Source organism: Jidongwangia harbinensis, assembly GCF_020216025.1.
Lineage (GTDB): Bacteria > Actinomycetota > Actinomycetes > Mycobacteriales > Micromonosporaceae > Actinoplanes > Actinoplanes harbinensis.
Genome location: NZ_JAIWNC010000003.1, coordinates 228,945 through 344,287, shown reverse-complemented (window position 1 = coordinate 344,287; position 115,343 = coordinate 228,945). Strand labels below are relative to the sequence as shown.

Annotated in this window: 96 protein-coding genes, 3 pseudogenes and 1 riboswitch (2 of these 100 cut by a window edge); of the genes and pseudogenes, 60 read left to right on the top strand and 39 right to left on the bottom strand. The window is 72.7% G+C overall.

Annotated elements, in window-relative coordinates; translation table 11 throughout:
* The 4 genes from LDL48_RS06345 to LDL48_RS06330 all read right to left on the bottom strand — a co-directional run.
* Positions 1-39, bottom strand: the beginning of a protein-coding gene (locus tag LDL48_RS06345; RefSeq protein WP_225254040.1) for a hypothetical protein. Its footprint begins 168 nt before the window's first position; 39 of the gene's 207 nt are visible here — the first part of the coding sequence; the start codon lies at positions 37-39; its stop codon lies beyond the left edge, outside the window.
* A gap of 415 nt (positions 40-454) precedes the next feature.
* The gene (gene trpD / locus LDL48_RS06340; protein WP_225254039.1) at positions 455-1,519 is read right to left on the bottom strand and encodes an anthranilate phosphoribosyltransferase; all 1,065 of its coding nucleotides are present in this window, start codon (positions 1,517-1,519) and stop codon (positions 455-457) included.
* A 40-nt stretch (positions 1,520-1,559) separates the two neighbouring features.
* On the bottom strand, positions 1,560-1,985 hold the full coding sequence (locus LDL48_RS06335) for a hypothetical protein (RefSeq protein ID WP_225254038.1): 426 nt from the start codon (positions 1,983-1,985) through the stop codon (positions 1,560-1,562).
* Between the two features lie 59 nt (positions 1,986-2,044).
* Positions 2,045-2,992 (bottom strand): cytochrome c oxidase assembly protein, encoded by a 948-nt coding sequence (locus LDL48_RS06330; RefSeq protein ID WP_225254037.1) that lies wholly within the window; start codon positions 2,990-2,992, stop codon positions 2,045-2,047.
* A gap of 108 nt (positions 2,993-3,100) precedes the next feature.
* Here LDL48_RS06330 and ctaE point away from each other — a divergent pair, with 108 nt between their 5' ends.
* Genes ctaE through qcrB form a run of 4 tightly spaced genes read left to right on the top strand, consistent with a single transcriptional unit; the run spans position 3,101 to position 7,314 of the window.
* Complete coding sequence (gene ctaE, locus LDL48_RS06325; RefSeq protein ID WP_225254036.1) at positions 3,101-3,700, top strand: aa3-type cytochrome oxidase subunit III; 600 nt, start codon at positions 3,101-3,103, stop codon at positions 3,698-3,700.
* Between the two features lie 55 nt (positions 3,701-3,755).
* Positions 3,756-4,604 carry a cytochrome bc1 complex diheme cytochrome c subunit gene (qcrC, locus tag LDL48_RS06320; protein ID WP_225254035.1) on the top strand — a complete coding sequence of 283 codons (849 nt, stop codon included), beginning with the start codon at positions 3,756-3,758 and terminating at the stop codon, positions 4,602-4,604.
* The gene (qcrA, locus tag LDL48_RS06315; protein ID WP_372472051.1) at positions 4,601-5,698 is read left to right on the top strand and encodes a cytochrome bc1 complex Rieske iron-sulfur subunit; all 1,098 of its coding nucleotides are present in this window, start codon (positions 4,601-4,603) and stop codon (positions 5,696-5,698) included. The genes qcrC and qcrA overlap by 4 nt, the downstream gene beginning before the upstream one ends.
* Positions 5,695-7,314, top strand: a complete 1,620-nt coding sequence (gene qcrB, locus LDL48_RS06310) for a cytochrome bc1 complex cytochrome b subunit (RefSeq protein ID WP_225254034.1) — start codon at positions 5,695-5,697, stop codon at positions 7,312-7,314. The genes qcrA and qcrB overlap by 4 nt, the downstream gene beginning before the upstream one ends.
* A 61-nt stretch (positions 7,315-7,375) precedes the next feature.
* On the opposite strand, the gene LDL48_RS06305 is transcribed toward qcrB, so the two are convergent.
* From LDL48_RS06305 to LDL48_RS06285, 5 genes are all read right to left on the bottom strand, one after another.
* Positions 7,376-7,663: an Lrp/AsnC family transcriptional regulator gene (locus tag LDL48_RS06305; protein ID WP_225254033.1), complete on the bottom strand. Its 288-nt coding sequence runs from the start codon at positions 7,661-7,663 to the stop codon at positions 7,376-7,378.
* A gap of 31 nt (positions 7,664-7,694) precedes the next feature.
* Complete coding sequence (locus LDL48_RS06300) at positions 7,695-8,519, bottom strand: sugar phosphate nucleotidyltransferase (RefSeq protein ID WP_225254032.1); 825 nt, start codon at positions 8,517-8,519, stop codon at positions 7,695-7,697.
* Positions 8,516-9,040, bottom strand: a complete 525-nt coding sequence (locus LDL48_RS06295) for an NUDIX domain-containing protein (protein ID WP_225254031.1) — start codon at positions 9,038-9,040, stop codon at positions 8,516-8,518. Before LDL48_RS06295 ends, LDL48_RS06300 begins: the two co-directional genes overlap by 4 nt.
* A gap of 32 nt (positions 9,041-9,072) precedes the next feature.
* Positions 9,073-10,866 (bottom strand): RelA/SpoT family protein, encoded by a 1,794-nt coding sequence (locus tag LDL48_RS06290; RefSeq protein ID WP_225254030.1) that lies wholly within the window; start codon positions 10,864-10,866, stop codon positions 9,073-9,075.
* A gap of 86 nt (positions 10,867-10,952) precedes the next feature.
* Positions 10,953-12,752, bottom strand: a complete 1,800-nt coding sequence (locus tag LDL48_RS06285) for a DEDD exonuclease domain-containing protein (protein WP_225254029.1) — start codon at positions 12,750-12,752, stop codon at positions 10,953-10,955.
* A 127-nt stretch (positions 12,753-12,879) separates the two neighbouring features.
* Between LDL48_RS06285 and LDL48_RS06280 the strand changes: the two genes are divergently transcribed.
* From LDL48_RS06280 to LDL48_RS06250, 7 genes are all read left to right on the top strand, one after another.
* Positions 12,880-14,247 (top strand): NYN domain-containing protein, encoded by a 1,368-nt coding sequence (locus tag LDL48_RS06280; RefSeq protein WP_225254028.1) that lies wholly within the window; start codon positions 12,880-12,882, stop codon positions 14,245-14,247.
* Between the two features lie 105 nt (positions 14,248-14,352).
* Positions 14,353-14,574: a hypothetical protein gene (locus tag LDL48_RS06275; RefSeq protein WP_225254027.1), complete on the top strand. Its 222-nt coding sequence runs from the start codon at positions 14,353-14,355 to the stop codon at positions 14,572-14,574.
* Positions 14,575-14,635: 61 nt separating this feature from the next.
* A complete protein-coding gene (locus LDL48_RS06270; RefSeq protein ID WP_225254026.1) occupies positions 14,636-15,892 on the top strand; it encodes a M48 family metallopeptidase in 1,257 nt (418 codons plus the stop codon).
* Complete coding sequence (locus tag LDL48_RS06265) at positions 15,892-17,022, top strand: glycosyltransferase family 4 protein (protein ID WP_225254025.1); 1,131 nt, start codon at positions 15,892-15,894, stop codon at positions 17,020-17,022. The genes LDL48_RS06270 and LDL48_RS06265 overlap by 1 nt, the downstream gene beginning before the upstream one ends.
* A gap of 131 nt (positions 17,023-17,153) precedes the next feature.
* Positions 17,154-19,118 carry an ABC transporter ATP-binding protein gene (locus tag LDL48_RS06260; protein WP_225254024.1) on the top strand — a complete coding sequence of 655 codons (1,965 nt, stop codon included), beginning with the start codon at positions 17,154-17,156 and terminating at the stop codon, positions 19,116-19,118.
* A 39-nt stretch (positions 19,119-19,157) separates the two neighbouring features.
* A complete protein-coding gene (locus LDL48_RS06255; RefSeq protein ID WP_225254023.1) occupies positions 19,158-19,697 on the top strand; it encodes a TlpA family protein disulfide reductase in 540 nt (179 codons plus the stop codon).
* 120 nt (positions 19,698-19,817) lie between these two features.
* Positions 19,818-20,231, top strand: coding sequence for a DUF4395 domain-containing protein (locus LDL48_RS06250; RefSeq protein ID WP_225254022.1), 414 nt, complete (start codon positions 19,818-19,820; stop codon positions 20,229-20,231).
* A gap of 171 nt (positions 20,232-20,402) precedes the next feature.
* Here the strand turns inward: LDL48_RS06250 and LDL48_RS06245 are convergent, their stop codons facing one another.
* Together LDL48_RS06245 and LDL48_RS06240 are read right to left on the bottom strand one after the other, a co-directional pair.
* Positions 20,403-21,071 carry a response regulator transcription factor gene (locus LDL48_RS06245; RefSeq protein WP_023359837.1) on the bottom strand — a complete coding sequence of 223 codons (669 nt, stop codon included), beginning with the start codon at positions 21,069-21,071 and terminating at the stop codon, positions 20,403-20,405.
* Positions 21,072-21,078: 7 nt separating this feature from the next.
* Positions 21,079-22,767 carry a GAF domain-containing sensor histidine kinase gene (locus LDL48_RS06240; RefSeq protein ID WP_225254021.1) on the bottom strand — a complete coding sequence of 563 codons (1,689 nt, stop codon included), beginning with the start codon at positions 22,765-22,767 and terminating at the stop codon, positions 21,079-21,081.
* Between the two features lie 115 nt (positions 22,768-22,882).
* Here LDL48_RS06240 and LDL48_RS06235 point away from each other — a divergent pair, with 115 nt between their 5' ends.
* Genes LDL48_RS06235 through LDL48_RS06210 form a run of 6 tightly spaced genes read left to right on the top strand, consistent with a single transcriptional unit; the run spans position 22,883 to position 28,398 of the window.
* Positions 22,883-23,335, top strand: coding sequence for an SRPBCC family protein (locus LDL48_RS06235; protein ID WP_225254020.1), 453 nt, complete (start codon positions 22,883-22,885; stop codon positions 23,333-23,335).
* A gap of 31 nt (positions 23,336-23,366) precedes the next feature.
* Positions 23,367-24,560: a hypothetical protein gene (locus LDL48_RS06230; protein WP_225254019.1), complete on the top strand. Its 1,194-nt coding sequence runs from the start codon at positions 23,367-23,369 to the stop codon at positions 24,558-24,560.
* A 22-nt stretch (positions 24,561-24,582) separates the two neighbouring features.
* The gene (locus tag LDL48_RS06225) at positions 24,583-25,533 is read left to right on the top strand and encodes an ROK family glucokinase (protein WP_225254018.1); all 951 of its coding nucleotides are present in this window, start codon (positions 24,583-24,585) and stop codon (positions 25,531-25,533) included.
* A gap of 17 nt (positions 25,534-25,550) precedes the next feature.
* Complete coding sequence (locus LDL48_RS06220) at positions 25,551-26,240, top strand: endonuclease/exonuclease/phosphatase family protein (RefSeq protein ID WP_225254017.1); 690 nt, start codon at positions 25,551-25,553, stop codon at positions 26,238-26,240.
* 26 nt (positions 26,241-26,266) lie between these two features.
* Positions 26,267-27,619: a flavin-containing monooxygenase gene (locus LDL48_RS06215; RefSeq protein ID WP_225254016.1), complete on the top strand. Its 1,353-nt coding sequence runs from the start codon at positions 26,267-26,269 to the stop codon at positions 27,617-27,619.
* On the top strand, positions 27,616-28,398 hold the full coding sequence (locus LDL48_RS06210; RefSeq protein ID WP_225254015.1) for an alpha/beta hydrolase: 783 nt from the start codon (positions 27,616-27,618) through the stop codon (positions 28,396-28,398). The genes LDL48_RS06215 and LDL48_RS06210 overlap by 4 nt, the downstream gene beginning before the upstream one ends.
* A 12-nt stretch (positions 28,399-28,410) precedes the next feature.
* Here LDL48_RS06210 and LDL48_RS06205 read toward each other — a convergent pair whose 3' ends face one another.
* Both LDL48_RS06205 and LDL48_RS06200 read right to left on the bottom strand, forming a co-directional pair.
* Complete coding sequence (locus LDL48_RS06205) at positions 28,411-29,859, bottom strand: alpha,alpha-trehalose-phosphate synthase (UDP-forming) (protein WP_225254014.1); 1,449 nt, start codon at positions 29,857-29,859, stop codon at positions 28,411-28,413.
* Between the two features lie 49 nt (positions 29,860-29,908).
* A complete protein-coding gene (locus tag LDL48_RS06200; RefSeq protein ID WP_225254013.1) occupies positions 29,909-30,838 on the bottom strand; it encodes a DUF308 domain-containing protein in 930 nt (309 codons plus the stop codon).
* Between the two features lie 139 nt (positions 30,839-30,977).
* Between LDL48_RS06200 and LDL48_RS06195 the strand changes: the two genes are divergently transcribed.
* Positions 30,978-31,709 carry a lysophospholipid acyltransferase family protein gene (locus LDL48_RS06195; RefSeq protein ID WP_225254012.1) on the top strand — a complete coding sequence of 244 codons (732 nt, stop codon included), beginning with the start codon at positions 30,978-30,980 and terminating at the stop codon, positions 31,707-31,709.
* Between the two features lie 4 nt (positions 31,710-31,713).
* Here LDL48_RS06195 and LDL48_RS06190 read toward each other — a convergent pair whose 3' ends face one another.
* Complete coding sequence (locus LDL48_RS06190; RefSeq protein ID WP_225254011.1) at positions 31,714-32,403, bottom strand: Crp/Fnr family transcriptional regulator; 690 nt, start codon at positions 32,401-32,403, stop codon at positions 31,714-31,716.
* A 229-nt stretch (positions 32,404-32,632) separates the two neighbouring features.
* Here LDL48_RS06190 and LDL48_RS06185 point away from each other — a divergent pair, with 229 nt between their 5' ends.
* From LDL48_RS06185 to proC, 5 genes are all read left to right on the top strand, one after another.
* Complete coding sequence (locus LDL48_RS06185) at positions 32,633-33,511, top strand: phosphotransferase enzyme family protein (protein WP_225254010.1); 879 nt, start codon at positions 32,633-32,635, stop codon at positions 33,509-33,511.
* Between the two features lie 22 nt (positions 33,512-33,533).
* A complete protein-coding gene (locus LDL48_RS06180; protein WP_225254009.1) occupies positions 33,534-34,022 on the top strand; it encodes a polyadenylate-specific 3'-exoribonuclease AS in 489 nt (162 codons plus the stop codon).
* A 66-nt stretch (positions 34,023-34,088) separates the two neighbouring features.
* Positions 34,089-34,586 carry a pyridoxamine 5'-phosphate oxidase family protein gene (locus tag LDL48_RS06175; RefSeq protein ID WP_225254008.1) on the top strand — a complete coding sequence of 166 codons (498 nt, stop codon included), beginning with the start codon at positions 34,089-34,091 and terminating at the stop codon, positions 34,584-34,586.
* Between the two features lie 142 nt (positions 34,587-34,728).
* Positions 34,729-35,757 (top strand): 6-phosphofructokinase, encoded by a 1,029-nt coding sequence (locus LDL48_RS06170; protein ID WP_225254007.1) that lies wholly within the window; start codon positions 34,729-34,731, stop codon positions 35,755-35,757.
* 50 nt (positions 35,758-35,807) lie between these two features.
* Complete coding sequence (gene proC / locus LDL48_RS06165) at positions 35,808-36,620, top strand: pyrroline-5-carboxylate reductase (RefSeq protein ID WP_372472050.1); 813 nt, start codon at positions 35,808-35,810, stop codon at positions 36,618-36,620.
* A 10-nt stretch (positions 36,621-36,630) separates the two neighbouring features.
* Here the strand turns inward: proC and LDL48_RS06160 are convergent, their stop codons facing one another.
* Both LDL48_RS06160 and LDL48_RS06155 read right to left on the bottom strand, forming a co-directional pair.
* Positions 36,631-37,308, bottom strand: a complete 678-nt coding sequence (locus LDL48_RS06160; protein ID WP_225254005.1) for a DUF429 domain-containing protein — start codon at positions 37,306-37,308, stop codon at positions 36,631-36,633.
* Between the two features lie 7 nt (positions 37,309-37,315).
* Complete coding sequence (locus tag LDL48_RS06155; RefSeq protein WP_225254004.1) at positions 37,316-37,789, bottom strand: glutathione peroxidase; 474 nt, start codon at positions 37,787-37,789, stop codon at positions 37,316-37,318.
* A 175-nt stretch (positions 37,790-37,964) separates the two neighbouring features.
* On the opposite strand from LDL48_RS06155, the gene LDL48_RS06150 reads away from it, so the two are divergent.
* From LDL48_RS06150 to LDL48_RS06140, 3 genes are all read left to right on the top strand, one after another.
* Complete coding sequence (locus LDL48_RS06150; protein ID WP_225254003.1) at positions 37,965-39,404, top strand: glycosyl hydrolase family 18 protein; 1,440 nt, start codon at positions 37,965-37,967, stop codon at positions 39,402-39,404.
* Positions 39,405-39,505: 101 nt separating this feature from the next.
* A complete protein-coding gene (locus LDL48_RS06145) occupies positions 39,506-40,912 on the top strand; it encodes a class II 3-deoxy-7-phosphoheptulonate synthase (protein ID WP_225254002.1) in 1,407 nt (468 codons plus the stop codon).
* A complete protein-coding gene (locus LDL48_RS06140; protein ID WP_225254001.1) occupies positions 40,905-41,939 on the top strand; it encodes a threonine aldolase family protein in 1,035 nt (344 codons plus the stop codon). Before LDL48_RS06145 ends, LDL48_RS06140 begins: the two co-directional genes overlap by 8 nt.
* A gap of 353 nt (positions 41,940-42,292) precedes the next feature.
* Here LDL48_RS06140 and LDL48_RS06135 read toward each other — a convergent pair whose 3' ends face one another.
* The 3 genes from LDL48_RS06135 to LDL48_RS06125 form a co-directional block, all read right to left on the bottom strand.
* Complete coding sequence (locus LDL48_RS06135; protein ID WP_225254000.1) at positions 42,293-43,150, bottom strand: deoxyribonuclease IV; 858 nt, start codon at positions 43,148-43,150, stop codon at positions 42,293-42,295.
* Positions 43,141-45,105, bottom strand: a complete 1,965-nt coding sequence (gene pknB / locus LDL48_RS06130; RefSeq protein ID WP_225253999.1) for a Stk1 family PASTA domain-containing Ser/Thr kinase — start codon at positions 45,103-45,105, stop codon at positions 43,141-43,143. The genes LDL48_RS06135 and pknB overlap by 10 nt, the downstream gene beginning before the upstream one ends.
* 93 nt (positions 45,106-45,198) lie before the next feature.
* Complete coding sequence (locus tag LDL48_RS06125; RefSeq protein WP_225253998.1) at positions 45,199-45,993, bottom strand: hypothetical protein; 795 nt, start codon at positions 45,991-45,993, stop codon at positions 45,199-45,201.
* An 84-nt stretch (positions 45,994-46,077) separates the two neighbouring features.
* Between LDL48_RS06125 and LDL48_RS06120 the strand changes: the two genes are divergently transcribed.
* The 3 genes from LDL48_RS06120 to LDL48_RS06110 are packed head-to-tail and all read left to right on the top strand — an operon-like array spanning position 46,078 to position 47,178.
* Positions 46,078-46,452: an Rv2175c family DNA-binding protein gene (locus LDL48_RS06120; protein WP_225253997.1), complete on the top strand. Its 375-nt coding sequence runs from the start codon at positions 46,078-46,080 to the stop codon at positions 46,450-46,452.
* 7 nt (positions 46,453-46,459) lie between these two features.
* Positions 46,460-46,792 (top strand): lycopene cyclase domain-containing protein, encoded by a 333-nt coding sequence (locus LDL48_RS06115; RefSeq protein ID WP_225253996.1) that lies wholly within the window; start codon positions 46,460-46,462, stop codon positions 46,790-46,792.
* Entirely contained in the window at positions 46,789-47,178 is a 390-nt protein-coding gene (locus LDL48_RS06110) for a lycopene cyclase domain-containing protein (protein WP_225253995.1), read from the top strand. Before LDL48_RS06115 ends, LDL48_RS06110 begins: the two co-directional genes overlap by 4 nt.
* Here LDL48_RS06110 and LDL48_RS06105 read toward each other — a convergent pair.
* Positions 47,175-48,230, bottom strand: a complete 1,056-nt coding sequence (locus LDL48_RS06105) for a polyprenyl synthetase family protein (RefSeq protein ID WP_225254137.1) — start codon at positions 48,228-48,230, stop codon at positions 47,175-47,177. The two genes, LDL48_RS06110 and LDL48_RS06105, sit on opposite strands and share 4 nt — an antisense overlap.
* A gap of 80 nt (positions 48,231-48,310) precedes the next feature.
* Between LDL48_RS06105 and metF the strand changes: the two genes are divergently transcribed.
* The 9 genes from metF (at position 48,311) to LDL48_RS06060 (ending at position 56,134) form a co-directional block, all read left to right on the top strand.
* On the top strand, positions 48,311-49,237 hold the full coding sequence (gene metF, locus LDL48_RS06100; protein ID WP_225253994.1) for a methylenetetrahydrofolate reductase [NAD(P)H]: 927 nt from the start codon (positions 48,311-48,313) through the stop codon (positions 49,235-49,237).
* Positions 49,238-49,299: 62 nt separating this feature from the next.
* Positions 49,300-49,908 (top strand): CDP-alcohol phosphatidyltransferase family protein, encoded by a 609-nt coding sequence (locus LDL48_RS06095; RefSeq protein WP_225254136.1) that lies wholly within the window; start codon positions 49,300-49,302, stop codon positions 49,906-49,908.
* 180 nt (positions 49,909-50,088) lie between these two features.
* On the top strand, positions 50,089-50,559 hold the full coding sequence (locus tag LDL48_RS06090; RefSeq protein WP_225253993.1) for a MarR family winged helix-turn-helix transcriptional regulator: 471 nt from the start codon (positions 50,089-50,091) through the stop codon (positions 50,557-50,559).
* A 55-nt stretch (positions 50,560-50,614) separates the two neighbouring features.
* Positions 50,615-52,057, top strand: coding sequence for an MFS transporter (locus tag LDL48_RS06085; protein WP_225253992.1), 1,443 nt, complete (start codon positions 50,615-50,617; stop codon positions 52,055-52,057).
* Between the two features lie 33 nt (positions 52,058-52,090).
* Complete coding sequence (locus LDL48_RS06080) at positions 52,091-52,585, top strand: hypothetical protein (protein ID WP_225253991.1); 495 nt, start codon at positions 52,091-52,093, stop codon at positions 52,583-52,585.
* Between the two features lie 42 nt (positions 52,586-52,627).
* Positions 52,628-53,815, top strand: a complete 1,188-nt coding sequence (locus tag LDL48_RS06075; protein WP_225253990.1) for an MFS transporter — start codon at positions 52,628-52,630, stop codon at positions 53,813-53,815.
* Positions 53,799-54,428, top strand: a complete 630-nt coding sequence (locus LDL48_RS06070; protein ID WP_225253989.1) for a hypothetical protein — start codon at positions 53,799-53,801, stop codon at positions 54,426-54,428. The genes LDL48_RS06075 and LDL48_RS06070 overlap by 17 nt, the downstream gene beginning before the upstream one ends.
* 42 nt (positions 54,429-54,470) lie before the next feature.
* The gene (locus tag LDL48_RS06065; protein ID WP_225253988.1) at positions 54,471-54,980 is read left to right on the top strand and encodes a SigE family RNA polymerase sigma factor; all 510 of its coding nucleotides are present in this window, start codon (positions 54,471-54,473) and stop codon (positions 54,978-54,980) included.
* 11 nt (positions 54,981-54,991) lie between these two features.
* On the top strand, positions 54,992-56,134 hold the full coding sequence (locus LDL48_RS06060; RefSeq protein WP_225253987.1) for a hypothetical protein: 1,143 nt from the start codon (positions 54,992-54,994) through the stop codon (positions 56,132-56,134).
* Here the strand turns inward: LDL48_RS06060 and LDL48_RS06055 are convergent.
* Genes LDL48_RS06055 through LDL48_RS06040 form a run of 4 tightly spaced genes read right to left on the bottom strand, consistent with a single transcriptional unit; the run spans position 56,115 to position 60,095 of the window.
* Positions 56,115-56,696, bottom strand: a complete 582-nt coding sequence (locus tag LDL48_RS06055) for a cadmium resistance transporter (protein WP_225253986.1) — start codon at positions 56,694-56,696, stop codon at positions 56,115-56,117. The two genes, LDL48_RS06060 and LDL48_RS06055, sit on opposite strands and share 20 nt — an antisense overlap.
* Positions 56,697-56,712: 16 nt before the next feature.
* Positions 56,713-57,456 (bottom strand): succinate dehydrogenase/fumarate reductase iron-sulfur subunit, encoded by a 744-nt coding sequence (locus LDL48_RS06050; protein WP_225253985.1) that lies wholly within the window; start codon positions 57,454-57,456, stop codon positions 56,713-56,715.
* A complete protein-coding gene (locus LDL48_RS06045) occupies positions 57,456-59,384 on the bottom strand; it encodes a fumarate reductase/succinate dehydrogenase flavoprotein subunit (protein WP_225253984.1) in 1,929 nt (642 codons plus the stop codon). Before LDL48_RS06045 ends, LDL48_RS06050 begins: the two co-directional genes overlap by 1 nt.
* Positions 59,385-60,095: a succinate dehydrogenase cytochrome b subunit gene (locus LDL48_RS06040; RefSeq protein ID WP_225253983.1), complete on the bottom strand. Its 711-nt coding sequence runs from the start codon at positions 60,093-60,095 to the stop codon at positions 59,385-59,387.
* Positions 60,096-60,166: 71 nt separating this feature from the next.
* On the opposite strand from LDL48_RS06040, the gene LDL48_RS06035 reads away from it, so the two are divergent.
* Positions 60,167-61,117, top strand: a complete 951-nt coding sequence (locus tag LDL48_RS06035; protein WP_225254135.1) for a LysR family transcriptional regulator — start codon at positions 60,167-60,169, stop codon at positions 61,115-61,117.
* Here the strand turns inward: LDL48_RS06035 and LDL48_RS06030 are convergent.
* Positions 61,080-62,480: an MFS transporter gene (locus tag LDL48_RS06030; protein ID WP_225253982.1), complete on the bottom strand. Its 1,401-nt coding sequence runs from the start codon at positions 62,478-62,480 to the stop codon at positions 61,080-61,082. The genes LDL48_RS06035 and LDL48_RS06030 overlap by 38 nt on opposite strands.
* A 57-nt stretch (positions 62,481-62,537) precedes the next feature.
* Between LDL48_RS06030 and LDL48_RS06025 the strand changes: the two genes are divergently transcribed.
* Positions 62,538-63,512 carry an ArsR/SmtB family transcription factor gene (locus LDL48_RS06025; protein WP_225253981.1) on the top strand — a complete coding sequence of 325 codons (975 nt, stop codon included), beginning with the start codon at positions 62,538-62,540 and terminating at the stop codon, positions 63,510-63,512.
* A gap of 793 nt (positions 63,513-64,305) precedes the next feature.
* Here LDL48_RS06025 and LDL48_RS06020 read toward each other — a convergent pair.
* From LDL48_RS06020 to LDL48_RS05985, 8 genes are all read right to left on the bottom strand, one after another.
* Positions 64,306-65,742 carry a phytoene desaturase family protein gene (locus LDL48_RS06020; protein ID WP_225253980.1) on the bottom strand — a complete coding sequence of 479 codons (1,437 nt, stop codon included), beginning with the start codon at positions 65,740-65,742 and terminating at the stop codon, positions 64,306-64,308.
* The gene (locus LDL48_RS06015) at positions 65,739-66,833 is read right to left on the bottom strand and encodes a glycosyltransferase family 2 protein (protein WP_225253979.1); all 1,095 of its coding nucleotides are present in this window, start codon (positions 66,831-66,833) and stop codon (positions 65,739-65,741) included. Before LDL48_RS06015 ends, LDL48_RS06020 begins: the two co-directional genes overlap by 4 nt.
* On the bottom strand, positions 66,830-67,603 hold the full coding sequence (locus LDL48_RS06010) for a carotenoid biosynthesis protein (protein WP_225254134.1): 774 nt from the start codon (positions 67,601-67,603) through the stop codon (positions 66,830-66,832). The genes LDL48_RS06015 and LDL48_RS06010 overlap by 4 nt, the downstream gene beginning before the upstream one ends.
* The gene (locus LDL48_RS06005; RefSeq protein WP_225253978.1) at positions 67,603-68,178 is read right to left on the bottom strand and encodes a GNAT family N-acetyltransferase; all 576 of its coding nucleotides are present in this window, start codon (positions 68,176-68,178) and stop codon (positions 67,603-67,605) included. Before LDL48_RS06005 ends, LDL48_RS06010 begins: the two co-directional genes overlap by 1 nt.
* Complete coding sequence (locus tag LDL48_RS06000) at positions 68,175-68,873, bottom strand: monooxygenase (RefSeq protein WP_225253977.1); 699 nt, start codon at positions 68,871-68,873, stop codon at positions 68,175-68,177. The genes LDL48_RS06005 and LDL48_RS06000 overlap by 4 nt, the downstream gene beginning before the upstream one ends.
* Positions 68,874-68,878: 5 nt before the next feature.
* On the bottom strand, positions 68,879-69,352 hold the full coding sequence (locus LDL48_RS05995; RefSeq protein ID WP_225253976.1) for a YbaK/EbsC family protein: 474 nt from the start codon (positions 69,350-69,352) through the stop codon (positions 68,879-68,881).
* A 158-nt stretch (positions 69,353-69,510) separates the two neighbouring features.
* Positions 69,511-70,524, bottom strand: a complete 1,014-nt coding sequence (locus tag LDL48_RS05990; RefSeq protein ID WP_225253975.1) for an EamA family transporter — start codon at positions 70,522-70,524, stop codon at positions 69,511-69,513.
* A gap of 22 nt (positions 70,525-70,546) precedes the next feature.
* Positions 70,547-71,362 carry an SDR family NAD(P)-dependent oxidoreductase gene (locus LDL48_RS05985; protein WP_225253974.1) on the bottom strand — a complete coding sequence of 272 codons (816 nt, stop codon included), beginning with the start codon at positions 71,360-71,362 and terminating at the stop codon, positions 70,547-70,549.
* A gap of 763 nt (positions 71,363-72,125) precedes the next feature.
* Between LDL48_RS05985 and LDL48_RS05980 the strand changes: the two genes are divergently transcribed.
* From LDL48_RS05980 to LDL48_RS05940, 9 genes and pseudogenes are all read left to right on the top strand, one after another.
* Entirely contained in the window at positions 72,126-72,644 is a 519-nt protein-coding gene (locus tag LDL48_RS05980; protein ID WP_225253973.1) for an SAV_6107 family HEPN domain-containing protein, read from the top strand.
* A gap of 117 nt (positions 72,645-72,761) precedes the next feature.
* Positions 72,762-73,412: pseudogene (gene imuA' / locus LDL48_RS05975) on the top strand (DnaE2-dependent mutagenesis accessory factor ImuA'); the annotation flags it as partial.
* Between the two features lie 1,037 nt (positions 73,413-74,449).
* Positions 74,450-76,477: a Y-family DNA polymerase gene (locus tag LDL48_RS05970; RefSeq protein WP_225253972.1), complete on the top strand. Its 2,028-nt coding sequence runs from the start codon at positions 74,450-74,452 to the stop codon at positions 76,475-76,477.
* Positions 76,478-76,489: 12 nt separating this feature from the next.
* Positions 76,490-79,867 (top strand): error-prone DNA polymerase, encoded by a 3,378-nt coding sequence (locus LDL48_RS05965; RefSeq protein WP_225253971.1) that lies wholly within the window; start codon positions 76,490-76,492, stop codon positions 79,865-79,867.
* Between the two features lie 90 nt (positions 79,868-79,957).
* On the top strand, positions 79,958-80,365 hold the full coding sequence (locus tag LDL48_RS05960; protein ID WP_225253970.1) for an SSI family serine proteinase inhibitor: 408 nt from the start codon (positions 79,958-79,960) through the stop codon (positions 80,363-80,365).
* A gap of 171 nt (positions 80,366-80,536) precedes the next feature.
* Entirely contained in the window at positions 80,537-81,283 is a 747-nt protein-coding gene (locus tag LDL48_RS05955; protein ID WP_225253969.1) for a methyltransferase domain-containing protein, read from the top strand.
* On the top strand, positions 81,280-82,503 hold the full coding sequence (locus LDL48_RS05950) for an alkaline phosphatase family protein (protein ID WP_372472048.1): 1,224 nt from the start codon (positions 81,280-81,282) through the stop codon (positions 82,501-82,503). The genes LDL48_RS05955 and LDL48_RS05950 overlap by 4 nt, the downstream gene beginning before the upstream one ends.
* 40 nt (positions 82,504-82,543) lie before the next feature.
* A complete protein-coding gene (locus tag LDL48_RS05945; RefSeq protein WP_225253968.1) occupies positions 82,544-83,839 on the top strand; it encodes a DNA polymerase IV in 1,296 nt (431 codons plus the stop codon).
* A gap of 101 nt (positions 83,840-83,940) precedes the next feature.
* Positions 83,941-84,327 (top strand): SCO2097 family morphological protein, encoded by a 387-nt coding sequence (locus LDL48_RS05940; protein WP_225253967.1) that lies wholly within the window; start codon positions 83,941-83,943, stop codon positions 84,325-84,327.
* Between the two features lie 394 nt (positions 84,328-84,721).
* Here the strand turns inward: LDL48_RS05940 and LDL48_RS05935 are convergent, their stop codons facing one another.
* The 3 genes from LDL48_RS05935 to LDL48_RS05925 are packed head-to-tail and all read right to left on the bottom strand — an operon-like array spanning position 84,722 to position 89,548.
* Entirely contained in the window at positions 84,722-87,184 is a 2,463-nt protein-coding gene (locus LDL48_RS05935; protein ID WP_225253966.1) for a transglutaminase TgpA family protein, read from the bottom strand.
* A 16-nt stretch (positions 87,185-87,200) separates the two neighbouring features.
* Positions 87,201-88,496, bottom strand: a complete 1,296-nt coding sequence (locus LDL48_RS05930) for a DUF58 domain-containing protein (protein ID WP_225254132.1) — start codon at positions 88,494-88,496, stop codon at positions 87,201-87,203.
* Positions 88,497-88,498: 2 nt separating this feature from the next.
* The gene (locus LDL48_RS05925) at positions 88,499-89,548 is read right to left on the bottom strand and encodes an AAA family ATPase (protein ID WP_225253965.1); all 1,050 of its coding nucleotides are present in this window, start codon (positions 89,546-89,548) and stop codon (positions 88,499-88,501) included.
* A 344-nt stretch (positions 89,549-89,892) separates the two neighbouring features.
* On the opposite strand from LDL48_RS05925, the gene LDL48_RS05920 reads away from it, so the two are divergent.
* From LDL48_RS05920 to leuS, 4 genes are all read left to right on the top strand, one after another.
* Entirely contained in the window at positions 89,893-92,760 is a 2,868-nt protein-coding gene (locus LDL48_RS05920) for a M36 family metallopeptidase (protein WP_225253964.1), read from the top strand.
* Positions 92,761-94,027: 1,267 nt separating this feature from the next.
* Positions 94,028-96,880 (top strand): M36 family metallopeptidase, encoded by a 2,853-nt coding sequence (locus LDL48_RS05915; RefSeq protein ID WP_225253963.1) that lies wholly within the window; start codon positions 94,028-94,030, stop codon positions 96,878-96,880.
* A gap of 192 nt (positions 96,881-97,072) precedes the next feature.
* On the top strand, positions 97,073-99,853 hold the full coding sequence (locus LDL48_RS05910; RefSeq protein WP_225253962.1) for a M36 family metallopeptidase: 2,781 nt from the start codon (positions 97,073-97,075) through the stop codon (positions 99,851-99,853).
* A 202-nt stretch (positions 99,854-100,055) separates the two neighbouring features.
* The gene (leuS, locus tag LDL48_RS05905) at positions 100,056-102,860 is read left to right on the top strand and encodes a leucine--tRNA ligase (RefSeq protein WP_372472046.1); all 2,805 of its coding nucleotides are present in this window, start codon (positions 100,056-100,058) and stop codon (positions 102,858-102,860) included.
* A gap of 109 nt (positions 102,861-102,969) precedes the next feature.
* Here leuS and LDL48_RS05900 read toward each other — a convergent pair whose 3' ends face one another.
* Genes LDL48_RS05900 through LDL48_RS05890 form a run of 3 tightly spaced genes read right to left on the bottom strand, consistent with a single transcriptional unit; the run spans position 102,970 to position 105,704 of the window.
* Positions 102,970-103,716: a TVP38/TMEM64 family protein gene (locus tag LDL48_RS05900; RefSeq protein WP_225253960.1), complete on the bottom strand. Its 747-nt coding sequence runs from the start codon at positions 103,714-103,716 to the stop codon at positions 102,970-102,972.
* A 44-nt stretch (positions 103,717-103,760) separates the two neighbouring features.
* Positions 103,761-104,474, bottom strand: a complete 714-nt coding sequence (locus LDL48_RS05895) for a type 1 glutamine amidotransferase (protein WP_225253959.1) — start codon at positions 104,472-104,474, stop codon at positions 103,761-103,763.
* A 9-nt stretch (positions 104,475-104,483) separates the two neighbouring features.
* Entirely contained in the window at positions 104,484-105,704 is a 1,221-nt protein-coding gene (locus LDL48_RS05890) for a MurT ligase domain-containing protein (RefSeq protein ID WP_225254131.1), read from the bottom strand.
* Positions 105,705-106,132: 428 nt separating this feature from the next.
* Positions 106,133-106,309: riboswitch (cyclic di-AMP (ydaO/yuaA leader) on the top strand.
* 6 nt (positions 106,310-106,315) lie between these two features.
* Here LDL48_RS05890 and LDL48_RS05885 point away from each other — a divergent pair.
* From LDL48_RS05885 to LDL48_RS05855, 7 genes and pseudogenes are all read left to right on the top strand, one after another.
* Positions 106,316-107,119 (top strand): C40 family peptidase, encoded by an 804-nt coding sequence (locus tag LDL48_RS05885; RefSeq protein ID WP_225253958.1) that lies wholly within the window; start codon positions 106,316-106,318, stop codon positions 107,117-107,119.
* A gap of 387 nt (positions 107,120-107,506) precedes the next feature.
* Entirely contained in the window at positions 107,507-107,938 is a 432-nt protein-coding gene (mraZ, locus tag LDL48_RS05880) for a division/cell wall cluster transcriptional repressor MraZ (protein ID WP_225253957.1), read from the top strand.
* 226 nt (positions 107,939-108,164) lie between these two features.
* A pseudogene (gene rsmH / locus LDL48_RS05875) lies at positions 108,165-109,112 on the top strand (16S rRNA (cytosine(1402)-N(4))-methyltransferase RsmH); the annotation flags it as partial.
* Between the two features lie 121 nt (positions 109,113-109,233).
* A pseudogene (gene ftsL, locus LDL48_RS05870) lies at positions 109,234-109,866 on the top strand (cell division protein FtsL); the annotation flags it as partial.
* A 225-nt stretch (positions 109,867-110,091) separates the two neighbouring features.
* On the top strand, positions 110,092-112,695 hold the full coding sequence (locus LDL48_RS05865; protein WP_225253956.1) for a peptidoglycan D,D-transpeptidase FtsI family protein: 2,604 nt from the start codon (positions 110,092-110,094) through the stop codon (positions 112,693-112,695).
* 53 nt (positions 112,696-112,748) lie between these two features.
* Entirely contained in the window at positions 112,749-114,269 is a 1,521-nt protein-coding gene (locus LDL48_RS05860) for a UDP-N-acetylmuramoyl-L-alanyl-D-glutamate--2,6-diaminopimelate ligase (protein ID WP_225253955.1), read from the top strand.
* Positions 114,266-115,343: the 5' portion of a UDP-N-acetylmuramoyl-tripeptide--D-alanyl-D-alanine ligase gene (locus LDL48_RS05855; RefSeq protein WP_225253954.1), read on the top strand. It continues 296 nt past the right edge of the window; only the first 1,078 of its 1,374 coding nucleotides appear in the window; the start codon lies at positions 114,266-114,268; the stop codon falls past the right edge of the window. Before LDL48_RS05860 ends, LDL48_RS05855 begins: the two co-directional genes overlap by 4 nt.

The window sequence follows — 115,343 nt, the reverse complement described above, 5'->3', positions numbered from 1 at the left end:
GCCGTTGCAGATGATGCAGCGTTGTTCGCGCTCTTTCACGGGTGGCTCCTCTTCGTCGGCAGTCGGAAGGTGGAATTACCCGGTTGTCATTCTGACGCTGCCATGGACACCAGGAAACGCGGGGGAGGCCGATCGGCGTGTCGGCCAACGAAACACGAGGCTGCCTCGCGAGGCTGCCTCGCTAATCAGCGACCGGAGTGAGCAGGCGGCCTGAGCAGACGGCCTGAGCAGGCGCTCTGGGCAGGCCGAGTGAGCAGGCGGCCTGATCAGGCGGTCTGGGCAGGGCAGGCCGAGTGAGCAGGCGGTCTGGGCAGGCCGAGTGAGCAGGCCGAGTGATCAGGCGGTCTGGGCGGGCCGAGTGAGCAGGCGGTCCGAGTGGGCGAGGCGGCTGCTTCCCCAGCGTGGCCAGGCTGCCTGACCCGAAGCCGCAGGGACCGCGGCCCGCGAGGTTAGCTCAGTCGGACTCGGCGGCCTTGGCGGCCTGTGCCGCGGTCACCCACCGGTCCAGCAGCGCCGTGGCCGCCCCCGAGTCCACCGCCTGCCCGGCCCGGACGATGCCGGCCCGCATGGTGTCGCGAAACTCACCCGGGAAGCCCGCATGCGCCGCGAACGCGGCCGCCGCGTTGAGCAGGACCGCGTCCCGTACCGGCCCGGTCTCGCCGGCGAAGATGCGCCGGGCCACGTCCGCGTTGAACTCGGCGTCCCCGCCGCGCAGGTCGCCCGGTGCGCTGCGGGGCAGGCCCAGGTCGACGGCGTCGACCACGGACTCCTCGACCTTGCCGACGCGGGCCATCCACACCCGGGTCGGCGCCGCCGTGGTGAACTCGTCGAGGCCGTCCTCACCGCGCATGACCAGGGCGGAGTCGCCGCGTCGGGCGAACACCTCGGCCATCACGGGGGCCATCCGCAGGTCGAAGCAGCCGACCGCGGCGGACGTCGGCCGGGCCGGGTTGGTGAGCGGGCCGAGCATGTTGAAGAACGTGGGTACGCCCAGCTCGCGCCGGGGGACGGCGGCGTGCCGCATGCCGGGGTGGTAGCGGGCGGCGAAGCAGAAGCCGATGCCGGCCTCGGACACGGTGCGCAGCACGCCGGCGGGGCCCAGGTCGAGCGGGATGCCGAAGTGCTCCAGCAGGTCGGCGGTGCCGCAGGCGGACGAGGCGGCGCGGTTGCCGTGCTTGACCACCCGGACGCCGGCCGCCGCCACGATGATCGCGGCCATGGTGGAGATGTTCACGGTGTGGGCCCGGTCACCGCCGGTGCCGACCACGTCCACGGCGTCGGTGCGGAACTCGTCCGGCAGGTCCACCGGGGTGGCGTTGGCCAGCATCGCGTCGACCAGGCCGGCCAGCTCGCCGGGCGTCTCGCCCTTGGCCCGCAGCGCCACCGCCAGGCCGGACACCTGGACCGGGGTGGCGTTGCCGGCCATGATCTCGCCCATCGCCCAGGCGGTGTCCGGTGCGTCGAGTTCCTCGCCGCGGAGCAGGGCGCTCAGCAGGTTGGGCCAGGTGCGTGCGCCCATGGTGGGCCTCCGTCGGGGGGTACGGCGGGACTGGGTCGGGTCAGCCGAGCGTGCCGAGGGTGCCGAGCGGCACCACGCCGTTGCGCCGGGCGCGGATCATGCCGGCCACGGCCTGGCCGGTGGTCACCGGGTCCAGCGGGTACATCAGGGTGTGGTCCACCTGGGCGAACGCGGCCAGCCAGCGGTCCGCGGCGCGGGCGATCACGACGCAGGTGGGCGGGGGCTCGGCGTACTCGTCCTTGACCTGGCGGGCGATGCCGAGACCGCCCGCGGGGGCCGCCTCGCCGTCCAGGATCATCAGGTCGATCTCGTAGTCGTCGAGCAGCCGGCGGCAGTCCTCCCAGGTCGACGCGTCGACGAACTCGATCGACAGGTCGGCCGCGGGCCGGGGACCGATGGCCAGCCGGATCTTGTCGCGCACGGCGACGTCGTCGCTGTAGAGCAGGACGGTGTACTTGTCGCTCATCGGGTGATCCAGCTCCTCGAGGGGAACGCCATGGCTGCGCGCTGATCGTACCGAATCGGCTAATCAGCCCGTGGCCCGACCGCGTCCGTGTCGGCCCGCGCGGCCTCGGCCTCGGCGCGGTCCAGCGCCCGGTCGGTGCGGCGGGCCTCGCGCTCGGACTGGCGGATCCACTGCAGCACCAGGATGCCGAGCATGGTGACGCTGACGATCTCGCCGCCGGCCCACAGGATGCCGCCCGCGACGACCTGGTCGCTGCGCGGGTCGGCCCAGGTCAGGTGCAGGTTCGGGTACCAGTCGCCGCCGAGCAGGGTCTGACTTTGCATGATGGTCAGCCCGAACACCGTGTGGAACGGCACGGACAGCACCATGAGCAGGGCGCGGGCCGGGTACGGCCAGCGGTTCGGCAGCGGGTCCTGACTGAGCAGCGGCCAGAAGAACAGGCAGCCGGTCACGATGAAGTGCACGTGGACGAGCTCGTGCAGCCAGGCGTGTTCCAGCGTGGCCCGGTAGACGTCGGTGAAGTACAGGATGAACGGGTTCGCGATGAAGAGCCCGAATGCCACCAGCGGGAACGTCAGCACCCGGGCGACCCGGCTGTGCAGCACGGCGAGCAGCAGCTTGCGCGGGCGTACCCGCAGGTTGCGCAGGGCCAGCGTGACCGGCGCACCGAGGGCCAGGAAGATCGGGCCGACCATGGTCAGCACCATGTGTTGCACCATGTGCACGGACAGCAGTGTGGTGTCGTACGCCTCGATGCCGGTCACGGTGACCGCGGCGATCGAGCCCAGGCCGCCGAGCAGGAACGCCACCGTGCGCCCGGCCGGCCAGCCGTCCCCGCGCTGCCGGAGCCGGTACACCCCGTACAGATAGAGCGCGGCCGCGACCACCAGGAACAGCGCGATCAGGCTGGTCAGGCGGATCTGCGTGAAGATCGTCGCGGCGGTGAACTCCGGCGGCACAGTATCCCCGGCCGCGTCGGCCAGGAGGCTGATTTCGGCATGCTGCACCCCTCGAGGCTAGGCGCACCGCACTGGAGATCATCATGCCGGGCCGCAGGGACGCGCGGATTGGGCCCCCCGCGCACGTTCTCCTGATCGCGGGGCAATAATGAGGCCGTGACAGCGGCCTCAGCCATCGACAAGAGCCGGATCCACTCGCTGACTCGTCCCAACATGGTCAGCGTCGGGACCATCGTGTGGCTCTCCAGCGAGCTCATGTTCTTCGCAGCCTTGTTCGCGATGTACTTCGCGATCCGCGCGGCGGACTACAGCATGTGGGAGCGGCACACCGAGCACCTCAACATCCCGTACGCGACCACCTTCACGGTGATCCTCGTGCTCTCCTCGGTGACCTGCCAGCTCGGCGTCTTCGCGGCGGAGAAGGGCGACGTCTTCGCGCTGCGCCGCTGGTTCGCCATCACGTTCGTGATGGGCCTGATCTTCGTGCTCGGCCAGGCGAACGAGTACCGCGAGCTGGTGCACGAGGGCATCAAGATCAACGCCGACGGGTACGGTTCGATGTTCTACCTGACGACCGGCTTCCACGGCCTGCACGTGACCGGTGGTCTGATCGCCTTCATCGTCTTCATGATCCGCACCACCATGGGGCGGTTCACGCCGGCGCAGGCCACCTCGGCGATCGTGGTGTCGTACTACTGGCACTTCGTCGACGTGGTGTGGATCGCGCTGTTCGCCATGATCTATTGGCTGCAGTAACCGTGGGCTGTCGCCCGTTCGTCCGTGAGTCAGGTCAAATCCAAGAGGACAGCCCATGAGTTCTGACACCCCAGCCGGCCGGCGCTTCAGGGTGTTCCGCCGGCGACGGTCGGCGCCGAGCCGGTTGCGCCGGCGCGTCGGCGCGGTGGTGCGCATGGCGGCCGCGCTCGCCCTCGCGGGCGGCGTCTACACCGCCTTCGCGCCGGGTGCGCTCGCCAAGGACACCCCCCAGCTGTCCGCGGCCGCGGCCGAGGGCAAGGCCCTCTTCGACAACAGCTGCATCTCCTGTCACGGTGCCAACGCCCAGGGCGTCGAGGGACGCGGCCCCAGCCTGATCGGCGTCGGGTCCGCGTCGGTGGAGTTCCAGGTGGGCACGGGCCGGATGCCGATGGCCCGGCAGGAGGCCCAGGCGGAGGAGAAGCCGCCGCAGTTCGACAAGGCGCAGACCAAGCAGCTGGCGCAGTACGTGCAGGAGCTGGGCGGCGGCCCGCAGCTGCCGAGCGGCGAGCTCACCGTCGACCTGGCGGAGGACCCGGAGGCGCTGGCCCGCGGCGGCGAGCTGTTCCGGATCAACTGCACCTCGTGCCACAGCTTCGGCGGTGCGGGCGGCGCCCTGTCCTCGGGCAAGTACGCCCCGTCCCTGCACGACGCCACCGCCGAGCAGATCTACGCGGCGATGCTCTCCGGCCCGCAGAACATGCCGGTGTTCGGCGACAACCAGCTCACCCCGGACGAGAAGCGCAAGCTCATCACGTATGTCACGCTGCAGCTGCAGCAGGACAAGGATCCGGGTGGTCTGTTCAACCTCGGACGGTACGGCCCGGTGACCGAAGGACTGGCCATCTTCCTGGTGGGCATCACGATCCTGGTCTTTACGTCGCTGTGGATTGCGGGGAAGTCATGACGGTCATGAAGGAAGGGGCGCACGGCGCCGGCACGAAGCCGGTCGACGTGCAGGATCCGCGGCTCAGCCGTTTCGAGATCGTCCGTGAGGGCGCCCGCCGGGACGACATCGAGATCGTCACGTACGAGTCTCAGTTCCCGACGCCGAACTCGAAGGCGGAGAAGCGCGTCGTCCGTACCATCGCGCTGTTCTTCCTGCTCTCCGGCGCAGCCGCCCTGGCCTTCCTGGGCTTCTACATCTGGTGGCCGTGGAAGTTCGAACTCGGCAACACCTCGAGCGACTACTACACCGTGCTGCTCGGCGTCACGCTCGGCGTGTCCCTGTTCTCGCTCGGCTTCGCGATCCTGACCTGGGCCAAGAAGCTGCTCCCGCACGAGGTCTCGGTGCAGGACCGGCACCACGCGCCGTCCAGCGACGACGACCGGCTGATCGCCGGCCAGACCATGGCGTACGTGGTGGACGAGCTGGGCGTGCAGCGCCGCCCGCTGCTCAAGGGCGCGATCGCGCTGGGGCTCGCCCCGCTCGGCCTGGTCGCCGTGGCGCCGCTGGTCGGCGGGATGATCCAGAACCCGCACGGCGACGACGACCCCATGCTGTTCACCACCGGGTTCAAGCCCCGCGACGGCGAACTGATCCGCCTCACCCGCGAGGACGGTTCCCCGATCCGGCCGGACGACGTCAGCGTCGGCGGTCAGATCACCGTGTTCCCCGGCGTGCCGCACGGCGCCACCAACGAGTACGCCGACTCGCCCACGCTGCTCATCCACCTGCGCGGTGGTGACGCGGAGAAGGCCCGCGCGGCTCTGGACGCGGACCGGATCAACCAGGGCGTAATGTGGGGTAACTACGTCGCGTACTCGAAGATCTGCACCCATGCCGGCTGCCCGGCCAGCCTGTACGAGCAGCAGACCAACCGTCTGCTCTGCCCGTGCCACCAGTCGCAGTTCCTGATCACCGACAACGCCCGACCCATCTTCGGTCCGGCCAGCCGGAGGCTCCCCGCCCTGCCGCTCGAGGTGGACGACGAGGGGTTCTTCGTGGCAAGTTCGGACTACCGGGAGACCGTCGGCCCCGACTTCTGGGAGCGGCCATGAAACGTCGTAAGTTCGATGTCGCGCAGGTTCCTGCCAACGTCGGCAAGGGTGTGGACGACCGGTTCCAGGCGGCCACGCCGCTGCGGGGCCTGCTGAACAAGGTCTTCCCCGACCACTGGTCGTTCCTGCTGGGCGAGATCGCACTGTTCTCGTTCGTCATCATTCTGCTCACCGGTACGTTCCTGACCCTCTTCTTCGACCCGTCGATGAAGGAGGTGCCGTACGAGGGTTCGTACTCCGCGTTGCGCGGCACCATGATGTCCGCCGCCTACGAGTCGTCGCTGAACATCTCGTTCGAGGTGCGCGGTGGTCTGTTCATGCGGCAGATGCACCACTGGGCGGCGCTGCTGTTCATGGCGGCGATCGTGGTGCACATGGCGCGGGTCTTCTTCACCGGCGCGTTCCGGAAGCCGCGCGAGGCGAACTGGGCGATCGGCGTCGCGCTGTTCCTGCTCGGCTTCCTGGCCGGCTTCACCGGGTACTCGCTCCCGGACGACGGCCTGTCCGGCACCGGCCTGCGGATCGCCTCGGCGATCTTCCTCTCCATCCCGGTGATCGGCACCTGGGCGTCGGCCTCGGTCTTCGGCGGCGAGTTCCCCGGCCACCTGATCATCGGGCGCTTCTACATCGCGCACGTGCTGCTCATCCCGGGCATCCTGCTGGCGCTGATCAGCGTCCACCTGGGCCTGGTGTTCAAGCAGAAGCACACGCAGTGGCCCGGCCCGATGCGGACCAACGCCAACGTGGTCGGCGAGCGCATGTTCCCGCGGTACGCGCTCAAGCAGGGCGGCTTCTTCATGGCGGTGTTCGGCGTCGTCGCGCTGATGGCCGGCCTGTTCCAGATCAACCCGATCTGGATCTTCGGGCCCTACCGCGCCGCCGAGGTGTCCTCGGGCAGCCAGCCCGACTGGTACGTCATGTTCATGGACGGGCTGGTCCGGCTCATGCCGGCCTGGGAGATCACGTTGCCGATCGGCGACGGCTACGTCATCCCGCCGCTGTTCTGGCCCGCCGTGGTGGGCCTGGGCGCGCTGACCACGGTGCCGATGTTCTATCCGTTCATCGAGGCGCGACGGCTCAAGGACAAGGCCTCGCACCACCTGCTGCAGCGCCCCCGGGACAACCCGGAACGCTCCGGCGTCGGCGCGATGGCGTTCACGTTCTTCATCATCGCCACCATCTCCGGCGGCAACGACGTGATCGCGGACAAGTTCCACATCAGCTTGAACGCGATGACCTGGGCCGGCCGCATCGGCCTGGTGATCCTGCCGCCGCTGGCGTACTACCTCACCGTGCGGCTCTGCCTCGGGCTGCAGCAGCACGACCGCGAGGTGCTGGCGCACGGGGTGGAGACCGGCATCATCAAGCGGCTGCCGAACGGCCAGTTCGTGGAGGTGCACCAGCCGCTGGGCCCGGTGGACGACCACGGTCACCCGCTGCCGCTGGAGTACGCCGGCTGGGTCGTACCGAAGAAGATGAACCGTCTCGGCGCTCTCGCGCCGGCGATCAAGGGCTTCTTCTTCCCGATCGAGAAGCCGAGCGAGGCCCCGGTGTCGCCGGGCATGCCGCCGGTGTCGCCGCGCGAGGAACGCGAGGAGATCACCACCGGTCGCTGACGCAGCGAGCGCAAGAAGGGCCCGCCTGAGACCAGGCGGGCCCTTCTTCACGTCGTGGCGGTCAGTCGGCGTCGTTCAGCCCGATCGCGAACGCGTCCTCCAGGTCGTGCCGCGAGTACGCCCGGAACGCGATGTGCGACTCCGTGTTGAGCACGCCCGGCGTCTTCGAGATGCGGCCCGCGATCACCTCGGCGATGTCGTCGAAGTGCGGCACCCGGACGACCGCGATCAGGTCCACGTTGCCGGCCACCGAGTAGACCTCGCTGACGCCGGGCAGGGCGGCCAGCGCCTCGGCGACCTCCGGAATGGAGTCGGTGGCGCAGTCGATGTGCACGATCGCGGTGTTCACGGGCGCTCCTTAAGGCTGTGATCGGTTCATGCTAGCGACCCGGGACCGTCAGGTCCGGGCCGGCGCGGATGACGTCGGTCAGGTCCTCGTCCGCGGCGACGACGGCGTCCGGCCACACCACGCACCGGGTCACCCGGCCGGCCACCACCGCGCCCGCGCCGACCACCGAGTCCTCGGCGTGGCCGGTGACCGTCGCGGCGGGATCGGTCGTCCCGGCGGCGGCGTGCAGGTTCGCCTCCAGGTAGGTGGCGGGCGTGCCGGTGTCCAGGTAGATGCCGTCGTACCCGATGAGTTCCAGCTCCCCGGCCTGTTCCGCGGGCCGCCAGACCAGCCGCACCAGGTCGCTCGGCTGGGCCGCCAGGTCGCGCAGGTAGCGCCAGGGGATCAGCGAAAAACCGGCGAACCGCCGCCCGCTGAAGCCGTCGTCGCCCGGCAGGACCGGCAGCGTGAGCATCCGGACCGTCTCGCCGCTCCAGCCGTCCAGCAGGGCCGCGACGTCCGGGCCGGGCCCGCGGTGCGGATCGGCGAGGTACGCGTCGGAGTTGCCCACCAGCGCTCCGCGGCCGTCGATCCAGCCCTTCAGCCGGCCCAGGCCGCCCGCGGTGCCGAGCGGGCCGTCCGGCTCGACCGACAGGTGGGCGCGCCCGGCGACGTGCCGTACCACCTGGTCGGCCAGGTAGGCGGCGTTCACCGCGACCGCGTCCGGGGCGAAGCCGAGGCCCGCCACCCGGCGCAGGGCGTGGTCGATCAGCGGGAGGTTGCCGACCGGACACAACGACTTGGGCATCAGCTCGGTCAGCGGACGGAGTCGTAGTCCTTCACCCGCGGCGAGCACCACCGCGCACACGGCCGTCACGGCCGCCCCGGGGCCACGCCGCCGGCCCGCGGGCCGATGCCGTAGATGCCGAGCAGCACCGCCGTGGGCGTGGTGAGCCGTGGCAGGTCGTCCAGCGGGAACCAGCCCGCCTCCAGTACTTCGCCGCCGTCCACGGCCAGGGTCGTCGTCGAGGACGGCACCGAGGCGCGGTAGACCATGTCCACCCAGCCCTTGAGGTGCACCACCGCGTTCGGGGTGGCCGGTTCCAGTTGCTCCGGGGCCAGCGCGACGCCGGACTCCTCGTGCAGTTCGCGGGCCGCGCCGACGGCCGGATTCTCGCGCCGCTTGAGCAGGCCGGCCGGCAGGCCCCAGGCGTGGCCGGGCGGCTGGCGCAGCAGCAACAGGCGGCCCGGGTCGGCGGCCTCGGAGTCCAGCACGAGGGTGACCGCGCCGACCGTGTACTTCGGCACCATCAGGCGCACCAGGTTACGGCGGGCGGGGACCGGCAGCCGGTAGAAGATCTGATAGGCGTATCCGCGCCAGCGCCGGGGGAGTTTCACGTCCGCAAGGCTATCGGGGGGATGCTCCCGGGTCAGTCCGGGTGGTCGACAAGCGCGATCAGCTGCTCGACCACCACGTCCGGGTCGAGGTTGCGCTCGACCACGGCGACCAGCATGGTCTCCAGGTCGGGGTAGCCGAGGTCGTCGGCGAGGCGGCGCAGCGGCACCTCGCTGGCCAGGCCGCGGTCGTGCTTGCGCAGGGTCAGCCCGATGGTGGCGCGGCCCAGCTTCACCTTGTCGGCGATGCTGATGCCGGGCTCGTTGTCCTCGGCGAAGTACCGGTTGATCTGCATCTGGGCCTGGCTGGACTTGACGAAGCCGAGCCATTCCCGGCGCGGGCCGCGCGGCGCGGTCGGCTCGACCTCGACGTGCCCGTCGTTCTCGGTGAAGATCTCCACCACGTCGCCGTCGCGCAGTTGCGAGCTGAGCGGTGCCAGGCGGCCGTTGATGGTGGCGGCGAGACACTGGTCGCCCTTGTCCGGGCTCAGTTCGTACGCCAGGTCGACCGGGGTGGAGCCGGCCGGCAGTTCGAACGTGTGACCGTGCGCGAACACCTGGATCTGGGCCTCGGACAGGTCGCAGCGCAGCGAGGCGAGGAACTGGGTGGAGTCGGTGGTGTCCTGTTCCCAGTCGAGCACCCGCTTGAGCCAGGTGAGCTGGTCCGAGCCGGGGGCTTCGCCGGCGTCGGAGGACTTGCGCGGGTAGCGGTAGTTGGTGGCCACGCCGTACTCCGCGCAGCGGTGCATCGCGTCCGTGCGGATCAGCACCTCGACCAGGCGGCCGTCCGGGCCGACCACCGTGGTGTGCAGGGAGCGGTACAGGTTGTTCTTGGGCGAGGCGATGAAGTCCTTGAAGCGTCCGGCGACCGGCCGCCACTGTCCGTGGATCGCGCCCAGCGCGGCGTAGCAGTCGGTGTCCGGGCCGTCCACGATGACCGCGATGCGGGGCAGGTCGAAAGGCACCTTATGACCACCCGCGACGGTGTCCTTCCAGATCGAGTAGAAGTGCCGGGGTCGCGGAGTCACCTCCGCGTCCACCTTGCTGCGCCGCATCGCGGCGCGGGCCTTCGCGGTCACGTCGGCGAGGTACTCGCCCCAGCCGGGACGGTTGCGGACGTGCTCCTCGATCCGCGCGTACGCGTCCGGTTCCAGGTGGTAGAGCACCACGTCGTCGAGGTCGCGCTTGAGGGCCTGGATGCCCAGCCGGTCGCAGAGCGGGACCAGCACGTCCAGCGTGGCGGTGGCGATCCGGGCGCGGGAGGCGGGGGAGCGGGCACCCAGCGTGCGCATGTTGTGCAGGCGGTCGGCGAGCTTGATGATCAGTACGCGGACGTCCTTGCCGGCCGCCACGATCATCTTGCGGATGGTCTCGGCCTCCGCGGCCTTGCCGTAGAACGCCTTGTCGAACTTGGTGACGCCGTCGACCAGGTGGGTCACCTCGGGACCGAAGTCGCCGTGCAGCGCCTCCAGCGTGTAGCTGGTGTCCTCCACCGTGTCGTGCAGCAGCGCCGCGACCAGCGTGGTGGTGTCCATGCCGAGTTCGGCGCAGATCTGGGCGACCGCGAGCGGGTGGGTGATGTACGGGTCACCGCTCTTGCGCATCTGACCGCGGTGCATGCTCTCGGCGATCGCGTACCCCCGGCGCAGCACCGCGGCGTCGGCCGACGGATGAATGCCGCGGTGGGTCCGGGTCAGCGTGGTGACCGGGTCGTCGTCGTTGCCCTGGAAGCTGAGGAAGGAGCGCAGACGTTGCGAGAGCGTTATCTCGGCGGGCGCGGTGGACGGGGCACGGCCGAGTGCGGCGCCGTGACCGGCGTCGACGTCCACTCGGACACCCCCTCACCGTTCGTCCGCATTTGTGATGCGGTGCCACCGCAAGATCGTCGGCTTGCCGACAATCATCTCGCGTTGCCTTACAGCCTAAGCGAGCGAGCGTCATCCGAACGGTCAGTTACCGATGAGCGAACGGACGAGTCTCGTGCCGATCCGGCGGCTTCCGCCCTGGTGAGCAGGTCGGAAAACCGCGCGGCGCCACGAGCCGGTGACACCCAGTCGCCGGAAGTCTCCACCAAACGGGTGTCCGGGCGTTCGAGCCACGCGAGGATGCGCTCAGTTTCCTCCGCGGAGGCGGCCGGCACCGGCCCCGGGCCGGGCCGCACGGTCTCCGCGGTGGCCCGGGCCATGTCGAGCGTCGGGCGGGGGTGCTGGCGCGGCGGCGAGGTCGCCGCGGCGGCCAGCCGGCCGTGCCGGACCACCACGATCTCCCACCCGCCGATCTGGTCCCGGCGGGCCGCCACCATCTCCGGCAGCCGGGTCAGCGCGCCCAGCCGTTGCATCCGCACCGTGGCGCGCAGCAGCGCGACCAGCCGGGACCGCACCACCGCGGCCTCCTCGTAGCGCTGCCGCCCGGACAGCACCTCGATCCGGGCCAGCAGCGCGTCCACGATCGGCCGCGGGTCGCCCTCCGTCGCGGTACGGAACGGGATCGCGGCGCGGGCGGCGTACTCCTCCGGGCTGATCTGGTGCTCACAGGGTGCCGGGCACCGGCCCAGCTCGGCCAGCGCGCAGGCCGGCGTGATCGTCCGGACCGAGAGCTTGTGCGTGCACTGGCGCAGCGGCACCGCGTCGTAGACCCCGGCCGCGGCCAGCTCGGCGGTGCGCCGGGAGGAGAACGGGCCCAGGTAGGTGGCGTCGTCGTCGGCCAGCGCGCGCACCACCGACAGCCGGGGGTAGACCTCCGCGGTCAGCTTCAGCCAGACCACCCGTTCCGGATATTTCGACCGGCGGTTGTACGGCGGCGCGTGCGCCGCGATCAGGCGCAGCTCGCGGACCTCCGCCTCCAGCGAGTGGGCACACTCCACCGCCTCCACCCGGGTGGCCGCCCCGAGCATCTCGGAGATCCGGGCCCGTTTCTCGCTGGCGGTGAAGTAGCTGCGGACCCGGGTGCCGATGTCCTTCGACGTACCCACGTAGAGCGGGCGGTCGTCGGCGGCGCGGAACACGTAGACCCCGGGGACGTGCGGCAGGCCGTCGGCCAGGTGGCGCTGACGGCGCTGGGTGGGCGTGACCGCCTTGGCGAACTCGGCCGCGTCGCCCAGCGTGTGCACCCGGAAGCTGCCCAGGCGCTCGATCAGGCCGTGCAGCACGTCGACGGTCGCCTTCGCGTCGTCCAGCGCGCGGTGGATCGGCTGGACCCGGGCGTGGAAGAACTGGGCCAGCGTGGCCAGCTTGCGGTTCGGCACCTCGTCGCGGGTCAGCGCGCGGCGGGCCAGCGCCGCGGTGTCCAGCACCCGGATCTGCGGCCACGGGTAGCCGTGCCGGGCGCAGGCGGCCTTGAGGAACCCCACGTCGTAGGGCGCGTTGTGGGCCACCAGCACCGCGCCGCGGAGGAACTCCAGCAGGCTGGGCAGCACCGTCTCGATCCGCGGGGCCGGCGCCAGCATGGCCTCGGTGATGCCGGTCAGCACCGTGATGAACGGCGGCAGCCGCTCGCCCGGGTTGACCAGCGTGGCGAAGACGCCCAGCTCCTCGCCGCTGCGCACCTTGACCGCGCCGATCTCGGTGATCCCCCCGCCGTCCGGCGCGCCGCCGGTCGTCTCCAGGTCGAGCACCACGAACGTGGTGTCCCGCAGGGACAACGCCGCCGGGTCGACCGAGCCGTCGGCGCTCAGGAGGGTGTCCAGAGTGCCCTGGACGTATGCCGGTTGTGCCACGGCGGGCAATCTAGGACGGGGGTACGACAAAGTTCCGCGACGGCCCGTCCGGGCGGTTTCCCGGGCCGGCCAAAAGATCACCTACGTCCACGGGCTGTTCACCCGGGTGCGGTGGGAGAATGGATTCATGTCCGCGCCTGCGCCGTTCGAAGACGACCTCCCCGAGGAGGCGGCTGCCGACGTGGACCTGGTGCCCGAACCGACCCTGCCCGAGCAGGTCCGGCAGCGGGTCACGGCGCTCGCGGCGGCCGCTCTGCCCGGCCTGGCCGGCGACGAGATCCCGGTTCCGCTGCGGCGGGTCGCCCGATTCGCACCGAATCGCCGGGCCCGCCTGGGTGGGGCCGCGGTGGCCGCCCAGCTCGCCTCGGACCCGCTGTTCCGGCAGCGGATCGGCGCCCGGGTGGTGACCGACACCGGCGACCTGGGCGCCGCCGTGGTGGGCGGGATGGCGCCGGCCGCGGCCGATCCGGTGGAGGTCGCCGCGATCGCCTACCTGGCCCGTCCGGAGGGCTGGCGGGACCTGGTCGGTGCGGCCGGGGAGGCGGTCCGCGCGGAGGCGGACAGCGCCGCGGTCGCGCACCTGATCCGCGAGGCCGAGCAGCGTGCCGCCCGGGCTGAACACGACCGCGCGGTGGCCCGGGTGGAGGCCGACAAGCTCCGTGACGAGCTGGCCCGGGTCCGCGAGGAACTGGGCCAGTTGCGTGAGGAGGCCCGGTCCACCGGCAAGGCGCTGCGCGAGGCGCTGGCCGCGCAGAAGCGGGCCGCCGACCTGCTGGCCACCGAGAAGGGTCGGGCCGCGCGGGCCACCGCGGACCACGAGGCCGAGGTACGCCGGCTCAAGACCCGGCTGGCGGAGGCGGAGGCGGCCGCGGCCACCGGCAAACAGACCGCCAAGGACGCCCGCGCGGTCGACGACGCCCGCCTCTGGCTGCTGCTCGAGACGATCGGCCAGGCGGCGTCCGGGCTGCGCCGGGAGCTGGCGCTCGGCCCGGCCGACAAGCTGCCCGCGGATTTCGTGGCGGACACCGCGGCGGACCGCCCCGGTACGCCGGAACGGTCCCGGGCCCGGGCGCAGGACACCGACGACCCGGCCCGGCTGGACCAGTTGCTCGCGCTGCCCCGGGCGCACCTGATCGTGGACGGCTACAACGTGACCAAGCGCGGCTTCGCCGAGATGTCGCTGGAGCAGCAGCGCAAACGCCTGGTCACCGGGCTGGGCGGGATCGCCGCGCAGACCGGCGACGAGGTGACCGTGGTGTTCGACGGCGCGGAACGGGTGCACGGCCTGCCGCCGGCCCCGCGCGGGGTACGCGTGCTGTTCTCCCGCAAGGGCGACACCGCGGACGAGTTGATCCGTCAGCTGGTCCGGGCCGAACCGGCCGGCCGGCCGCTGGTGGTGATCTCGTCGGACCGGGAGGTCGCGGACGGGGTACGGCGGCACGGCGCGTACCCGATGGGCGCCGACTCGTTGCTGCGCCGGCTCAGCCGCTCCTGATTTTGTCGTACCCCCTCCTTAGCGTGACTGTCACCGATGGTGGTCGGTTCGCGACGGTGCTTCCCCCGTTGACGTCGCGGCCGTCCGCCAGGCAGAGGAGGAGCCATGATCATCGACTGCGGGCGCTGCGCCGAGCGGGCCGATGACTGTCGCGGATGCCTGGTCAGCACGCTGCTGGACACCCACGACGGGATCACCGATCTCACCCCCAACGAGCTGCGCGCGATCGAGACGTTCGAGCTGGCCGGGTTCGACGTGGAGCTGCTGGAGACGCCGGCGCCGCCGGTCGCGGTGCCGATGCTGCCGCGCCGCCGCCACGTGGCGTGAGGCCGGGCGTCTCTAGGATGATCGCGCGAGCGGACCACGACGCGGTGCGGGAGGAGGGGACATGACGCCACGGCTCTGGGCCGGCGGCGCCCTCGGCGTGCTGGCGGTGGTCCTGGTGGTGCTCGCCGTCGCGCTGATCCCGTGGCACCGGCCGCCCGCCCCGCGCCCGGACCAGCTGGCCGCGCTCGGGCAGCTGCCCGGCGAGCAGGTCGAGCGGGCCCGCGCCTTCCATGCCGCGCTGCGCCCCGGTTCCTACGGCGCGATGGTGCTCGGCCTGGCGGCGGCGCTGCTGCTCGGGCTGACCCCGCTGGGCGCCCGGCTGGTGTCGCTGGCCGGCCGCCCGTTCGGCGACCACTGGATCGCACAGGCGGTGCTCGGCGGGCTGGCCGTGGTGCTGCTGGTCGAGGTGCTCACGCTGCCGCTGGCGGCGTGGCGGCACACCGTCGTGGTGCGGTACGGCATCTCCACCCAGGGCTGGGGCGCGTGGTCGGTCGATGTCGCCAAGTCCTACGCGGTGGGCGCGGTGATCGGCGGCCTCGCGCTGCTCGGCTTCTACACCGTGATCCGGCTGGCGCCGCGCTGGTGGTGGGCGTTCGGCGCGGCCGGCGCCGCCGCGCTGGTGGTGCTGCTGTCGTTCGTGCTGCCGGTGGTGGTCGAGCCGATCTTCAACAAGTTCACCCCGATGGCGGAGGGTCCCCTGCGCACCGAACTGATGACGCTGGCCGCTCGCGACGGCGTGCCGGTGCGCGACGTGCTGGTGGCGGACGCGTCCCGCCGCACCCGCGCGGTCAACGCGTACGTGTCCGGCTTCGGCCCGACCCGGCGGATCGTCGTCTACGACACCATGCTGACCGAGGCCACGCCGGACGAGGTGGCCTCCGTGGTGGCCCACGAACTGGGCCACGCCAAGGACAACGACGTCCTGATCAGCACCGCGATCGGTGCGCTCGGTGCGGCCGCCGCCGTGGTCTTCCTCTACCTGCTCGGCGCGTGGACGCCGCTGCTGCGGCTGGCCGGCGTCTCGTCGATCGGCGAGCCCCGGGCGATCGGGCTGCTGCTCGCGGTCGTCGCGGTGGCCGGGCTGGTGTCCGGGCCGGCGCAGGCGTTCGTGTCCCGGCGCATCGAGGCCCGCGCCGACGCGCACGCGCTCGCGCTGACCGGTGACCCGGCGACGTTCGAGTCGATGCAGCGCCGGCTCGGCACGGTGAACCTCTCCGATCCCGACCCCCCGGCCTGGGAGCACGCGCTGTTCGCCTCGCATCCGTCCACGGTGGAGCGGATGGCCGCCGCCCGCGCGTACGCCCGGGGGGAACGCTGATGGGCCGCACCCTGCTGATCACCAACGACTTCCCGCCCCGGGCCGGCGGCATCCAGCAGTTCGTGCACAACCTCGCGGTGCGCCAGCCGGCGGATTCCGTGGTCGTCTACGCCTCCACCTGGAAGGGTGCCGCCGCGTTCGACGCCGAGCAGCCGTTCGAGGTGGTCCGCGAGGACACCTCGGTGCTGCTGCCCACGCCCGCGGTGGCGCGCCGGGCGGCCGAGCTGGCCCGGGCGCACGACTGCGACCGGGTCTGGTTCGGCGCCGCCGCTCCGCTCGGCCTGCTCGCCGACGGCCTGCGCCGCACCGCCGGCATCCGCCGTGCGGTGGCGCTGACCCACGGGCACGAGATCGGCTGGGCGGCCCTGCCCGGCGCCCGGCAGGCGCTGCGGCGGATCGCCCGCGGCAACGACGTGGTCACCTACCTCACCGACTATCAGCGGGTCCGGCTGGACCGCGCGCTGCACGGGCTCACCGACCTGCACCGGCTGCCGCCCGGCGTGGACGTCGACGCGTTCCACCCCGGCGTCGACGGTTCCGACATCCGCCGCCGGTACGGCCTCACCGGCCGCCCGGTGATCGTGTGCGTGTCCCGGCTGGTCCCTCGCAAGGGCCAGGACATGCTGATCCGGGCGCTGCCGCTGATCCGCCGCCGGGTGCCCGGTGCCGCGCTGCTCCTGGGCAGCGGCGGACCGTACCGGCCGAAGCTGGAACGGCTGGTCCGCGAGCACGACGTCGAGTCCGACGTGGTGTTCACCGGTTCGGTGCCGTGGGCCGAGCTGCCGTCGCTGTACGCGGCCGGCGACGTCTACGCGATGCCCTGCCGCACCCGGGCCGGCGGCCTGGACGTCGAGGGCCTCGGCATCGTCTACCTGGAGGCCTCGGCGACCGGACTGCCGGTGGTGGCGGGCGACTCGGGCGGCGCACCGGACGCGGTCCGGGAGGGCGAGACCGGGTACGTGGTGGGCGGCCGGGACGTGCACGCCGTCGCCGGCCGCATCGTGGACCTGCTGGCCGACCCGGTCCGGGCCAAGGAGATGGGCGCGGCGGGGCGGTCCTGGGTGGAACGCGAGTGGCGCTGGGAGCGGCAGGCGGGCCGCCTGGAGACGCTTCTGAGCCTGAATGAATAGTCACTCCTAGTCCTGTGTATAGACACACTCCGTTCTGGCGGCGTATCAACGGCTGAGGGGCCGGCACGGGCGTGCGGTGCGGCACGCCCGGGCACGGCTCGTGGCCCGCGACGCCCGGGACGGGAGCGCCGATGCAGGACGCCACGGCCGACGACACGCAAACGCCGGGCCGGGTCGGTGACGGGGCCGGGACGCCACCGGGGCAGGGCGGGAACGACGTCGGTGCCGAGTGGGCCGACGACGGTGAGCTGGCGCTGCCGTACTGGATGACCAGCACCGAGGAGGCGGCCAACACCAGCTTCCTGCGGATGCTGCGCCGGTTGCCGCGACTGCTCCAGCAGGCCTGGCTGCTCGCCTGGCGGGCCAGCCGGCGCACCACCGCGGCCGTGGTGACGCTGCAGATCGCGGCCGGAGCCGCCAGCGCGGTCAGCATGATCAGCGTGGTCGGGGTCTTCGACGGCCTGCTGCGCGACGGGCCGACCCCGGACCGGGTGCGTGCCGCCGTACCCTCGCTGGTCCTGCTCGTCGGCGCCGCGGCCGTGCGCGGCGTGCTCTCCTCCGCCGCGGCCGCCGCCAACGGCCGCCTGTCACCCCAGGTGTACCAGGCCGCCGAACTCCGGCTGCTCGACCTCACCACCCGCGTCGACCTGTCCACCTTCGACGACCCGAGCTGGCGCGACGCCATGGAACGGGCCCGGGACCGGGGCATCGCCGCCGCCGAGCAACTCGTCGACCGCGCCATCGAACTGGTCACCAACCTCATCGCGCTGGCCGCGGCGGCCGGTGTGCTCGCCGTGCTGCACCCCGTCCTGCTGCCGTTGCTGGTGCTCACGGTCATCCCGGTCGGCTGGGCGGCGGTGCGGTCCGCGCGCCTCGGATACCGCTCGGTGCTGCGCCTCATCGCCGTGTGGCGGCGCCAGCGGATGCTCGCCGAACTGCTCGCCGCCCGGGAACCCGCGTCCGAACTGCGGGCGTTCACGGTGCGCGAGTTCCTGCTCGCCGAGGTCCGGCGGGTGCTGGCCATCTCCACCGCGGAGGAGATCCGGATCTCCGGGCGGCGGGTCCGGACCACGCTCGTCGGCACGGCACTGAGCGCGGTGGCCACCGGTGCCACGTACGCGACCCTGCTCTGGCTGCTGTGGACCGGCCGGATGGACCTGGCGGCGGGCGGCGCGGCCGCGTACGCGATCAACATGGGCATCGGCAAACTCACCGAGCTGGCCTTCACCGCGAACCGGGTGTTCGAACAGGGTCTGTACTTCGCCGACTTCCAGGGCTTCTGCGAGCTGTCCGAGCACCGTGCCGAACCGGCGCCGGGCGGCGTCGCGCCGGCACAGTTCGCCGAGGTCCGCCTGGACGGTGTCACGTTCAGCTATCCGGACGCCGAGCGACCCGCCGTCCGCGACGTCACCATGACGCTGCGCCGGGGTGAGGTGGTCGCGCTGGTCGGCGAGAACGGCTCCGGCAAGTCCACGCTCGCCGCGCTGCTCGCCGGCCTCTACCGGCCGCAGCGGGGCACGGTCCGGTGGGACGACGTGGACGCCCGGGCCTACGACCCGGAGACGATCCGCGAGCGGGTCGCGGTGGTGCTGCAGGAACCGACCCGGTGGCCGCTCTCCGCGCGGACCAACATCACCATCGGACGGTACGACCGCCAGGTACGGGCCGGCGACGTGCACGAGGCGGCCCGGGCCGGCGACGCCCACGACTTCGTGATGGAACTCAGCCGCCAGTACGACACGCTGCTGTCCCGGCACTTCACCGACGGCGCCGACCTGTCCGGCGGCCAGTGGCAGCGGCTCGCGGTCAGCCGGGCGTTCTACCGGGACGCGCCGCTGCTGATCTGCGACGAACCCACCGCGAACCTGGACGCCCGCGCCGAGCACGAGGTGTACCGCCGGCTCCGCGACTTGGCCGCCGGCCGGACCGTCGTGCTGATCACCCACCGGATGGCGAGCGTGCGGGAGGCGGACCGGATCTACGTGCTGGACCACGGCGCGGTGGTCGAGGAGGGCGATCACGGGTCGCTGATGGCCGCGGACGGGATCTACGCCCAGTTGTTCACCCTGCAGGCGAGCGCCTACCAGCCGGGATGAGCGCGGGTGCTCCGCCGATGGCGTGTCAGAGTAGAGATCATGACCACCGGCCTGCTCGTCGTCGTCGCGGTGCTGCTCCTCGGCGGCGCGGTCGGCCTGTGGCGCCGGGGCACGGATGGCCGGCTGCGGCCGGTCGCCGCACCGCCGCCCGGGTCGGGTGGACGTGGAGCCGGGGAGGCGGACGTGACGGCCGGGGCTGGCGAGGGTGTGGTCGAGTCCGGGGCCGGCGCCGAGGCCCCGGAAGCGCAACCGGGGGAGCGGATCGACGCCGCCCTGCTGGCGTCGCTCGGTGTGGTGCCGGCCCCCGCGACCCTGCTGCAGTTCTCCACCGCGTTCTGCGCGCCGTGCCGGGCGGTGCGCCGGGTGTGCACCGACGTCGCGGCGATGCTGCCGGGCGTGCGGCACGTCGAGGTGGACGCGGAGAGCCACCTGGACGAGGTGCGGGCACTGGGCATCTGGCGCACGCCGACGCTGCTGGTGCTCGACGCGGACGGCCGGGTGGTCAAGCGGGCGACCGGCGTACCGGGTAAGCCGCACCTGATCGCCGCGGTGGCCGATCTGCTGTCCCCGTCGCGCTGACCCGGTACCGGCCGGGCCGACGTCGGCCTCCGGTCGATCCCCGGTTCCCCGAATCTGCACCCGGCCGAAGGTGATCATGCTCACCGGGTCACCGGGACGGTGAGCTGCCACAGTCTTCCCATGGAACTCGATCCCCGTGGCCAGCGCTTCGCCGCCGTGCTGACCAGCGCCGTCCTGGTCGCCGTCCTGGTCACCGGCGCCGGTTGGCTGGCCCTCGCGCAGGCCGCCGTCTTCGCGGTCACCGCGCTCGATCCGCAGCGCGGCCCGTACCCGCTGATCTTCCGTCTGCTCGTGCTGCCGCGCATCGGGCCGCCGGCCGAGCGGGAGCCGGCCGCGCCCGTGCGGTTCGCCCAGGTGGTCGGCTTCGCGTTCCTGGCGGTGTCCGCGGCGGGGTACCTGTCCGGGGTCGTGGCCGTGGGGGTCACGTTCGCGGCGATGGGGTTGTTCGCCGCGTTCCTCAACGCGGCGTTCGGCTTCTGCCTGGGGTGCGAGACCTACCTGGCGGCGCGCCGGTTGACCGCCCGGCGGCTCTGAGCTGGTCCGCTCGGTCACCGGGCGCCACCGCGCGGGCAGCCAAGTCCGGCCGAAGGTCGACCGGCCCGGACACGCCGCAACTGCCCGGAATGCCAAGAACCGCCCGACCTCAGTAGCGGCGGGCGGTTCGCAGCGGGCGGGTCCGGCTCCTCGCGCGGGGCCGGGCCGGGATCAGAATTTCGGCGCGTCGGGCGCTTCGAGCAGACCCAGCCGCAGTGCCGTCATGAGGGCCTGCGCGCGGTTCGCGGCACCGAGCTTCTCGTACAGCTTGGAGATGTGGGTCTTCGCCGTCGACTCGGAGACGAACAGCTGCTTGGCGATCCCGGCCACGCTCATGCCGTCGGCCAGCAGCCGCAGCACCTGGCCCTCGCGCGGGGACAGCTGCGGACCGGACGGCGCCAGCCGCCGCTTCATCGCCTCGGCCAGGTCGGCCGCGGTGAACGCGCTGGGCGCCGACGCGGCGTGCCGGGCGGCGGCCACCACCTCGTCCGCGGGCGCGGTCTTGGGCACGAACGCGCTGGCCCCGGCCTCGAGCGCGCCGAAGAGCTGGTCGTCACCGGCATACATGGTGAGGACCACGATGCCCATGTTGGCGTTGTTCTTGCGCAGCGCACGGGTGGCCTCCAGGCCGCTCCCGTCGGGCAGGCGCAGGTCCATGATCACGACATCGGGCTGCAGCGCACCGGCCTGGCGTACCGCCTCCGCGGCCGTTGCGGCCTCGCCGACGACCTCGAACTGCCGATCGCGCTCGAATGCGTGTCGCAGCCCCTTACGGATCAGGTCGTGATCGTCGACAAGGAGGACCTTGGTGCGCGTCGTCGGCATCGGACTGGTCGACATGCTCGGGTTACTCCCCTTCTGGAGCGGAAACGCTATCTCGCACGCTATCGCGCCGAGCGGAACTTCCGAGCACTACGGCAACGGTTGTCCCGCTGGGGTGTCGCGGCGTGATCTTGAGCCTTCCGCGGATTCGTTCGGCCCGTTCGGCCATGATGGTGAGCCCGTACCGTCCGTCCGGCCGGTCGTCGGCGAAACCCTTGCCGTCGTCGGAGACCTCGATCTCGGCGTACGGCGGGTCGACGGTGCACGTCACCCACAGGTTGGACGCGCCCGCGTGCTTGCGGGCGTTGGTGATCGCCTCCTGCGCGATGCGCAGCAGTTCCGCCTCGGTCGCGGCGGGCAGCCGGGCGGTGGACTCGTCGAACGTGAAGTGCACCCGCAGGCCGGCCGAGGTGCCGAGGGTGCGGGCGTACTCGGCGATGGCCGCCGCCAGACCGCCGTTGCGGTCCACCTCCGAGCGCAGCTCGAACAGGCTCAGCCGCAGCTCGGTGATGACCCGGGTGACCTCGCCGCGCAGCACGCGCAGCTCCTCCGCGGTCTCGTCGGCGCCCTCGGGGAGCGTCGCCGCGGCGTTGTCGATGCCGTACCCGACCATCACGAGTTCCTGCGCCACCCCGTCGTGGATCTCCCGGGCGAGCCGTTGGCGTTCCTCGTTGGTGGCCAGCGAGCGGACATCGTCGAAGAGAAGGGCGGCCTCCAGCCGCAGCGCGGCCGGGCCGGTCACCTCCAGGACCCGGTTGACGACCGCGGAGGGGTACGCCTGCGCGACGTCCGCCTCCAGGATCACCAGGCCGATGGTACGGACACCGGCGACCAGCGGCACCACGAGTGACGAGGCGTCTCCGCCCCGGTGCGAGCGCGCCTGGGACCGGCTGGCCGTCTGCGGCTGCTGGGTCGCCCAGGCGTCGGCGATCGCCGAGTCGGAGTCCAGCGTCGTCTCCCAGTCCACCCGGTCGGCACCGGTCTGCGCCAGCACCACCAGCCGGCCGCCACCGCTGGCCGACAGCACCGCCGCCCGGTGCCCCGGCGCGACCGCGCGCAGCTCCTCCAGCAGGTGCTCGGAGATGCCGCCCGGGTCCAGGGTGGCGCCGGGCAGCGACCGGGCCACGCTGCGCAGCTGGGTGAGCAGGCGGGTGGCCTCGGCGTACGGCTGCGGGGTGGGCTCGGCCGGCTGCATCAGCTGGCGCATGGTGTCGGTGGCGAACGTGATGATCGTGCCGAGCACCAGCCACTGCCCGCAGGCGACCAGGAAGCCGAACTGGGTGATCGGCCGCGGGTCGCCGACGAACGCGCCGCCCACCACCATCGTCGCGGCGGCCACGCCCAGCAGGGCGGCACCCTCGGTGGGCCGCCGGCGCAGCGCCGCGGTGAGCAGCGGGACGGCCAGGTAGGGCAGCACCGCCTCGGCGCCGAAGCCGGAGTCCAGCGTGCCGGTGCGCGCGGCCGCCACGGCCACCGACCCGGCGGCCAGCCCGGTCACGGCCACCTCGGCGAAGCGCCCGAACGGAGCCCAGATCCGGTGGTCCGGCGCGACGAACGCGGGCAGCGCGGCCACCAGGAGAAGAGCGATCCAGCCGAGCTGCGCGAACTCCTTCGTCGTGATCAGGGTCAGCGTCGTGACCAGGGCAATCATGACGATGCGGGCGGCCATCGCGAGCGGCTGGACGCGCGCCGGGACGGTGGGGGAGGCTGGCACGTGACGGATCGTAGTCGCACCCTCCGACATCGGCCCATCGGCGACTCGGCGCAGCCTGTTGACTCCTCGGCCCGGTCGCCGGGATTGTCGGTCGTACCGGGTAGCCTCCGGAGCTATGGCGGACACCTCGACGCAGTCGATCCAGGTTCAGGCGCCGCTCGCTCAGGTCGCCGCGGTGATCTGCGACTTCGCGCGCTATCCGGAGTGGGCGGAGGCGATGAAGCGGGTCGAGGTGGTGAGCGAATATGAGGACGGGTACGCCGCCGAGGTCCATTTCGTGATCGACGCCGGCGTGATGGCCGACGAGTACACCCTCGAGTACTCCTACGCCGAGGATCTGTCCCGCATCGAGTGGCACCTGGTCGCGCCGTCGAAGACGCAGAAGTCGCAGCAGGGTTCCTATGACCTGGTGGACGACGGCGCCGGCGGCACCACCGTGACGTACACCCTCGAGGTGGAACTCTCCATCGGCATGCTCGGCATGTTCCGGCGCAAGGCCGAAAAGATGATCATGGATACGGCGTTGAAGCAGCTCAAGCGCCGGGTGGAGAGCCTGACACAGGCCTGACACACCACAGCGGTACGGGCAGGGGGCACTCATGGCGGAAGGCACCGGATCGGCGCGCGAGGAGGCCGAGCGGCTGGTCGCCACCGTGCTCGCGATGGCGGTCCGCAGCGGCGTCACCCGGCCGGGTGGTCTCGGTGACACGGTGGCCGGCCTGGTCGGTCAGTTCACCGGGTCGTCCGGCGGGCACCGGTCCGGCGGCGACGCCGGTTCCGGGGCGCAGGCTCGCGGTGACGCCGGTCGCGGCACGGAGGCTCGCGGTGACGGCGGGGCCGCCGGAACCGACCCCGACAACGCCTCAGTGGCCGGGCACGGGGCCTGGGCGACCGGGAGCGCGGAGTGTTGCGTCTGCCCGATCTGCCGGGTGATCGCCGGTCTGCGCGACCCGAGCCCGCAGTCGGTGGAGCGGCTCGCCACCGGTGCGGGTGACTTCGCCACCGGCGTCGCCTCCCTGATGCGGGCGGTCTCGGCGATGAGCGGTGAGCGGCCCCGGCCCGCCCGCCCGGCCCCGCCACGTCCCGATCCCGACTCGGCCTGGGGCGCCGCGACCCGCCGGGGAGCCGCTCCGGCCGCCGCCCCCGCTCCGGACGGGAACGATTCGCCGTGGAGCGCGGCCACCCGCGAGGCCGCGGCCAAGGACGAGACGAGCCGGCGGGCCACCGCACGGCCGAAGCCGGGCCGACCGGGCGCTCCCGGCGCCGCGCGGCCGAAGCCGGGCGGGACTGGCTCTGCCGACGCCGCGCGCCCGGAGCCGGGCGGGACCGGCTCTGCCGACGCCGCCCCCACCACCCCGCAGCGGCCAGGGCCGAACGCGGCGCCGGCCACCGCCACCTTCAGCCCCGCCACCCCTGACCTCGCCACGCCCGGTTCCGCGAAGCCCGGCCTTGCCACGCCTGAGCTCGCCACGCCGGGTCCCACCACGCCGGGTCCCACCACGTCCGGTTCCGCGAAGCCCGGCTCCGCCACGCCCGGCGTGACCGCCCCCGGCACCGCCGCACCGTCCGCAGGATCACCCCCGTCCCGCCGCGTGGGCGGGGACGTGTGGGCCGCCGCCACCGCTGATAAGACTGTTCACGGCGTGGCGCAGCCGACCACCGTGGATCATGATGTTCCGGGCCGGCCGGCGGGTGCCGACCGGCCGGGTGCCGGATCTGCACCGGCCGCTGCGGCGGCCGAGGACCCGGACGCGGGTACGGGCGACGGCGCCCGCACCGGCGACCGGGTGTGACAAAACAGAGGGGACGGGCAGCGTGACGCTGACCATCGGAGTCGACGTCGGCGGCACGAAGGTGGCCGGTGGAGTGGTCGACGAGCACGGCACCGTGCTGGCGTCGAACCGCCGGGACACACCCGCGGAGGACCAGGCGGGCACCCGCGACACCATTGTCGAGGTGGCGGCCGAGCTGGCGGCGGAGTACCCGCAGGCCACCGCGATCGGGATCGGCGCCGCGGCCTGGATCGACGCGGCCGGGTCGACCGTGCTGTTCGCGCCGAACCTGGCCTGGCGCGACGAACCGCTGCGCGACTACGTGACCAAGGCGGTGGGTCTGCCCACCGTGCTGGAGAACGACGCCAATGTGGCCGCCTGGGCCGAGTTCCGGTTCGGCGCGGCCCGGGACGCGGACGACTCGATGCTGATGATCACGGTGGGCACCGGCATCGGGGGCGGCATCGTGCTCAACGGTGCACTGTGGCGCGGCGCCAACGGGATCGCCGGGGAGTTGGGGCACATCCAGTCCGTACCGGACGGTCATCCCTGCGGCTGTGGCCGCCTCGGCTGCCTGGAGCAGTATGCCAGCGGCAACGCCCTGGTCCGGTTCGCTCGGGCCGGCGCGCGCCAGGAGCCGGACCGGGCCGGACTGTTGCTGGAACTGGCCGGCGGCGACCCGCTGGCGATCACCGGCCGGCAGATCACCCAGGCGGCACAGCACGGCGACGGCGTGGCGCGGGATGCGTTCGCGCAGATCGGGTACTGGCTGGGCGTGGCGATGGCGGACCTGGCGCAGACCTTCGACCCGCAGATCCTGGTGGTCGGCGGCGGTGTCATCGATGCCGGTGACCTGCTGCTGGGTCCGACCGAGCGGACGTACCGGGACCAGCTGGCGCAGCGTGGCCGCTTCCCGGTGTCGTCGATCAAGGCGGCGGAGACCGGCAACACCGCCGGCGTGGTGGGCGCGGCCGACCTGGCCCGGCGGATCTGAGCGGGCGGGGCGGCGTCGTGGGCGGGGTGCCGCTGCGGGTACTGAACTACAACATCCACAGCCTGCGCGACGACCGGACCGCGCTCGCCGGCCTGGTCCGCGACTTGGCGCCGGACGTGCTGATCGTGCAGGAGGCGCCGCGCCGGTTCCGCTGGCGGCAGAAATGTGCGGCGCTGGCCGGTGACTTCGGCATGGTGGTGGCGGCCGGCGGCCTCCCGTCGCTGGGCAACCTGCTGCTGGTCAGCCTGCGGGTACGGGTGCTCGACACCTGGTGCCTGCGGTACCCGCTCACCCCGGGCCGGCACATGCGCGGCGCGGCGTTCCTGCGCGGTGCGGTGCGCGGCGCCACGTTCACGGTCTCCGGATCGCACCTGGCCACCGACCCGGCGGAACGGCCGAACCAGGCCGCGCTGTGGAAGGCGGCGCTGTCCGCCGCGCCGGGGCCGCTGATCGCCGGCGGTGACCTGAACGAGGGCCCGGGCGGCGGCGCCTGGCGGACGGTGGCCGACGGCCTGGTGGACGCGGCCGGGACGGGACCGGACGCGCCGGCGACGTACCCGGCGTCGCTGCCCCGCCTGCGGCTGGACGCGCTGTTCGTCACGCCGGACGTCACGGTCGAGAAGTACGAGGTGATCGACTCCGACCAGGCCCGGCGGGCCAGCGACCATCTTCCGGTGATTGCGGACGTTCTGCTGCCTTCCTCGTAGGGTGGTCGGTCTGGCAGGATCGCCGCGTGCAGGACACCCCAGACATCGCCGACCGCCATGATGCGGTGTGTGTCGTCGGCGCCGGAGGCAGCGGCCTCGCCGCCATCAAGAACCTGCGGGAGCACGGCTTCGCCGTCGACTGCTACGAGCGGGACACGTCCGTCGGCGGCGCCTGGAACTGGCGCCACGACCGCAGCCCGGTGTACGCGGGCACCCACCTGATCTCGTCCCGGCCGCTGACCGAGTTCCCGGACTTCCCGATGCCGGACTCGTGGCCGGACTATCCGCACCACAGCCAGCTGCTGTCCTACCTGGAGCGGTACGCGTCGCACTTCGGCCTGGGCGAGCACATCTGGTTCGGCACCGAGGTGGTCGCCGTGACACCGGTCGGCGACGGCCGGTGGGACGTGACGACGCGCAGCACCGGCGGCGGCGTGGAACGCACCCAGCGGTACGCGGCCGTGGTGATCGCCAACGGGCACAACTGGTCGCCGCGCCGGCCGGACATCCCCGGTGAGTTCCGCGGTCAGCTGCTGCACGCCGGGGCGTACAAGGATCCGGCGCAGTTGCGCGGCCGCAAGGTGCTCGTGGTGGGCGGCGGCAACACCGGCTGCGACATCGCGGTGGAGGCCGCCCAGCAGGCCGGTACGGTGTGGCACTCCACCCGGCGCGGCTACTGGTACGCCCCCAAGTACGTCCTGGGCCGCCCGGCCGACCAGGTCAACGACCTGCTGCTGAAGTGGCGGCTGCCGCTGCGGGTGCGGCAGTGGCTCTACCACTGGACGGTCCGGCTCACCGTCGGCGACGTCACCCGGTACGGCCTGCCGGCACCCGACCACCGGCCGTACGAGAGCCACCCGGTGATCAACAGTCAGCTGGTGTACTACCTGGGCCACGGCCGGATCACCCCGGTGCCGGATGTGACCCGCTTCGACGGCGCGTCGGTGGAACTGGCCGACGGCCGGCGGATCGAGCCGGAGATGGTCATCACCGCCACCGGCTACCGCCCGTCGTTCGACTTCCTGGCGCCGGAACTGCTCGACATCGACGCCGACGGCCGGCCGGACCTGCACCTGCACGCGTTCGCCCGGAAACATCCCACGCTGGCGGTGGTCGGGCTGGTGCAGGGCGACGCCGGCGTGTTCCCGCTGGTCCACTGGCAGACCGTGGCGGTGGCCCGCTGGTTGCGGCTGCGCGACACCGACCCGGTGCGGGCGGCCGCGGTCCAGCAGAAGGAGTCGACCCGGCCGTTGCGCGCCTGGTCGAGGCGGGTCGTGGTGCCCACCCCGCGGCACTGGTTCGAGGTGGACCACGTGGACTACCTGCGCACGCTGGAGGACCTGCTGGCCCAGCTGGAGCCGGCCGGAGCCGCCCGATGAGCGGCATCCTGCGCTTCGCGGACTGGACCTCCCCGGTGCCGCCGGTCGAGCGCGAGGTGGCCGCCGTGCTGCCGGAGGGCGCCGGCCGGGACCGGCCGCCGCTGCTGTTCGTGCCGGGTCTGGGTCACGGGCCGTGGGCGTTCGCCGAGCACTGGCTCGGGCACGCCGCGGCGCGCGGCTTCCCGGCGTACGCGGTCGGGCTGCGCGAGCGGGGCGATCTGCGCGCGTACGCCCACGACGTGGTGCAGGTGGCGGCGTCCCTGCCCCGGCAGACCGTGCTGATCGGGCACGGCGCCGGCGCGTTGATCGTGGCCCGCGCGCTGGGCCGCTATCCGGCCCGCGCCGCGGTGCTGGCCGCGCCGGTCCTGCACGGCTGGGCCGCGCTGGGTGCGGCGCTGCGGGCCAATCCGGCGGGTACGCTGCCCGCGATGTTCGGCGGGACGCTGCGGCTGAACCGGGCGCAGCTGTTCAGCGCGGCGCTGCCGGACGAGCGGGCGGACGCGTACCTGTCCCGGATGACCCGGACCGCGGGCCGGGCGCCGCGGCAGGTGGCCACCCACCGGACCGTCCCGCGGCCGGTCGGGAATCCGCCGGTGCTGGTGGTCGGCAGCCCGGACGACCGGGTGGTGCCGCGGTCCTCGCTGGACCGCACCGCGGCCGGCTACGGCAGTGCGCCGTTGCTGTTCCCCGGCATGGGCCACGACCTGATGCTGGACGCCGACTGGGTGGAGCCGATCGACGCGATCCTGGACTGGCTGGACAAGGAACTCGCGGTCTGAGCCGGGTGCGGCTCAGACCGGCTGGTGCCGGGCCCGTCGCGGACCCGGCACCGGCGGCAGCCAGGCGGCGAGCCGCCCGGTGTGGTCGAGGGTGGTGAGGTACGCCCGCGCCCAGCCCACGATGTCATGGGTACGCAGGTGCCTGCGCATCGCCGCCATCCGGGCCGCCAGATCGGCCGGGTCCGCGTCCATCGCCTCCAGCAGGGTGTCCTTGAGCCGGTCCACGTCGTGCGGGTTGACCAGGAAGGCGCCCGGCAGTTCCGCGGCCGCCCCGGCGAACTCGCTGAGCACCAGCGCGCCGGCGTCGTCCTCGCGGGCCGCCACGAACTCCTTGGCGACCAGGTTCATCCCGTCCCGCAGCGGCGTCACCACCATCACGTCGGCGGTCTGGTAGAGCGCGGCCAGCTCGGCCCGGTCGAACGGCTGATTCAGGTAGTGGACGGCGGGCTCGCCGACCCGGCCGTGCTCGCCGTTGATCCGGCCCACCTCGCCCTCGATCCGGTGCCGCAGCTGCCGGTACCGGCCGATCTGTTCGCGGCTGGGCACGGTCACCTGCACCATGACCGTGTTCCGCACCCGCACCCGCCCGTCCCGCAGCAGCTCGCTGTACGCGGTCAGCCGGTGCTCGATGCCCTTGGTGTAGTCCAGCCGGTCCACGCTCAGCAGGACCCGCTTCGGCGGGCCCAGGTCGGCACGCAGCTGGCGGGCCCGGGTCACCACGTCCGGCCGGGCCGCCAGGGCCTGCATCTCGGCCACGTCGATGGAGACCGGGAACGCGCCGGTCCGCACCACCCGGCCGTCCAGGTGGATCTCGTCGTCGGTGGCCTGCGCGCCGAGCAGCTTGGTGGCCAGCTGGGCGACGTTGTGCGCGGCCTGCGGTCGCTGGAATCCGACCAGGTCGGCGCCGAGCATCCCGCGCAGCAGCTCGACCCGGCGGGGGAGCTGCATGAACAGTTCGGGCGGCGGGAACGGCACGTGCAGGAAGAACCCGATCAGCAGGTCGGGGCGGAGCTGCCGGAGCATCTCCGGCACCAGGTGCAGGTGGTAGTCCTGCACCCAGACCGCCGCGCCCGGCTCGGCCACCTCGGCGGCGGCCTCGGCGAACCGGCGGTTCACGCTGCGGTACGTCTCCCACCAGCCGCGGTCGAACACGGGCTGCTCGACGGCGTCGTGGTACAGCGGCCACAGCGTCGAGTTGGCGAAGCCCTCGTAGTACCCGCTCAGCTCGTCCACCGAGATCGGCACCGCGCGCAGCCGCATCGGGCCGACGTCCGGCAGGTCCGGGGCGGGCCCGGCGCCGCCGTTCCACCCGACCCAGGTGGCCGGGGTCTGTTCCAGGATGGCGTGCAAGGCGCCGGCCAGCCCGCCGGGGCTGCGCCGCCACTCGCACGCGCCGTCCGGAGCGGCGTTGTCGTCCAGGGGAAGGCGGTTGGCAACGACGACCAGGGAACTCTGACGCATCACGAAAGGTTACGCCATGACTACCCTCGGGAGCATTGAAGGTGGTCGATCACACTACGGCGCCGTCGTCCAGATCCTCGTCGTCGTCGCCGGAGCGCAACCGCCAGACCAACGTGACCGCACCCGCCACGATCGCGGTGAAGCCGATCATGGTGACCAGATCCCGGCCCAGCGGCAGCAGCGTCGGCCGCAGGAACAGCACGAAACCGATCACGATGCCGAGCACGCCGGCGACCGCGTACTTGGAGATGCGCGGCAGCGGGGGCGGGGGCGGCGGGACGTACCGCTCGTCGTCGTCCTCCAGCCCGGAACCGAACGTGTCCAGCCCGTCCAGCAGCGACGGGTCGGTCGGCTGCGGGTCGGTGCGGCGCCGGTTCAGCGTGATGCCGGTGAAGTCCGCCGCGGACGGCAACGTCGGTCCCGGCCGCCGCGGCTGCTCCGGGTCGCCCGCCTGCACCGGGTCGGACGGCGGGTTCGGGCCGGACGGCGGGTTCGGGCCGGACGGCGGGTTCGGGCCGGGTGCCGCGGTCGGATCCGGGCCCGGTGCCGGCGCCCGGGTGGGATCCACGCCCTCGGCGGCCGGCCAGCTCGGCGAGTCCACCGGGTGGTGGAAGCCCGCGATGATCTGCGCCCACGCCGCGTCCACCTCGCTCTGGCTGCCGCCCGCGGCGGGACGGTCGTCGCGGGGAGCGGGCGGGGTCGGCCCGGCGCCGCCGGTGAGCTTGTGCAGGTGTTCCCGGGCCACCGCGAGCTGGGTGCGGTCGACGAACAGCCGGTCGGTGGGCCGGGCCGGGAACGTGGTGGTGCGCAGAATGGGGTTCAGGTCGGCCGAGGGTTGCAGGTACGCCGCGATGCCACCCGCGGCCAGCACATCGAGCAGATGCTCGCCCACCCGCGGATCGACATCGCCCGCGACCGCGTAGTCAGCCGCGTCGAGCCCGTTGTCCCGTCGCCCGCGACGGGCGCCACCTGTCGACACCCCACACACTCCCTCGCCGAGACGTGCCTTGAATGGTGACACGACAGGTGCCGGTTGCGGGAGTGCGTTGTGGTGTGCCGCTCCCATTCGTACGCTCTGCAGTGCGCCCGCACGCCCCGCAGCATGGGAAAGGACTTCGGTGTTCTACTGGCTGCTCAAGCATGTGCTTCTGGGCCCGCTGCTGAAACTGCTGTTCCGTCCGCAGGTGGAGGGGCTGCACCACGTACCCCGGACCGGTCCGGTCATCCTGGCGTGCAACCACCTGTCGTTCTCCGACTCGATCTTCACACCCCTGATCGTCAGGCGCAGAGTGACGTTCGTCGCGAAAGCCGAGTACTTCACCGGCAAGGGGATCAAGGGCTGGCTGATGCGGCAGTTCTTCGCCGGCACCGGCACGATCCCGGTGGACCGCTCCGGCGGGAAGGCGGCGCAGGCGGCCCTGGAGACGCTGCTGCGGGTGTTGCGCGACGGTGGGGTCGCGGGCATCTACCCGGAGGGCACCAGGTCGCCCGACGGCCGTCTCTACCGCGGCAAGACCGGGGTGGCGCGGCTGGCCCTGGAGTCCGGCGCGGTGGTGGTGCCGGTGGCGCTGCTCAACACGGACGAGATCCAGCCCACCGGGACGCTGATACCCACGATCAAGCGGGTCCGGATGCGGTTCGGCGTACCCCTGAACTTCTCCCGCTACGCCGCCGGCAAGGGCGACCGCTTCGTCGAGCGCGCGGTCACCGACGAGATCATGTACGAGCTGATGACGCTGACCGGCCGCGAGTACGTCGACGTCTACGCCGCCAGCCTGAAGACCGCGATCGTCGCACCCGGCCCGTCCCATCCGGCTCCGGTGGCGACGGAGTTCCCGACGTCCACCTGATTCGTCAGCTCGGCATGCCGGCCCGGCGGCGCAGTGCGGCGACGTCCGTGACCACGATCCGGCGTCCCTCCGTGCGGAGCCAGCCCCGACTCGCGAACGAGCCGATCGCCTGGTTGACGCTCTGCCGGGAACCGCCCGCCATCTCCGCCAACTGGCTCTGGTTCAGCTCGATGGTGATCATCGGGGCCTGGTTCTCGCCGGCCAGCCGGACCAGCGTCTTGGCCACCCGGCCGGGCAGGTCGAGGAACACGTGGTCGGCGTTCTGCTCGGTGAGCCGGCGGATCAGCGCGCCCACCGAGCGCATCACCGCGTCCAGGATGCGCGGGTTGGAGTGCACCAGGTCCATGAACGCGGCGCGGCTCAGGGCGAGGGCCTGGCAGTCCTCGATCGCCTCGGCGGAGGCGCTGCGGGTGGACGCGTCCAGCAGGGAGACCTCGCCGAGTACGTCGGGTGGGCGGGCCACGGTCAGCACGGCGCGTTCGCCGGTGGGTGCGGTGCGGAAGACGGCCACCGCGCCGCGCTTGAGAATGATCAGGGACTCGCCGGGGTCGTTCTCGACGAACAGCAGCTGCCCCTTGCGGTAGGTGCGCGGGACGGCGGTGGCGGTGACGCGTTGGCGTACGTCCGGCTCCAGGCCGGCGAACATGTCTACGCCCGCTAGCGGGTCCCCGGGTTCCGACGGGCGGTGCTCCACGGATCTATCCTCCCCGGTCAGGACGCCGTCACACGGGGACGACCCCCGGGCACGAACGATCACTCTTAGCATGAAGAGCGCTCCACACGCCATTTGATACATCGAGCCCGCAGCGCCCAGTACCCGATCATGCCGTTGAAGTAGCTATCTGTACAGCGGTAGTCGCCAAGAGTGATAGTCGCCCATCCTGTCCGTCGTGCCGCGGTCGTGCGGGGACACAATCGCCGCCGTGCCGGATGACGACCTGCTTCGATCGGTGCTGCGCGAGCTTTGGCACCTGACCCCTACCGGCATCACCGGTCTGCCGCGCGGCCTGATGTCGCGCGCCTGGGACGTCGAGGCCGGCGAGGAACGGTACGTGATGCGCCTGGTGCCGCCGGCCGCCCGGCAGAGCGTGGCGGCCGGGCTGGCGGCGGCCGACCACCTGCGCAGCCGGGGGATCGCGGCGGGTGAGCCGGTCCGCACGCTCACCGGCGGCCTGACCCTGGAGTTGCCGGAGGGCTCGCTGACCGTGTTCCGCCGGACGCCGGGACGGCCGCTGGTCGGCGCGGACCCGGTCGACCAGCAGTGGTGGGGTGACCGGCTGGGCGCCGTACACCGGGCTCTGCAGCATTTCGACCATCCGGGCCTGCGCCCGTGGAACCTGCTCGACCCGGACGCGGCCCATCTCGGGGTGGAGTCCTGGCTGCGCGCGGCCGTCGCGGAGGCGGTCACCGCGACCACCCGGCTCACCGTCACCGACCGCCTCACCTACGGCGTGCTGCACGGCGACCCGGCGCCGGAGGGCTTCGTGGTGGACCCGGAGACCGGCCGGGCCGGCCTGCTGGACTGCCCGTCCGGCGGCACCGGCCCGCTGGTCTACGACGTGGCCGCGGCCGTGGTGTACGCCGGCGGCCCGGACGCGTCCGCCGAACTGATCGACGGCTACCTGGCCGCCGGGCCGGTCGACCAGGACGAACTGGATGCGGTGCTGCCGGTTCTGGTGCGGTTCCGGTGGGCCGTGCAGGCGGACTGGTCGGCCCGCTCGCTGACCGGTGACCGGGCCCCGGGCTGCGCCGGAGAGGTGCTGCGGCGCGCCCGGGAGGCCCTGGAGTCGGACGCCGCCTGACCATCGGCAAGGATGGACCGCGATGGTCTACCGCTATTTTTACGACTGCGAGTTCATCGAGGACGGGCGCACGGTCGACCTGGTCTCGATCGGTGTCGTCGACGAGTTCGGCCGCGAGTTCTACGCGGTCTCGACGCAGTTCGACGATTCCAAGGCCGTGCCCTGGGTACGCCGCAACGTGCTGGACAAGCTCCCGTCCCCGGCCGACCCGGCGTGGCGGTCCCGGGAGCGGATCCGCGACGACCTGTACGCGTTCCTGGTCGAGCCGATCCGCGGCCGCGACGAGAAGCTGGAACTCTGGGCCTGGTACGCCGCCTACGACCACGTCGTGCTGGCCCAGCTGTGGGGTGCCATGCCGGCGTTGCCGCGGGAGATCCCCCGGTTCACCAAGGATCTGCGCCAGCTCTGGGACGACCGCGGCTGCCCGCCGTTGCCGGGTGCGCAGGGCCGGCACGACGCGCTGGTGGACGCGAAGCACAACCTCGCCCGGTGGCGGGCCATGGGCGGTTAGGTCCGGTTTCGGTGGGCGTTGGCCGGGAAGACCGTAGAGGGTCACCCACAGCGAAGGGAAACGCCCATGGCCGGCACCGAGCAGGACCACCGCGAGAAGGTCAAGGAACTCGTCAAGGACGCCCGCATCAGCATGCTGACCACGATGACCGCGGACGGCAAGCATGTGAGCCGGCCGATGGCGCTGCAGGACGTGGAGTTCGACGGCGACCTGTGGTACTTCACCTACAGCGACTCCGACCTGATCGCGCAGATCGCCGTACACCCGCAGGTGAACGTGTCGTTCAGCGACGGTAAGCAGCACGCCTGGGTCTCGCTGTCCGGCGTCGCGGAGCGGGTGGACGATCGGCAGAAGGCCGAGGAGCTGTGGAACCCGATCCTGAAGGCGTGGTTCCCGGACGGCCTGGAGACGCCCAACCTCACCCTGGTCAAGGTGCACGCGGACACCGCCGAGTACTGGGAATCCGCACACAGCAGCCGGGTCGTGACCATGCTGGGTTACGCGAAGGCCGCGGTCACCGGCAGGACGCCGGACGCCGGGGAGAACGAAACCGTCCGCCTCTAGTGGGGCGCTTTGGTCCGGGTGGGCCGCGGCGACTACAGTGCGCTTGCGGCCCGCCCCGGGCCGGCAACGCTGCCGACTCACTCTCCCTGGGGCTCGACGGGCTACCTCATCTCGCGACCCGATCAGGGAGGACGAGCAAATCATGCGTATCGGCGTGCTCACCGGAGGCGGCGACTGCCCCGGTCTCAACGCGGTGATCCGGGCGGTGGTGCGCAAGGGCGTCGCCGTCTACGGTCACGAGTTCGTCGGGTTCCGCGACGGCTGGAAGGGCCCGCTCGAGGGTCTGACGAAGCCGCTCGGCATCGCCGAGGTCCGCGGCATCCTGCCCCGCGGCGGCACCATCCTGGGCTCCTCGCGCACCAACCCGTTCAAGATCGAGGGCGGTGTCGAGCGGATCAAGGCCAACCTGGCCGAGCAGGGCGTCGACGCGCTGGTCGCGATCGGCGGCGAGGACACCCTGGGCGTCGCCACCAAGCTCAACGACCTGGGCGTGAACGTCGTCGGCGTGCCGAAGACGATCGACAACGACCTGAACGCCACGGACTACACGTTCGGCTTCGACACCGCGGTCAACATCGCGATGGAGGCCATCGACCGGCTGCACACCACGGCCGAGTCGCACCACCGCACGCTGGTCGTCGAGGTCATGGGCCGGCACGCCGGCTGGATCGCCCTGCACGCCGGCCTGGCCGGTGGCGCCAACGTCATCCTGCTGCCCGAGCGTCAGTTCGACGTCGAGCAGGTCGCCACGTACGTCACCAAGCGCTTCCAGGTGGAGTACGCGCCGATCGTCGTGGTCGCCGAGGGCGCGCAGCCGCTCGAGGGCCAGATGGTCCTGCACAACCAGGAGCTGGACGCGTTCGGCCACGTCCGCCTCGGCGGCATCGGCCAGTGGCTGGCCCAGCAGCTGGAGGAGAAGACCGGCAAGGAGGCCCGCACCGTGGTCCTCGGTCACATCCAGCGCGGCGGCACGCCCACCGCGTACGACCGGGTGCTGGCCACCCGCTTCGGCCTGCAGGCCATCGACGCGGTGCACGAGGGCGACTTCGGCAAGATGATGGCGCTGCGCGGCACGGACATCGTCCGGGTCCCGCTGATCGACGGCACGGGCGAACTCAAGACCGTCCCGATCGAGCGGTACGACGAGGCCGAGGTCTTCTTCGGCAGCTGATGTCGGTCCGGGGCGGGCTCCGGCCCGCCCCGTCACCCGAGGGGGTCGCCTTGGCGAAGCACACGGTCGCCGTCATCGGCGCCGGAAAGATCGGTGAGCTGGTCCTGTCCGGCCTGCTGCGGGCCGGCTGGCCGGCGTCGCACCTGCTGGTCACGGCGCGCCGGCCGGAGCGCGCCGCCGCGCTCACCGAGCGGTACGGCGTCCGTGCCGTGGACAACCCCACCGCGGTGGTCGAGGCGGACGTGCTGGCGATCGCGGTCAAGCCGCAGGACGCCGGCGTCCTGCTCGACGAGATCGGCGCCAAGGTGCCCGCCGACAAGCTCATCGTGTCGCTCTGCGCGGGCCTGCCCACCAGCTTCTTCGCCGCCCGGCTGCCGGAGGGCACCCCGGTGGTCCGGGTGATGACCAACACCCCGGCCCTGGTCGACGAGGCGATGACCGCGATCTCGGCGGGCTCGCACGCCACCGGCGCGCACCTGGCCCTGGCCGAGGAGATGTTCCAGCCGCTGGGTGCCACGCTGCGGGTGCCGGAGTCGCAGCAGGACGCGGTGACGGCGCTGTCCGGTTCCGGGCCCGCGTACTTCTATCTGCTCGTCGAGGCGATGATCGACGCGGGCATCCTGCTCGGCCTGCCGCGCCAGGTGGCGCACGAGCTGATCGTGCAGACCGCGATCGGTTCGGCGGTGATGCTGCGCGACTCCGGCGAGCACCCGGTCAAGCTCCGCGAGGCGGTGACCAGCCCGGCCGGCACCACCATCTCGGCGATCCGCGAGCTGGAGAACCACGGCGTCCGTGCCGCGCTGCTGTCCGCGCTGGAGGCGGCCCGCGACCGGGCCCGGGAGATCGCCAGCCAGTCCGCCTGACCGCGCCCGGTCAATACCAGATCGCGATCCGGGTGCCGTCGCCCTCCTCGGGCGGGTTCGGGTAGCTGCGCGCCGCACCGGTCGCCATCCGGTGCGCGGTCCAGGCCACCGCGGCCGCGTCCAGGATGTCGTCCGGCGGCGCCTGGCCGGCCGGTCCCAGCTGGTCCGGCAGCACGATGCCCTGCTTGGCCAGCAGTTCCCGGCGCTTCGCCTGCCCGGACCAGGTCTTCTTGGCGTACGTCAGCGGCTCGCCGGCCATCTCCCGGAACGACACCTCGGGGTGGGCCTCGAACAGCAGGCCGGGATGCCGCTCCCAGATCGCGTTGGCCTCGATCAGCTTGGGCCGCAGCGCCCAGCTCTGCCGGCTGAGCCCGGCGCCGGTGAGCTGACGGCAGAGCCGGTTCGCGGCGGTGAAGTCCGGTTCCCGCCACACCGCCCGCGGCGGCACCCGGAAGACGCTGCCGCGACGCGGGCCGAGCGTGTCGGCGGCCAGGGTGTCCGCGGCCCGCCAGCGGTCCGGGAGCATGCCGAGCGGGATGTCGACGCCGATGACGGCGGCGCCGGAGCTGCCCGCGACGATCTCGTACAGCGTGGATGCCAGCAGGGCGCGGCCGAAACGGCCGTCGCGCAGTTCGACTCCGACCCAACCCAGGGCGTACGCGTCGACGCCGATCACGTGAATGCTCATCGGCGGGTCAACCGATCGTCGTCAGCTTCTCAACAGCTGCCCGGAGCCGTTCGTCCTGCGGGTCCACCTTCGGATCGAAGCGCGCCGCCACCGCGCCGTCCGGTGCCACCAGGAACTTCTCGAAGTTCCAGGAGACGTCCGGGCCGTCGCCGACCAGTTCCCGGTAGAGCGGGTGGCGGTCCGGGCCGTTCACGTCGACCTTGGCGGTCAGCGGGAACGTGACGCCGTAGTCGGTGCGGCAGAATTCCTCGATCTCGGCGGCGGTCCCGGGCTCCTGGCCGGCGAACTGGTTGCAGGGCACTCCGAGCACCACCAGACCACGGTCCGCGTAAGTGTCGAAGAGGGACTGCAGACCGGCGTACTGCGGGGTGTTGCCGCAGCGGGAGGCCACATTGACCACCAGGACGACCTGACCGCGGTAGCGGTCCAATTCGGCCGGTCCGCCGGCGAGTCTGTCGATGTCGACGTCGAAGATGGTCATGACGGCAGACTACGCGCCGTGGTGGATCGATGGCACGCCGTCGCGGGTACTCGGAAAAAGTTTAAGGTTCCGCTCAATCCGGAACCGCATCTTGACGGAAATTCACATGTGTGACTACCGTCTCCCCAACCTTCCTTTTGGAAAGTTTCCTAAATGTTGTGTCTGAGGAGACGCCGTGAAGAAATCCCTCCGCCGCGCTCTCTGGGCCGGGGCGATCATGGCGGTCGCGGCCGCCACGATCCCCGTGCTCCAGGTGCAGGCGTCCGCCGCCGTCGCCTGCGCCCCCGCCTGGACCGCCAGCGCGGTCTACACCAAGGGCAACCTGGCCTCGTACCAGAGCAAGAACTACGAGGCGCAGTGGTGGTCGCAGAACGACAACCCGGCCAGCAACAGCGGGCCGTGGCAGGTCTGGGTGGACAAGGGCGCCTGCGGTGGGGTCGTCGACCCGACCACCCCGCCGGTGGACCCGACCACCCCACCCGTCGACCCGCCGCCGACCGGCGACAAGTGGATCGTCGGCTACTTCGCGCAGTGGGGCGTCTACGGCCGCCAGTACTTCGTGAAGAACATCGACACGTCCGGCTCGGCGTCGAAGCTGACCCACATCCTGTACGCGTTCGGCAACACCACCGGCGGGCGCTGCACCATCGGTGACTCGTACGCGGACTACGACATGGCGTACACCGCGGCCAACAGCGTCGACGGGGTGGCCGACACCTGGGACGCCGGCGCGCTCCGGGGCTCCTTCAACCAGCTGCGCAAGCTGAAGAAGAAGTACCCGCACATCAAGGTCATCTACTCGTTCGGCGGCTGGACCTGGTCCGGCGGCTTCACCGAGGCGGCCCGGGACCCGCAGGCGTTCGCCAACTCCTGCTACAACCTGGTCGAGGACCCGCGCTGGGCGGACGTGTTCGACGGCATCGACATCGACTGGGAGTACCCGAACGCCTGCGGCCTCACCTGCGACGGCAGCGGCCCCAACGCGTTCAACAACGTGATCACGGCGCTGCGCGGCAAGTTCGGCAACGACGCGCTGATCACCGGCGCGATCACCGCGGACGGCAGCGAGGGCGGCAAGATCGACGCCACCAACTACGCCGCGGCGGCGGAGAAGATGAACAAGATCTTCCCGATGACGTACGACTACTTCGGCGCCTTCAACCCGCAGGGCCCGACCGCCCCGCACTCGCCGCTCACCTCGTACCCGGGGATCCCGCAGGCCGGCTTCAACTCGGACGCGGCGATCCAGAAGCTGAAGAGCAAGGGCATCCCGGCCTCGAAGCTGCTGCTCGGCGTCGGGTTCTACGGACGCGGCTGGACCGGCGTCAACCAGTCCGAACCGGGTGGCACCGCGAGCGGGGCGGCACCCGGCAGCTACGAGGCCGGCATCGAGGACTACAAGGTCCTGAAGAACAGCTGCCCGGCCACCGGCACGGTCGGCGGCACCGCCTACGCCAAGTGCGGCAGCAACTGGTGGAGCTACGACACCCCGGCCACCATCGCCGGCAAGATGAGGTACGCCAAGGACCAGAGTCTCGGCGGCGCCTTCTTCTGGGAGTTCTCCGGCGACACCGGCAACGGTGAGCTGATCACCGCCATCAAGAACAACCTGTAGATCATCCCCCACCGAAGGGCGGGACGCGGCCGGCGTCCCGCCCTTCGGTGTCGGCGGGACCGGGCGAGCGAGCCGCCGGGCGCTCGCCGTACCCTGGCCGCATGCAGCGCGAGTGGCATCAGCTCAGCTATCCCGGGGTCCGCAACCAGGCTGTGCAGACCTCCCGACCGTCCACCGACTCGGCCGAGGACTCCGCGCTCGGCCTGGACCGATGGCGCGAACTGCCCCGGTTGCAGATGCCGCCGTGGCCGGACATGAACGAGGTCGCCGAGGTCTGCAAGGTCCTCGACAACGTCCCGTCGATCGTCGCGCCGTACGAGGTCGACCAGCTCCGGGTGCGGCTCGCCGAGGTCGCCGAGGGACGCGCGTTCATGCTGCAGGGCGGCGACTGCGCGGAGACGTTCACCGACAACACCGAAAGTCACCTGCTCGCCAACGCCCGCACGCTGCTGCAGATGGCGGTGGTGCTGACGTACGGCGCGTCCATGCCGGTGGTCAAGGTGGCCCGGGTGGCCGGGCAGTACACCAAGCCCCGGTCCGCGCCGACCGACGCCCTGGGCCTGCCGGCGTACCGCGGCGACCTGATCAACTCGCTGGACGCGAACGAGGCCGCCCGGGTCGCCGACCCGCAGCGGATGATCCGGGCGTACGCGAACTCCGCCGCCGCGATGAACATGCTCCGGGCGTACCTCTCCGGCGGTCTGGCCGACCTGGCCGGGCTGCACGACTGGAACAAGGACTTCGTGCGCGCCTCGCCCGCCGGGGAGCGCTACGAGGCGATCGCCCGGGAGATCGACCGCACGCTGGACTTCATCCGCGCCTGCGGGATGACCGACGACGAGGCCCTGCGGACGGTCAGCCTGTACTGCTCGCACGAGGCTCTGGCACTGGAGTACGACCGGGCGCTCACCCGGGTCTCCGACGGCCGCGCGTACGGTCTCTCCGGCCACTTCCTCTGGGTCGGCGAGCGCACCCGCCAGCTGGACCACGCGCACATCGACTTCATCAGCCGGATCGCCAACCCGGTGGGCGTCAAGCTCGGCCCCGGCACCAGCCCGGAGACCGCCATCGAGCTGTGCGAGAAGCTCAACCCGGGCAACGTGCCGGGCAAGCTCACGCTGATCAGCCGGATGGGCAACGGCAAGGTACGCGACGCGCTGCCGCCGATCGTCGAGAAGGTCACCGCGGCCGGCGCCAAGGTGGTCTGGCAGTGCGACCCGATGCACGGCAACACCCACGAGTCGTCCAACGGCTACAAGACCCGCCACTTCGACCGCATCGTCGACGAGGTGCTCGGCTACTTCGAGGTGCACCGCGGGCTGGGCACCCACCCCGGCGGCATCCACATCGAACTCACCGGCGAGGACGTCACCGAATGCCTCGGCGGCGCGCAGGGCATCGACGACCTGGACCTGCCGGACCGGTACGAGACGGCCTGCGACCCGCGCCTCAACACCCAGCAGAGCCTGGAACTCGCGTTCCTGGTCGCGGAGATGCTGCGTGGCTGACCCGCCGGCCGACCTGCGTTCCGACACGGTCACCCGGCCGACGACGGCGATGCGGGCGGCCATGGCGGCGGCCGAGGTCGGCGACGACGTCTTCGGCGACGACCCCACGGTCAACGCGCTCGAGGCGGAGGTGGCCGCGCTGTTCGGCCACCAGGCGGCGCTGTTCTGCCCGACCGGTTCGATGGCCAACCAGATCGCGCTGCAACTGCTGGTACCGCCCGGCGGCGAGCTGCTGGCCGGGGCGGACGCGCACGTCGTCTCGTACGAATCCGGCGCCGCCGCCGCACTCGGCGGGATCTCCACCCGCACCTGGCCGTCGGCCGGCGCCGCGCTCGACGCCGGCCAGATCGCGGCGATGATCCGGCCGGCCGGCTACCCGTCCGTGGCGACCCGGGCGATCGCCGTCGAACAGACCCACAACCTGGGCGGCGGCGGCATCGTCGACCTGGACACGCTGCGCGCCCTGCGCGCCGCCGCCGACGCGGCCGGCGTGACGCTGCACTGCGACGGCGCCCGCATCTGGCACGCGCACATCGCCGACGGGGTGCCGCTGCGCGGATACGGCGAGCTGTTCGACACGTTGTCGGTCTGCCTGTCCAAGGGCCTGGGCGCGCCGGTGGGCTCGCTCGTGGTGGGCAGCGCCGACCGGATGGCCGAGGCCCGGCTGCTGCGCAAACGCCTGGGCGGCGGCATGCGCCAGGTGGGCATCCTGGCCGCGGCCGGCCGGTACGCGCTGGCCCACCACCTGACCCGGCTCGCCGACGACCACGCCCGGGCCCGCCGGCTGGCATCGGCACTCGAGCCGCTGGGCGTGGTGGACGCGACCGGGGTACGCACCAACCTGGTCATGCTCGACCTGGGCAAGGCACCCCTGGACGCGCCGTCCCTGGTCGCGGCGGCCGCCGAACGGGGTGTGCTGCTGGCCGCGATGCTGCCGCGCACCGCCCGCCTGGTCACCCACCTGGACGTCGACGACGCCGACATCGACCGGGCGATCGACGTGCTGACCACGCTCCTGACTGCCTGACGGGCTACGGCGTCGCAGGCCATCTCGGTGGCACACCACCGTCGTTATCGCCCACGCATAGCAGCGCTGGTGTTCCAGTGGAGCGCTCCACTGGAACACCAGCGCGGCCGTCCGCGGGTGGGACGCGTTCGGCGGGCGGCCGCGCATGCTCCGGGGGATGCGGCGTGCGTGTGGCGCACCGGTGCGGAGCGAGCCACCGCGCCACACGTCGCGCCGGGGGCGACGGGGTGTGTGGAGTTCGGGCGCGGTGCGCGGTGCGAACCGCTGCTTCACACGGGGCGGGCGTGTTGAGCCCGGCACCGGCCACCACGCTCAGCCGCGCCACCCGACTCCCCGGCTGATCGCCGTGCGGATCAGGGGCGGAGGGACTTGAGTAGCGCGATGTCGGCCGCGTGCCCCTCGTGCTTCTCGGTCGGGGTCTCCACGATCACCGGCACTCCGGCGGCGGCCGGGTGGGCCAGCAGCTCGGCGAACGGCGCGGTGCCGATCCGGCCCTGGCCGATGGTCTCGTGCCGGTCCCGGGTGGAGCCGCACTCGTCCTTCGAGTCGTTGGCGTGGATGAGCTGCAGGCGTCCCGGGCCGACCGTAGCGACCAGCGCGTCCAGCGTCGCGGTCATGCCGCCCGGGGTGGCCAGGTCGTGTCCGGCCGCCCAGGCGTGGCAGGTGTCGAAGCAGACGCCCAGCCACGGGTGATCCTCGACCGCGGCCAGGTACGGGCCGAGGTCCTGCACCTTCGACGCCAGGCTGCGCCCGCCCCCGGCGCTCGGCTCGACCAGCAGTTTCGGCAGGCCCGCGGCGGCCGCCCGGTCGAGCAGCGGCAGCAACGCCTCGCGCAGCTGGTGCAGTGCCTTGTCGGCGTGCGCCTCGTCGACCGAGCTGCCGGCGTGGAACACCACCGCGGTCGCGCCGATCGCGGCGCCCCGGTCCAGCGCGTGCGCCAGGGTCAGTGCCGAGCGTTCCACCGTGAGCCCGGTCGGCGAGCCGAGATTCACCAGCAGCGAGGCGTGGATGTACGCCGGCAGCCCACGTTCCGCGCAGCCGTCCCGGAACAGGACGTCCTGCTTCGGGTCGCCGGGCGGCAGCGCCCAGCCGCGCGAGTTCGAGACGTACACCTGCACGGCCTCGCTGTCGGCCGCGTCCGCGTACGGCAGCGCCGCCTTGGCCAGCCCGCCGGACGTGCGGGTGTGTGACCCGATCCGGCTCAGAAGCACTGGATCGCGACCTCGGTCTGCGGCGGCACCTGGGTGTTCTCCGGCGGGTTCTGGGAGCGGGCGATCGCGTTCGGGTTGAAGTCGATGCGGACCCGCAGGTTGGCGCCCTCGAGCTGCTGTTTGGCCTGCTGGCACGGCAGGTCGACGACCCGCGGCACGGTGACCAGCGGCGGGCCCTTGCTGACGTCCAGCTTGATCTCGGCGTCCTTCTCCACCCCGGTGCCGGGCTTCGGGGACTGGCCGATGACGGTGTCCGCCGGCTTGTCGTTCTCCTTGTAGCTCTCCACCGCGGCCAGGCCGAGCCGCTGCAACTCGGACCGCGCCTCGTTGATGTTCTTGCCGGTCAGGTCCGGCACGGTGATCGGGGCCCGGCCCTTGCTGACCACCACGGTGACCGTGGCGCCGGGCTTCAGCGTGGTGTTCACCGCGGGATCGGTGGAGATGACCACGCCCTCCGGCACGGTGTCGCTGTACTTGCCGTCGCCCTCCTTGAGCTTCAGCTTGACCTGTTCCAGCTCGCCCTTGGCGGCGGCGAGTTCCATGCCGGCCACGTCCGGCACCGGGTAGCGTTCCGGGCCCAGCGACAGCGACACCGTGATCGTGCCGCCGCGGACCAGGCGTTCCTCGCCCGCCGGGTCCTGGGTGAGCACCACGTCCTTGGCCACCGTCTCGCTGAACGCGCCCTCGCCGACGACCAGCTTGAAGCCGTCCTGGGCGGCCTTCTGCTCGGCCTGCGGCCGGGTCATGTTCTGCAGCAGCGGCGCGTCGGTGTAGCGGCCCATGGTGACCCACCAGGTGCTGCCCAGCACGGTGAGCACCATCAGCGCGACGGCGGCCAGGAGCGCGATCCGGCGCGGGTCGCCGCCCTGGAACAGCCCGCCGCGGCGCCCCGGCGGGCCGGCCGGTGCCCCCGCGCCGCGCCGCCGCGGGGGCCGCGCCTGCTCGGGCAGCCGGGCCCAGGTCGGGCGGTCGCCGGTGCGCGGGAACGTCGAGGTGACGGCGGGCACCACCGTGGTCGGGTCGGCCATCGCGTGCCGGGCCGGCACCTGGCGCAGCAGCGCGGTCTCCACGCTGGCCGCGCCGAGGTCGTCGCGGACCACCTGGACCTCGGCGAGCAGCGCGCCGGCATCGGTGGGGCGGGCGCCGGGGTCGCGGCGGGTGGCGCGGGCCACCAGGTCGTCCAGCGCGGACGGCAGGCCACGGACGACGCCGGAGGGGGCCGGTACGTCGTTGTCCACGTGCTGCCAGGCCACCTCGACCGGCTCGTCGCCGTCGAACGGCACCTTGCCGGTGAGCATCTCGAACAGCACGATGCCGGCCGAGTACACGTCGGTGCGGGCGTCGGCGTGCCCGTCGGTGACCAGTTCCGGTGCCACGTACGCGACCGTGGCCATCAGCTGGCCGGCGTCGTCGGTGCTGCTCGCCTCGACCGCCCGGGCCAGGCCGAAGTCGGCGACCTTGACCACGCTGTCCACCAGGTTGGCGATGCCGCCGCTGGGTGCCTCGGCGACCAGCACGTTCTCCGGCTTGACGTCGCGGTGGACCAGGCCGGCGCGGTGGGCGGCGGCGATCGCGGACAGCATCTGCTCGAGGATGGCGAGCGCCTCGACCGGGTTCAGCCGGCGTCGCTGGGTGAGCAGTTCGCGCAGCGTGCGGCCCTGCACGTACTCCATCACCAGGTACGGCAGGCCCTGGTGACGGCCCTGGTCGTACACCGCCACCACGTTCGGGTGGGTGAGCCGGGCGATCGTCTTCGCCTCGTCGGTGAACCGGTCGACGAAGTGCACGTTGGTCGCCTGGGACGGATGAATGATCTTCAATGCGACGGTGCGCTCGAGTCGTTCGTCCGTGGCCGTGTACACGGTCGCCATGCCACCACGGGCGACGCGACCGGTGATCCGGTAACGCCCGTCAATCGTCGTGCCGATCAACGTGTCGGCGATCGTGGTGTCCATCGGCGTGAAGTGTATGTGTCTTTCGTCGGAGGTCGGCTCAGGATGTCACAGCTGAGACCGAACGGGTACGCCAAAACGGCTTGACCAGGGGTATCAGTCGTCACGGCCGGGCCGGGGCGGCCACGCCGGGCCGCCCCCGGACCCACTGGGCTCCGCGGACGGCGGCTCCGACTCGGAGTCGGTGGGCTCCGGTTCCGGCGCGGACCCGCTCGGGCTGTCCGACGGGGTCGGCTCCGGTGCCGGCCCGGGAGCGGGCGGTGCGGTGGGTGTCGGCACCGGCGGGGTCAGGCAGTCACAGTCCGAGCTGCCGGGCGTGTCGGGCGACGGCGGTCGCGGAGTGCCCGCCGTGGTGGCCGGCGGGCCCGCGGTGGCGGGCGGAGTGGTGAGCACCGCCCGCGGCGCCGCCGCCGTGCTTCCGGCCGGTACCGCGGCCGGGCCGGTGACCGGGCCGGCCACCGGTCCGGCCGGCGCCACGACCGTGCCCTGGCCCATGCCGGCCACCGAGTCCACGTCCGCGCCGGACCCGGGGGTGGGCGCGCCGACCGCCAGCGGGTACGGCCCGGGCCCGGCCGGGGCCGGGTGCAGCACCGCGCCCAGGCCGCCGACCACCGCGAAGTACGTGCCGGCGGCGCCGGCGACGGCGAGAACGCTGAACGCGGACACGGCGAGCACCCGCCGCGGCGGGCGGACGTAGGAGTCGGCCTCCGCCCACCGGTGCGGCTCGACGGCCACGCCGGCGAACGTGTTCATGCCGGTGGAGGTGACGTCCGGCATCGGGCCGGGCACGGCGCCCGGGCGGGCGGGCTCCGGCGTCTTCCGTCCGATGTCGTAGCGCACCGAGCGCCACGCGCCGGCCACCTCGGTGCGGGTTGTCCGCCACAGGTTCATCCGGGCATCTCCCATGTTGACGGGACCGGGACTGTCCCGGCTCCTGTGTGGTGGGGTGGACCTGCTGCATGGCAGGCTGGAGCGGTGAACGATTCCGTGACCGCCGGCTCGACGTCCTCCGCCACCACCGGTCCGAGCGGGTGGATTCCCCTGCCGGACGTGGCCGAGAAGCTGGACCTGTCGATCAGCAAGGTGAACCAGATGGTGCGCGAGGGCGGGCTGCTCGCGGTCCGCCGCGACGGCATCCGCGTGGTGCCCGCCGAACTGGTCGCCAACAGCACCGTGCTCAAGCACCTTCCTGGCGTATTGACCTTGCTTCACGACGCTGGGTACAACGACGAAGAGGCGTTGCGGTGGCTCTACGAGCCGGACGAGACGCTGGACGGCAACGCCGCCCGGGCCCTGGGCGGCGACCGGGCGCGCGAGGTCAAGCGGCGCGCGCAGGCGCTCGGGTTCTGATCCGCGGATGAGGCACCTGGCCTATCTGTCCGTGCTCGCCGGGTGCCTGCTCGCGGCGCTGTGGCTGGAGCCGATCTTCAAGGTCAACGTGTTCCGGCGGTGGCGGCGGCTGATCCTGACGCTGCTGCCGGTGATCGTCGTGTTCGTGGCCTGGGACCTGGCCGCGATCGCCGCCGGACACTGGACGTTCGACCCGGAGCAGACCACCGGCATCGTGTTCCCCGGCGGGCTGCCACTGGACGAACTGCTCTTCTTCGTGGTCGTGCCGGTGTGCGCGGTGCTCGGCTTCGAGGCGGTCCGCGCGGTGCGGGGTCAGCCGGCGGGTGACGAGGAGTCATGACCTACACGGTGGCCGCCCTGCTGGGGGTGTTCGGGGCGCTGGTCGTCGACCTCGCGGTGCTGCGGACCCGGCTGGTGACCCGGGCGGTGTTCTGGTCGACGTACCCCATCATCATCGGCTTTCAGCTGCTCAGCAACGGGATCCTGACCGGGCGGCGGATCGTGCGCTACGACCCGGACGCGATCCTCGGGGTGCGGCTGGCGTACGCACCGGTGGAGGACCTGTTCTTCGGGTTCGCCATGGTGCTGCTGACCCTGTCGGTCTGGGTGTGGCTGGGCCGCCGCGGCGTGCAGCGCACGCCGGCGGCGGGGGAGGGCAGCGCGGTGCTGCGGCTGCTGCGCGGCGCTGGTCCGGGTACGTCGTCGCGCCGGCCGGACGGGCGCTAGACCGTGCGCCGGGTGGCGGCGTCGGCGAGATCGCGGAGGACGCCGTACGCCTCGGTCCCGACCGCCGCGGCGTCCAGCGCGGCCAGCGCCTCCGCGGTCAGCGTCGTGATGCGTTCCTCGGTGCGCCTCAGCGCGCCGCTGCCGGAGATGATCGCGCGCAGCCGGGCCACGCCGTCGTCGGTGAGTTTCGGGTCGCCGAGCCGCCCGTCCAGTTCGGCCCGCTCGGCCGGGCCGGACCCGGCGAAGGCCGCCGCCACCAGATAGGTGCGCTTGCCCTCGCGCAGGTCGTCGCCGGCCGGTTTGCCGGTGACCGACGGGTCGCCGAAGACGCCCAGCACGTCGTCGCGCATCTGGAACGCCTCGCCCAGCGGCAGCCCGAACCGCGTGTACGCGGCGGCCAGCGCCGGGTCCGCGCCGGCCAGGGCGGCGCCCAGCAGCAGCGGCCGCTCGACCGTGTACTTGGCCGACTTGTACCGGGCCACCTTGCCGGCCCGCTCCACCGACGTGTCACCGGTGGCCTGGGTCAGCACGTCCAGGTACTGCCCGGCGATCACCTCGGTGCGCATCCCGTCGAACACCGGGCGGGCCCGGACGAGCGCCCGCGGGTCGACGCCGGAGCCGTGCAGCAGCTCGTCGGACCAGGCCAGCGCGAGGTCGCCGAGGAGCACCGCGGCGCTGTCGCCGAATCCGTCCGCGTCGCCGCGCCAGCCGGCCCCGGTGTGCCGGACCGCGAACCGCCGGTGCACGGCCGGCTCGCCGCGCCGGGTGTCCGAACGGTCCATCAGGTCGTCGTGGATCAGCGCGCTGGCCTGCACCAGCTCCAGCGCGGACACGGCGGCCACCAGCTGGTCGGAGTCCGGCGCGCCGGCGCCCCGGTAGCCCCAGTAGGCGAACGCCGGCCGCAGCCGTTTGCCGCCGCCCAGGATGAACTCCGCGAGCGCGTCCGCGACCTCGGCCAGCGCGGCGTCGATGCCGAGCAGCCGGGTCCGCTGACCGGCGAGAAATCCCGCCAGCACCTGGTCGACACGGGAGCGCAGATCGGCCCGGTCCAGCGGCGAGGTAGCAGTCACGCGGTCAAAGTAGCCGGTTACCGGACAGCCGGCAGTCCCGCCTCAACCGGTAGAGTCGGGGTGTGTCTCTCGGCCTGCCGTCGCGCCTCCCCGCCTCACCGGCGATCGGTGAGTTGATCAAGGGTGCCGCGCCCACGTTCTCGTTCGAGTTCTTCCCGCCGAAGACCGCCGAGGGTGAGCGGTTGCTGTGGCAGGCGATCCGCGAGCTGGAGTCGCTGCAGCCGTCGTTCGTGTCGATCACCTACGGCGCCGGCGGCACCACCCGGGACACCACGGTCGCGGTGACCGAGCGGGTGGCCACCGAGACGACGCTGCTGCCGATGGCGCACCTGACCGCGGTCGACCACTCCGTGGCCGAGCTGCGCAACGTGATCGGCCGGCTGGCCGGTGCCGGCATCCGCAACGTGCTCGCGGTGCGCGGCGACCCGCCCGGCAACCCGATGGGCGAGTGGGTGCAGCACCCCGACGGCGTGCTCTACGCGGAAGACCTGGTCCGCCTGGTGCGGGAGTCGGGGGACTTCTCCGTCGGTGTGGCCGCATTTCCCTACAAACACCCCCGCTCACCGGACATCGAATCGGACACCCGCCACTTCATCGACAAGTGCCGGGCCGGCGCCGACTTCGCGATCACCCAGATGTTCTTCGACGCCGAGGACTACCTGCGCCTGCGGGACCGGGTCGCGGCGGCCGGCTGCGACACCCCGATCGTGCCCGGCGTGATGCCGGTCACCCGGATGGCCACCATCGAGCGCTCCACCCAGCTGTCCGGCGCGCCGTTCCCGCCGGCCCTGCTGGAGCGGTTCGAACGGATCGCCGGCGACGAGACGGCGGTCCGCGCGTTGGGCATCGAGCTGTGCAGCGAGATGTGCCGGCGGCTGCTCGACGAGGGTGTGCCCGGCATCCACTTCATCACGCTCAACCGGTCCACCGCGACGCGCGAGGTGTGGCAGCAGCTCGCGCCGGCCAGCCCGGCCCGCGTCGCCGCCTGACCGGTGTGACCTTCCAGGAGTACGCGGTCGCCTGGTCCGCCCTGCACGGCGGCTTCGACCCGATGCGCGCCTCGCCGGTGGTGCGGGGCTGGATTCGTCTGGCGTACTCCGGTGGTGTCCTGCTGGCCCGCCTCCGGGTCGGGCCGACCGCCGTCACCCTGGCCGGTCTGGTGCTGTGCCTGGCCGTGCCGGTCGCGGTCCGGCTCGGGCCGGTGGGTCTGCTGCTGGGCGCGGTGCTGGTGCTGCTGGCCGGCCTGGCGGACGCCTTCGACGGCGCGGTGGCCGTGGTCACCGGCAAGGCCGGCCGGGCCGGTTTCGTGATCGACTCGGTGGCCGACCGGATCGGCGAGGCCGCCTGGCTGGTGGCGTTCTGGCTGGCCGGCGTGCCCGGCTGGCTGGCGGTGGCGGCCGGCGGGGTGAGCTGGCTGCACGAGTACCTGCGCGCCCGCGCGGCCACGGCCGGCATGCCGGACATCGGGGTGGTGACGGTGGCCGAGCGGCCGACCCGGGTCTCGGTGGCGGTCACCGGCCTGCTCGCCGGCGGTGCCGCCGGCCTGGTGCGGGACGACTGGGGCGCTCCGGTCGTGACGATCGCGGCGGCTGTCTGGCTGACGCTCGGCGTGGTGGGTTTCGCGCAGTTGGTCCGGGCTGTCCGTCGCGCCCTGAGTTGAGTGCCGTTCCTATTTCGGTTGTCCCTCGTGGACGGTCGCTCCTACGGTGGTGACCATCCACGGGTGCGGGAGCCGTGCCCCCGTTGACGACGGCCGGCGGGTTGGCACGGGGGCAGGCCCGCCGGTCGTCCTTCCGCGGGATCATCCGGAACCAGATGATCCCGGGATAGGATCGGGGACATGGCGTCCTCCGCTCCCGACCGCACCGAACGTGACCTCACCGGCCTGCTCAACATGGCCGGCCACACCCTCTCCAACCGTCTCGCCGCGGCGCTGGCCGAGGTCGACCTGACGCCCCGGATGCAGTGTGTGCTGGTGCACGCGCTGGAGGAGGAGCGCACCCAGATCCAGCTGGCCGCGCTGGCCGACCTGGACAAGACCACGATGGTCGGCACGGTCGACGAGTTGGAGGCGCGCGGGCTGGCCGAGCGGCGTCCGTCCGCCACCGACCGGCGGGCGCGGATCATCGCGGTCACCGACAAGGGGCGGCTGGCCGCCGAGGAGGGGCAGCGGATCGTCGACCGGGTGCACGCCGACGCGCTGGACGCGTTGCCCGCCGGTGCCCGGTCCGCGTTCGTCGCCGCGCTGGCCGAGCTGGCCGGGCAGAAGGACGACGGGCCGCAGCCGGTGCGGCGGGCGCGCGGGCGCTGAGCGCATCATTGGCTAGTAGATAGTTTGCTAGCAGATTATCTGCTACGGTCGGTCCATGACTTCTCGGATCGACCGACGCGGCGCCACGCTCGCCGTGCTGTGCGCGATGGCGCTGATGATCGTTCTGGACAGCACCGTCGTCGCCGTGGCGGTGCCCACCATCCAGCGGGACCTGGGCTTCTCCGACGCGGGCGTGGCGTGGGTGGTCAACGCCTACCTGCTGGGCTTCGCCGGCCTGCTCCTGCTCGCCGGCCGGCTCGGCGACCTGATCGGGGCGTGGCGGGTGTTCCTCGCCGGGGTGGCGTCGTTCACCGCGGCCAGCCTGCTCTGCGGCCTCGCTCCGACCGCCGAGCTGCTGGTGGCCGGGCGCTTCGTGCAGGGCGCGGGTGGCGCGCTGGCCTCCGCGGTGATCCTCGGCATGATCGTCCGCGGTTACCCGGAACCGGGCGGCCAGGCGCGGGCCATGGGGATCTACAGCTTCGTGCAGGCCGGCGGCGCCGCGCTCGGCTTCGTGGCCGGCGGCATCGTCACCCAGAGCGTGGGGTGGCCGTGGGCGTTCCTGGTGAACGTCCCGATCGGCGTGCTGGCCTGGTGCGCCGCGGTCCGGCTGCTGCCCCGCGAACCGGGCCAGGGCCTGCGCGGTGGCCTGGACGTGCCCGGTGCACTGCTGATCACGGCCGGGCTCTCGCTCGGGGTGTACGCCATCGTGCGCACCGCCGAACCCGCCGCGTCGACCGTCTCCGTCCTGCTCACCGGCGCGGTCGCGGCGCTGCTCGTCGCCGGCTTCCTGGTCCGCCAGCGCTGGGCCCGCCGGCCGCTGATCCCGCTGCGCCTGCTCGGCCGGCCGTGGCTGCTCGGCGCCAACGCCGTAGTGGTGCTGGTCTTCGCGGCCGGCGTCGGCTTCCAGTTCGTCAACGCGCTCTTCGTGCAACGGATCATGGGGTACGACGCCCTGCGCACCGGGGCGGCGTTCCTGCCCACGCCGGTGCTGATCGGCGTGGTGTCGCTGCTCGTCGCGCCGCGCCTGACCGGCCGGTTCGGGCCGCGCCCGGTGCTGCTGGGCGGCCTGGTCGCGCTGGCCGCCGGGCTGACGATGCTGAGCCGGGCACCGGTCGGCTCGTCCTACCTGGTGGATCTGCTTCCCGCCCTGCTGGTCATGGGGCTGGGCGTGGGCGTGACGATTCCGTCGCTCATCATGCTGTCCATGGCCGGCGCGGCGCGGTGCGACACCGGCATGGTGTCCGGTCTCACCACCACCGCCCAGCAGGCCGGGGCAGCGCTCGGCCTGGCCGTGCTGGCCGCCGTCGCCGCCGGGCACACCAGCCGGTCCGGCAGTGCGCCGCTCGCCGCCCTGCGCGACGGGTACAGCCTGGCGTTCCTGGTGGCGGCCGGGTTCGTGGTGGGCGCGCTGGTACTCACCGCGTTCGTGCTGCGGCACCCCCCGGCGGTCGAGGACCCGTCCCCGGAGCACGCGGACACCCTGTCAACGGTTCATTGACGCAGGTCCCGGCGGTCCGGCAGGGTACCGCCCATGTCGGACTCGCCGGTGCTGCGCTCGCTCGGTGCCGTCGTGGCGGCGCGGGCCCGCCTGGACGCCGAGGAACTCGACCTGATCGACACCGCGCGCCGGCAGGGCGCCACCTGGGCGCAGGTGGCCGCGGCGCTGGGCCTCACCAGCCGGCAGGCCGCCGAGCAGCGCCGGCAGCGCCTGGCCGCCGCGGCCGAGCGCGAGGCGCGGGCCCGGGACGTCCGGTACGGCGCGCACGTCGTCGCCGTCCGCGGGGCGGTCGCCGAGCTGGACCGGGTCATCCGGGCGGACCCCCGCTGGGCGGACCGCTTCACCCGGGCGGCGCTGGTCCGGGACACCGTCGGGGCGGCCGTGGACGCCGTACCCGGATCGTTGTTCGCCCTGGCCCGGCAGACGATCGACGATCTGACCGGGGTGGATCTGCGACGGCTGCCGCGGGACGCCCGGGCGGCGGCCGGTGCGCTGCGGCGGCTGCTCGCCATGTCAACGACACATTGACATCATTGACCGCCTTCCGCTCAACATTTCACGATGGGCGGCATGCGTCGCAACGCGTCCATCTTCGTGGCGATCTCCCTGCTGTCCGGCTTCGGCAGCACCGCGATGTCGCTCGCCGCCGGCATCTGGATCCTCGACCTGACCGGTTCGGTCAGCCTGGCCGGCCTGGCCGGGCTCTGCCTGTACCTGCCCACGCTGGCCGCACCGTGGCTCGGTGGGCTGGCCGACCGCCTGCCCCGCCTCCGGCTGGTGATCGCGGTCGACCTGCTGCTCGCCGCCGCGCTGCTGACGCTGCTGACCGTCCGGTCCCGCGACCAGGCGTGGCTGGTCTTCGCGGTGCTGCTCGGGACCGGGATCGGCCACGTGCTGATCGACGCGGGCGAGACCGCCCTGCTGCCGTCCGCGTTGCCACCGTCCGCACTGGCCGATGTCAACGGCTGGCGGTCCAGCGCCCAGGAGGGGATGAAACTGATCGCCCCGCTGGCCGGGGCCGGCCTGTACGCCTGGCACGGCGGTGCCGCGGTCGCCGCCCTCAGCGCCGCGATGCCCGTGGCCGTCGCGATCCTCTACACCCGGCTTCGCCTCTCCGCCGCGCCGGCCGGCCCCGCGCCCACCGGGCGACCCGGCGTCCGGGCGGGCCTCGCGGTGCTCTGGGGCGTCCGGGAGATCCGTACCCCGGTCCTGGTGGCGGCCGTGGCGATCGGCCTGTCCGGGTTCACCGTGGCGTCGGTCTACGCGCGCGTCACCGACGGCCTCGGCCTGCCGTCCACCTTCCTCGGGGTGCTCGGCAGCGCCCAGGGTGCCGGCTCCATCGTCGCCGGCCTGGCCGTCGGCCGGCTCGTCACCCGCGCCGGCGCGGCCACGGCGGCGGCCGCCGGGGCGGCCCTGTTCGCGGCCGGGTGTGTGGCCTGGTGCCTGCCGTGGTGGCCGGCGATGATCGCCGGCAGCCTGGCGGTGGGCGTCGGACTGCCGTGGGCACTGGTCGCCGCGGTCAGCGCGGTGCAGGCCGGCACCCCCGACCGGCTCCTCGGCCGGGTGGCCGCGACCTCCACCACCGTGCTGTTCGGCCCGATCGCGCTGACCAGCCCGCTCGGTGCGGCGGCCGTCCATCTCGGCCCGCGAATCCCGTTGGCGATCGCCGCCGGGGTCGGCATGATGACGGCGGTGGCCGTCCGGGTGGGCCGGTCGGCGGAGCACAACCGGGGGAGCCGGCATGGCGCGCGGGTCTGACCTGTCGTTGACGATCTACCCGGACCCGTCCGGCGATCGTGCCTTCGAGAACGTGTGCGACGTGCTGACCGGCCGCGGCGCCCGGCGGGACGGGACGGGCACCTTCGTGCACGGCGGACGGCCGATCCGGGTGGGGCCGGCCCGACCGGCGGCCACCGCTCCCGACGAACGGGCGCCGGTGCGGGTGCTGCTGGCCGCCGAGGCGTTCAGCCGGCCGGAGTCGGCGCTGGACGCGACGCGGAAGAAGCGGGTCGTGGCGGCGGCCCGGCAGGCCACCGCCCTGTTCGCGGCGATCGTCGACCGCACCCGTCCGCTCTACGGCGCGATCGACATCGACACGCTGCCGTTCCCGACGCCGGCCGAGCTGCGGTCCGGCCGCGGCGACCTCGGCTCGGAGTTCTTCGTACGGCGGGATCTGCTGGCCCAGGCGGACCTCGGCGCGGTGCTGACCCGAGCGCAGCGCACCGCCACCGAGTGGCCGGCCGGGACGTTCTTCGCGTCCTGGTGGCCGTTTGCCGGGCTGCCGCAGGCGCCCTTCGCCGACCGGGCCGCCGGCAACGTCCTGCTCGGACGGATCGCGGTGCGCGCGGACCGGCAGACCCGCGCCGACTGACATCGCGTACAACCGGTTCGCCCGGTTCGGCGTCTAAGACTCATGAACCCTTCCGACGCCGACTACGTGGCATACGTGCAGGGCCGGATACCGGCGCTGCGGCGTTTGGCGTACCACCTGTGCGGCGACGCGCACCACGCGGACGACCTGGTGCAGGAGACCATCGCCAAGCTGTACACGGCGTGGAGCCGGATCAGCGCGGCCGACGGTCTCGACCAGTACACCCGCACCACGCTGGTCCGCGCGTTCCTGGACGACCGCCGGCGGGGGTGGTGGCGGGTGCGGCTGTTCGACGCCGTACCGGAACACGCCGGGCCGCCACCGTCGGGCGCGGAGGACCGCGTGCTGCTGCGCGCCGCGCTCGACAAGGTCCCACCCCGCCAGCAGGCCGTCCTGGTGCTGCGTTTCCTGCACGACCTGCCGGTCGCCGAGGTGGCCCGGCTGGTCGGCTGCTCCGAGGGGACGGTGAAGAGCCAGACCGCGCACGGGCTGGCCACCATGCGCCGCCTCCTCGTCACCTGGTCGTCCCCGTCTCCCGACCGCGTCCCCTGAGGAGAGTCACCATGTCGTATCTCGAAAAGGGCCCCACCGAGCTGTTCGCGCCGCTCGACGCCGAGCCCGACGCGCCGTCCCGGGTGGACATCGTGGCCGCCATGGCGACCGGACGCCGGCACAAGCGCGGGCGGGTGGCGGCCGCCGGTGCCGCGGTCGTGGCGCTGGCCGGCGGCACGGCGATCGGCGGCACGCTGGCGTTCAGCGGTGCCGCGCCGGAGCCGCTGCCCGACTGCGTCGCCGTCCCGCTGCCGATGGCCGGGTTCAGCTCGATCGACGTCACCGGCGCCGATCCGTCCGGCCGGTACATCGCCGGTCAGGCCGACCCGGTCTGGGGGCAGAAGTCCTCCGTGGTGGTCTGGCGTGACCACGAGATCGTGGACGTCCTGCGCCGGCCCGGTGTGTTGCTGTCCGACTTCACCTCGCGGGGCGTCGGCGTCGGCCGCGACGCCGAACAACGTCGTGCGTACGTGTACCGCGACGGCAAACTGGCCACGCTCGACGGCGGGCCGGCCGCCGCCTTCGCCGTGAACGAGGACGGCGTCATCGTGGGCAGCGTCGGGGACCGGCCCGCTCGCTGGGCCGCAGCGGGCGCCGCGCCGACCCCGCTGCCGGTGCCGTCCGGCGTGACCCGCGGGGCCGCTACCGAGATCACCGACGACGGCACGATCGTCGGGTGGCTGGAAATCGACGACAAGTTCCCGCGTCAGGCCTACCTGTGGCGGGCCGACGGCACCCACGGGCCGCTGACGTTGCCCACGGTCGACGGCGAGCGGGCGGTCGGCTTCGAGGCGGAGTCGATCCGCGACGGCTGGATCTACGGTCAGATCAGGGTCCTCGACAAGGTCGTCACCGCCGGAGGGCCCTCGGCGTCGACTGCCCCGGGCGTCACGTCCCTCACCGCCTTCAAGGACCTTCCGTTCCGCTACGAGGTCGCCACCGGCCGCTGGGACCGCCTGTCCCGGCCCGCCGACCGGTCGCGGGCGTTCTTCTACGTCGGCGACCGCGTGCTGAGCCTGCCGCCGAACCCCGAGGCGGACGAACCGACGTACTACACGGCCGACACCGTGGGTGAGGACGGTCGCTCCGCCGCCGGGGACGACAACGCGGTCAGCGGCGGGCTGTTCCGCCCGGTCAGCTGGCAGTGCGAGTAAGTCCGGCCAGGATGACCAGGCCGATCGCAATGAACACCAGCGGGACCAGCCAGTGCCCGTAGCGGTCCACCATCGCGATCACCCGGCGGTGCGAGCCCAGCCAGGATGCGCCACCGCACCACACCGCGACCAGTACCGCGAACACCGCCGCGGTGATCAGGCTGCCGGTCACGCCGATGGTGCGGAACAGGGGGGTGTAGACGGCGATGTTGTCCGCACCGTTGGCGATGGTGACGCCGGCCACGGCGAGCGCGTGGCCGGCCACCACCGGCGTCTCGTCGCCGGGACTGCGGCGGGCCGCGCCGATCAGCCCGCGCACGCCGAGCGCGAGCGGAATCAGGCCGAGCAGCCCGACCCAGCGGTCCGGCACGATCGTCAGGCCGAGCGCGGCCAGGGCCGACACCATGACGAGTACGCCGATGCCCGCGTACTGGCCGGCCCAGATCTGCCACGGCCGGGGGCGGCCGGACGTGCGGGCGGCCAGGAACAGCACCGTGAGGACCAGCAGGTCGTCGACGTTCGTACCGGCGAACACGCCCGCCGCGGCCGCCACCGTACGCACCGGAGCAGCCTACGGTCTACCGCTTGCCGACCGCCTTGCGGTAGTCCGCGTTGAGCCGGCCGATCAGCGTCAGCGGGATGCCCTTCGGGCAGACCGTGGTGCATTCGCCCATGTTGGTGCAGCCGCCGAAGCCGGCCTCGTCCTGCGCCTCGATCATGTCGAGCACCCGGCTCTGGCGTTCCGGCTGGCCCTGCGGGAGCAGGCCGAGGTGGGCGACCTTCGCGGCGGTGAACAGCATCGACGAGCCGTTCGGGCAGGCCGCCACGCACGCGCCGCAGCCGATGCAGGTGGCGGCCTCGAACGCGGCGTCCGCGTCGGCCTTGGGCACCGGCGTGGCGTGTGCGTCGGGTGCGGTGCCGGTGGGCGCGGTGATGTAGCCGCCGGCCTGGATGATCGTGTCGAACGCGCGGCGGTCCACCACCAGGTCCTTGACCACCGGGAACGCGGCGGCCCGCCACGGCTCGATGTCGATGGTGTCGCCGTCGCGGAAGTGCCGCATGTGCAGCTGGCAGGTGGTGGTGGCGCGCTCCGGGCCGTGTGCCACACCGTTGATCATCATGCCGCACATGCCGCAGATGCCCTCACGGCAGTCGTGGTCGAACGCGATCGGGTCGTCGCCGTCCAGGATCAGCTTCTCGTTGAGGACGTCGAGCATCTCGAGGAACGACGCGTCGGGGGAGATGTCCTTGACGTCGTAGGTGACCATCCGGCCCCGGTCGGAGGGGCCGGACTGGCGCCAGACACGAACCTGGATGTCCATTACTTGTAGCTCCGGGTGCTCGGTTGGACGTACTCGAAGTCGAGCTGTTCCTGGTGCAGGGTGGGCCGGTCGCCGAACTCCCAGGCCGCGACGTAGCCGAACTCGTCGTCCTGGCGCAGCGCCTCGCCGTCCGGGGTCTGGCTCTCCGCCCGGAAGTGACCGCCGGCCGACTCGCGCCGGTGCAGCGCGTCGATGCACATCAGTTCGGCCAGCTCGAAGAAGTCGGCGACCCGGCCGGCCTTCTCCAGGTTCTGGTTCAGCTGCTCGCCGGTGCCGGGCACCTTCACCCGGGCCCAGAACTCGTCCCGCAGGCCCCGGATCAGGCCGATGGCCTTGGTCAGGCCCTCCTCGGTGCGTTCCATGCCGCAGTACTCCCACATCAGGTGGCCGAGTTCGCGGTGGAAGGAGTCGACGGTACGGTCGCCGTCGACCGCGAGCAGCCGGTTCAGCCGGTCCTCGACGCCGGTCCGGGCCGCCACCACCTCGGGCGTCGTGGCGTCCACCGCCGGGAACGGCCCGTCGGCCAGGTAGTTGTTGATCGTGTTGGGCAGCACGAAGTAGCCGTCCGCCAGGCCCTGCATCAGCGCCGAGGCGCCCAGCCGGTTCGCGCCGTGGTCGGAGAAGTTCGCCTCGCCGATCACGAACAGGCCGGGGATCGTGGACTGCAGGTCGTAGTCCACCCACAGTCCGCCCATCGTGTAGTGCACCGCCGGATAGATCCGCATCGGCACCTGGTACGGGTCCTCGCCGGTGATCCGCTGGTACATCTCGAAGAGGTTGCCGTACTTCGCCTCCACCGCCGGGCGGCCGAGCCGCCCGATCGCGTCGGCGAAGTCCAGGTAGACGCCGAGCCCGCCGGGCCCCACGCCGCGACCCTCGTCGCACACGTTCTTCGCGGCCCGCGACGCGATGTCACGGGGGACCAGGTTGCCGAACGACGGGTAGATCCGCTCCAGGTAGTAGTCGCGTTCGTGCTCGGGGATCTCGCCCGGTGCGCGCTGGTCGCCGGCGGCGAGCGGCACCCAGACCCGGCCGTCGTTGCGCAGCGACTCGCTCATCAGCGTGAGCTTGCTCTGGTGGGTGCCCGACTCCGGGATGCAGGTCGGGTGGATCTGGGTGTAGCACGGGTTCGCGAACAGCGCGCCCTTGCGGTGCGCCCGCCAGGTCGCGGTGACGTTGCAGCCCTTGGCGTTGGTGGACAGGAAGAACACGTTGCCGTACCCGCCGGACGCCAGCACGACGGCGTCCGCGAAGTCCGTGGTGATCTCGCCGGTGACCAGGTCGCGCACCACGATGCCGCGGGCCCGGCCGTCCACCACGATCAGCTCGAGCATCTCGTGCCGGGCGTTCATCTCGATGTTCCCGAGACCGATCTGCCGCTCCATCGCCTGGTACGCGCCGAGCAGCAACTGCTGACCGGTCTGGCCGCGGGCGTAGAACGTGCGGGACACCTGGGTGCCGCCGAACGAGCGGTTGTCCAGCAGGCCGCCGTACTCGCGGGCGAACGGCACGCCCTGGGCCACGCACTGGTCGATGATGTTCACCGACACCTGGGCCAACCGGTACACGTTGGACTCCCGGGCCCGGAAGTCGCCGCCCTTGACGGTGTCGTAGAACAGTCGGTGGATCGAGTCGCCGTCGTTGCGGTAGTTCTTGGCCGCGTTGATGCCGCCCTGCGCCGCGATGGAGTGGGCGCGGCGCGGGCTGTCCTGGTAGCAGTACGACCGGACCCGGTAGCCGGCCTCGGCGAGCGTGGCCGCGGCCGACCCGCCGGCCAGCCCGGTGCCCACCACGATCACCGTGAGCTTGCGGCGGTTCGCCGGGTTCACCAGCTTGGCCGCGAACCGGCGGCGCTCCCAGCGGGTCTCGATCGGCCCGTCCGGTGCGGCGGTGTCCCGGATCGGGTCGCCGAGGTTCCAGAGATCCATCTAGCTCACCAATCCGGTTAGGACGGCGAACGGCACCGAGAGGTAGCCGGCCACCAGGACGACGGAGAGGACGAGGGCGGCGCGGCGCACGATCCGCTCGCCGCGGGCGGTGCGCTGGCCGAGCGTGCGGGCCGCGCTGAACAGGCCGTGCCGCAGGTGCAGGCCGACCGCCACCACGGCGAGCGCGTACCAGAGCGTCACGTACCAGCGGTCCGGGGCGAAATCGGCGACCACGTTGGCGTACGGGTGCTCCCGGTCGCCGACCGGGTTCAGCGTGCCGGTGGTCAGGTCGAGGATGTGGTAGATCACGAACAGCAGCACGATCACGCCGCCCCAGCGCATGGTGCGCGCCGCGTAGCTGCCCTGGACCTTGGGACGGTGCGCGTACCGGACCGGGCGAGCCTTGCGGGCGCGCCGGGCCAGGATGGTGGCGGCCGCGATGTGGCCCAGCACCGCCGCGGTCAGCACGGCCCGCTGGATCCACAGGTACCACTGCTCGGGCAGCAGCGGGGCACCCAGCTCGCGCAGCCAGTGCGCGTAGTGGTCGAACGACTCGGCGCCCACGAAGATCTTGAGGTTGCCGATCATGTGCGCGAAGAGGAATCCGACGAGCAGCAGCCCGGTCACCGCCATCAGGATCTTGAGCGAGACCGTGCTCCGGGTGGCCGGGACCTTCGTCCGGACCGGTCTGACCTTCGTATCTACCGCCACGTAGGGAACGGTAGGTAGCCTCGCGCGATTCGTCTAATGCATGATGATGCTATTGCCCATAGCGAAAGGCTATCGAGGTGCAGCTGCAGCAGCTCCGCTACTTCCTCGCGGTGGCGGAAACACGGCATTTCACCCATGCGGCCGATGCGATCGGGGTCGCCCAGCCAACGTTGAGTAAGCAGATTCACACCCTGGAGGCGTCCCTCGGCACGCCGTTGTTCGAGCGGATGCGCGGCGCCGTCACGCTCACCGCCGCCGGGGAGACCCTGCTGCCGATGGCCCGGCGGATGGTGGCGGACGCCGACGCGGCCCGCGACGCGGTCAACGACATCATCGGGCTGCGCCGCGGGGAGGTCCGGCTCGGCGCCACCCCGAGCCTGTGCTCGTCGCTGGTCCCGGCCGTGCTGCGCACGTTCCGCGCGGCCCACCCCGGCATCGCCCTGTACGTCAACGAGGGCAGCTCCCAGGACCTCATCGCCGACCTGCTCGCGCACACCCTGGACCTGGCCCTGATCGTGCAGCCGGAGCAGGGCGTCGACCCGTCCCTGCACGCCGCGCCGATCCTGCGGGAGAGCCTGGTGGTGGCGTCCGTGGCGAGCGAACCGCCGCCCACCGCACACGGTCAGGTGGCGCTGGCCGAACTCGAGCACACCCCGATGGTGATGTTCCGGACCGGCTACGACCTGCGCGACGTCACGCTCGAGGCGTGCCGCCAGGCCGGATTCGCCCCCCGGTTCGCGGTCGAGGGCGGCGAGATGGACGCGGTGCTCGCGTTCGTCGAGGCCGGCCTGGGCGTGGCGCTGGTGCCGAGCATGGTGCTGATCAACCGGCCGCTGCTGCGCGCCACGCCGCTCGCCCCGCCGGGCATGCGCCGCACCATCGCGCTCGCCCACCGGCGGCGCTCGGTGCTGCCGCACGCGGCCGAGGCGCTGCGCGCGACGCTGCTCGCGCACATCGCGGCCGGCGACGCGCTGCCGGTCGGCGTCACCGCGTTGCCGGCCGGAGCCGCCCCCACAGGGTGAGCGTGGCGGCCACCGACGCCGCACCGGCCAGCGCCATCACGGTGCCCGGCGCGAGCACCTCGGCCAGTCCGCCGGCCGCCGCCATGGCCAGGCCCTGCAGCGTCATGGTGCCCGTGGTGGCCAGGCCGAACGCCTGACCACGGGAGATCTCCGGCACCGCCTCCAGGAACCGGCGGGCCAGCCCCAGGTGGTAGGCGAACCCGGCCGCGGCGGTCCCGAACACCACGGCGGCCAGCACCGGGCCGGGCCGCAGGACGAAGACCAGCAGGGGTACGCCGAGCAGCAGCGCCAGCCACGGCGTCAGGCGCTCCCGCAGCCGCGGCGGCACGAACCGTCCCACCACGAACTCCCCGATCAGCATCCCGCCGGCCGCGGACGCGAGCAGGGCGCCGGCGGCCGACCCGCCACCGCGCCCCGCCGCGTACGGCACCACCACGCCCTCGGCCGCCACCATCAGCGCCCCGGGCAGCCACTGCGCCAGCAACAGCCCGCGCACCGCGGGATCGCCGAGCAGCGCCCGGTTCACCCGCCACGTCTGCCGCACCGCCCCGGCCGCGTCCCCGCCCCGGCGGCCCCGGGCCGTGTCTCCGGAGGTGTGGGCTGTGCCGCTGGGAGTGTGGGCTGTGCCGCTGGGAGTGTGGGCTGTGCTGCCGGGGGTGTGGGCTGTGCTGCCGGGGGTGTGGGCTGTGCTGCCGGGGGTGTGGGCTGTGCTGCCGGGGGTGTGGGCTGTGCTGCCGGGGGTGTGGGCTGTGCTGCCGGGGGTGCGGGCCGGGTGGGCGGCCAGGCCGAACCGGGTGATGGCGGCCGACACCAGGCAGGCCGCGGCGGTCAGCCACAGCGCACCGGCCGGGCCGACCACCGCCAGCAGGACGCCGCCGACCGCCGCGCCGGCCACCTGCATCCCGGCAGAGGTGACCGAGAACAGCGACCGGCCCAGCACGTAGGCGTCGCCGGACAGCAGATCCGGCAGCAGCGCGGTCCGGGTCGCCTGCACCACCGGCGCCACGCCGCCGAGCGCGAACACCACCAGCAGCATGCCGGCCGACGGCAGCAGACCGGACGCCAGCAGCACCGCCACCGTCAGCCGGGCGGCGTCGTAGCCGAGCAGCACCCGGCGCGGCCGCCACCGGTCCGCCACCGCCAGCAGCACGGTCCCGCCCAGCGCCTGCGGCACGAACCCGGCGACGTAGGCGAGCGCGGCCAGCAGCGGCGACCCGGTGCTCGCGTAGATCAGCACGGACAGCGCCAGCATCTGCACGGTCTCGCTGACCAGAAACACCGCGAAGCCGCCCAGCAGCGTGCGGAACTCGGGCACCGCGAAGACGTCGCGGTACGTGGCGCGGGGCGGGCCGACGATGGTCACCGGTACACGGTCGCGGACGGCCGGCGTACCCGCTAAGGTTTCGGAGGTGGCCGAAACATGCTGATCGAGGTCAGTCCGGCCGACCTGGCCGGCTGCCGTTACGCGATCTCACCGGTGATCGAGACGACGTCCGCGCTGCGGGTGCTCACCGGCCACGACCGGGCCGGCGTGCTGCACCCGTGGGTCCGGCGGATGCGGCCCCGGCTGGCCCCGCTCCGCCGCGCCGAACCCGCACTGGGCGCGCTGATCAGCCTGTTCCGGCGGGACGACAACGCCGACTTCCTGCACCCGTCGCCGGCCGGCCCGCACAGTTCGTTCGCCGAGGAACTCGCCACCGTACGCGCCACCCCGCTGTCCGTGGCCCGCGCCGAACTGGACCGCAACCTGGCCGGACACCGCACGCCACCGGCCTACGCGCAACGCATCCTGGCCGCGCCGGACGTCGTCGACCGGCTGGCCGACGGGCTGCGAGCGGCCTGGGAGACGCTGATCGAGCCGGAGTGGCCGCGGCTGCGCGCGGTGCTGGAACGCGACATCGTGCAGCGCGCCGGGCGGCTCGCCGCGTACGGCTGGGCCGCCGCCCTGACCGACCTGCACCCGCGGATCAGTTGGTCCCCGGCCGGCGCGATCGTGGTCCGGCACCGCGACACCGGCCGGTACCGGCTGGACGGGCGCGGGCTGCTGTTCGTGCCGTCGCTGTTCGCCGATCTCGCCCTCGGTGTCGACCCGCCGCAGCCGTACGCGCTGGTCTACCGCGCCCGGGGCAGCGCCGACGTGCTCGGCCCGCCAGTGACGCCCACCGGCGACGCCCTGGGTCCGCTGATCGGGGGAGCGCGGGCCGCAATCCTGCGCGCGCTGGCCGCGCCGGCCACCACCAGTCAGCTCGTCGCGCAGCTGGGCCTGAGTCTCGGCACGGTCGGCGGTCACCTGGCCGTGCTGCGGGCGGCCGGCCTGGTCACCCGCACCCGCACCGGCCGTTCGGTGACCTATGTGGCGTCACCACTCGGCGAGGCCCTCCGGACACCCGGCTGATGCCTCGGCTCCGCTGAGCGCGGCGTGTGCCGGGACGACGCGCTCCGCCGCCCGGAGTGCGGCGTGCCGGGACATGGCGCGCTCCGCACCAGAACTCAACACGCTCCGTCGCCTGGGGTGTGGTGTGCGGGGACATGGCGCGCTCCGCACCAGAACTCAACACGCTCGGTCGCCCGGGGTGTGGTGTGCGGGGACATGGCGCGCTCCGCACCAGAACTCAACACGCTCCGTCGCCCGGGGTGCGGCGTGCGGGGACATGGCGCGCTCCGCACCAGAACTCAACACGCTCCGTCGCCCGGAGTGCGGTGTGCGGAGACATGGCGCGCTCCGCACCAGAATTCGACACGCCTTGCCCGCCGAGCGTGGCAAGCAGAGACGTGGCGCGCTCCGCACCCGTAAACCACACACACTCAGCATCGACCGAACGCCGCGCCGCGATCCCCGCGCCCGAATTATCGGCCTAAAATGCAAATTGTTTCCGCTGCGGTCACCCGATCTGCACGGCGAGCTGACGAAGTCGTGCAGCTGTGGTCGATATGCACAAGATCGCGGGATGGACGTGCGGTCCAAGAGCAGATCTTGGAGGCTTGAGCGAATCTTGGAGCGGGATCGCCCCTGGGAGGGCATTTGCGCTCCAGGATTCGTCTTTGCCTCCAAGATCCGCCGTGCTCCTACCGGACATATCCAGAAATAACGGACTGGCGTCGCCGATCGGTGCCGCTGCGCGGTCCGTCCCGCGGAATCAAGCCGGCCCGATCTGGTCGGCGACGATGCGAACAACGTCACCGAGCGATCAGGCCGGCCCGATCTGGTCGGCCACGATGCGCGCCGACAGCGTCACCATCGGCAGCCCGCCGCCCGGGTGCGCCGACCCGCCCACCAGCCACAACCCGTCCACCGGCCCCCGGTTGCCCGGCCGCAACAGCCCGCCCGCCGTCCCGTAGATCGCCCCGCCCGGCGCCGCGGTGGCGTCTGCCAGATCCGCCGGCGTCCGCGTCTCCACGAACCGCAGCCGGTCCCGCACGTCCAGCCCGCGCCGCGCCAGCACGTCCAGCACGTGCGCGCCGTACGCCGCCGCCAGCCCCGGCCGGCGCCAGTCCACCGCGTCCGCCGCGGTGCCGTGCCGTGGTGCGTTGACCAGGACGAACCAGGCCTCGTCGCCGGCCGGGTGCACGGCCGGGTCGACCGCCCGGGTGACGAACACGGTGGGGTCGGAGGCCGGTCGGGCGCGCCGTCCCGGTCCGCCGAAGACGGCGTCGAACTCGGCGTGGTAGCAGGACGGGAAGTACACGGTGTGGTGGGCGAGCGCCGGCGTCGCCCCGCGTACGCCGAGCAGCAGCACGAACCCGGCCAGGCTGCGGTCGGTCAGCGCGCCCAGCCGGGACGGGGTGGGCAGCAGGTCGCGGTACACGGTGAGCGCGTCCACGTTCGACACCACCCGGTCGGCACCGACCCGCTCGCCGGACGCCAGCCGTACGCCGCGGACCGCGCCGCCGGCCGTGTCGATGCCGGCGACCGGGGAGTTCAGCACCACCGGCACGCCCAGCGCCCGGCACCGGTCCAGCAGCGCGTCGCCGAGCGTGCCGAGTCCGCCGGGGAGGTACCAGCCGCCGAACTCCAGCTCGGCGTACGGGATCGCGGCCAGCGCGGCCGGGGCCCGCCGGGGGTCCGCGCCGGTGTAGGTGGCGTACCGGTCCAGCATCATCCGCAGCCGCGGGTCGCGCAGGTAGCGCCGGCCCAGCCCGCGCAGCGACCGGCCGGGTGCGATCGCGGCCAGCCGGTCCAGCCGCCAGGGCAGCGCGGCCAGCGACGCCGGCGACACCGGGCGCTGCAGCACCGAACCCCACGACGCGGCCCAGATCCGCCGCGCCCGCCGCCAGAAACGCCGCCAGTCGTCGGCCGCGTCCGGGCCCAGCGCCGCCGCGATGCGCGCGCAGAACTCGTCGTGGTCCGACGACGAGTCCAGCAACGTGCCGTCCGGGAACACGTGCCGCACCACCGGGTCCAGCGGTTCCGGCCGCAGCCCCAGGTCCAGGTCCGTGAACACCTGCGGCAGCGTGAACAGGCTCGGCCCGGTGTCGAAGGAGAAGCCGTCGCGTGCGTACCGGCCGAGTTTGCCGCCGGCCGTCGCGGACCGCTCGTGCACCACCACCCGGTGTCCGGCGGCGGCCAGGCGGACCGCCGCGGCCAGGCCGCCCACGCCGGCCCCGATCACCACGACGCGGCTCACACCGGCCGCCCGCGCCAGGTCAGCCGGCCCTGCCGCCGCAGCCGGAAGGAGCGCGCCACCAGCCACCCGAAGACCAGGATCGAAACCGGCTGGGCCAGGGCGTCCGGCCAGGCCCGCCCGCCGGTCGCGGTCGCGGAGACCACCCGACCGGCAACCCCGAGGAGGTACGCGGACAGAGTCACCAACGCGGGGACGGCCGCCCCGTCGATCACGAGGAGCAGCGTGGCGACGGGCGGACCCACGTACAGGATCAGCAGCAGGGCGACGACGGTGGTGGCACCAGCCACCGAGCCGAACGAGGCCCACAGCGACTTGCCGTACCCGTCGATCAGCTCGCGCCAGGACCCGTACATCCGGCACTCCGCCAGGCCGGACCCGTCGGCCAGCGCGATCCGCCCTCCGGCCCGTTTCACCGCCCGGGCCAGGCCGATGTCCTCCAGGACGTCGGCGCGCACGGCCGCGTGCCCGCCGGTCCGCCGGTACCCGTCGCGTTCCACCACCAGCCACTGCCCGCCCGCCGCGGCCAGCGCCGGCCGGCCGGCGCGTTCCATCGCGCGCAGCGGCAGGAAGGTGAGCCAGGACCACTGCAGCAGTGGCTGGACCAGGCGGCCGGCGCCGACGATCCGCGGGTACGGCGACAGCAACGTCACCCCGAGGTCGCGGCGCAGCGTGACGGCACCGGCGACGGCGTCCGCGGCGAGCACCACGTCGGCGTCCACGAACACCAGCACGTCGGCGTCCGGCGTGGCGTCGGCCAGTTGCCGGCAGGCGTGCGGCTTGCCGAGCCAGCCGGGCGGCAGCGGTGCGCCACCGAGCAGCCGGACCTTGTCCCCGGCGACCGCGCGCACCACGTCCGCCGTGCCGTCGGTGGAGCCGTCGTCCAGCACCACGATGTCCAGGTCCGGCACGCCGCGCTGGCCGAGCAGCGACTCCAGGCAGGGCGTCACCCGGTCCGCCTCGTTGCGCAGCGGCAGCAGCACGGCGACCCGTTCGGTGACGGCGGCGTCGCGCGGCGGGCGGCGCAACCGGGCCGCGTTGACCAGGGTGTGCCCGGTCAGCACGACCCAGGGCAGCAGCGCCGCCCAGATCACGACCGCACCCGTTCGCGGTCGCGGCCCCGGGCCAGCTGCACGACCAGCGGCAGCACCACGACGCCCATCACCACCGCGCCCCAGGCGGCCGATGCCGGGAGGCCGAGGAAGACCGCGTGGGCGAGCACGGAGGAAGCGTACGTCCACAGCCAGAGCGTGATCATCGGTGTGTCACCCGCGGCGGGGCGGCGGGCGCCCGGCCCGGCGGCGGCCGACAGCACGGTCATCAGCACCAGCGCGAAGCCGAGCCAGCCCAGGTAGTTGCCGATCGGGATGCCGGGCAGGCCGGGCAGCGCCGGGGTGGCGTCGAGCCAGCGCCAGTACCCCTCCGCGACCATCTGCGGGTCGAGGAACAGGTCCCAGGCGGCCAGCCCGACGGCCGCCAGCGCGATCCGGGCGGCCCGGCCGCGGGCCAGCCGCAGCGCCGCCAGCCAGGCCGGCCACGCCATCCAGGTCCAGGCCAGCGGGATGATCAGCGGTACGCCGAGGACCTTCGGCCCCAGCTGGCCGGAGTAGTCGTACGTGCCGAACGGGAAACCGGTGGCGACGCCGACCGCCTCCACCGCGAACCCGCCCACCGTGGCCGCCGCGACCAGCGCCAGCGCGGCCCGCGGGCCGCGGGTGAGCCAGGCGTGCGACACCGACAGCAGGTAGCCGAGCAGGACGGTGGCCACGGTGAATCCGGCACGCACCGGCCCGGCGGTGAGCGGATAGCAGATCTGGGTCAGGACCAGCGCGGCGAGCAGCGCCGAGGAGAGCGGGGGTGCCATCACATCCCGACGATGCCCGGTGCGTCCGCGGTTCGCTCGGCGAGCGGCAGTTCCCGGCCCAGAATGGCGAACTCTCGTTCGTCGCCGGGGAAGAGGAAGCCGCGGAGCACGTCGACGAAGCCGAACCGCCGGTACAGCCGCCAGGCCCGGGACGTCTCCTCGTCGGCCTCCGGCGTGGACAACAGCACCGTCTTGCCGTCCGCCATGGACAGCAGCGCGCGCAGCTGGCGGGCGCCCACGCCGTGGCCCTGCGCGGTCGGCCGGACGTGCAGTTCGACCACCTCGAAGCAGTCCCCGAGCCAGGGCCGGCGGTCCGGCTCGTCCAGCGCGGCGCGCACCTGGTCGTGCCACCACTGGCCGGGGCCGGAGGTGTAGCCGTACCCGAAGCCGGCGAGCTGCCCCTCGGTGGTGAGCGTCGCCACCGCCCGGAACCCGGGGCGGCGCACGTGGGCGGCGATGTAGCCGCGGCGGGCCTGCAGGAGTTCGGAGCGGTAGCCCATGGCGGCGCCGTACACGGATACGACGTCATCCAGCCGCCGGAGCAGATCGTCCGGTTGCCACGGCACGAGTCTCATCGCGTCGCCTGCCCTCCCTCCCGCTCGGTCCAGCCCAGCACGGCCCGGTCACCGTGGATGTCCCGCACCGCGAACCGGGCGAACAGGTCCTCCGCGTACCACCCGTCGGTGGGGGTGCGGGCGATCACCTTGCGATGCTCCGGCTGACGGTACGCGAACGCAGTGAGATCCGTCGTGCTCCGCCACACCGTCACCGTGCCTTGCCAGCCGATCGGTGCCTCTCCGATGCCGAAACGGGCGAGCAGACCCGGGCTGGCGTCCAGTTCCGCCACCACCGGCGGCACGCACCGCCAGAACGTCAGCGTCCGCACCGGCCGCAGCCGGGCCCGGGTCAGCGCCAGCACCGGCCCGTTCTCGCCATCCTTCGGGACCGGCGGGTGAAACGGCTCCTGGCCGGACCACCGGCCGCGGCTGTGCAGCGGCTCCAGGTCGATGCGGGCGCTGCTGCCGGCGATCCGTCGCCAGCCCCGGTCCACGTCCGCCGGGGCCGGTTCCCCGTCCCACACCACCAGCGCCGCGTACCGGGTCGGATCGGCGTCACCCGGGCCGAACGTCCGGCCCCGGCCGGTGCCCAGCATCTTCGCGAACCGGACACCGGGCAGCGTGCGCAGCCGCCGAGGGTCACGCGCCATCCGCAGCAGCGCCCCGCCGAGGTGACGGCCGGGTACCCGCCAGACGTGCAACGTGACCACCATCGCCGTCAGGCCACCCGGGCCGGGGTGCCGGACGTGATCCGCAACAGTTCCGGATAGGTGGTGGGAAAGACCGCCCGGGGTACGCCGCCCGCCGCCCACACCACGTCGTACTGCTCCAGCGCCGTGTCGACCAGCGTGCGCACCGGCTTCGGGTGACCGATCGGGGCGACCCCGCCGATCGGCTGCCCGGTGTGTTCCCGGACGAACTCGGGCGTGGCCCGCCGCACCTTCGTCACGCCCAGCGTGGCGGCCACCTGCGCGGTGTCCACCCGGTGCGCGCCCGAGGTGAGCACGAGCAGCGGCTCGCCGTCCGCGTCGAAGATCAGCGAGTTGGCGATCTGGCCCACCTCGACGCCCAGTGCGGCGGCCGCCGCGGCGGCGGTGTGCACGGCCTCGTCCAGCACGGTCAGCCCGTCGCTGCGCGCCCCGGCGGCGTCCAGCGCGTCGCGTACCGCGACGACGTTGGGATGTGTCTCCATGCCACCATCTTGCTCGCTGATCGCCGGAACCGGCGACCGGCCCGGAACGCCGGGCACCGCCGACGCCCCGCGCCCAGGACGACTCGGCGCTCAGGGCGGCTCCGGGCTCAGGGCGGCTCCGGGCTCAGGGCGGCTCCGTGCTCAGGGCGGCTTCGGGCTCAGGGCGACCCGCTCGCTTCGCTGGTGGACGCCTCCGGCGTACGTCCGGCCCGGTCCGGCTCCATGATCACGTCTGGTGGGCCGGGCACCGGATGGGCCGGCGCGATCCGCGCCGTCTCGGCCAGCGTCACCCCCGCCAGCACCAGCAGGCCGCCGGCCAGCTGCGCCGCGTTCAGCGCCTCACCCGCACCCAGCGTGACCCACGCTACCGTCGCGGCCAGCACCGGCTCCACCATGCCGATGATCCCCACGCTGGTCGCCGGCAGATGCCGCAACGCGGCCGCGATCAGGGTGTACGGCACGATCGACCCGAGCACCACCACGTAGCAGCAGAGCACCGCCACCGGCACACCCGCCTCACTGCGGGTCAGCGGCTCCCACCCGCCGGTACCCGCGGTGACCGCCCGCACGATCAGGCCGGCGACCGCGGCCGCGCCGAAGGCGTAGGTGGTCAACGACACCGAGTCGCGCTGCTCGACGCCCCGCGCACCCAGCACGTAGTAGAACGCCAGCAGCACCGCCGCCCCGAAGCCCGCGGCCACGCCCAGGCCGTCCAGCCGCAGCTCACCCCAGACCTCGGCGACGCAGGCCAGGCCGGCCAGGCTCAGCGCCAGCCCGCCCCACAGCCGGGGACGGACCTGCTGACGCTGCCCGAACCGGGCCCAGAGCGCCACCAGCAGCGGGGCGGTGTACTCGAACAGCAGCGCGATGCCCACCGGCATCCGGCTGATCGCCACGAAGTACAGCATCGGGACCAGGTAGAAGCCGAAGACGCCGTACACCAGGAGCAGGGGGAGCTCCTGCCGGCGTACCCGTAACCGCCGTGCGCCCGGGCGCAGCACCAGGCTCAGGACCATCAGCCCGAGGAACGCGCCGGCCGCGCGCAGCAGCGTGAGCTGCGGTGCGTCGAACCCGGCACGCAGCACCAACTTGGAAACGGTGCCGTTGACCGCGAACATGGCGCTGGCGGCGACCACCATCCCGACGCCCAGCAGAGGCCGCTTCGATGTCACGGGTAGAGGGTAGCCTCGCCCCTTACCGGCCGACCGCCTCGGTGCTGGCGTCCCACAGCTTGGCCGCGGTCGCCGGGTCGGTGGCGTGCGACGCCGGCCGGGCCGGACGCCGCCCCACGTAGTAGCCGCCGCGCACCAGCTCCTCTGCCGGCGCGGTGGCCAGCCACACCAGCAGCGCGCCGGCCGTCCGGGGCGTGGTGAGCAGCGGGTTGAACCGGAAGAAGAACCGGGTCAGCGCCCCCGCGCCGAAGTTGCTCCGCACGATCCCCGGATGGAACGCCACGCTGCACACGTCCGGCCAGCGACGGGCCGCCTCCGCGGTGAACAGGATGTTGGCCGTCTTGCCCGAGCAGTAGGCCGGCCACCGCAGGTACCGGCCCGGCGAACCGACGAAATCGTCCGGATCGAGGGCGCCGACCAGGTGCGCGATCGAGGCGGTGTTCACCACCCGGCCGCCGCGGAGCCGGTCGAGCAGCAGGTGGGTGAGGAGAAAGGGCGCCAGATGGTTGCTCTGGACGGTGGCCTCAAAACCATCGACGGTACGCCGGTACGTGCCGATCATCCCGCCCGCGTTGTTCGCCAGCACATCGATCGAGGGGTACGCGGCCAGCAGCCGCTCGGCGAGCCGGCGAACGTCGTCGAGCACCTCGAAGTCGGCCCGGAAATGTGCCGGTTCCACCCCGTCGACGGCGGCGGCGCGTACCTGCGACACGGCGGCCGCCAGCCGGCCCGGGTCCCGTCCGACCAGCACCACCCGATCACCGCACGCCGCCAGCTGCGTCGCCGCGGCCAGCCCGATGCCGGAACTGGCTCCCGTGATCACAACAGTGCGCGGCATGCCTCCTGTCTACCTCACTCCCCGTCGCCGCACGCACCCCGCGTGTCACTGTCTCCGGTCGTGCGCGGCCCGCGTGTCGCTGTCCCTGATCTTGCGCGGCCCGCGTGTCGCTGTCCCTGATCGTGCGCGGCCCCGCGTGTCACTGTCTCCGGTCGTGCGCGGCCGGTGTGTCGCTGTCTCTGATCGTGCGCGCCTCTGTGTCCTTGCCCTTGATCTTGTGGCGCATCTCGCCTCCCCGTCTCGCCCTGCCGCGGTGCCGTGCCACCGAGCCCCTGCCGCCCGCCCCGCGCCCACCTTGATCACCTAGCGCATCCTCGTCGCGCCCCCTCTGGCCAGCGGTTTTTCCTTCATCTGCCAATGTCCCGCGGCTTCGGTCGGCAGCGGCCCATCGAGCTTGCATTTTTGTCGTAGGTGAGTGTTACTCTCTCCAGTAGTTAGAACGAGTGTTCGATAGAGTCGAACGATCGTACTAACGAGCGGGAGCCGCGATTCGCGGCGTGGCTCCCCGGTGCGGTGCCCGCGAAGCACCGCACGCGAGGACCCGGATTTTCGCGGATCCGGTCCTGACAAGGCAGGCCGTCGTTCGTCGCCCACCGACCCCCGGGCGACGGACGACGGACCCGCCGGCGCTGTCCGGCCGGGTGTGGTGTGGGGAAGCTTCACACCCGGCCGGCTGCCCGCCGCTGCGTCTTCCTCCGCAGTGGATCGGTTCGACCCGAGCATGTCGTCAGTCGGATGCGAAGCAAGGCGAGGAGAAGGAACCATGGCGAGCAACACCGCGTCGGGCCTCAAGCCGGCACCCGGCCTGGCTCACGCGCCCACGGCTGCGGCCCAGGCGGCGGAGGCCCCCACCATCCCCGCCCACATGCTGCCGCACCGCACCCCGACCCAGCTGCTCACCATCGCCCGGCAGGGTCTCGTCGAGGCCGCACAGACCCGTCCCGACGGCCTCCGTTACGCGGCCGCCCACCTGGCCGCACTGCGCGCCGCCGCGGCGGTGCTCGCCGCCCGGGCCCGCCCCGCGGCGTCCACCCGCCGCAGCCGGGTCACCAGCGTGTGGTCCCTCCTCGTGCTGGTGGCGCCCGAGTTCAGCGAGTGGTCCGGCTACTTCGCTCTCGGTGCCGGCAAGCGTGCCGCCGCGGAGGCCGGCATCCCTCGCGTGGTCAGCCCGCGCGAGGCCGACGACCTGCTCCGCGCCGCCGAGCAGTTCGTCGCCGTGGTGGAGTCCGCTCTCGGCCTCACCTATCAGCCACCCCTGCCGGCCGGCCAGCTGGCGGCGTAACCGCCCGCTTCGCCTCGCCGGTCCGGCGCGGCTGCTTGCTCGGCCGGCGGGCTTCGGGGCCGCGATCGACTTCGGGGAAATCCTCACGTACGTGGGGCAGGAGAGTGGGGCAACACCATGGCCGGGCGCATGATCAACGGTGCGGCGGCCCTGGCTGAGCTGGTCCGGCCGGCCGGTGACACCGCCGAGCCCGGAGTTCACCGGGTGCTGCCGGTGGTACCGGAGTTGAGTGGCCTGCTACCCGGGCGCGGTCTGCGGCGGGGCAGCACCGTCGCGGTCGCCACCGGCCGGTCGGCACCCGGTGGCGGCGGCACGTCTCTGCTGCTGGCACTGCTGTCCGCCGCCTCCCGGTCCGGGTCCTGGTGTGCGGTCGTCGGCGTACCCACGCTTGGTGCTCTTGCTGCTGCCGAGAGCGGCATCGTGCTGGACCGGCTCGCCCTGGTGCCCAACCCCGGGCCGGAATGGCCCACCGTGGTGGCCGCCCTCATCGACGGCGTCGACGTGGTGGTCGCCGCGGTACCCGGTCCGGTCTCCGCGTCCATCGCCACCCGCCTCGCCGCGCGTGCCCGCCAGCGCGGCAGTGTCCTCATGCCGTTCGGCCGCTGGGACGGCGCCGACGTGACGCTCCAGGTGACACACGGCCACTGGGAAGGACTCGGTCCCGGCCGTGGCCGCCTGCGCCGCCGGATGGTCACGGTCCTGGCCCGCGGCCGGGGTGCGGCGGCCCGCCCCAAGGAGAGCACGATGTGGATGCCGGGCCTCACCTCGGCCGCACCGGCGTCCAGTCCGGCGTTCCCCGCGGTTCGCGCCGACTCCGTCGCGTCCGGAGAGCCGGCCGGCGTGCCCCCGTCCGTGGCATCGGGGCCGTTCGCACGGGTCGCCGGTCCGGTATCCACTCAGCCCGCCACCGATCCGCGTGCCCACACCACTCCTCCCCGGGCTCCTTCTGCGCCTGCGCGGGTGCCTTCTGTTCCAGCGTGGGCTCCCTCTGTTCCTGGGCGGGTGCCTTCCGCTCCTGCGTGGGCTTCCTCTGTTCCTGGGCGGGTGCCTTCCGCTCCTGCGCGGGAGCGCGTTGTTTCGTCGCGGGAGCCGGGGGTTCTTCCGGGGGAGCGTGCTGCTCTGTCGCCTGAGCGCGCGATTCTCCCGGACGAGCGTGGTGGTTCCTCGCGTGAGCCCGCGATGTTCTCGGGAGAACGCGCCGCTTCGTCGGCGAGGCTTGCCGTTCTTGCGCGCGAGCGCGCCGTTCCCGCGTCGCTCACCACCGCGACCCTTGACCGGCCCGCACCCCGGGCAGCATTCGGTTCCACGGCCTTGCCCGGCTCGTCGTCCTCCTCCGCTCCTTTGGCTTTGCCGCACTCGCAGGCTTTGCCGCATGCACCGGCTTCTGCACATTCGCCGGCGTTGCCGCACTCGCCCGCCTTGCTCGACCCGTCCCGTCCCGCCTCGCCGGCCGCTGGACCCGGCGGAGCAGCGCCCGCCTTTCACCGGAACCGCCCGTCCCACGGCGCCCTCCCGAACAACTCCGCATCCGCCCCGGCACCATCCTTCGTGCCTCGAACCGATCGGTTCCAGGCCGGTCGCACCAACTCCCGGTTCGGCCCGGCATGACCACGACTCGCGCCGATTCCGAAGGCCCGAGCATCGGCAGCGGTCCGCGAACCACGGACACCGCCGGCCCGCGGGCTACTGACACCGGAGGCCCGCGAACCACCGGTGCCGCCGGCTCGCGAACCACCAGCGCCGCCGGCTCGCGAACCACTGACACCGGCAACTCGCGGACCGCCGGCGCCGCCGGTCCGCGGACGATGATGATCTGGTGTCCGGACTGGCCGGTGACCGCCGCGGAGATCGTCGACGGCGTGCCGGCCGCCGGGCCGGTCGTGGTGCTGCACGCGAACCGGGTGCTCGCCTGCTCCGAAGCCGCCCGGGCCGACGGGGTCCGGCGTGGGTTGCGCCGGCGGGAGGCGCAGAGCCGCTGCCCCCAACTGGTCGTCGTGGAGCACGACCCGGGCCGGGACGCGCGGGCGTTCGAGCCGGTCGTGGCCGCGGTCGAGGAGGTCGCCGTCGGTGTGGAGGTGATCCGGCCGGGGGCGTGTGCGCTGGCCGTGCGCGGGCCGGCGCGGTACTTCGGTGGCGAGGAGCAGGCCGCCGAACGGATTGTGGAGCAGGTCGCCCAGGCGTGCGCGGTGGAGAGCCAGGTGGGGGTGGCGGACGGGGTGTTCGCCGCCGGGCTGGCGGCTCGGGCGGGGCGGATCATCGCGCCCGGCGGTACCCGCGCGTTCCTGGCCGGGGTGCCGGTCGAGGCGCTGGACCGGCCCGAGCTGACCGATCTGCTGCGCCGGCTGGGCGTCAAGACGCTGGGGGACTTCGCCGCGTTGCCGCCGTCCGATGTGCTGACCCGGTTCGGGTTCGACGGGGCGTTGGCGCATCGGCTGGCCGCGGGCTACGACCATCGGCCGCTCGCGGTGCGGCAGCCGCCGCCGGATCTGGATGTGACCGAGACGTACGACGAACCGCTCGAACGTGTCGACGTGGCCGCGTTCGCCGGGCGGGTGCTGGCCGAGCGGCTGCACGAGCAGTTGGCCTCGTACGGTCTGGCCTGCACCCGGCTCGGCATCGAAGCCGTCACCGCCGACGGTCAGGAGTTGCACCGGGTCTGGCGTCATGACGGCACGCTCACCTCGGCGGCCATCGCGGAGCGGGTGCGCTGGCAACTCGACGGCTGGCTGACCGGTGCGCGGCGCGGCGTGCAGGCGCGGCCGACCGCGGGCCTGGTGCGGCTGCGCCTGATCCCGGACGGCGTCCTGGTCCATCTCGGACTGCAGCCCGGTCTCTGGGGCGACACCGGTGCCGAACGGGAACGCGCCCACCGCGCCCTCAGCCGCGTCCAAGGTCTGCTCGGCCCGGAGGCGGTGGTCACGGCGGTTCTCGGTGGCGGCCGCTCCGCCGACGACCAGGTGCGCCTGGTGCCCTGGGGCGACGAACGGGTCCCGGCCCGGCCCGCCGCCGGTCACGCCGATCCGTATCCGGGGGCCGGCCCCGCGCCGGTCCTGGCGGTGACCGACGACGCGGCCGTGCTGCCCATCGGCGGGCGCGGCCAGTCCGGGGGTACGCCGTCCGCCGATCGTGCGGCCGGGGGAGGGTTGCGGCTGGTGCATTCGGTGACGCCGGATTCGCCCGGTTCCGGCTCGACCGGCCGGCCCCCGGAAACGCCCCCGGCCCCGACACCCACCCGCGGGCCGGCCTCCACCCGGGAGCAGCCGGTGGAGCAGGCAGTGGGGCAGGCAGTGGGGCAGCCGGTGGAGCAGGCAGTGGGGCAGGCGGTGGGACAGCCGGTGGAGCAGGCAGTGGGGCAGCCGGTGGGGCAGGCAGTGGGGCAGCCGGTGGAGCAGGCAGTGGGGCAGGCAGTGGAGCAGGCGGTGAGGCAGCCGGTAGGGCAGCCGGAGGTCACCGGCGGCGGCCGTCCTCGCCGGACCGGCCGGCCGGCCCGCAAGGCGCCCGCGTTGCCGCCCTGGCCGGGACGGATTCCGAAGCCGGCCCCGGCGCTCGTGCTTCCGCAGCCCACCGGTGCCGTGGTGCTGGATCGCCACGGCGACCCGGTGGGCGTCAGCGCCCGGCTGGAACTGACCGGCGACCCGGCCAGCCTGCTGGTCGACGAGGCCGCACCGGCGGAGATCACCGGGTGGGCCGGTCCGTGGCCGGTGGAGGAGCGCTGGTGGGCGCCCGGCGAGACGCGCCGGCGGGCCCGGTTCCAGGTGGCGCTGGCCGACGGCCGGGCGGTGCTGCTCTCGCTCGCCGCCGGGCACTGGGCGGTGGAGGCGATCTATGACTAGCCGGCCCTGGCGATGAGCTTCCACAATCCCCGGATGCCCTGGCACCAGCTCGAGGGTGCCCTCTCCGGCGGCACGCCGCCCGATTCTGGGCGGGACGGCTGGCCGCAGGCGGGGGCGCCGGCCGTGATCGACCCCCTGGCCGGCGACGGGGACGGCGGTGACTCGCCGGCCTGGAGCCGCAAGCGGCAACCCTACGAACCACCCACTCTGGTACGCCGCTCGGCCGGCACGCCGTACGCGGAACTGCACTGCCACACCAACTTCAGTTTCCTCGACGGTGCCAGCCACCCGGAGGAACTCGCCGAGGAGGCGGCCCGGCTGGGGCTCACCGGGCTGGCCGTCACCGACCACGACGGGCTCTACGGTGTGGTCCGCTTCTCCCAGGCCGCCCGCGAGCTGGGCCTGCCCACGATCTTCGGCGCCGAGCTCTCCCTGGACCTGTCCCAGCCGCAGAACGGCGAACCCGATCCGGAGGGCCGCCACCTGCTCGCGCTCGCCCACGGGCTGGAGGGCTACGCCCGGCTGGCCCGGACCATCGCCCGCGGCCAGTTGCGCGGTGCGGAGAAGGGCAAGCCGGCGTACGGCGATCTGGAGGACATCGCCGCCGAACTGCGCGACCACGTGCTGATCCTCACCGGTTGCCGCAAGGGCAGCGTGCCGCGGGCGCTGGCCACCGGCGGCGTGGCCGCGGCGGCGGAGGAGCTGGACCGTCTGGTCGCCCTGTTCGGCGCCGGCAACGTGGTGGTGGAGCTGACCGACCACGGCGACCCGTACGACTCGGACCGCAACGACGTGTTGTTCGCGCTCGCCCAGGACAAGAAGCTGGAGGTGGTGGCCACCAACAACGTGCATTACGCCACCCCGGGGCGCCGCCGGCTGGCCACCGCTCTGGCGGCGGTGCGGGCCCGGCGCAGCCTGGACGAGATGGACGGCTGGCTGCCCGCGGCCGGCACCGCGCATCTGCGCAGCGGCGACGAGATGGCCCGGCGGTTCGCCGCGTACCCGGGTGCGGTGGCCAACGCCGCGATGTTCGCCGAGGATCTGGCGTTCGACCTCAACCTGGTGGCGCCGAAGTTGCCGGACTTCCCGGTGCCGCCGGGGCACTCGGAGATGAGCTGGCTGCGGGAGCTGACCCTGACCGGGGCCCGGGAGCGGTACGGTCCGCCGGCCGCGCACCCGCGGGCGTACGCGCAGATCGAGCACGAGCTGCGGATGATCGAGGAGCTGAACTTTCCCGGCTACTTCCTGGTCGTGTACGACATCGTGCGGTTCTGCCGGGAGGCGAACATCTACTGCCAGGGTCGCGGCTCGGCGGCCAACTCGGCGGTCTGCTACGCGCTGCGGATCACCAATGTCGACGCGGTCGCGTACGACCTGCTGTTCGAGCGCTTCCTGGCGCCGGAGCGGGACGGGCCGCCGGACATCGACGTGGACATCGAGTCGGACCGGCGGGAGGAGGTCATCCAGTACGTCTACCGCAGGTTCGGCCGGGAGCACACCGCGCAGGTGGCGAACGTCATCTCGTACCGTCCGCGGTCCGCCGTCCGGGACATGGCCAAGGCCTTCGGGTTCTCGCCGGGGCAGCAGGACGCCTGGAGCAAGCAGATCGACCGGTGGGGCAGCGTGGCCGCGATCGACGTCGACGACATCCCGGAACAGGTGGTGGAGTTCGCCAACCAGGTGCAGAGCTTCCCGCGGCACCTGGGCATCCACTCCGGCGGCATGGTGATCTGCGACCGGCCGATCATCGAGGTGTGCCCGGTGGAGTGGGGCCGGATGCCGGGCCGCACCGTGCTGCAGTGGGACAAGGACGACTGCGCCGCGGTCGACCTGGTCAAGTTCGACCTGCTCGGTCTCGGCATGCTGTCCGCGCTGCACTACGCGTACGACATGATCGAATCCGACCTGGACATCAGCACCATGCGCCTGGACGACCCCGAGGTGTACGAGATGCTGTGCCGCGCCGACTCGGTCGGGGTGTTCCAGGTGGAGAGCCGCGCGCAGATGGCCACGCTGCCCCGGCTCAAGCCGGACTGCTTCTACGACCTGGTCGTGGAGGTGGCGCTGATCCGGCCCGGCCCGATCCAGGGCGGCTCGGTGCACCCGTTCATCCGGCGCAAGAACGGCCGGGAACCGGTCACCTACCCGCATCCGCTGATGCGCAACGCGCTGGAGAAGACGCTCGGCGTCCCGCTGTTCCAGGAGCAGCTGATGCAGCTGGCGATCGACGTGGCCGGGTTCGATCCGTCCGAGGCCGACCAGTTGCGCCGCGCGATGGGCTCGAAGCGGTCGCAGGAGAAGATGGAACGGATCAGGAGCCGGCTGTACGCGGGGATGGCCGAGCGCGGCATCACCGGTGAGCTCGCCGACGACCTGTTCGTCAAGCTGTCCGCGTTCGCCAACTACGGCTTCCCGGAGAGCCACGCGATGAGCTTCGCCTACCTGGTGTACGCCAGCGCCTGGCTCAAGCGCTACCACCCGGCCGCGTTCTGCGCCGCGCTGCTCAACGCGCAGCCGATGGGTTTCTACTCGCCGCAGTCGCTGGTCGACGACGCCCGCCGGCACGGGGTGGAGGTGCGCCGGCCGGACCTCAACCGCAGCGACGCGAAGGCGACCCTGGAGTCCACCGCGCAGACCCGGTGGGGTTCGGCGCCCGGCGAGCCGCCGCACGCGTGGGGGCTCGGCGGCCCGGCCGTGCGGCAGGGGCTGTCGAGCGTCCGGACGATCGGGGACGACCTGGCGGAACGGATCGAGGCGGAGCGCCGGGCGCACGGGCCGTACCGGGACATGACCGATCTGGCCCGGCGTACCGGATGCTCCACCGCCCATCTGGAGGCGCTCGCCACCGCCGACGCGTTCGCCGGTTTCGGCCTGTCCCGGCGCGAAGCGCTGTGGGCGGCCGGCGCGGCCGCCCAGGACCGGCCGGACCGGCTTCCGGGTACGGTCACCGGTACCGCCGCGCCCACCCTGCCCGGCATGGGCGACGTGGACACCCTGGTCGCGGACGTCTGGGCGACCGGGCTGTCCCCGGACCGGCACCCGGTGCAGTTCATCCGCGACGAGCTGACCCGCAAGGGCGCCCTGCCGATCAACCGGCTGGCCCGGGTGGAGGCCGGCACCCGGATCCGGGTCGGCGGCATCGTCACCCACCGGCAGCGGCCGGCGACCGCGGGCGGCGTGACGTTCGTGAACCTCGAGGACGAGACCGGGATGCTCAACGTGACCTGCTCGCCGGGATTGTGGCAGCGGTACCGGCGGGTGGCCCGGACCAGCGCCGCGCTGATCGTGCGGGGGCGCCTGGAACAGGCCGAGGGTGTACTGAACCTGGTCGCCGACCGGCTGGAGGCGGTCACCCCGCCGGTCAGCCCCGCCTCCCGCGACTTCCGGTGAGCTGACACTAATCTGACGCTTCCGTATGGAATGCACCTTTGGTGGCGTACACCGGGATGCGCTCTGAAAAGCCCGACGGGGGAGTGACCCATGATCCGCAGCTTGCTCACCACCGCGGCCGTGGCCGCCGCGGTCGTCGCCGTGGCCGGACCGGCCGCGGCCACCGCCACCGGACCGGCCGCCGCGCCGCGACCGCCGAAGATCACCGAGCTGGACCTCAGCTACACGGCCGCGGCGGGGTACGCGGCCGCGGTGTACCTGACCTGTAAGCCGGCCGGCGGCGGGCACCCGAAGCCGAAGAAGGCGTGCGCCACGCTCGCCAAGGCCGGCGCGAATCCGGACCGGCTCAAGCCGGCGAGGACGATGTGCACCATGGAGTACGACCCGATCGTCGCGGCGGTCACCGGCACCTGGAAGGGCAAGCCGGTGAACTGGTCCCGGGAGTATCCGAACCCGTGCGCGATGATCCGGGCCACCGGCATCCTCTTCCAGTTCTAGGGGGCGTCCATGACGCCGCCCACCATCACGTGCGCCGCGGCGAAGTCGGCGGGGGTCTTCCCCGGCGAGGCCGTCCAGATCCGGACGACCTCCCGCTCGGTGCGGGCCACCTGACCGGCGTTCCAGGCGTGCTCCCGGCCGGGGTTCCGGCCGGGCCGATACGCTGCCCGGGTGGAGAGCACACCGACGCGGGCGCCCCGGCCGCTCGTCACCGCCCGTACCGCTGCCGTCTGGGCCGTCCTGCACCGTGAGCTGCAGCGGCACGACGGGCGTGAGCTGACCGTGCTCGATGTCGGCGGGGGCACCGGCGGATTCGCCGTGCCGCTGGCCGAGGCCGGGCACCGGGTCACCGTCGTGGACGCCAGCCCCGACGCGCTGGCCGCACTGACCCGGCGCGCCGCCGAGGCCGGGGTGGCCGACCGGATCCGCGCGGTCCAGGGCGACGGCGACGCGCTCGCCGGCCTGATCGACCCGGGCAGCGCCGACCTGATCCTGTGTCACGCCGTGCTGGAGGTGGTCGACGACCCGGCCGGCGTGGTCGACGCGATCGCCACCGCCCTGCGCCCCGGCGGTGCGGTCAGCCTGCTGGTCGCCGGCCGGGCCGCCGCGGTGCTGGGCCGCGCCGTGAACGGTCACCTGGACGCCGCGGCCGCCCTGGTCACCGACCCGGACGGCCGCGCCGGCCCGCGCGACACGCTGCGCCGGCGCTACGACGCGGAGACCGCCGCGGCGCTGGTCCGGGCCGCGGGGCTGACGGTCGACGAGATCCACGGGGTACGCGTCCTCGCCGACCTGCTACCGCCCGCCGTGGTGGAGGCGGACCCGCAGGCGGTGCTGCAGCTGGAGCTGTCGCTGTCGTCCCGGCCACCGTTCCGCGACATCGCCTCCCAGCTGCACGTCTTCGCCCGCCGCTCGTGACCTCGCCCGCCGCCGGCCCGGATCCCGCGGCGCCGTACCCGGGCGGGCCGGCTCCGGTGGCGGTCGGGGTTCCGGACGACCGGCTGCCGGCCGGTGCGTTCGCGGTCACCCGGCCGGCCTACGGCGCCGGCAGTCTCGCCGATCTGCTGCCCAGCGTGTCCGCGTTGCTCGGGGTGCCGGGTGCCACCGACACGCTCGGCCTGGGCACCCACCTCGACGGCGTGGACCGGATCGCGGTGCTGCTCGTGGACGGGCTCGGCGCGTACCAGCTGCCGGTCCTGGCCCCGCACGCGCCGGTCCTGGCCGGCCTGGCCGGTCCCACCCTGACCTCGGGGTTTCCCTCGACGACCCCGGTCAGCCTGGTCACCCTCGGCACCGGAGCCGTACCGGGTGCGCACGGCATCCTCGGCTTCACGGTCCGTGGACCGGGCGGCACCGTGCTCAACCACATCAGCTGGGGCGACCACCCGGACCCGCGGCGGTGGCAGCCGGTACCCACCCGCTTCGAGACCGCCGCGGCCGCCGGTGTCCCGGTCACGGTGGTGACCCGGCCCGAGTTCGAGGGCAGCGGCCTGACCGTGGCCGCCAACCGCGGCGGCGGATTCGCCGGTGCCTCCGACGCCGGCGCGCTGGCCGGCCGGATGCTGACCGCGCTGCGCGCCGGGCCCGGCCTGGTCTACGGCTACCACCCCGACCTGGACCGCTGCGGACACGAACACGGCGTCGGGTCCGCACCGTGGCGCGCCGCCGCCCGCGACGTGAACCGGCTGCTCGACCGCCTGGTCACCGGCCTGCCCGCCGGCGCGGCGCTGCTTGTGACGGCGGACCACGGCCAGCTGAACGTCCCGGTCGCCGGGCGTCTCGACATGGCCGGCCACCCGGCCCTGGCGGAGGGCGTGGTCGCGGTGGCGGGCGAGCCACGGGTCCGCTACCTGTACACCGCGGACGGGGCCCGCGACGACGTCGCCGCGGCCTGGCGGGCCATGCTGGGCGGGTCGGCCTGGGTGCTGACCCGCGACGAGATCATCGACGGCGGCTGGTACGGCGCCGTGCCACCGGAGCATGCCGCCCGGATCGGCGACGTGGTGGTGGTGTGCCTGGGCCGGACGGTCGCGCTGGCGGGCGGCTGGGAGCCGCCCACGGTGGGCCGGCTGATCGCGTACCACGGTTCGGTGACCGCCGCCGAGATGACGGTTCCGCTGCTCATCGCCCGGGCCTGAGCCGGCGATTTCTGTCGTACCCCGCGGTTAGCCTCCTTCCGTGGGACGCAGCCAAGCAGTGCCGAGGGGGCGTGACCCGCGTTTCGGCCCCGATGCCGACGACGCGGGATGCACGATCCTGCACGTCGACATGGACGCGTTCTTCGCCTCGGTCGAGGTCCGGCGGCGACCCGACCTGAGAGGCCGGCCCGTCGTGGTCGGCGGAGTGGGCCCGCGCGGCGTGGTGAGTTCGGCCAGCTACGAGGCCCGACGGTACGGCGTTCGCAGCGCCATGCCGGCCATGCGGGCGCGGGGGCTCTGCCCGCACGCGGTGTTCCTCCCACCGGACTTCGCGGCGTACACGGCCGCGTCCGAGGCGGTGATGCGCATCTTCCGGGACGTCACCCCGCTGGTCGAGCCGCTCTCGCTGGACGAGGCGTTCCTCGACGTGGCCGGCGCCCAGCGGCTGCTCGGCCGGCCCGCGGTCATCGCCGAGCGGATCCGCCGCCGGGTCGCCGAGGAGCAGCGGCTGTCCTGCTCGGTCGGCGTGGCACCGAGCAAGTTCGTCGCCAAGCTGGGCTCCACCCGGGCCAAGCCGGCCGGCACCATCGTGGTGCCGGCCGCACAGATCCTCGACTTCCTGCACCCGCTGCCGGTGGACGCCCTCTGGGGGGTGGGGGAGCGTGCCGCCGAGACGCTGCACCGGCTCGGCCTGAAGACCGTCGGTGACCTCGCCCGGGCGCCGGTGTCCATGCTCCGGGCCGGGCTGGGTGAGGCGTCCGCCGCCCACCTGCACGAGCTGGCGTGGGGCCGCGACCCGCGGCGCGTGGTGTCCGAGCACGTGGACAAGTCGATCGGTGCCGAGATGACGTTCGACACCGACGTGGTGGACCGCACCGTCATCCGGCGCAGCCTGTTGGCGCTCGCCGACAAGGTCGGCAGCCGCCTGCGGGCGAGCGGTCACGTCGGCCGGACCATCGCCATCAAGGTGCGCTCGGCCGACTTCCGGACCGTCAACCGCTCCCGGACGATGCCGACGAGCACCGATGTGGCACGCGAAATCTTCGAAACCGGGTGGGCGCTGTTCCAGGCGCTGGGCACCGGCGACCAGATCCGGCTGATCGGCATCCGGGTCGAGGGCCTCGCCGACGCCGCCACCGCATCGCGGCAGCTCACGCTCGGTGAACCGGAACGCGGCTGGCGCGAGGCGGAGGCCGCCACGGACGCCGTGGCCGCCCGTTTTGGCCGATCTGTCGTCGGACCGGCCAGTCTTTTGGGACGAACTGATCTCCGCCGGACCGAAAATCACCCGCACTCGGCGGTCGTCCCGCTTTCCGACCCGCCAACCCCCTCGTAGACTGGCCGGTAAGGCAGCCGACGGCTGTCTTGCGCCATCGGTCACACTTGCAGTACCCGACCCCGGCCGAGGGGCCGGACATGCGCCCGGGGAGGAATGCCGTGCCGCTCTCGGAGCACGAGCAGCGGCTGTTCGATCAGATCGAGCGGTCGCTTGCCGAGGACCCCAAGTTCGCCTCGGCTGTGCGGGCCAGCGATCCGCGATTCCACGCTCGGCGCCGGATCGTCGTCGCCGCGTTTGTGATCATCGCTGGGCTGGCCTTGGTTGTCTACGGCACGGTGAGCAGGAATACGCCACTCGGCGTCGCCGGCTTCGTCGTCATGCTCGGCGCAGCCGCGTTCGCGATGCAATCCCGCCGCAAAGGCCAGGCCACCGACCTGCACGCGGTCGGAGGCACCGCCAGCCGCCGCACCCGCCAGCCCCGCCGCGGCGGGTTCATCGACCGCCTCGAGGAACGCTGGAAGCAGCGCCCCGAGGGTCATCGCTGACCCCTCGACCCAGCGGCGAGTGAGATGGCGGCCTCGGGCCGCCATCGCCATATCACCATCGTCCGGTGCCTGCGCTCCGGCTGAGGTGGAGTGCCGCCAGGTGATGCGCGGGCGCCCGGATCGCCGTGGACCGGAGCGGCGACCTCGAAAACCTCCGGAGCAGATCCGGCTGTTTTGACCCTTCGTGCGGATCGCGTTTGACCCTTCGTGCGGATCGCGTTATTTCGGCCCTTCGCGGTGCCGTGCGTCCCCGCGAGCGCGGGTCGCTGATGACATCCCCCGGCCGGGCCCTCCGGAACGCCGCGGCGCCACCCGGATCGGTCAAGGGGTGGTGGCGCCGTGGCGTTGCCGGATCAGCGTCGGGATTGCCGGCGTGGTGGAGGGACTCCGGGCGTCAGCGGGACCGGTTGGTCAGCAGCCGGCGCGGACTGATCCGGCTGAAGACCTCCCGGCCGCGCCCGAACGACGTCACCCACCGTTCCGACGTGTCCGCCACGGCCAGCCGCCAGCGGAGCAGCACCGACGGCGGCAGGAGCACCGCCGCCAGCCGGGTCCGGCGCGTCGCGGAGTGGGACAGGCCCTTGCGCACCTGACTCAGCGCCTCGGTCAGTTCGCCGCCCTGGAGTGGCCGGCGGGCGTACCGTGCGCGTTCCTCGGCCCGGCCCAGCAGGGTGGCGGACTCGGCGGGCGTGGGTTCCAGCTCGGCCTCGCGGACCAGACGCTGGGCGGTCACCCGGGGAGTCTCGGTGGGGTCGACCGGAACTCGGAAGTCGATCATCGTGTCCAGGAGTTCGTCCCAGGCGGCGTGGGCGTCCGCTCGGGCGTGCGCGGACTCCGTGGTGACCGTGACGTCCCGGCTGCCCGGTGGGCCCTCGCCGGCGGCCACCGTGGTGGTCTTGGGGACCGTGGCGGCGTGCCGTCGGCGGCGGAGCAGGACACGGCCCAGCGCGGGTACCAGGAGCAGGGCGAGCACCCCGGCCACCGAGCCGGCGACGAGCAGGGCCGTCGACGACGTGGCCTGGCCGGCGATCGAGCCGGGTGCGGCCGGGTTGGGGTCGTCGAAGTTGCGGTCCGGGCGCTCGGCGGTGCCGGGCGCGGCCGAGCTGCTGGTGCCGGGCGCGGCGGGAGCCGTCGACGCGGACGCGGCCGGCTCCGGACGGTCGTTGTCGGGTGCGTACGCGGGACGGCTGGCGCCGACCACGCCGGCCGCCGGGGTGGCGTCGAACGGCACCCAGCCGAAGCCGTCGAAGTAGACCTCGGTCCAGGCGTGCGCGTTGCGGTTCGTCAGGGTGTACGTGTTGCCCTGCTTGTCGCTGCCGCGGGTGAACCCGAACGCCACCCGGGCCGGGATGTCGGCGGCCCGCACCATCCAGGCCATCGCCGCCGCGTACTGCTGGCAGAAGCCGGTCTTGGACTGCAGGAACGACGCGATCTCCGAGCTGCTGGTGCCGGCGGCCGCGGTGGTGAGGCTGTACGAGAAGCCGTTCTTCTGGGAGAAGTACTGGTAGATGGCCCGGACCTTGTCGTACGGGGTGCGCTTGCCCTCGATCAGGTCGGCGACCAGGTTGTCCACGTACCGGTCCGGCGGGACGCTGGTGTAGGTGGCCTGGATCTGCTGGGCCTGGTCGAGCGGCTGCGCCCGCTTCAGGTCGTCCGGGTCGAACTGCGGGCGGACGTACTCGATGACGTACTTCTTGTCCTTGGTGGTGTTGCGGTTCGAGTACAGCACCTGCATGTCCGGGTCGTACGACCACCCGTTGCCCAGGTTCTCCGCGCCGATCACGCTGGTGTAGATCGGGGCCAGCGCCATGTTCAGGTCGACGATCTCGACCTCGGCGCGGTACGGCTTGTAGGTCGCGCGCCGGGTGACCTCTTCGCGGCGCGGGTCCGGCAGGCCGCGGGCCAGGGCCCGGCCGCGCGGTGAGCGGTTCGCGAAGCCCTCGGCGGTCACGTCGCCGGCGGTGCCGAGCCGCAGATAGTACGGGTCCGGCTCGTTGGTGGTGACGCGCAGCATCTCGCGGGTCTCGTTCTGGGTCAGCGAGCCGCTCAGCGAGGCGAACAGGTTGACCCGCCCGTTGCCGCCGCCGCCGAAGCCGCCCGCCCCGGAGCCGGTGCCGACCTGGGTGAGGCGGGACAGCAGGCCGGTGGTCAGCCCGGGCACGGCCAGCGGGAGCAGCACGGCCGCGGCCACCCCGATCACCGCGAGCCGGCGGCCGGCGGCGGCGAGCGGGGACGGTTCCCACACGTCGACGTCGCGGCCGTCGCCGGTGAACCGGCGGCCGAAGCGGCGTACCCGGTCGACGTTGTCCGCGACCAGCAGCCAGAGGAAGCCGACCGCGCCGATGATGAACGGCAGCGTCGGCACGTTGTCGATGTAGACCGCGACCGGCACCGAGTAGATCGCCAGCATCGGCAGGCCGGCCAGCGCGGGCCGGCGCAGCACCACGGTCAGCAGGTCGACGACGATGGCGCAGGCGCCGATGCCGAGCACGGTGACGAACAGCAGGGCCTCGCGGTCCGGCACCGGTACGCCGTACGCGCGGGTGTCCTCGCCGGCCTGGCCGAACAGCTCGCCGAAGTGCTGGAGCGACTCGGGGCTCGGCACCAGCGCCAGGAACTCCTTGCCGCTGGGGAACATCCAGGTGAGCACGACCAGCAGGATGCCGACCATGGTCGTGGCCTGGGCCCAGGTCGGGAAGCGCAGGGTACGGGCGAGGACCGCCCCACCGGCGATCAGCCCGACCATGAGGATGCACTGCAGCAGCCACTTCCAGCTGTCGAAGATCGCCGAGAGGGGCGCCGCCGCCAGCAGCGTGGCGGTCGCCGCCACCAGTCCGAGTCGCCTGCGGCCGGTCACCGCGTACCTCCTGAAGTCATCGTCCGCCTGCCACCGTCTCGGCCATCGCCGCGCGCCACGCGAAGCCCTGCGAGCCGCGGGCCGCGGCCGGCCACAGCGCCGGCAGCGGCTGGCCGTGCATCACCGGCACCGCGCGCCAGCCGCTGCGGATCAGCGCCAGGGTGGCGGCCTGCTGGGCCCGGTCGGCCTCGGCGCGTTCCGGCCCGGCCAGGTTGAGCCAGGTGGTGCTGTCCACGGCGAAGCCGATGCAGGTCGCGCCGTTGCCGCGCAGCCCACTGAGAACCTCCGACTCGGCCACCGTGAGGTTGCCGAACAGCCCGATCACCAGGCCGCCGTCGGAACGGCGCCGGACCTGCTCGACCAGCACCGAGATGTCGCCGTTCTGGGCCGTCTTCACGTCGGCCAGGGTGTCCAGGATGATGCCCTCGCCGCCGGCCTCGATCGCGTCCACGTCGATCCCGGTGCCGGTGACCAGGCGCAGCTTGTAGCCGGCCTGGCGCAGGTGCATGGCGATGCTGGCGGCCGCGGAGACCGCCCACTCGAACGACGCGGTCGGTCCCTCGCCGCGGTGCGCGTACAGCCGGGTGTCCAGCACCACGGTGGCCCGGCTCTCCCAGGGCTGTTCCTCGCGGCGCACCATCAGCTCGCCGGTGCGCGCCGTGGAGCGCCAGTGCACCCGGCGCAGGTCGTCGCCGCGGCGGTACTCACGGGTGGCCGCGTCGTCCTCGCCGTGCACGGCCACCGAGCGGGCGCGGCTGTCGCCGGTGCCCGCGTACTCGCCGGCCAGCCGGACCGCGGGCAGCGGGACCACCTGCGGGATCACGGTGAGGCGGTCGACGCTGGGGAAGGAGCGGTTCAGCTCGCACAGCCCGAACGGGTCGGTAAGCCGGATCACCAGCGGGCCGACCGGGTAGCGGCCGCGCACGTCGGCGCGGACCGTGTACGCCACCGAGCTGGCCTGGTGCGCGCCGAGCCGTTCCAGCACCACCCGGGGACGGCTGCCCAGCGCGTACGGCAGGCGGTCCTCCAGCAGCAGCGTGCCGGTGGGCAGCCGGGACAGGTTCTGCAGCCGCAGGATGACCCGGGCGCTCGAGCCGACCGGGGCGCGGGCCGGGTCCAGCGACCGGGTGCAGGCCAGCTTGTACCGGCTGCGCCCGACGTACGCGGCGGCCAGCAGCGGCAGCATGGCCAGCAGCACCGCCACCCGCAGCAGGTCACGTTCGCCGAGGATGAACGCGGAGATCCCGGCCGCCGCCGCCGCGGCCAGGAACGAGCGGCCACGGGTGGTCAGACCCCGCAGGGCCTCCCGCACGGTCATCGCCCCCGGGACTCGTACTGGGCCCGTCCGTCGCCCGTGGCGCGGGTGTCGTACGGCGACCGGCTGCGGTCGTGCGGCAGGGGCAGGCGGTGCACGATCTCGGCCACGATGGCGTCGGTGGTGCGCCGGTTCAGCTGGGCGTCCGTGGTCGGGATGATCCGGTGGGCGAGCACCGGCACGGCCAGCGTCTGCAGGTCGTCCGGCAGCACGTAGTCGCGGCCGTCGAGCGCGGCCACGGCCTTGGCGGTGCGCAGCAGCTGCAGCGTGGACCGCGGCGAGGCGCCGAGGCGGATCTCCGGGGCCTCCCGGGTCGCGGTGACCAGGGCGATGGCGTACTGCTGGACGGCGTCCGCGGCGTGCACGTCGCGTACCGTGGCGATCAGGCGGCGGACCAGCGCGGCGTCGGCCACCGAGCGCAGGTTGTTCAGCGGGTCGACGGCGCCGTGGCCGCCGAGCATGGCCAGCTCGGCGCGGGGGTCCGGGTAGCCCATCGCGATGCGGGCGGTGAACCGGTCGCGCTGGGCCTCGGGCAGCGGGTACGTGCCCTCCATCTCGATCGGGTTCTGGGTCGCGATCACCATGAACGGCGCCTGCAGCTCGTAGGTGGTGCCGTCGACCGTGACCTGGCGTTCCTCCATGCACTCCAGGAGCGCGGACTGGGTCTTCGGGGAGGCACGGTTGATCTCGTCGCCGACCACCAGGTTGGCGAACACCGCGCCCGGCCGGAACTCGAAGTCCCGGGTCTCCTGGTTGTAGACGCTGACCCCGGTGACGTCGCTGGGCAGCAGGTCGGGCGTGAACTGGATGCGGCGTACCGAGCAGTCGATGCTGCGGGCCAGCGCCTTGGCCAACTTCGTCTTGCCGACCCCGGGCACGTCCTCGATCAGCAGGTGGCCCTCGGCGAGCAGCACGGCCAGCGCCAGCCGTACGGTCGCGCTCTTACCTTCGATGACGTGCTCGATGTTGGCCATGATGGCCTGGGTCGCGGCGCGGAACTCCTCGCTCGGCAGTGGTCCACCGGGCTGGTCCCAGGTCGGCGTTGTCACGGGCCTCCTCCAAGTTGTTCAAGCCCTTTTCCTACGCCCATACGGGGAAAAGGAACCGAAGGTTCGCGGGCGGCCGGCGGTCCGTGGGCCTCCGGCGCTCGCCGCCCGTCCCCACAGGTTAGCCCGGCTGTCACGCATCGCCGACAGGGGCGAACCGGACCTTCGCTTACGGTGAGCAACCGGACACGGATCTCAGATAGGTAAAGAAAAAGATATCGATCTAGTTACCTGAACGGATGCTGAGCACCATCAGCCCTCACGGGCCACAGATGTGGGGGTGGCCCCGGCACGGGGACCAAGGGCTTCGCGCGGGGGTCGTCCGGACCCGGCCGAGAGGGGCCTGAATGAAACCGTTGTCCGTGCCGCCGGGAACCCGGCGGTTGGGGGCGGCCGTGGCGGGCGTCGTACTGCTGGCGGGGCTGCTCCCCGCGCAGGCGAACGCCGCGCCGGAACCCGCCGAGATCGCTCGCCAGACCGCCCGGGACGCCCAGGGCGAGGGTCCCGCGAACTACGACTCGCGTGACTCGATCCAGGTGCCGCCCGCCGCCGCGGCGGCCCGGCGGGCGGCCGCCGCCGCCCGGCCCGGCAGCGCGGTCCGCGCGCTGCGCGACAAGCTCGGCGTCCAGGGCATCGTCGAGATCGACAAGGCCACCGGCACGCCGCGCCGGGTGGCCCGCACCGACGGCTTCCTGACCGCGAAGAGCAGCAAGAAGCCCGCCGCGGTCGCGCTCGACTACGTGCGGGCGAACACCGGCGTCTTCGGGCTGGACGCCGCCGCCGTCGACGGCCTGGTCCTGCGCAAGGACTACGTCGACGTCGAGGGCACCCACCACCTCAGTTTCGTACAGACCGTGGACGGCGTGACGGTTTTCGGCAACGGACTCAAGGCGCACGTCGCCGACGACGGCCGGCTGATCCAGATCGACGGCGCGCCGCTGGCCGCGCTGCCCGCCGCACCCGGCACGGCGAAGCTCACCGCGGCCAAGGCCCGCGAGGCCGCCGTGGCGGACGTCTTCGGCGACTCCACCGCCAAGGTCAGGGGCGCGGCCTCCGGGGCCGCCCGGACCACCACGTTCACCGACGGCGGCAACGCCAAGCTGGTGATGTTCCAGACCGCCGCGGGCCCGCGCCTCGCCTGGCAGGTCATCGCGGTGGACGAGGGCTACATCCACGTCGTCGACGCCGCCGAGGGCACCGTGCTGTTCCGGCAGAGCACCGTCGCGCACGACACCGGCAAGGCGTTCCCGAACTACCCGGGCGCACCGGCCGGCGGCACCCAGCGGACGGTCAACCTCACCCGGTGGCTGCCGGTCGGCTCGCCGAAGCTGTCCGGCAATGTCGCGCACGTCTACAGCGACGTGAACGACGACAACGAGCCGAACCCGGCCGAAGAGGTCGCGCCGAAGGCGAAGCGCAACTTCGAGTACCCGTTCACCGACTTCACCGCGCAGGCGGCGGAGACCGGCTGCACGGCGCAGTTCAAGTGCTCGTGGGACCCGAAGGAGCCGTACTCCTGGCGGGTCAACCGGGCACAGAACGCGGTCCAGATGTACTACTTCCTCGGCACCTTCCACGATCACCTGCGGAACCGCCCGATCGGCTTCACCCGGGCGGCCGGCAACTTCGAGGCGGTCGACGGCGACGCCGTGCAGGGCGAGGCCATGGACGGCGCGGACGTCGCGGAGGGCCTGCCGGACGCCGACCACGACAACAACGCCAACATGAACACCCCGCCGGACGGCATCCCGCCGCGGATGCAGATGTACCTGTTCCGCGAGCCGTTCATCGCCGGCAACTCCGGCGACGAGGCGGCCATCGTCTACCACGAGTACGGCCACGGCCTGTCCAACCGGCTGGTGACCGACGCGAACGGGCTCTCCACCCTGGGTGACATCCAGGGCCGCGCGATGGGCGAGGCCTGGAGCGACTGGTACGCCATGGACTACCTGGTCGACGAGGGCCTGGAGCGGGACACCCGCGCGGTCGGCGACGTCCTGGTCGGCAAGTACGTCACGGCCGGCGGCAGCATCCGCTACCAGGCCCTGGACTGCCCGGTCGGCAGCACCGCGGAGAACTGTGCCGGCTCGCCCGGCTCCGGCGCCGGCGGCTTCACCTACGGCGACTTCGGCCGGATCTACCCGGGCGGCGTCGAGGAGCACGCCGACGGCGAGATCTGGACCCAGACGTTGTGGGACCTGCGCAAGGCGGTCGGCAGCGCGAAGGCCCAGTCGCTGATCACCCGGGGCATGGAACTGGCGCCGGCCAACCCGTCGTTCCTGGACATGCGCAACTCGATCCTCCAGGCCGACCTGGTGGTCAACGACGGCAAGCAGCAGAAGAACCTCTGGAAGATCTTCGCGGCCCGGGGCATGGGCTACTTCGCCGCGGCGCTCGACGGCGACGACGCGGAGCCGGCCGAGGACTTCTCGCTGCCGCCGGCGGCCGGCACGCCGCGGGGCACGCTCACCGGCACGGTCACCGACGCCGACACCGGCGCTCCGGCGGCCGGCGTGCAGGTCGGTTTCGGCGGGCACGCCTCCGGCTTCGCCGGCGACTACGCCGACACCACGGACGCCGACGGTACGTACACCATCACCGGCATCATCCCGGGCACGTACGCCAAGGTCTTCGCCCGCGGTGCCGGATACGACCCGAAGTCGCTGACCCTGTCCATCGCGTCCCGGACCCAGTCGCAGAACTGGGCGTTGCGCCGGGACTGGGCCGCGATCAGCGGCGGCAGCGACGTGGTCAGCTTCACCGGGCCGGACTACTCGGAGTACGGGTGCGGGCCGGCGCAGCTCTTCGACCAGTCGCAGTCCGCGGGCTGGGGTTCGGACGTGGCACCGGAGGGCCAGAACGTGGTGGTCCAGCTGCCGGTCGCCGTCGACATCGCCGAAGTGGTGATCAACCCGTCCGCCACGTGTGGTGACGACCCGACGGCCTCGACCAGCCGGTACCGGGTGGAGACCTCCGGCGACGGCACCACCTGGACGGTCGGGGCCGAGGGCGCGTTCCCGAACGGCACGGTCACGCCGACCACGGTCCCGCTGAGCGAGGGCAGCCGGAGTGACGTGGCGTTCCTGCGCTACACCATGCTGACCACGCAGGGGCAGGACGCGGGCCTCTGCCCGGCCGGTCAGCCGCCGACCGTGAGCGGCTGCCTGTACCTGGACTCGACGGAACTCGCCGTGTACGGCGCCGCGTCCAGCTGACCGACCCCCTCCGACACCGGTCGCCGCCACGCGCGGCGGCCGGTGTCGTTCTTTCCTGGAACATCCCAGTGACGTGATCTCAGCAAAGACCGGGATCTCGTGGTCCTGCGACGAGTCGTCTTGAGCAACGATGACCGGTCCGGACCGCTGATGCGCGCGGATCTCGGAGCAACGGCAGATCTTGGACGCTTTGGCAGATCTTGGAGGCGGTGGCAGATCTTGGAGGCGGGCGGCCCCCAGGAGGGCGTTTCCGCTCCAAGATTTGACCAAGCCTCCAAGATCTGCGGGAAGGCCGACCGAAATATCGCTTAAATCGGTCCAATGCAATGCGGGGTGATCAGTAGATGTCCGGTCGGCCGGCGACCGCCATGCCGCCGGACGCCCCGGTGAGCCGCGCGTCTGCGTCTGCGGCTGCGCCGCGCGTCTGCGTCTGCGGCTGCGCCGCGCGTCTGCGTCTGCGGCTGCGCCGCGCGTCTGCGACTGCGCGCCTGCGCGACGGGTGCTCCGAATAACCACGGTCGTGTCCCCGTGGCGCGCGCTGATGTCCATCTGCTGCCAAGGCACCGTCGGGGGCCTGCGAGTCGCCGGAGTTCTTCGAGACCAGTTGCGCCAGGCCGACGTGTCCAAAAGACGGCATTCGTGCGCTCGGATCTCGGAGGCTCGGGCGGTTCTGGTCCGGAAGCGGGTGACCGTCTCGGCAATGGTGCCGGGTTCAGGCAGAAGGTCACGCAACTAAGCGAATCGTCAACCATCGCTGTCCGACATTTGGCCTTGTCCCGGCTTGCGGCTAGTCCAACGCACACTTTGCCCGCTATGCGGCCTTGTTCCGATGAGATCTTGGAGGCTTGAGCGAACCTTGGAGCTGCAACGCCCCCATAGGGGCCAGAGCACTCCAAGATCTGCCCAAGCCTCCAAGATCTGCCCAAGCCTCCAAGATCTGCCGGGGTCTCCAAGGTCTACCGGGGCCTCCGAGATCTTGTCGTGCGCCTCCAAGATCCTTTTCACCATCGCCGGCGGCGTGCAGCGCCCCGGTGGTTGGAAGCGAACGCGCCCGCGGAGCGTCCCGCTGCGATCACATCGATGGAATTAGACGCCTCTGCAAATAGATGGCAGTGCCGTTTCTCCGGGTGTTTGTGACACGACGCTGACCTGCCCGAAACGCAATTTCCGCCGAATGTCTCGGGTGCATAAAGAAAGAGACATCGAGCTGGTTACCTCCCTCGATATTGCCCGATGATCTTGCGGCAACGATCCGAAAGGGACCAGCATGAATCGAAAGACCGTACGCAGCCGGCGGTGGTGGGCGGCCGCCGCCGGTGCCGTACTCGTCGCGGGCCTCGTGCCCGCGGACGCGGTCGCCGCGCCGGAACCCGGTGGGGCGCCCGACAAGCAGGGTAAGCAGGCGCAGAAAAGGGAGCGCCCGAAGAACTACGACGCACGCGACGCCATCGCGGTGCAGCCGGCCGGCGAGACCCGGCGCGCCCTGTCCGACGCCCTGCGGTCCGGATCGCCTGTGCGCGACCTGCGCGCGAAGCTCGGCGTCCAGGGGATCGTCGACATCGACCGGTCCACCGGTACGGCGCGCCGGGTCGCCCGGCTGGACGGGTTCCTGACCGGGCCCACCGAGAAGGCGCCGGCCACCGTGGCCCTCGACTACGTCAAGGCGCACCCGGAGGTGTTCGGGCTCGCCGCGGCGGAGGTGGCGAACCTGACCCTGCGCAAGGACTACGTCGACGTCGACGGCACGCACCACCTGAGCTTCACGCAGAGCGTGGACGGTGTGCCGGTGTTCGGCAACGGGTTGAAGGCCCACGTGACCTCCGGCGGCCGGCTGGTGCAGGTGGACGGTTCGCCGTTGGCCGCGCTGCCGGCGTCGACGGGCAGCGTCGGGATCAGCGCGGCCCAGGCCCACCGGGCCGCCGTCGCGGACGTGTCCGGTACGTCCACCGCCACGGTCGAGCGTTCCGCCGGAAACGCGGTACGGGACACCTCGTTCACCGACGGCAGCGACGCCAAGCTGGTGCTGTTCCAGACCGTGGCCGGGCCCCGGCTCGCCTGGCAGACGCTGGTCCCGGGCGAGGGGTACCTGCACGTGGTGGACGCCGCGGACGGCAAGGTGCTGTACCGCCAGGATCTGGTGGCGGCGGACCACGCCCAGGTCTGGCAGAACTACCCGGGCGCGCCGCAGGGCGGCACCCAGGTCAACGCCAACCTCAACAAGTGGCTGCCGCTGAACGCGCCCCGGCTGGAGGGCAACGTCGCACACGTCTGGTCCGACCTGGACGACGACGACGTCGCGGACCCGGCGGAGGAGATCGCGCCGGCCGGCAGGCGCAGCTTCGACTACCCGTTCACCGACTTCAGCGCGGACGTCGGCGAGCCGTGCTCGGCGCAGTACCAGTGCTCCTGGGACGTCCTCAACGCGTACTCCTGGCGGACCAACCGCGAGCAGAACGCGGCCCAGCTGTACTGGTTCCTCGGCACCTTCCACGACCACCTGGCGGCCGAGCCGATCGGCTTCACCCGCGAGGCCGGCAACTTCGAGGCGGTCGACGGCGACGCGATCCAGGCGCACTCAATCGACGGTGCGGAGACCGCGTTCGGCGCTCCCGACCCCGACCACGAGAACAACGCCAACATGTACACGCCGCCGGACGGCACCGCGCCGACCATGCAGATGTACCTGTTCCGCAACGGCGGCAGCGTGATCGCCGGCAACTCCGGCGACAGCGCGGACATCGTCTACCACGAGTACGGCCACGGCCTGTCGAACCGCCTGGTGGTGGACGCCCACGGGCTGTCCGGGCTGAACGAGTACCAGCCGGGCGCGATGGGCGAGGCGTGGAGCGACTGGTACGCGATGGACTACCTGGTCGCCAAGGGACTCGAGGAGGACACCGCCGCGGAGGGCGACGTCCTGGTCGGCAAGTACCTGCTCACCGGCGGGACGATCCGTACCCAGGGCATCGACTGCCCGGTGGGCAGCACCTCCGCGGCCTGCCCCGGCACGCCCGGGGCCGGTCCGGGCGGCTACACGTACGGCGACATCGGCAAGATCTACCCCTTCGGCCCCGCGATCCACGACGACGGGGAGGTCTGGGCGCAGACGCTGTGGGACCTGCGGACCGCGATCGGCAGCAAGAAGGCGCAGAAGCTGATCACCCGGGCCATGGAGCTGTCGCCGGTCGAGCCGTCGTTCCTGGACATGCGGAACTCGATCCTGCAGGCCGACCTGGTGGTCAACGAGGGCAAGCAGCAGAAGAAGATCTGGAAGATCTTCGCCGAACGGGGCATGGGCTTCTTCGCCGCCTCTCAGGGCGGCGGGGACTTCGCCCCGGCCGAGGACTTCCGCGTGCCGCCGCCGGCGAACTCGCCCACCGGCACGCTCAGCGGCACGGTGACCGACGCGGACACCGGAGCGCCGGCGGCCGGCGTCACGGTCGGTTTCTTGGGCCACGCCAGCGGGTTCGGCGGCGACTACTCGGCGGTGACCGGCGCGGACGGTTCGTACACCATCAGCGGCATCCTGCCCGGCACGTACCCGCAGGTGTTCGCCCGTGGCGCCGGCTACGACCCGAAGGGAAGCGGCATCTCGATCTCCGCGGGTGAGCGGCGGCTGGACTGGCAGCTGCGCCGCGACTGGGCCGGCGCGTCCGGCGGCGCCAAGCTGGCGTCCGCCACCGGCCCGGACTACACCCAGTACGGGTGCGGCCCGGCCCGGCTGATCGACCAGTCGGACGGGACCGGCTGGGGCTCGGAGGTCGCCCAGGCCGGACAGCAGGCGGTGATCGAGCTGCCGGCGGCAGTGGACGTCCGCGAGCTGGTGATCAACCCGTCCGCGGTCTGCGGCGATGACATCACCGCCTCGACCGGCCGCTACCGGGTGGAGACCTCGCCGGACAAGGCCACCTGGACCGTGGCGGCGAGCGGCGTGTTCCCCAGGGGTACGGCCACCGCCACCCCCGTCCCGCTGACCGCGGGCACGGCCGGGGTCCGGTACGTGCGGTACACGATGCTCACCTCGCAGGCCCAGGACGCCGGGATCTGTCCGGGCCCGTTCAACGGGTGCAAGTACGTGGACAGCGCCGAACTGTCCGTCTACGGCGCGAAGACGAGCTGACCACGCCGAACCTGGGCGTTCGAGGTATAGCCAGCTGTACCTCGAACGCCCAGGTGGCGGTATTTCCCCGCATCCATCGGGCTCATAGCCTCCTCGCGCGGCGTGCGGCCGGACCGCGCCCGTCCGAAAGGGAGGACCATGAATCGGGAAACCGTACGAGGCCGACGGTGGTGTGCAGCCGCCGTCGGCGCCGTGCTGGTCGCGGGTCTCGCCCCCGTGGAAGCGCTCGCCGTCCCGGAACCCGGTGGCCCGGCCCGGGACGCGCAGGAGAAGAGGGTGCACGAGCGGGAACGGCGGAAGAACTACGACGCGCGGGACGCCATCGCGGCGCGGCCGGCCGACGACGCGCGGCGGCCCGGCTCGGCCGTGCGCAATCTCCGCGCGAAGCTCGGCGTGCAGGGAGTCGTCGACGTCGACGAGTCCACCGGTACGCCGCGCCGGGTGGCCCGGCTGGACGGATTCCTGACCGGGCCCAGTGACAAGGCGCCGGCCACCGTGGCGCTCGACTACGTCAAGGCGCATCCGGGGGTGTTCGGGCTCGCCGCGGCGGAGGTGGCGAACCTGACCCTGCGCAAGGACTACGTCGACGTGGAGGGCACGCACCACCTGAGTTTCACGCAGAGTGTGGACGGTGTGCCGGTGTTCGGCAACGGGTTGAAGGCCCACGTCACCTCCGACGGCGAACTCGTTCAGGTGGACGGCTCGCCGTTGCCCGCACTGCCGGCGTCGCCGGGCACCGCCGGGATCGGCGCGGAGCAGGCCCGCAGGTCCGCCGTAGCGGACGTGTTCGGCGAGTCCACGGCCACGGTCGAGCGGTCGGCCGGGAACGCGGTGCGGGAGACGTCGTTCAGTGACGGTGGCGAGGCGGAGCTGGTGGTGTTCCAGACCGCGGCCGGGCCGAGACTGGCGTGGCAGACGCTGGTGCCGGAGGAGGGTTTCCGGCACGTGGTGGACGCCGCGGACGGCAAGGTGCTGTACCGCCAGGACCTGGCGTTCGCGGACCACGGCCAGGTCTGGGAGAACCACCCGGGGGCGCCGCGGGGCGGTACCCAGAAGCCCGTGAACCTGAACAAGTGGCTGCCGGTGAACGCGCCGAAGCTTTCCGGCAACGTCGCGCATGTCTGGTCCGACGTGGACGACGACCTGGTCGCGGACCCGGCGGAGGAGATCGCGCCGTCCGGCAAGCGCAGCTTCGACTACCCGTTCACCGACTTCAGCGCCGCGGTCGGGGCGCCCTGTTCGGCGCAGACCCCGTGCTCCTGGGATCCGAAGGTGCCGTACTCCTGGCGGACCAACCGTGAGCAGAACGCGGTCCAGCTGTTCTGGTTCGCCGGCACCTTCCATGACCACCTGAAGGCGGAGCCGATCGGCTTCACCCGGGAGGCCGGCAACTTCGAGGCGGTGGACGGCGACGCCCTCCAGGTTCACGCGCTCGCCGGCGCGGACACCGCCTCCGGTGGACCCAGCCCGAAACATCAGAACAACGCCTACATCATGCTGCCCCGGGACGGCATCCCACCGATCATCAGGCTGTTCCTCTACACCAACGACGACCGCCGGATCGCCGGCAACGCCGGCGACAGCGCGGACGTCTTCTACCACGAGTACACCCACGGACTGTCCGGCCGTCTGGTCGTGGACGCGACAGGGTTCATGGCGCTGAACCATTTCCAGTCGCGGGCGATGGCGGAGGGGATCGCCGACTGGTACGCACTGGACTACCTGGTCGCCAAGGATCTGGAGCGGGACAGCGCCGCGGACGGCGACATCCGGCACGGCAAGTACCTCAAGTCCGGCGGGAGCATCCGTACCCAGGGCATCGACTGCCCGGTGGGGAGCATCGCCGCCGCGTGCCCCGGCACGCCCGGGGCCGGGCCGGGCGGCTACACCTACGGCGACATCCCCAAGATGTACGCCGAAGGGCTGCGGGAGCACGACGCCGGGGAGATCTGGGCGCAGACGCTGTGGGATCTGCGGACCGCGATCGGCAGCAAGAAGGCACAGCAGCTGATCACCCGGGCCCACGAGTTGTCGCCGGTCGAGCCGTCGTTCGTGGACATGCGTAACTCCATCCTGCAGGCCGACCTGGTGGTCAACGACGGCAAGCTGCAGAAGAAGATCTGGCAGGTCTTCGCCAAGCGGGGGATGGGCTTCTTCGCCACCGCGCTCAGTGGCGCCGACACCGCGCCCGCCGAGGACTTCAGCGTGCCGCCGCCGGCGGACGCGCCCACCGCCACGCTCAGCGGCACGGTGACCGACGCGGACAGCGGCGTGCCGATCGCCGGCGTCACGGTCGGCTTCCTGGGCCACGCGACCGGGTTCGGCGGCGGCTACTCCGCGGTGACCGGCGCGGACGGCTCGTACACCATCGCCGGCATCGTGCCCGGCACGTACCGTCAGGTGTTCGCCCGCGGCAACGACTACGATCCGCAGGAGCAGAGCCTGACGATCGCCGCCGGCGACCAGCGGCTGGACTGGCGGCTGCGGCGGGACTGGGCCGGTGCGCCCCGAGGTGCCACGGTGGTGTCCGCCACCGGGCCGGACTTCACGGAGTTCGGGTGCGGCGTGGACCGGCTGATCGACCAGTCGGACGAGACCGGCTGGGGCTCCGGCACGGCCGACGGCGGTCATCGGGCGGTGATCGAGCTGTCCGCGGCGGTGCACATCCGGACGCTGGAGATCAACCCGGCCGCGGTCTGCGGTGACGACGTCACCTCCTCGACCGGTCACTACCGGGTGGAGACCTCGCCGGACAACACCACCTGGACGGTCGCGGCGACCGGCGCGTTCCCGAACGGTACGGCCACGACCACCGTCGTTCCGCTGACCGCCGGCACCACCGGGGTCCGCTACGTGCGGTACACCATGCTCACCTCGCAGGCCCAGGACGCCGGGATCTGCCCGGGGGAGTTCACCGGATGCGAGTTCCTGGACAGCGCCGAACTGTCCGTCTACGGAGACAAGGCGAACTGATAGCGATCCGATACCGGTCGCCGCCGAGTGGCGGCGACCGGTATCATGCACGCATGGCCCGGTCCTTCCTGCTTCTTAGCCGGCCGTGCTGAGTACCTGACCTCCGGGTCGGACCAGCACGGCGCCCCTCCGCGTGAGGGGCTTTTTTGTGTCCAGAAGCAGGCCGAATCCGAGCCGCCTACCTGATGACGAGATGGTGAAGATGAGCGAGTCCGAGGCCCCGCGCTTCCGCTACACCGCCGAGCTGGCCGGCGAGATCGAAACGCGCTGGCAGGCGTACTGGGCGGACCACGGCACCTTCCACGCACCCAACCCGACCGGCGATCTGGCCGACCCGGCACACCCGCGGAGCGGCGCGCCGAAGCTGCACGTGCAGGACATGTTCCCGTACCCGTCCGGGTCCGGCCTGCACGTCGGCCACCCGCTGGGCTACATCGGCACCGACTGCTACACCCGGTACAAGCGGATGGCCGGCTACAACGTGCTGCACCCGATGGGCTTCGACGCTTTCGGGCTGCCCGCCGAGCAGTACGCGGTGCAGACCGGCACCCACCCGCGCACCACCACCGAGGCGAACGTGCAGCGGTACCGCGCCCAGCTGCGCCGCCTGGGCATGGCGTACGACGAGCGCCGGTCGTTCTCCACCACCGACCCGGAGTACTACCGCTGGACCCAGTGGATCTTCCTGCAGATCTTCAACTCCTGGTTCGACCGGGCCGCGGGCCGGGCCCGCCCGATCGACGACCTGGTCGCCGAGTTCGCCGCCGGCACCCGGGAGACCCCGGACGGCCGCCCGTGGGCCGAGCTGTCCGCGGTCGAGCGCCGCAAGGTGGTCGACGGCCACCGGCTGGCGTACGTCAGCGAGGCCCCGGTCAACTGGTGCCCCGGGCTGGGCACGGTGCTGGCCAACGAGGAGGTCACCCCGGACGGCCGCAGCGAGCGCGGCAACTTCCCGGTCTTCCAGCGCAGCCTGGAGCAGTGGAAGATGCGGATCACCGAGTACGGCGACCGCCTGGTCGACGACCTGGAGTACCTGGACTGGCCGGAGCCGGTCAAGCTGATGCAGCGCAACTGGATCGGCCGGTCCCGGGGCGCGAACGTCGACTTCCCGGTGCAGGACGACGTCATCCCGGTGTTCACCACCCGCCCGGACACGCTGTTCGGCGCCACCTACATGGTGCTGGCGCCGGAGCACGCGCTGGTCACCCGGATCACGCCCGAGGCGTGGCCGGCCGGGACGAAGGACGCCTGGACCGGCGGGCACGCGACGCCCGCCGAGGCGGTCGCCGCGTACCGCACCGCCGCCGCGGCCAAGACCGAGGAGGAGCGGACCGCCGACGGCAAGGTGAAGACCGGCGTGTTCACCGGCGCGTACGCCACCAACCCGGTCAACGGCGCCCGCATCCCGGTGTTCATCGCCGACTACGTGCTGGCCGGCTACGGCACCGGCGCGATCATGGCAGTGCCCGGCCAGGACGCCCGGGACTGGGCGTTCGCCGAGGTCTTCGAGCTGCCGATCATCCGTACCGTGGCGGCTCCTGAGGGGTTCGAGGGCGCCTTCACCGGCGACGGGCCGGCGATCAACAGCGACTGGCTGGACGGCAAGGACGTCGCCGAGGCCAAGGCCGCCATGATCGCCTGGCTGGAGGAACACGGCCACGGCCGCGGCGCGACCACCTACCGGCTGCGCGACTGGCTGTTCAGCCGGCAGCGCTACTGGGGCGAGCCGTTCCCGATCGTGTACGACGAGACCGGCCTGCCGGTGGCGCTGCCCGAGTCGATGCTGCCGGTGGTCCTGCCGGACGTGGACGACTTCTCGCCGCGCACGTTCGACCCGGACGACGCGGACACCGAGCCGGAGACGCCGCTGTCCCGCAAGAAGGACTGGGTGGAGGTGGAACTGGACCTGGGCGACGGTCGCAAGACCTACACCCGGGAGACCAACACCATGCCGCAGTGGGCCGGCTCCTGCTGGTACGAACTGCGCTACCTGGACCCGGAGAACAACAAGGCACTGGTCGACCCGGAGAACGAGGCGTACTGGATGGGTCCGCAGCGCCCCGGCGACTGCGGGGGCGTCGACCTGTACGTCGGCGGCGTCGAGCATGCGGTGCTGCACCTGCTGTACGCCCGGTTCTGGCACAAGGTGCTGTTCGACCTGGGTCACATCTCGTCGTTCGAGCCGTTCCGGAAGCTGTTCAACCAGGGCTACATCCAGGCGTACGCGTACCGCGACGCCCGCGGGGTTCTGGTGCCGGCCGAAGAGGTCGTGGAGCGCGACGGCAGGTACTTCCACGGCGACACGCCGGTGGCCCGGGAGTACGGCAAGATGGGCAAGTCGCTGAAGAACGTGGTCACCCCCGACGAGATGTGCGACCAGTACGGCGCCGACACGTTCCGGGTGTACGAGATGGCGATGGGCCCGCTGGACGTGTCCCGCCCCTGGGACACCCGCGCCGTGGTCGGGTCGCAGCGCTTCCTGCAGCGGGTCTGGCGCCTGGTGGTCGACGAGGAGACCGCCACCGTCCGGGTCACCGACGAACCGCTGGACGTCAAGACCCGGCGCGCCCTGCACCGCGTCATCGACGGCGTGCGCGGCGACCTGGACGAGCTGCGGTTCAACACGGCGATCGCCAAGCTGATCGAGCTGACCAACGTGCTGACCCCGCTGCCGACCGCGTCCCGTGAGGCGGTCGAGCCGCTGGTGCTGATGCTGGCGCCGTTCGCCCCGCACCTGGCCGAGGAGCTGTGGGCGAGGCTGGGGCACGGTGACACGCTGGCGTACGCGACCTTCCCGGAGGCCGACCCAGCACAGCTGGTGGCCGAGTCGATCACCTACCCGGTGCAGGTGAACGGCAAGGTCCGCGGGCGGGTCGAGGTCGCCCCCGACACCGCCCAGGACGAGGTACGCGCGGCGGCGCTGGCGGCGGTGGCCGAGGCGCTGGCCGGGCGGGACCCGAAGAAGGTGATCGTGGTGCCCGGCCGCCTGGTCAGCGTCGTCGTCTGACGCCTGCCCGCACCGGAACGGCCCGTCGCACCCGCGGCGGGCCGTGGTGGGCACCGGCGGGTGCGGCGTGGTGGATCAGGCGGCGTGGCGGATCAGGCGGCGTGCTGGATCAGGCGGGGACCGCGGTGGCGTCGCGGCGTGCCGCGCGGCGCCAGCGGACCACGATCGTGGTGGTCAGCGTGAAGCCGATCAGGGCCGGCGCCAGCGTCAGCGGGTTCATCTCGCCGGGTGCGGCCACCGCGGCGCCGATGACCGCGTAGGTCACCGCGGACGGGATGGACGCCAGCGTGGTGCCGAGCAGGTAGCGCTTGCGGCACACGCTCGTCGTGCCGTAGGCGTAGCCGACCAGGCCGAACGGCGCCAGCGGCAGGAACCGGACCAGCAGCACCGCGGACAGCCCGCGCCGGTTGAGCCAGCCGTCCAGGCGGTGCATCCGGCCGCCGGCCCGGGCGCCGAGGGCTCCCCGGCCGGCCCAACGGCCGGCGTAGTAGGTGGCCACCGCGGCGATCACGGCGGCGGCCAGGGCGGTGGCCGCGCCCGTCGCGGCACCGAGCAGGGCGCCGCAGGCCAGGGTGATGGCGGTGCGGGGGACCAGGACCGACAGCAGCAGGCCGCCGACCACCGCGACGGCGACCGCGGCGGCGGGGCCGAGTGCCACCACGGCGTGGGCGATCTCGCGCAGCGGCAGCACGCCGGCGACGGCGGCGAGCGAGCCGACCCCGAGGGCCAGGATGCCGAACCGGACGAACCGTCGCTTCCAGCTCATCGGGGCGTCCGGAGCGGCGGGAGCGGGTGAGACGGCAGCCTGAGGGTCCGCGCGGTGGATGGCCGGCGAGGCGATCAGGATGTCAGTCATACAGGCGTACCGCCCCAATGTCGTCGGTTCGGGATCGTGCCGGTTCACGCGGCGCCGGCGGCGGCGAGCCGTTCGGCCCGCAGCTTGTCGGACCAGGTGTCGTCCAGGGGAGCAAGACTATCCGCGCCGGTCGCCCAACGCAGTAGCAGATCGGCTATCGCTGGGTTGCGGGCCAGCACCGGTCCGTGCGCGTAGCTGCCGAGGATCTTGCCGCGCCAGGCGCCCTCGGTGTGCCCGTCGTTGCCGAACCCGGCGGTGACCAGGGCGAGCGGCGCCACGCCCGGTCCCAGCCGGGTACGCCCGCCGTGGTTCTCGAAGCCGGTCAGTGGTGGCAGTCCCAGCCGCGGGTCGACGTCGCCGCTGAGTTCGCCGACCACCCGGGTCCCGGTGCGGTCCGAGGTGACGTCGAGCAGGTCCAGGCCGGGGCACTGGGCGCCCTTCGCATGGAAAGAGGTGCCGAGCAGTTGGTACCCGGCGCAGACGGCGAGCACCGCGGCGCCCTGGTTGACGGCGCGGAGCAGGTTGCCGTCGGCGGTGAGGCGCTGCGCCGCGAGGGCCTGCGGGCCGTCCTCGCCGCCACCGACGAGATAGATGTCGGCGGTGGCCGGCAGCGGCTCGTCGGAGCGCACCAGCATGGGCTCGACCGCGATGCCGCGCCGCTCGGCCCGGTGCGCCAGGACCAGCATGTTGCCCCGGTCGCCGTACGTGGAGAGCAGGTCCGGGTAGATCCAGACGATGCCCAGTGCGCTCTCGCTCATGTGCCGACCTCAGTTGACACGGTCCAGCTCCGTTCGGATGTCCTGGAAGGCCGTGTAATTGGCGATCACCTCGAGGCGGCCGGGCGGAGTGGCCTGGATCGCCTCACTGAAGGTACCGACGTACCGGAACGGCACATCGTTCACGTCCAGCCGGACCGCGAGGTCGTACGCCCGGTCGCCGGTGATCAGCACCATCCGGTCGCGCAGCGGGGAGAAGTCGACGTCGTAGAGCCAGGAGGTGTCGAAACCGTCCGCGATGCGGGCGTTGATGGACAGCAGCGTGGGGGCCGGCTCGGCCATGTCGAACGCCTCCAGCCAGCTGGCCGGGTTCTTGGCGAGCAGCAGCCGGATGGTGCGGCCGTCGCGCTCGACCTTGGCGTACCGGCCGGCGACCGAGGCGACCGTGGCGAGGCGGGGGACGGCCTCGAGCGGGCGTACCCCGAACTCGGCGGCCGTGGCCAGCGCGGCGGCCGCGTTGCCCAGATTCACCTGCCCCGGCAGCTGCAGCCGGATCAGGTGCCAGTCGCCGCGGGGGTCGGTGACGCCGTCGTCCTCCACGGTCCACTGGGCCGGCGGGCGGCGCAGCGCGCAGCCGGTGCACCACCACTGGGCGCCGTCGCGTTCGATGCCGGAGCCGCACCCGGGGCACACCCAGGAGTCGTCGAGCCAGCGCTGCCCGGGGCTGAACCAGGTGAGGTGCGTGGTGTGCATCGCGGCCCAGACCACCATCGGGTCGTCCGCGTTGGCCACCACGTGGATCTCCGGGTGGGCGGCGAAGACGGTGCGCCACATCTGCGCCATCATCGCCACCTCCTCGGTCCGGTCCAGCTGGTCGCGGCTGAGGTTGAGCAGCGACACGACGTGCGGGTGCGTCTCCTCGATGACCCGGGCCAGATAGTGTTCGTCGACCTCGAGCACCGCGAACGGGGTGACGCCGGCCCCGGCCAGCGCGGACGTGTGGCCGGAGGGCATGTTCGCGCCGAACGAGTTGCTGGCCACCGGGCCCCGGGCGCTGAGGGCCGCCGCGGCCAGCCGGGTCGTGGTGGTCTTGCCGTTGGTGCCGGAGACGAGGGCGATGGCGCGGCCGGCCGAGAGGTTCCGCAGCAGATCGGGGTCGATCTTCAGCCCCAGCCATCCGCCGATGACCGCGCCGTCTCCGCGGCCGGCGGCCCGGGAGAGCGCAGCCGCGGTCCGCGACACCGAGGTGGCGACCTTGGCGCGCAGGGGCATCTTGCCATCCGTCACGCGAGCGAGGGTACCGGAACCGGACGTAACGACCGGTTTTCCTCTCGCCCCGAAATAGACGCGTGTCGGCACGTCGCCGGTTGTCCGATTTATGACCCTGGAGTCCTTTGTGGGGATGTCTGGGCGGGCTGGGACTCGCCCGAGGTCGCGCTGCGTACAGATATTTGTGTGTTGTGTTTCACTGATTGTTATCGACGCCTCGTGATCGAGCCGATACGCATTGCCTCGGCATTCTTCGCGACTAGCGTGCAAACCGGACAGACGTCCATGTGCCAATTACTGTGAGTAATAAGGTGGGGGGCTGCGGCGTATCCGGATCTGCGTTATCAAGGTCTGGCCGCGAGCGACCGCTCCCGGCTCGTGTCACACCGGCCACGCCGAGCCCTGCCCCGGCCGAGCGGCACGACCCGAGTTGCGAATGACCACTAAGGCATGTGGGGGCAGGGACGGGGGACCCAGATTCGGTCCATCGACGCGTCGGCCGCTTCGGCGGTGGATGTGTGGACCTTGGGGTGAAGCCGCTCCCGCGGCCGGGCAACCTTCCCGCCCGAACCCGACAGCTAACCTCGCAGGCGTGCCGGAGGGATATCTCTACCGTGCACGAACGCAGTTCGAGCCGTCGCCGTCGTCTCGGCACCGGCAGCATCGCACTGTCCCTGGGTCTCTGCCTCTGTGCCGGCCAGCTGGTCGGCACCCCGGCGAGCGCCGCACCGACCACCACCGCCGTCCAGGCGGCTGCGGCGGCCGCGGCGACCCCACAGATCAACACCAAGGTCAGCACCAAGAAGCTCGCGTACGGCAAGAAGGTCCGGATCAAGATCACGCTCCGGGACCGCAAGACCGGCAAGGCCGTCAGCAAGGGTGTCGTCCGGTTCCAGGCGCTGCGCAAGAACAAGTGGCAAACCTGGACCAACAAGAAGGTGCCGGCCAGCGGCAACCTGAGCTACGACGCCAAGCCGCTGGTGAGTGGCTACTTCCGCGTGTACTACGTGGGCACCGGCAACCTCAAGTCGGTCGGTAGCAAGAAGGTGTATGTGAGTGTCGTGAACAGCGGCACCAAGATCATTTCTGAGGCGAACAAGCACGTCGGTGCGCTGTACAAGTACGGCGCGTCCGGGCCGAAGCGGTTCGACTGCTCCGGGTTCACCAAGTACGTCTACAAGAAGGCGGCGGGCCGCAAGCTCCCGCACAAGGCGAACTCGCAGCAGAAGTACGGCAAGAAGATCGCCAAGAGCAAGAAGCAGGTCGGCGATCTGATCATCATTCGGTCCGGCTCGTACGGATACCACGCCGGGATCTACGCCGGCGGGAACAAGTTCTACGACTCGCCGCGCTCCGGCAAGCGGGTCTCGAAGCGGAAGATCTTCAGCAGCAACTACGTGGTTCGTCGTCTGGTCTGACGCACCGGCCACCGCCTGACGAAGGAGCGTGCCCCCTCGGGGTCACGCTCCTTCGTCGTTTTCTTCCTCCATTTCCCCCCACCTTTGCCTTCCGGAACGCTCGCGGGCCCGTTTCGGCGAGAGTTTCCTGCCCGCCTGGGCGGCTTGTCGGAAACAGGACCGGGTCTGGGGCGCTTGCGCCCTCCACTTCGCGCCCAACGCTCTGAACTGCACTTTCATCCGCGAATCCGCTTCGCAGACGCCTCCATTCCGGTTGCGGGTGGAGGGAAGTGGAGTAGAGTGGAGCGCAGTGGCAGGGCCGAACCGGGGCGAGTGGCCCCCGAGGGAACTGCCGGCCCGAGCAGACAGGCGGACCGCGAACCGCCGAGGGGCAAGGGGGTGACGCCGGTGTTTCTCGGCACGCACACCCCGCGCCTCGACGACAAGGGCCGGCTGATCCTTCCGGCGAAGTTCCGGGACGAGTTGGCGGGAGGTGTCGTGATCACCAAAGGGCAGGAGCGTTGCCTGTACGTCTTCCCGATGCCGGAGTTCCAGCGGATCGCGGGGCAGCTGCGCGAGCAACCGGTCACCCACAAGGCCGCCCGGGCGTACAGCCGGGTGTTCTTCGCGAGTGCGCACGACGAGGTTCCCGACAAGCAGGGCCGGGTGACCATCCCGGCGCATCTGCGGGAGTACGCGGCGCTCAACCGCGAACTCGTGGTGATCGGGGCGAGCACGCGGGTGGAGATCTGGGACAAGCAGTCCTGGGAGCAGTACCTCTCGGCGAGCGAGGACGACTTCGCCGACATCGAGGAGGGGGTGCTGCCCGGCGGACTGTGAGGCGTGCACCGGGTGGGCCGTGCGTTCGGCCCGGACGTCGCTGCCGCTGTACTGCGAGATCTCCAGCCGCTCGCGCTCCTGGCGCCTCTTCCCCGGCGCCAGGCGCGTTGCCCGCCGGCACGGGCATGAGCGGATGGGGATCTGGCGGTACGGACGGACGACCGGGCCGACGGCACAGAGTGGCCGGGTGGGTGCCGAATGAGCTTGGGCTATGGGGGTCGACAAGATGGGGGAGCTGCGCGGCACACACGTGCCGGTGCTGCTCGAGCGCTGTCTCGAGCTGCTCGCTCCCGCATGTGAGCTGCCGGGTGCGGTGCACGTCGACTTCACGCTCGGGCTCGGCGGTCACGCCGAGGCGTTCCTGGACCGGTTTCCGGACCTGGTCCTGATCGGACTCGACCGGGACCAGGAGGCGCTGGCGCACTCCCGGCACCGGCTGGCCCGCTTCGCGGACCGTACGCACCTGGTGCACGCGGTCTTCGACGAGCTGCCGGACGTGCTCGCCGACCTGGGTCACCCGGTGTTCCACAGTGGCCTGTTCGACCTGGGTGTCTCGTCGCTGCAACTCGACGAGCCCGACCGCGGGTTCGCCTACGCGCAGGACGCGCCGCTGGACATGCGGATGGACCAGTCGCAGGGGGTCACGGCCGAGGAGGTCGTGAACACCTACGAACCGGGCGAACTGGTCCGGGTACTGCGGGTGTACGGCGAGGAACGGTTCGCGACCCGGGTCGTCTCGGCGATCGTGAAGGAACGGAAGCAGGCGCGGATCACGTCGTCGGCACGGCTCGCGGACCTGGTCCGGGACGCAATCCCGGCCGCCGCGCGCCGAACGGGTGGAAATCCCGCGAAAAGAACGTTTCAGGCGCTACGTATTGAGGTAAATGGCGAACTCGCCGCGGTGGAGTCGGCCGTTCCGTCGGCGTTGGACTCCTTGGCCCCGAAAGGGCGCCTTGTGGTGATGAGCTACCAATCGTTGGAGGACCGGATCGTCAAGCGCGCCATCGCCGCGAGGGCGCGCAGCACCGGGCCGATCGACCTGCCGGTCGAGCTGCCCGGAACCGGACCGTCACTGCGGCTCCTGACCCGAGGGTCGGAGCCGCCCAGCGCGGCAGAGGTGGCGGCGAACCCGCGGGCGGCTTCGGTGAAGCTGCGCGCGGTGGAGCGCACCGAAGAACGGAAGTAGGCACGGCGCACACCGGCAGAGGGACCGCCCGCGAACGGTCCCGGATGCCGGCAACGCACGGGGGACGAGGGCGGTGACGCCCGGGGGAACAGCAGGAGGGGGAGGGGCTATGAGCGAGCGCACCCACGCTCCGCGGTCGGGGGGCCGGACCACGGAGCAGCGCAGCACGGCGGAGGCGCGTCGCCGCACCGGCACGGCCGAGCCCGGAAAGGCACGGGGGACCCGGGCCGGGACCGAGGACGCGGCCGAGTCGAGGAGCCCGCGGGGGGCGCGGGCCACGACCCGGGGCACGGCCGAATCCGGCACTGTGCGGGGGACGCGGGCCGCGACGCAGGGGACGGCCGCGCTCAAGCTCGACACCGCGACCGCCGAGCCGCTGCGGGTGACCGACACCGCGGCCACTGCGCCGCGGCTGCGGGTCGCGCCGCCCGCGCCGATCAGCGCACCGCGTGCGCCGTTCATCGCGGCGGTGATCGGACTGGTGATCGTCGGCGTGCTGGGCATCCTGATGATCAACACGAAGACCAACGAGAACTCCTTCGAGATCAGCCGGCTGCAGGACCAGAAGGCCGCGCTGGACACCCAGCAGCAGCAGTTGGAGAACCAGCTGGCCCGGTACGACAGCGTGGGCAACCTGGACGCGGCGGCGAAGCGGCTGGGCCTGGTCAAGGCGGACGCGCCGGCGTACATCCGGCTGCCCGACGGCAAGGTGATCGGCGTGCCGCGTCCGGGCACCGGCCAGCCGGCGGTGACCGCACCGGACACCGACGCGGCCGCCACCGGCCCGAACCGGACCGGCACCGCGCCGGACCGGCAGGGCCAGCAGGTCCAGCCGGGCGGCCGGGGCCAGCAGGTCCAGCCGGGTGGGCAGGTCCAGCAGGTCCAGCCGGGTGGGCAGGTCCAGCCGGAGAACCCGGCGGGCACGCCGGGTGAGACGATCACCGCGGGCGTCGGGGGATAGCCGCCGATGTCGCCGCGTGCCGACGAGCCACCGCGCCGGGGTCAACCACCCCGGCGCGGTGTTTCCCGTGAGGTTCCACCGGCCGAGGGCGACGGCGAGGACGACGCCGGCCGCGGTTTCGGCGGCATCTCCGACGCCCGGGCCTACACCCCGCGCGGCCGGACCGTCGCCGAGCGGGACCAGCGCACCCGGTCACCGCGCGCCGGCCGCACCACCGATCCGTTCCGACCGGCGCTGCAGGTGCTCGACGGCGGCCGGCGTACCGGAGACGACCCGGAGCCGCCACGCCGCGGCGGCCGCACCGACCGGGCCGGCCGGGCCGACCGAGCCGACCGAGCCGACCGAGCCGACCGGGCTGACCGGGCCAGCCGGGACGACCGAGCCGACCGGGCTGACCGGGCTGACCGAGCCGACCGGGCTGACCGGGCCGACCGGGCCGACCGGGCCGACCGGGCTGAGCGGGCTGAGCGGGACCCGCGCGGCGGCGCCGGCGCGGACCGCCGCACGCCCGCGCGCCGTACGGCCCGGGCCGCCCGGGAGGAACCGGACTACGACGACGATCCACCGCCGCGCCGTGGCGGCCGGTCGCAGACCGCGGAGCGGCAGGCGCGCCGGGACGACCGGGAACGCCCGGCCGAGCGGGCCCGCACCGGCGAGCGACAGGCGACCCGGGTCACCGCGGGCGCCGGCCGCCTGCGGTCGACCGGCGGTGGGCGTACCGAAGCGGGTGGCCGCACCGCCCGGGACCGCAAGGTGGCCGTCCCGCCCGCGCCCCGGCGCACCGCCGGCAGCCGGCCGGACCGGGCGGTCCCGCCGCCGCGGACCGGTGCCCGGCGGCCCGCGCCGACGGTCCCGGCCGAACCGCCGCGGCTCGCCAACAGCACGCGCCGGCTGCGCATCGGCACCGTGCTGGCGCTGATGCTGTTCGCCACCATCGGCGTGCGGCTGGTCGTGCTGCAGGCGGTGGAGTCGCCGGAGGCCGAGGAGAGCCTGCTCCGCCAGCGGGACTACCGGCTCACCAAGGTGGTGCTGCCGGCGCCGCGTGGCAGCATCGTCGACCGGGCCGGCGCCGTCCTGGCGCACAGCGTGGCGGCGCGTTACATCTACGCGGACCCGGAACTGGTGGAGAAGCCGCGGGAGGTGGCGGCGAAGCTGTCCCCGCTCCTCGGCGTGCCGCCCAGCAAGCTCCTGACGCTGATGGCCAAGAAGAAGCGGCCCGGCGGCACCCCGTCGCGGTTCGAGTACCTGGCCCGGGGCGTGGACCCCGGGGTGGCCGAGCGGATCGCCGCGATGAACCTGGCCGGCATCGGCCAGGACCGCGACGAGCGCCGCGACGTGCCCGGCGCCGACCTGGCCGCCAACCTGATCGGCTTCACCGGCGAGGACCACACCGGCCTGGAGGGCATGGAGGCACGGTACGACGACCTGTTGCGCGGCACCGACGGCATGCGGATCTTCGAGACCGGCAAGGGCCGGCTGGCCACCGAGATCCCGGGCCGCTACCACCGGGAGACGCCCGCCCAGCCGGGCACCTCGCTCCAGCTCACCATCGATCGCGACCTGCAGTTCGAGGTGCAGCGCATCCTGGGCGAGAAGATGGAGGCGGTCAAGGCGACGGTCGGCGGTGCGGTGGTGCTGGACGCGCGCACCGGGGAGGTGCTGGTCCAGGCCAGCTACCCGGCGTACAACGCGCAGAAGTGGTCCGACTACAAGCCCACCGTGCGCGAGGACGTGCCGACCAGCGTCATCACCGATCCCGGTTCGACGCACAAGGCGTTCATCATCGGCGCCGCCCTGCAGGAGGGCGTCATCCGGCCGGACACCGCGTTGCCGCTGGGCCGGGGCCTGATCCGGGGCGGTCACTCGTACTCCGACCACCACGAGGTGCCCAAGGGGAAGAAGACCACGATCGCCGGCCTGCTGACGTTCTCGTCCAACGTGGGCACCATCGTCGTCGCGGACCGGCTGGGCAAGGAGAAGGTGTACGAGTACCAGAAGAAGTTCGGCCTCGGCCGGGAGACCGGCGTCGGCATGCCCGGCGAGGCCTCCGGCAAGCTGCTGACCCCGGCCGAGTGGGGCGCCGCCGGGACCGCCTCGATCCCGATCGGGCACAGCATCGACGCCACCCTGATCCAGATGGCGGCCGGATACGGGGCCATCGCCAACGACGGTACGTACGTCCAGCCGCACCTGGTCAAGGCGACGCTCCCGCCGGGCGGGGCGCCGGTGCCCGCCCCGGCACCGGCCAGCCACCGGGTGCTCGATCCGGGCGTGGCGGCGCAGCTGCGCACGCTGATGGAGTCCGTGGTGGTCAGCAAGGGCGGCACCGGGGTGAAGGCCGCGGTGGACGGCTGGCGGGTGGCCGGCAAGACCGGCACCGGCAAGCGGCTGATCGAGGGGCGGTACACCAAGCACAACGCGGGCTCGTTCATCGGCATGGCGCCGGCCGAGGACCCGCGGTACGTGATCGCGGTCTCCGCCGACGTACCCACCGGCACCGGTGGGACGGTGGCCGCACCGGCCTTCCAGGAAATGATGAAGGCCACGCTCCTGCACTACCGGGTTCCGCCGTCGGCCACCGAGCCGCCCAAGTTCAAGCTGTTTTCCTGACGCTTGTATGGCGTCCGCAGTCGGATGCCGGACACGGGGTAGGGTCTGACGCCGTGTCCGGCATTCCCCGTCCCCAGCACGTGCCGCCGTACCGGCTGGCCGATCTCGCGGCCCTGCTCGCGGTCGATCCGGCCGGCCCGGACGTGGCCGTCACCGGAGTGACCCACGCCAGTGGCGAGGTCCGTCCCGGTGACCTCTACGCGGCGCTGCCCGGCGCCCGCCGGCACGGCGCGGAGTTCGTCGCCGCGGCCGCCGACGCCGGTGCGGTCGCCGTCCTGACCGATCCGGCCGGACGGGACGCCGCCGTCGCGGCCGGCCTGCCGGTGCTGGTGGCCGACGATCCCCGGGCCGTGCTCGGCACGGTCGCGTCCGCGATCTACGGCGACCCCACCTCGCGGCTCACCATGATCGGCATCACCGGTACCGCCGGGAAGACCTCGACGGCGTACCTGGTCGAATCCGGCCTGCGCGCCGCCGGGCTGACCACCGGCCTGATCGGCACGGTGGAGACCCGGCTCGGTGCCGTTGTCATCGACAGCGTGCGCACCACGCCGGAGGCCACCGACCTGCACGCCATGCTGGCCGTCGCGGCCGAGCAGGGCGTCCGCGCGGTGGTCATGGAGGTCTCCAGCCACGCGCTGGTGATGGGCCGGGTCGGCGGCGTGCGGTTCGCGGTCGGCGGCTACACCAACTTCGGCCTCGACCACCTGGACTTCCACGCCGACGCGGACGACTATTTCGCGGCCAAGGCCCGGCTGTTCGACGGCCGGTGCCGCGACGAGGTGCTCAACGCGGACGACCCGGCGCTGCGGCCGCTGTTCAAGCCGTCCACGATCAGCTACTCGGCGCTCGGCACGCCGACCGCCGGCTGGTACGCCACCGACGTGCAGGCGTCGGCGTTCGGGCAGCGGTTCACCGCGCACGGCCCCGGCGACCGGGCGGTGCCGGCCGGGGTGGCCCTGCCCGGGCGGCACAACGTGGCCAACGCGCTGCTCGCCCTCGCCGCCCTGGTGGCCGTCGGCGTCGCGCCCGAGGTGGCGGCGCGCGGCATCGCCGACTGCCCCGGCGTGCCCGGCCGGCTGGAACGGGTGGACGCGCCGGGCGACGTGCTCGGCGTGGTCGACTACGCGCACAAGTCGGACGCCATCGTGGCCGCGCTGGCCGCGCTGCGCGAACTGGCCAACGCCCGCGGCGGGCACCTGATCTGCGTGCTCGGTGCCGGCGGCGACCGGGACCGCGGCAAGCGGCCGCTGATGGGCGCGGCCGCGGCCCGCGGTGCGGACCTGGTCGTGGTCACCGACGACAACCCGCGGAGCGAGGACCCGGCCACGGTGCGTGCCGCGGTCCGGGCCGGTGCGGAGCAGGCCGGCACGCCTGCGAAGATCATCGAAGTAGCCGGCCGCCGGGCCGCGATCGACGAGGCGGTACGCCTGGCCGGTGCGGGCGACGTGGTGGCGGTCCTGGGCAAGGGACACGAGCGGGGCCAGGAGGTGGACGGCCGAGTGCTGCCGTTCGACGACCGGATCGAGTTGACCGCGGCGCTGACCGCACGCACCGGTGGGGGCACCGCATGATCCCGATGAGTCTCGCCGAGATCGCCACGATCACCGGCGGCACCCTGGTGCACGCCGGCCCCGAGGCGCTGGTCACCGGCACCGTCGAGTACGACTCCCGCGAGGTCGGCCCGGGCAGCCTGTTCGTGGCGTTCGCCGGTGAGCGCGTGGACGGTCACGACTTCGCCGCCCAGGCGGTCGCCGCGGGTGCGGCCGGCGTGCTGGGCAGCCGCGACACCGGCGTACCCGGGGTGGTGGTGGCCGACCCGCTGGCCGCGCTGGCCGTGCTGGCCCGGGCCGTGCTGGACCGGCTGCCCGATCTCACCGTGGTGGGCATCACCGGTTCCTCCGGCAAGACCACGACCAAGGACTACATCGCGCAGCTGCTGGCCCGGCTGGGCCCGACCGTGGCGACGGTCGGCTCGCTCAACAACGAACTCGGGCACCCGACCACCGCGCTGCGGGCCACGCCGGACACCCGGTTCTCGGTGCTCGAGATGGGGGCCCGCGGCGTCGGGCACATCCGGCACCTCGCCGAGGTGGCCCCGCCGCGGATCGGCGTGGTGACCAACATCGGCACCGCCCACGTCGGCGAGTTCGGCTCCCTCGAGGGCACCGCCCGGGCCAAGGGCGAACTGGTCGAGGCGTTGCCGGCGGACGGGGTGGCGATCCTCAACGCCGACGACCCGCTGGTGTCCGGGATGGCCGGGCGGACCGCGGCGCGGGTGGTGCGCTTCGGCGAGTCGCCGGACGCCGACGTGCGCGCGGAGAACGTCACGCTGGACTCCCGGGGCCGGGCGTCGTACACGCTGGCCGGCCGCCCGGTACGGCTCCGCGCCACCGGTGCGCACCAGGTTCCCAACACGCTGGCCGCCGCCGCGGTGGCGCTGTCGCAGGGCATGTCGCCGGACGACGTGGCGGCCGCCCTGTGCGAGATCGACATCGTCTCCAGCCGGCGGATGGACGTGTTCGACCGGCCGGACGGGGTGACCGTCATCGACGACTCGTACAACGCCAACCCGTCGTCCACCGCGGCGGCGCTGCGGGCGCTGGCGGTGCTCGGCGCGGACCGGCGGACCACCGCCGTGCTCGGCT

Excerpts from the sequence above, each read along its gene's own strand:
- trpD (WP_225254039.1), bottom strand. The coding sequence starts at position 1,519 with ATGGGCGCACGCACCTGGCCCAACCTGCTGAGCGCCCTGCTCCGCGGC.
- LDL48_RS06335 (WP_225254038.1), bottom strand. The coding sequence starts at position 1,985 with ATGAGCGACAAGTACACCGTCCTGCTCTACAGCGACGACGTCGCCGTG.
- qcrC (WP_225254035.1), top strand. The coding sequence starts at position 3,756 with ATGAGTTCTGACACCCCAGCCGGCCGGCGCTTCAGGGTGTTCCGCCGG.
- qcrA (WP_372472051.1), top strand. The coding sequence starts at position 4,601 with ATGACGGTCATGAAGGAAGGGGCGCACGGCGCCGGCACGAAGCCGGTC.
- qcrB (WP_225254034.1), top strand. The coding sequence starts at position 5,695 with ATGAAACGTCGTAAGTTCGATGTCGCGCAGGTTCCTGCCAACGTCGGC.
- LDL48_RS06280 (WP_225254028.1), top strand. The coding sequence starts at position 12,880 with ATGTCCGCGCCTGCGCCGTTCGAAGACGACCTCCCCGAGGAGGCGGCT.
- LDL48_RS06275 (WP_225254027.1), top strand. The coding sequence starts at position 14,353 with ATGATCATCGACTGCGGGCGCTGCGCCGAGCGGGCCGATGACTGTCGC.
- LDL48_RS06270 (WP_225254026.1), top strand. The coding sequence starts at position 14,636 with ATGACGCCACGGCTCTGGGCCGGCGGCGCCCTCGGCGTGCTGGCGGTG.
- LDL48_RS06265 (WP_225254025.1), top strand. The coding sequence starts at position 15,892 with ATGGGCCGCACCCTGCTGATCACCAACGACTTCCCGCCCCGGGCCGGC.
- LDL48_RS06260 (WP_225254024.1), top strand. The coding sequence starts at position 17,154 with ATGCAGGACGCCACGGCCGACGACACGCAAACGCCGGGCCGGGTCGGT.
- LDL48_RS06255 (WP_225254023.1), top strand. The coding sequence starts at position 19,158 with ATGACCACCGGCCTGCTCGTCGTCGTCGCGGTGCTGCTCCTCGGCGGC.
- LDL48_RS06250 (WP_225254022.1), top strand. The coding sequence starts at position 19,818 with ATGGAACTCGATCCCCGTGGCCAGCGCTTCGCCGCCGTGCTGACCAGC.
- LDL48_RS06245 (WP_023359837.1), bottom strand. The coding sequence starts at position 21,071 with ATGTCGACCAGTCCGATGCCGACGACGCGCACCAAGGTCCTCCTTGTC.
- LDL48_RS06235 (WP_225254020.1), top strand. The coding sequence starts at position 22,883 with ATGGCGGACACCTCGACGCAGTCGATCCAGGTTCAGGCGCCGCTCGCT.
- LDL48_RS06230 (WP_225254019.1), top strand. The coding sequence starts at position 23,367 with ATGGCGGAAGGCACCGGATCGGCGCGCGAGGAGGCCGAGCGGCTGGTC.
- LDL48_RS06210 (WP_225254015.1), top strand. The coding sequence starts at position 27,616 with ATGAGCGGCATCCTGCGCTTCGCGGACTGGACCTCCCCGGTGCCGCCG.
- LDL48_RS06205 (WP_225254014.1), bottom strand. The coding sequence starts at position 29,859 with ATGCGTCAGAGTTCCCTGGTCGTCGTTGCCAACCGCCTTCCCCTGGAC.
- LDL48_RS06180 (WP_225254009.1), top strand. The coding sequence starts at position 33,534 with ATGGTCTACCGCTATTTTTACGACTGCGAGTTCATCGAGGACGGGCGC.
- LDL48_RS06175 (WP_225254008.1), top strand. The coding sequence starts at position 34,089 with ATGGCCGGCACCGAGCAGGACCACCGCGAGAAGGTCAAGGAACTCGTC.
- LDL48_RS06170 (WP_225254007.1), top strand. The coding sequence starts at position 34,729 with ATGCGTATCGGCGTGCTCACCGGAGGCGGCGACTGCCCCGGTCTCAAC.
- LDL48_RS06160 (WP_225254005.1), bottom strand. The coding sequence starts at position 37,308 with ATGAGCATTCACGTGATCGGCGTCGACGCGTACGCCCTGGGTTGGGTC.
- LDL48_RS06155 (WP_225254004.1), bottom strand. The coding sequence starts at position 37,789 with ATGACCATCTTCGACGTCGACATCGACAGACTCGCCGGCGGACCGGCC.
- LDL48_RS06145 (WP_225254002.1), top strand. The coding sequence starts at position 39,506 with ATGCAGCGCGAGTGGCATCAGCTCAGCTATCCCGGGGTCCGCAACCAG.
- pknB (WP_225253999.1), bottom strand. The coding sequence starts at position 45,105 with ATGGACACCACGATCGCCGACACGTTGATCGGCACGACGATTGACGGG.
- LDL48_RS06125 (WP_225253998.1), bottom strand. The coding sequence starts at position 45,993 with ATGAACCTGTGGCGGACAACCCGCACCGAGGTGGCCGGCGCGTGGCGC.
- LDL48_RS06115 (WP_225253996.1), top strand. The coding sequence starts at position 46,460 with ATGAGGCACCTGGCCTATCTGTCCGTGCTCGCCGGGTGCCTGCTCGCG.
- LDL48_RS06110 (WP_225253995.1), top strand. The coding sequence starts at position 46,789 with ATGACCTACACGGTGGCCGCCCTGCTGGGGGTGTTCGGGGCGCTGGTC.
- LDL48_RS06095 (WP_225254136.1), top strand. The coding sequence starts at position 49,300 with ATGCGCGCCTCGCCGGTGGTGCGGGGCTGGATTCGTCTGGCGTACTCC.
- LDL48_RS06090 (WP_225253993.1), top strand. The coding sequence starts at position 50,089 with ATGGCGTCCTCCGCTCCCGACCGCACCGAACGTGACCTCACCGGCCTG.
- LDL48_RS06085 (WP_225253992.1), top strand. The coding sequence starts at position 50,615 with ATGACTTCTCGGATCGACCGACGCGGCGCCACGCTCGCCGTGCTGTGC.
- LDL48_RS06080 (WP_225253991.1), top strand. The coding sequence starts at position 52,091 with ATGTCGGACTCGCCGGTGCTGCGCTCGCTCGGTGCCGTCGTGGCGGCG.
- LDL48_RS06075 (WP_225253990.1), top strand. The coding sequence starts at position 52,628 with ATGCGTCGCAACGCGTCCATCTTCGTGGCGATCTCCCTGCTGTCCGGC.
- LDL48_RS06070 (WP_225253989.1), top strand. The coding sequence starts at position 53,799 with ATGGCGCGCGGGTCTGACCTGTCGTTGACGATCTACCCGGACCCGTCC.
- LDL48_RS06065 (WP_225253988.1), top strand. The coding sequence starts at position 54,471 with ATGAACCCTTCCGACGCCGACTACGTGGCATACGTGCAGGGCCGGATA.
- LDL48_RS06060 (WP_225253987.1), top strand. The coding sequence starts at position 54,992 with ATGTCGTATCTCGAAAAGGGCCCCACCGAGCTGTTCGCGCCGCTCGAC.
- LDL48_RS06050 (WP_225253985.1), bottom strand. The coding sequence starts at position 57,456 with ATGGACATCCAGGTTCGTGTCTGGCGCCAGTCCGGCCCCTCCGACCGG.
- LDL48_RS06045 (WP_225253984.1), bottom strand. The coding sequence starts at position 59,384 with ATGGATCTCTGGAACCTCGGCGACCCGATCCGGGACACCGCCGCACCG.
- LDL48_RS06025 (WP_225253981.1), top strand. The coding sequence starts at position 62,538 with ATGCTGATCGAGGTCAGTCCGGCCGACCTGGCCGGCTGCCGTTACGCG.
- LDL48_RS06010 (WP_225254134.1), bottom strand. The coding sequence starts at position 67,603 with ATGGCACCCCCGCTCTCCTCGGCGCTGCTCGCCGCGCTGGTCCTGACC.
- LDL48_RS06005 (WP_225253978.1), bottom strand. The coding sequence starts at position 68,178 with ATGAGACTCGTGCCGTGGCAACCGGACGATCTGCTCCGGCGGCTGGAT.
- LDL48_RS06000 (WP_225253977.1), bottom strand. The coding sequence starts at position 68,873 with ATGGTGGTCACGTTGCACGTCTGGCGGGTACCCGGCCGTCACCTCGGC.
- LDL48_RS05995 (WP_225253976.1), bottom strand. The coding sequence starts at position 69,352 with ATGGAGACACATCCCAACGTCGTCGCGGTACGCGACGCGCTGGACGCC.
- LDL48_RS05985 (WP_225253974.1), bottom strand. The coding sequence starts at position 71,362 with ATGCCGCGCACTGTTGTGATCACGGGAGCCAGTTCCGGCATCGGGCTG.
- LDL48_RS05980 (WP_225253973.1), top strand. The coding sequence starts at position 72,126 with ATGGCGAGCAACACCGCGTCGGGCCTCAAGCCGGCACCCGGCCTGGCT.
- LDL48_RS05970 (WP_225253972.1), top strand. The coding sequence starts at position 74,450 with ATGATGATCTGGTGTCCGGACTGGCCGGTGACCGCCGCGGAGATCGTC.
- LDL48_RS05965 (WP_225253971.1), top strand. The coding sequence starts at position 76,490 with ATGAGCTTCCACAATCCCCGGATGCCCTGGCACCAGCTCGAGGGTGCC.
- LDL48_RS05960 (WP_225253970.1), top strand. The coding sequence starts at position 79,958 with ATGATCCGCAGCTTGCTCACCACCGCGGCCGTGGCCGCCGCGGTCGTC.
- LDL48_RS05920 (WP_225253964.1), top strand. The coding sequence starts at position 89,893 with ATGAAACCGTTGTCCGTGCCGCCGGGAACCCGGCGGTTGGGGGCGGCC.
- LDL48_RS05915 (WP_225253963.1), top strand. The coding sequence starts at position 94,028 with ATGAATCGAAAGACCGTACGCAGCCGGCGGTGGTGGGCGGCCGCCGCC.
- leuS (WP_372472046.1), top strand. The coding sequence starts at position 100,056 with ATGAGCGAGTCCGAGGCCCCGCGCTTCCGCTACACCGCCGAGCTGGCC.
- LDL48_RS05900 (WP_225253960.1), bottom strand. The coding sequence starts at position 103,716 with ATGACTGACATCCTGATCGCCTCGCCGGCCATCCACCGCGCGGACCCT.
- LDL48_RS05895 (WP_225253959.1), bottom strand. The coding sequence starts at position 104,474 with ATGAGCGAGAGCGCACTGGGCATCGTCTGGATCTACCCGGACCTGCTC.
- LDL48_RS05890 (WP_225254131.1), bottom strand. The coding sequence starts at position 105,704 with ATGCCCCTGCGCGCCAAGGTCGCCACCTCGGTGTCGCGGACCGCGGCT.
- LDL48_RS05865 (WP_225253956.1), top strand. The coding sequence starts at position 110,092 with ATGTCGCCGCGTGCCGACGAGCCACCGCGCCGGGGTCAACCACCCCGG.